The sequence below is a fragment of the Methyloversatilis sp. XJ19-49 genome, from assembly GCF_024580145.1.
Taxonomy (GTDB): domain Bacteria; phylum Pseudomonadota; class Gammaproteobacteria; order Burkholderiales; family Rhodocyclaceae; genus Methyloversatilis.
Window position 1 is genome coordinate 278,840 of record NZ_JANINI010000002.1, and the last position, 112,741, is coordinate 391,580.

Below are 112,741 nucleotides of genomic sequence, written 5' to 3' on the forward strand. Positions count from 1 at the left end.
GTCCGGCCGCGGCGCATCGACGCCCAGCGCTGCGTCGACCGCGGCGCCCGCGCACAACCGGTGCGCGTGGCTGCACAGGCTGAACACGGCACCGAGCAGATCGGGCAGCGATTGCGCCGGGCGACCGACAGCCAGGCGCGCCGCCCAGTCCGGACGCTGACCGCTCAGTGCGGCCGGGCGCCGAGCACCCGGTTGCACGCGCAGCACGCCGGCCAGTGCGTCGAGCGACATCATGGCGCGCGGCTCCGGCCGAACAGGAAGCCGCGGCGGGCCGGTCGTTCGGGTTGTTCCGCCGCGTCGTTCGCCACCTCGGGCAGCGGTTCGCGCAGTCGCGCCAGCACCGCCTGCGCGGTGGCGACGGCGGTGTCCTGCGACGCGAAATCGAACATCGGCGAAAACAGCGAACAGGCGTCGAAGGTGCCGATGGCGGCCTCGTGCGCGCCGATGAAGTCGAAGCGCTCGCGCCCGACCGCCAGCCGGCGCGTGACGCCGACGCGCCCGAGCTCGTCCTCGCGGGCCAGCGGCAGGCGCACCAGATTCATGAACCACGGCGTCACCAGCACGCCGCTGGCCGCCGCCGGCAGGTCCGGCTCGGACGTACAGGGCTCGAAACCCACCGCCTCGATGCGCAGCGCCCCGTTCACGATCGGCAGCCCGGCCATGCGGGTGTTGGCGATCTGGCGGAACAGCGCTTCGAGGGCGCTTATGCGGTAGGCGAGCATCGGGTCGGTGGTCATGTCGGTCGCTCAGGTGCGGTGAGGTGAGGCGATCAACCTCAGTCGATCACCATGAACTGGTCGGCATCGCCGTCGCACTGCGGGCAGCGCCAGTGCGGCGGCAGGTCGGTGAATGCGGTACCCGGCGCGATCTGCCACACCGGGTCGCCCTGCTGCGGGTCATACACCCACCAGCAGATCTTGCATTCGAGCTTCGCATTGTCCGGCAACTTGCCGGCGTCGCCGAGATAGCTGCCTTCGAAGCGCACATTGGCCGACATGATCAGTCGCCTTCCACCCAGGCCAGCACTTCGGTCAGGCGCTCGAACGAGTCCTCCAGATCCTCCTTCGCCGCCAGAGCGACTTCCGGCAGCGCGGACACTTCGACCGTGTTCAGGATGACCACGTCCTGCGAGTTGTAATACACGACGCGCCAGGTGTTGGGCACGCGCGTATTGGTGATGCGGCAGTTGCCATAGCCGCGCGACAGGATGAGCACGCGGCCGGTCCCGAGGTGGTGATCCATGAAGCCGATGTCTTCGACCGACATCGGCAGCAGCGTCAGGTTCACCACGTGCGCCGGCTTGCCCGGCTGCCAGCCGCGCCACTGGTCGCCGATCTCGGCCAGCAGCGCCGGTGCGTTCTGCACATTGGGCGGCAGCGCGCCCTGCCAGCGCGGCGCGGTGATCCACAGGTCTTCGGTGGCCGAAGTACGCAGCACCTGCGGAATGGCGCCCACCTCCATCGTGTCGGACACGACACGGCCACCGTCGCTAACAATGACGCGCCAGACGCCGGCGAACACCGATTCCTGCACCGCCACGTGGTGGCAGGCATCGCCGTCGGTGCGTACCTGCGCGCTGACCTCGCCCTCGCCCATGACCTGGTTGATCAGCTTCAGGTCCTCGGGCGGCAGGCGGGTCAGGTCGATGCTGCGGTTGCGGCCGTCGGTGCGCGTCTCGCCCAGGCAGGCGAGCACATCGCGCAGCGCCAGATGCGCCTGTTCGTGGCCGACCAGCTCTTCCGGCTCGGGCAGGACGGGCGGGCGGAAGGTTTCCATGCCCTGCGGCATGTTGAGGTAGTGCAGCGTTTCGTCTTCAACCTGGGTGCCGGGGCCGATGACGGCGACCGGAATCGGGAAAGCGGGAAATTCTTTCACGTGTCGTACTCCGTTCAGTGACAGGACGAATCGGATGCGCTGCCATTGCGCACCGGAATGCCGATGGTGGGTGCGCGCGACGCGGGCATCGCCAGCGCTTCGCCGACGCGCTCGACATAGACCTGCCAGTCGAGCATGCCGGACAGCACGGTGACGTACTGGCCGTCGCGCACGAACACCAGCGCCGGCCAGCGAATCGAGCCGTAGCGCTTGGCGATCGCGTCCTCGTGTTCGCGCGTGGCGACGCCGATGGCGAAGCGCTGCGCGAAGTGCCGATGCAGTTCCGGCAGCACGACGGCGAGATCCAGCGCCTCGGGGAAGCGCACCGGGTCGCCGGCCAGCAGGATGACGCGGTCGCCGCCGCCGCCGGCCCAGTCGGCGACGTTGTCGGCGGTCAGCCAGGTCGCGCCGTGCGTGCTGACCAGCCGCTCGATCAGCGGCGACACGAGAGCCGGCGCGGCGACCGGCAGTGTGACGACCGTTTCGGATGATGCGGTTTCGATGCTCATGCGCTTTCTCCCTGCGTGGTGTGCTGCGAGTTTTCCGGTGTGGTGTCCTGCACTTCGGCGCGGGCGCCGGACAGCGCCCGCAGTTGTTCGCTGCTCATCGCCGACGGCAGCGCGAAGGCGGCAGCGCCGTCACCACCCTCGCCCTGCATGACGGCTTCGATCAGGTCCAGCGTGGCGTCGACTTCGCGTGCGCGCTCGACCGTGATGCGTTCCTGCGCACTGTCGAGGAACACCAGCAGCCAGTCACCGACGGCCAAATCGCCGACCAGCGCGCTGCGCACGCGGCGTTCGCCCAGCCGGCCCGCGCAGCGCGCGTGACCCGGCTCCACGGCGATCACCTGCATCGGTATGCCCAGACACATGATCAGGCTGTGCCCACAGTCGAGTCCTCCGCACCTGCGGCAGGAAAGAAGCGGGCGTCGCCGCTGCGGCAGGCGAGCGCTTCCGGCGGACGCTCATCCTCGTAGCGCGCCAGTTCGAGCTCGGCGAAGGTGATGCACTCGCGCACGGTCAGCGGCGTGGTGCGCGGCACCGGTCGGGCGCCCCAGCGGCGCAGCGCCTCCAGGCCAAGCGCCAGCGCGTCGTCCATCGCACGGCGCACCGTCGGTCGCAGGCTGCCGCCGTAGTCCTCCAGCTCTTCCGGCTGACAGCCGATCAGCAGCACTTCGCGCGGGTACCGCCCGGTCAGCTGCGCCAGCATCAGCACCTCCTGGAAGCCGGTCTGGTGCAGGCTCATCTTCTTGGCGCCCATGAAACGCGGCACGTCGTCGTTGGCGATGCACTTGAGCGTGCCCGGTTCGAGGCCGTAGTCGATGGCGTCGAAGATGAGCAGGCAGTCGGCTGCCTGCACATGCTGCACGAGGTACAGGCCTTGCGTGCCGCCGTCGATCAGCTGAACGTCGGGGCCCCCTTGCGGTGCGAAATCGAATTCGAAGCGATGCTGCAGCGCTTCGACGCAGCGCACGCCGAAGCCTTCGTCGGCCCACAGCACGTTGCCGATGCCGAGCACGACGATGCTGTCACGGGGTGGGTGACAGCTGCTTGCGGACGGATTCGGGGTCACGGTCAAAATCCCTTCGGAAAGAATCAGTGAGCGCCGCGCGGAAGCGTGGCGTGGGGCGTGGCGCGCAGCGACTTCCAGGCGTGGAAGCTGTCCCAGGCGGACTGCAGCGCGAGCCAGAAGGCGGCGTCGGTGCCGAACAGCAGGGCGCAGCGGATGGCGGTGTCGGGCGTGAAGGCGCGCTGGCCGTGCACGATCTCGTGCAGGCGGCGGCGCGACATGCCGAGCGCGCGCGCGGCTTCGCTCTGCGACAGCCCGAGCGGCTCGAGATAGTTGCGCGAAAGAAATCGTCCCGGATGCCACGGCGCACGCACCGGAATGCCGGCGGGTACGCGTTGCGGCGGTGGCAGTCCGGGGCGCAGGCGATGCACCGCGAGCCGGCTCTCGGACGAGGCGGCCGACATGTCGTCAGTCCTTGAACGTGCGGTGGCCGGAAATCATCGTGCTCACCACGCTGGAGCGACCCATGATGTCTTCGCGGATCGCCGCGTAGATATGGACGATGATGAACACGACCAGCGCCCACATGCCGAGGTGGTGCCAGGTATGCACGTCCTGCGACTGGCCGAACAGCGGGATCACCCAGCCGAACATGCGTTCCTGCCACGACCCCATCTGCGCGCCTTCACCGTACAGCGCAAAGCCGGTCACGATCATGAACACGGTGAGCACCAGATAGCCGAAGAACATCGCGAAGCGCGCCAGCGGGTTGTGCCCGACGTAGCGCCCGGGACGCGGGCTGATGAAGGCGTACCACTTCAGCATGCCCAGCACCTCGACCCAGTAGGCCCTGGTGAAGAGCGGCACCCAGTACAGTTCGCGCGCATGGTGATTGCCGACAATGGCCCAGTAGGTGCGGCCGAGCAGACCGACCGCCAGGATGTAGCCGGCGGCGAAGTGGGCGAAGCGGATGTAGCCCATCAGGTAGTTGGCGCTGGCTTCGCCCGGCTGCGTCGGCAGCGGCGAGCCGATGAAGTAGCCGGTCAGCGCGAGCACCGTGATCGCCAGCGCGTTGATCCAGTGCCACACGCGCACCGGCGCTTCATACACGTAGACCGACTTGATCGAGCGGCCGTGGGCGACCGCCCCCTCGTCGATGCCGGTGGCGTGGGACAGCTTTTCAGTAGTGGCGGACATCTGTCGTCTCCCGCGGTTGGATGCTTCAGATGCGCGACGCGAACATGAACAGGCCGGCAACGCCGAGTCCGGCCGCCTGCACGCGCCACACCCAGCCGGGCACGCGCGCCAGCGCAGCGCCGGTGCCCAGACCGATGGCGTGCAGCAGCGCCGAGCCGAGCATGAAGCCGGCGGCGTAGGTCGCGAACGACGTACCCGCCGCCCACTCGGCGCCGTGCGCCACGCCGTGCACCACACCGGCTGCGGCGACCAGCGCGAAGCCGGCGGCCGCCGGCAACTGGCGGCGTGCCTGCAGCAGCACGCCGAACAGTGCGACGCTGAGCGCGACACCGGCTTCGATGTACGCACCCGCGACACCCGCGCCGGTTTGCACGCCGACGTAGGCTCCAGCCAGCAGCGCAAGCAGGAAGAACGCCGGGCCGGACAGGCGTTGCGCAGCCGGCAGCACGGCGGCCGACCAGATGCCGACGGCGATCATCGCCAGCAGGTGATCGACGCCGGCGAAGGGATGCGCCAGACCGGCGGCCAGACCCTGTGCGTCGTGACCTTCATGCGCATGGGCGAGGCCGGCCGCCAGCGTCAGGGCAGCCGCGACGCAGACGCGGCGGACCGTGGAACAGGCCGGAAAAAAGGATGGGGACGTATTCATTGATTCCTCCTGATGTCTAGTTGTCGTGGGCGCCGTTCAGCGCACCTTCACCGTGGTCAGTTCGCGGCCGTCCTCGCTCATCACGTGCGTCGAACAGGCGAGGCAGGGATCGAAGGAATGCAATGTGCGCAGGATTTCGACCGGCTGTTCCGGATTGGCCATCGGCGTGTTCATCAGGCTGGCTTCGAAGGCGCCGATCTGCCCCTTGGTGTCGCGCGGGCTGCCGTTCCAGGTGGTCGGCACGACGCACTGGTAGTTCTCGATGCGACCATCCTTGATGCGGATCCAGTGGCCCAGCATGCCGCGCGGCGCGGCGACGGTGCCGACGCCCTTGGCTTCCTTCGGCCAGGTCTTCGGGTCCCACTTCTCGACGTTGGCGGTGCTGGTGTCGCCGGCCTTGATGTTGCCGATCAGCTGCTTGTAGTCGTCCATCATCATTTCGGCTGCGTACTGGCTTTCCAGCGCGCGCGCCAGCGTTCGGCCGATGGTGGTGGGCAGCAGCTGCTTGGCGCTGTACTGCGTTTCAGGCAGGCCGAGCGCCTTCGGGATGCCGCTGTTGATCGCCGCGGCCGAGCTTTCGACCTGTTCCTTCACGCGCTGGCACCACGTGTTGCCCTTGAGCGCGTGCGCATAGCCAAGGATGTAGCGCGACAGCGGGCCGACCTCGACCGCGTGGCCGCGCCAGCGCGGCGACTTGATCCACGAGTACTTGGCGCTTTCGTCGATTTCCTCGATGTTCGTGCGCGTGCCCTTCGTGTTGGCACCGAGCTCGTAATTCGGCTCGGTGACGCCGTCCCACGGGTGCAGGCCCTTGGATTCGTCGGCGTACTTGTACCAGCTATGATTGACGAATTCCTGCACCTGCTCGGGGTCGCGCGGATCGATTTCGTGAATGTCGTCCCAGTTGCCGTCGAGGATGACGCCGCCCGGCAACTGGTGCGTGCTGTGGTCGTACGGCACCTTCTCGTAGGTGCCGTAATCGGCCACGTTGGTCGCCGACAGGCCGCCGCCGTACAGCCAGCCGGCGTTCTTGTAGATCGTGCCGATGGCCAGAACGTCCGGGATGTAGACGTTGTTGTTGAACTCGATCATTTCCTTGATGCGCGCCTCGACGAAGTTCAGCCGCTCCATGTTGATCGGCGCGCCGGCCGCGCCATCGCCGTCGATGTTGATCGCGCACGGCACGCCGCCGACCAGATAGTTCGGGTGCGGGTTCTTGCCGCCGAAGATGGTGTGCACCTTGACCCATTCCTTCTGCAGGTCGAGCGCTTCGAGGTAGTGGGTGACCGCCATCAGGTTGGCTTCCGGCGGCAGCACATAGGCCTTGCTGCCCCAGTAGCCATTCATGAAGGGGCCGAGCTGGCCGCTTTCGACGAACTTCTTCAACCGGTTCTGGATGTCGCGGAAATAGCCGGGCGAGGACATCGGATGCGACGGCGACACCAGATGCTGCAGTTCGCTGGTCTGCTTCGGGTCGGCCTTCAGCGCCGACACCACGTCCACCCAGTCGAGCGCGTGCAGGTGATAGAAGTGCACCGCGTGGTCATGCACCTGCAGCGTCTTCGCCATCATTTCGCGGATCAGGTGCGCGTTCAGCGGAATCCGGATGCCCAGCGCATCCTCCACCGCACGCACCGAGGTGAGCGCGTGACAGCCGGTACAGACGCCGCAGATGCGTTCGACGAAGGCCCAGGCGTCGCGCGGATCGCGCCCCTTGAGAATCACCTCCAGACCGCGCCACATGGTGCCGGTCGACACCGCATTGCGGATGATGTTGTTCTCGTCCACATTCACTTCGCAGCGCATGTGGCCTTCGATGCGCGTGACCGGGTCGACGACGATGCGCCGGCCCGAGTTGTCCATGTTGAAACCCTGCGTTTCGTAAGCACCCATCTTCGTATCCTTTGCTGGAACCAGTCCTGCCCGCGCGGGCAGGTCCGTGATCAGTGGTCAGCCGTGCTGGCGGGGGTATCGTTCTTGTGCGAGGCGCGCTTGATCGCCGATACCGCGGCGTGCGCCACCGCAGCCGCACCGACCACGCCGGCGGCGGTCGCGCCGACCTGGTCGGCGTTCGCCTCGATGCCGAACTGGTGGATGTCGGTCAGCCGGTCGTAGAACGAACCCTTGTCCCAGAAGCCGTCTTCCGAACAGCCGATGCAGCCGTGGCCGGCCTTGATCGGGAAGCTGGTGCCCTCGTTCCACTGCACGGTGGAACAGGCGTTGTAGGTGGTCGGGCCCTTGCAGCCGACCTTGTAGAGGCAGTAGCCCTTGCGCGCGGATTCGTCGTCCCACGCCTCGACGAACTGGCCGGCGTCGAAGTGCGGGCGGCGGTAGCACTTGTCGTGGATGCGCTGGCTGTAGAACATCTTCGGCCGGCCCTGGCGGTCCAGTTCGGGAATGCGGTCGAAGGTGAGCATGTAGGTGATCACGCCGGTCATCACCTCGGCGATCGGCGGGCAGCCCGGCACCTTGATGATGGGCTTGTCGAAGATGACCTTGTGCACCGGCGTGGCCTGGGTCGGGTTCGGCTTGGCCGCCTGCACGCAGCCCCAGCTGGCGCAGCTGCCCCAGCTGATGATGGCCTTGGCGTCCTTGGCCACGTGCTTCAACTGGTCGATGAAGGGCTTGCCGCCGATGATGCAGCTCATGCCATCCTGGTTCAGCGGCGGGTTGCCCTCGACCGCCAGGATGTAGTTGCCCTTGTACTTGGTCATGATCTCTTCGAGGATCGCCTCGGCCTGGTGCCCTGCGGCGGCCATCAGCGTGTCGTCGTAGTCGAGCGAAATCATCGACAGCACCACGTCCTTCGCCAGCGGATGCGCCGAGCGGATGAAGGATTCGGAACAGCAGGTGCATTCCAGCCCGTGCAGCCACAGCACCGGCGTGCGCGGCTTGGTTTCCATCGCTTGCGCGATCTGCGGCACGAAAGCCGGGCCGAGCCCGAGCGACGTGGCCGTCAATGAGCAGTACTTGAGAAAGCTGCGGCGCGAAATGCCCTGCCGGCGCATCACCTCGTAGAAGGTTTCCATCCTGGTGTCTCCCCTGTGCGTCTTGTTGTCATGCCACGCCCCGATCGAACCTCTGGTTCGCGCCGGTGGTGGGGATGACTAACAAGATGCGGGCCAGCCGGAAATTTTGCGCTGCAGCAAAATAGGTATTCAGATCAAGACCTTGTTCCGTATCGGAAAAGGTATTCGAGCGGACAGGCGAGGCGGCTGGCGTCGTCAGGCGGGGGTGGAAGATGGATTTGCGCTTTCCACCCGGGGGCGGAAAGTACGCTTGCAGTGCGCACGGGCACGCCGGCGCGCGCCCGGCCGGGTCAGGCCGGCGCGCGCAGCAGCTGGTCCTGCACGTGCTTCTGGCCGTGTTCGATCAGGAACTGTTCGAAGGCGGCGGCCACCGGGGCGAGCGTGCGTGCGGCCAGATGAATGACGAACCACTCGCGCTCGATCGGATTGCGTTCGACCGGCAGCAGCGCCAGTTCGCCCGATGCCAGCTCGTGCCGGCAGATGTGCTGCGACATGAAGGCGAGGCCGAATCCGGCGGCGCACATCTGCTTGATCGCCTCGTTGCTCGACAGCTCGGAGCCGACGCGCAGATTCAGCTCGGCGTCGCGGAACAGCTTTTCCAGCGTCGTACGCGTACCCGAACCGCGTTCGCGCACCAGCAGGTCTTCCTGCGCCAGGTCCCGCAACAGCAGCGGGCCGCGCGACATCAGGGGATGTGACGGCGCGGCGATGAAGGCCATCGTGTGGCGCGCAAACGGCGTGGCCTGGGTTTTCAGCTCCTTGGGCGCACGGCCCATAATGACCAGATCGACCTCGTGGCTCGACAGCAGGCGCACGATTTCGTCGCGGTTGCCCACCTTGAGCTTCACTTCGACATTCGGATTGTCGCGCGCGAACACGACCAGCATGCGCGGCACCAGATATTCGGCGGTGGTCACCACGCCGATGCGCAGCCGGCGCGACACGACGCCGCGGTGCGCGGCCATTTCGTCGCCCACCTCGCGCCACAGTTCGAGGATGCGTCCGGCGTAGTCGGCCATCACCTCACCGGCCGTCGTCAGCCGGATGCCGCGTCCTTCGCGTTCGATCAGCGGCGTGCCGGCCGACTCCTCAAGCAGCTTGAGCTGGATCGACACCGCCGGCTGCGTCAGATTGATTTCACTGGCCGCACGCGACACGCTGCCCAGTCGGGCGACTGCGTGCAGTGCGGAAAGCTGGCGAAGCGTGGCGTTCTTGAGCATGTACACACTCCCGGACAGGGGATCACAGACACCCGACCTTCACAGGCAGCGCGACACCGACCGGCGGATACGTCGCGCTGCAGCACTTTGCCAGAAATCCATCAAATCAAGACCTCTTGCACAGCACGCCGGCCACCGCGCCGATGAACTGCTGCAATGCGACATTCTGCTGCACCTTCGGTTCATAAGCGTAACTTAATATCAAAAGGAAAAAAACAAACTTTTCTTATCCATAAGTTCTCCTTATCGTCGGCGCCTCGGATCGAGCTTGCAGCACACAAACGACCGGCAGGGCGCCGGAACGAATCATCAGGGAGGAAGACATGGGCGACATGAACACCCCGACGCAGATCACCGACGCGAAGAAGCGCTACTCGGCCGGCGTCCTGAAATATGCGCAGATGGGCTACTGGGACAGCGACTACGAACCGAAGGCGACCGACATCCTCGCGCTGTTCCGCATCACGCCGCAGGACGGCGTCGATCCGATCGAAGCCGCCGCCGCGGTGGCGGGCGAATCGAGCACCGCGACCTGGACCGTCGTGTGGACCGACCGCCTGACCGCCTGCGACATGTACCGCGCCAAGGCCTATCGCGTCGATCCGGTACCCAACACGCCGGGTCAGTTCTTCGCCTACGTCGCCTACGACCTGAGCCTGTTCGAGGAAGGTTCGATCACCAACGTCGCCGCATCGATCATCGGCAACGTGTTCAGCTTCAAGCCGCTGAAGGCGGCGCGGCTGGAAGACATGAAGTTTCCGGTCGCCTACGTGAAAACCTTTGCCGGCCCGCCGACCGGCATCATCGTGGAGCGCGAGCGGCTGGACAAGTTCGGCCGCCCGCTGCTCGGCGCGACCACCAAGCCCAAGCTCGGCCTGAGTGGCCGCAACTACGGCCGCGTGGTGTACGAAGGCCTGAAGGGCGGGCTGGATTTCATGAAGGACGACGAGAACATCAACTCGCAGCCCTTCATGCACTGGCGCGACCGCTTCCTGTTCGTCATGGACGCGGTCAACAAGGCCAGCGCCGCGACCGGCGAGGTCAAGGGCAGCTACCTGAACGTCACCGCCGGCACGATGGAGGAAATGTACCGGCGCGCCGACTTCGCGAAGGATCTGGGCTCGGTCATCGTCATGGTCGACCTGGTGGTCGGCTACACGGCGATCCAGTCGCTGTCGCACTGGTGCCGGCAGAACGACATGATCCTGCACCTGCACCGCGCCGGCCACGGCACCTACACGCGGCAGAAGAACCACGGCGTGAGCTTCCGCGTCATCGCCAAGTGGATGCGCATGGCCGGGGTCGACCACATCCACGCCGGCACCGCGGTGGGCAAGCTGGAAGGCGACCCGATGACGGTGCAGGGCTATTACAACGTGTGCCGCGACACGCACACCGAGGTCGACCTGCAGCGCGGCATCTACTTCGACCAGGACTGGGGCGCACTGAAGAAGGTGATGCCGGTCGCGTCCGGCGGCATCCATGCCGGCCAGATGCACCAGCTGATCGACCTGTTCGGCGACGACGTGGTGCTGCAGTTCGGCGGCGGCACCATCGGCCACCCGCAGGGCATCCAGGCCGGTGCCACCGCCAATCGCGTGGCGCTGGAAGCCATGGTGCTGGCGCGCAACGAAGGCCGGAACATCGCCGAAGAAGGGCCGCAGATCCTGCGCGACGCCGCGAAGTGGTGCTCCCCCCTGGCCGCCGCCCTCGATACCTGGGGCGACATCACCTTCAACTATGCGTCGACCGACACCTCGGACTACGCGCCGACGCCGTCGGTGGCGTGAATACGGCGTGAGCACGGCGTGAGTCGGGGACTGGCGACCGTCGGAGCGAACGCAATGGCTGTACGAGCGGCGATGGTCTGTGGGAGCGGCGGCCTCGCCGCGATAGGCACTTTGCACAGCGACCATCGCCGCACGATCGCGGCGAGGCCGCCGCTCCCACAGGCCGCCGCTGTACCCACAGTTCGCCGCCGCTCTCGCAGGCCGCCGCCGCGGCCAGAGAACATCAACTGAACAAGGAGAACACCATGCGCATCACCCAGGGCACCTTTTCCTACCTGCCGGACCTGACCGATTCCCAGATCGCGGCGCAGATCGACTACTGCCTGGACCAGGGCTGGGCGGTCGGCATCGAGTACACCGATGACCCGCACCCGCGCAACACCTTCTGGGAAATGTACGGCAACCCGATGTTCGACATCCGCGACGCGGCCGCCATCCTGCTCGAGGTGAACGCCTGCCGCGCCACCTTCCCGCAGTACTACATCCGGGTCACCGCGTTCGACTCGACGCACGGCACCGAATCGGTCGTGCTGTCGTTCATCGTGAACCGGCCCGATGCGGAACCCGGCTTCCGCCTGATCCGCACCGAAGAACCGGGTCGCACCGTGCGCTACAGCATCGAAAGCTATGCCGTGCAGGCGCGTCCGGAAGGCGCGCGTTACTGAAGGAGTTTTGCCTCATGGACGCCGCCACCGCCCCCCCGACCGGAATCGCATCGCCGCGCTCGATGTTCGCATCGTCCGGCGTGCAGGCCCTGCTCGACCAGCTCGATGACGAGCTGATCGGGCTTGCGCCGGTCAAGAGCCGCATCCGCGACATCGCCGCACTGCTGCTGATCGACCGGCTGCGCGCCGAGCAGGGCCTGCAGTCGAAGCCGCCGTCGCTGCACATGTGCTTCACCGGCAACCCCGGCACCGGCAAGACCACGGTCGCGCTGCGCATGGCCGAGGTGCTGAAGCAGCTCGGCTATGTGCGCAAGGGCCACATGGTGGCGGTGACGCGCGACGATCTGGTCGGCCAGTTCATCGGCCACACCGCGCCCAAGACGAAGGAAATCATCAAGAAGGCGATGGGCGGCGTGCTGTTCATCGACGAGGCCTACTACCTGTACCGGCCGGAGAACGAACGCGACTACGGACAGGAAGCGATCGAAATCCTGCTGCAGGTGATGGAGAACCACCGCGACGACCTGGTGGTGATCCTGGCCGGCTACCGCGACCGCATGGACACCTTCTTTTCCAGCAACCCCGGCATGGCGTCGCGCATCGCGCACCACATCGACTTCCCGGACTACGACCAGGACGAGTTGATGCGCATCGCCCAGCTGATGCTGCGCAACCTGAACTACCGCTTCGACGACACCGCCGAATCGGCGTTCGAACGCTACCTTGGCCTGCGCCGCCAGCAGCCGCACTTCGCCAATGCGCGTTCGGTGCGCAACGCGCTCGACCGCATCCGGCTGCGCCACGCCACCCGGCTGTTCGCCACCGACACGGCGCCGACGCGCGATGCGCTCTGCACGCTGTACGCCGAAGACGTGCTGGCCAGTCGCGTGTTTTCGATGAACCGACAAGACAGCTGACATGAACCCCGACACCCTGAACCACATCCGCGCGATCGCCTTCGACCTCGACGGCACGCTGGTCGACAGCGCACCCGACATCTGCGCCGCGCTCAATGCCGGCCTGGCCCAGGCCGGCCTGGCGAGCGCCGATCTCGACACCGCACGCGGCTGGATCGGCGGCGGCCCGGATCTGCTGATCCGCCGTGCGCTGGCGCATTTCGGCATCGCCGACCCCGACGGCGTACTGCAGACGCAGCTGCGCCAGTCCTTCGACGACGCCACGCTGGCCGCACCGCTCAAGTACGGCCATGTGTATGACGGCATCGCCGACATGGTCGAAGGGCTGTACGGCGTGTTTCCGCTCGCCGTGGTCACCAACAAGCCGACCCTGCTGGCGCGTGCCGTGCTCGGGGCGGCCGGCCTGCTGCCTTTCATGGCGTCGGTGCATGGCGGTGACCGGGCGGACGAACTCAAGCCGTCACCGGCGGCGCTGTTCGCCGCCGCGCAGCGGCTGCACGTTGCACCGCGCGAGCTGCTGATGGTGGGCGACAGTTCGGCCGACCTGCTGGCGGCGCGCGCCGCAGGCTGCCCGGTGGTGCTGGTCGGCTGGGGCTATGGCGCACATTCGCTTCCGGAAGGCATCGAGCCCTGGCATGTCGCATCGCCCGCGCAACTGCTGCAGGAAATGGTGTCGCGCTGCGCCGAACCGCGTTAGCGCGACCGGGATGGAGAGGGAAGAGCAGGCAGCACCCCGGCCGGACCGCGCCCGCAGAGGCGCGGCCGGACAACCGGGCAAAACAATGACCTGAGCAGTGACCTGTGCAGTGACCTGAGGGGGAGACCGAAATGCCGACAGGCGGACGCAGCACGTTGATTCAGTTCCTGATCGAGGAGCGGCGCCGGCACCCGGGTGCCACCGGCGACCTGAACGGCCTGATTGCCGACGTCGCGCTCGCCTGCAAGGCGATTTCGCGCAAGGTGGCGTTCGGCGGTCTGGCCGACGTGCTGGGTGACCACGACAAGAGCGGCTCGGGTCGCGCGATCAACATCCAGGGCGAAACGCAGAAGACGCTCGATGTGCTGAGCAACAACATCTTCCTGCGCGCCAACGAATGGGGCGGTCACGTCGCCGCCATGGCGTCCGAGGAGCTGGACGACATCCACCTGCTGCCGGGCCACTATCCGCGCGGCAAGTATCTGCTGGCATTCGACCCGCTCGATGGCTCGTCCAACATCGACGTCAATGTGTCGGTCGGCAGCATCTTTTCGATCACGCGCGCCGTGCGACCGGGCGAAGACGCGACCGGCGCCGACTTCCTGCAGCCGGGCACGCAGCAGGTCTGCGCCGGTTACGCCATCTACGGCCCGTCCACCATGCTCGTGCTGACGCTGGGCAACGGCACGCACGCCTTCACGCTCGACCCGGTGCTCGGCGAATGGGTGCTCAGCCACGCCAATCTGAAGGTGCCGCGCAGCACGCGCGAATTCGCCATCAATGCGTCGAACAGCCGCTTCTGGGAACCCGCGGTGCGCCGCTATGTCGATGAGTGCCTGGCCGGCAAGACCGGTCCGCGCGGCGAGGACTTCAACATGCGCTGGATCGCCTCGCTGGTGGCCGAAACGCATCGCATCCTGATGCGCGGCGGCGTGTTCATGTATCCGCGCGACACGAAGGACCCGTCGAAGCCGGGCCGGCTGCGCCTTCTGTACGAGGCGAATCCGGTGTCCTTCCTGATCGAGCAGGCGGGTGGCATGGCGAGCACCGGGCACAGCAGGCTGATGGAGGTGCAGCCGACGTCGCTGCACCAGCGCATTGCGTTCGTCTTCGGCTCGGCCGAAGAAGTGACCCGCATCGAGGCCTATCACCGCGAACCGCAACCGGACACCTATGAGTCGCCGCTGTTCGGGCGGCGCGGACTGTTCGCCGGTCAGAACGGCTGAGCGGGACTGAAGGTAAAGAATCCAGTCATCACGAGGTTGCCATGTCAGTCAGACACCCCATCGTTGCGATCACCGGCTCGTCCGGCGCCGGCACCACATCGGTCACCCGAACTTTCGAAAGCATCTTCCGCCGCGAAGGCGTGGCCGCGGCCGTGATCGAGGGCGACAGCTTCCATCGCTACGACCGCGCCGAAATGAAGCGCGCCGCCGCCGAGATCGATCCGAAGGAAAAACCGCACTTCAGCCATTTCGGCGAAGAGGCCAATCTGTTCGACGAACTCGAAACGCTGTTCCGCACCTACTCGGAAACCGGGACCGGGCGCAGCCGCAAATACCTGCACAACGACGAGGAGGCCGCCCCGTACGACCAGCCGGCCGGCACCTTCACGCCCTGGTCCGACCTGCCGCCGAGCGAGCTGCTGTTCTACGAAGGCCTGCACGGAGGCGTGAAGACCGACAGCATCGACGTGTCGCGCTACCCCGACCTGCTGATCGGCGTGGTGCCGGTGATCAATCTGGAATGGATACAGAAGATACATCGCGACCGCAGCACGCGCGGCTACTCGACCGCCGCGGTGACCGACGTCATCCTCGGCCGCATGCACGACTACGTGCATTACATCTGCCCGCAATTCACGCGCACCCACATCAACTTCCAGCGTGTGCCGGTGGTCGACACCAGCGACCCCTTCATCGCGCGCACCATTCCGACCGCCGACGAAAGCCTGGTGGTGATCCGCTTCTCGAATCCGCGCGGCTTCGACTTTCCCTACCTGCTGAGCATGCTGCACGACTCCTTCATGTCGCGCGCCAACACGCTGGTGGTGCCGGGCGGCAAGATGGAACTGGCGATGCAGCTCATCTTCACGCCGATGATCCTGCGCCTGCTGGAACGGCGTCGACAACAGCGGGCGGCATGAACGACATGGTGACCCGACGGAACAGGCGGCGACGAATGCCGCCGCAGCGAACATGGTGAGGCGGATCGCCATCGACGGCTGCGGACGCACCGCGCGCAACGCGCGCGCGGCGATCGGCGCGCACGCGGCTTTCTGCGCCAACGGCGGGCTGGAACTGGTCAGCGTGGCGGCGCGCGACGACGCCCCCGGCGATGCCACGCCGGCCTGGGGCCAGCACGGTGTCGACATCGTGCTCGATTGTTCAGGCGGCGATCCGCGGCGGCACCTCGCGGCGGGCGCGACCAAGGTGCTGTGCGGCGCACCGGCCGGCGGCTTCGCCTTCGACGGCATGGTGGTGTTCGGCGTGAACCACATGCGGATCGACGGCTCGCACCGCCTGCTGCATGGCGCATGCAGCGCCACCCACGGCATCGCACCGGTGGCGCGCCTGCTGCATTACGCGCTGGGCATCGAGCACGCGGTGATCACGCCGATGCTCGACGTGCAGCACTGCGCCGGCGTCGCCTGCGAGCGCGAAGGCAGTGTGGCCGCGCAGCTGCAGCAGGTGCTGCCCCGCCTGCCGGGCGCACTCGACGAAACACCGCCGGTGCATGTGCCGGACTGCGATCTGGTGCTGCTCGGCATGATGTTCGTCGCCTCGCGGGACACCAGCGTGGAAGAGGTGAATGCGCTGATCCAGTGCGCCAGCTTCGGCGCCTGGGGCGAACTGCTGCGTTACTGCGACGGCCCGGACGCCGGCACAGCCGCCGCGAACGACATGCACTCCTGCCTGTTCCAGGCAGCGCTCACCCAGGTGTCGGGCCGCATCGTCAAGGTGTGCGCCGGCTACCGCAGCGAACTGGGCTACGCATGCCGGCTGGTCGACACACTGGAAGTGATGGCGCGCGTCTGATGCGGCCCGGCCCGCGGCCGGATGTGCTCAGCAACCGGTGCGTGCGCTGGCCGCCCGTCGCCAGTGACCGGGCGGCAGGCCGAAGCGCTGCGTGAAGCGGCGGGTGAAGGTGCTCTGGTCGGAGAAACCGGTGTCGAGCGCGATGTCGCCGAGCGCACGCGAGCCGTCGTCGAGCAGGGCGAGGGCGGCGTCCAGGCGCAGGCGGGTCAGGTAACGGTGCGGGGCTTCGCCGAAGGCGTCGACGAACAGGTCATGGAAGCGGCGCGGGCCGTAGCCGAAGCAGGCCGCCAGATCCTTCAGCGGCGGTGCGTCGCCGGCGTGGCGGCGCAGCCAGGCGTCGATGCGGGCGACCGGAAAACGGCGCGCGTCGTCGTTCGCCGGGGCGGTGTGCAGGCGGTGCGCCAGGTCATCGGCAAAGCGGGTGGCCAGCAGCCAGTGACGCGGACGCGACACGCGCTCGCCGGCCAGGCCGAGCAGCGGCTGCACGCGCCGGCGCAGAGGTGCGTCGATGACGAAGGCGCGCGGACGCCGGAACAGCGAGGCCGGCAAGGCGACCGAATCGGCCGGGAGGTCGACCACGAGCTGGCGGTTGGCGGCATCCAGCCCGCGGTAGTCGTGCCGGGTGCCGGCCGGTATCAGCAGGCCGGCGCCGGCATCGACCCGGTGCAGATGGCTCTCGAGTTCCAGTTCGGTACCGCCGTCGCCGCCCAGCACGACCTGGTGGAAATCGTGCGCGTGTCCGGCCGGTTCGGCCGCGTAGCAGCGGGTATCGACGTTGGGATCGGTGGCGTGCATGACAGGGCTTTCAGCGACGCCGGCACAGTAGCACGCCGCCCAGCGCCAGCGCGAAACCGGCCATCTGCAGCGGCGCCAGCCGCTCGCCGAACAGCAGGGCGGCCTGCACCGCGGCCAGCGGCGGGGCCAGCAGCACCAGCACGCTGACCTTTGCCGCCGAGCCACGGCGCACCATCCACACCAGCAGCGTGCTGCCGATGGCCGACAGGCCGAACACCGCCCAGGCCAGTGACGCCCACAGTGCCGGGCCGGGCACCCATAACGACTCGCCGAGCGCCAGCGCGACGACCAGACAGACCAGCGCGCCACCGGCATTCTGGATCGCGCTCGAACTGAACAGGTCGGCGGCGGCGATCGAGCTTTTCTGCACCAGCGTGCCTGCGGTGATGCCGGCCACGGCGACCAGCGCCACACCGACAACCAGCGGCGACAACGCCTCAGGGCCCACGCTTGCCAGCCGCGGCGCCAGCACCAGCACGACCCCCAGCGCACCGGCCAGCAAACCCGCCCAGAAATGACGGCCCGGCGGTTCGTTGAACAGGCGCTGCGCGATCAGGGCGGTGAACATCGGCTGCAGCGTGGCCAGCAGCGCCATCACCGCCGGCGACAGCCCGTGCGCCACCGCCCAGTAGCCGCCGCCCATGTAGACGCCCTGCAGCAGCGCACCAGCCAGCAGATGCTTGGGCCACTGGCTGCGCGCCGGCCAGGCGACACGCAGCGCGCCGGCGATGGCGGCGTACATCAGTGTGGTCAACGTGAAGCGGGCGAGCAGGAATAGCGCCGGATCGGCCACGCCGTCGATCGCCCGCGCAACGATGAAACCGGTGGACCAGACGACGACGAACAGGGCAGGGGCGATGACGGCGAGCACGACACGGGACCCGGAATGAGAGGGCTGCCAGTCTGCACGGGCACCGCGGTGATGTCTTGTCGAAAACTGCAATGACTGCCTGCGCCGGACACGGCGGCGGCGGCGGGCCTGTGGGAGGGACCTGTGGGAGCGGCGGCCCCGCCGCGATTGATGCTTCGATTATCGCTGATCAACGCGAGTATCGCGGCGAGGCCGCCGCTCCCACAGGGACGGCATGCTGCACAGAGACCATCGCGGCGCGATCGCGGCGGGGCCGCCGCTCCCACAGGGACAGCACGCTGCACAGAGACCATCGCGGGGCTGATCGCGGCGAGGCCGCCGCTCCCACAGGGATGGCACGCTGCACAGAGACCATCGCGGGACTGATCGCGGCGAGGCCGCCGCTCCTACAGGGACGGCACGCCGCACAAAGACCATCGCGGGGCTGATCGCGGCGGGGCCGCCGCTCCCACAAGTCCAGCTCCTACAGGCTGCCGCCGGAGAACAGTGCCTTCCTGATCACCGCGTGCACGCCCCAGTTGCCATCCACCACCTGGGTCACGGCGAAGTCGACGCCGACCGACAGCAGCGAAATCGCTTCGTCCTCGGTGAGCTTCTGCGTGTCCATCAGGAAGGCGCGGCTCTTGCGGAAGGCGTCCTTCAGTGCGAGGTCGACCGACGATTTGGCGTAGATGTCGCTCTGCGCCTTGTCGCCCAGTTCGGCCAGGTAGTTGGCGAAGCTGAAGCCGTGGATCACCCATTCCTCAGGTGTTTCAAGCAGCGGGTAGGCGAGCTTTTCGAGTGCGGTGCCGGCGAGGTCGGCCTTCTTGTGCAGGATGAACTGGAAGGTGCCGGTCAGTGAACATTCGATGGCCGTGCCGCACAGTTCGGAGTCGCCCTGACCCGCGTGCGGATCACCGACCGAAAACAGCGCGCCCTTGACGGCGACCGGGTAGTACATCGTTGCGCCCTTGCCGATGCGCCAGTTGTCGATGTTGCCGCCGGTATAGCTGGGCGGGATGGAATCGACCATGTCGGCTTCCTTCGGCGCCACGCCGGTCACGCCGAAGTGCGGCCGCGTCGGCACGCGCACGTTCTTCAGCACGCCGTGATTTTCCTTGATCGTCGAGTGATCGACGACCACGCCCGGGTAGTCGATCGTCTTGTGCACCACGCCGAACGGATCGGTCTGCGGTGTCCACTGGAAGTTGTACACCGCCTGCGCCCAGTTCTTCTCGCTGCTGGCGTCGATCTCGTAGATCGTGATGACTTCGCGTTCCTTCGGCTCGGTGATCAGCTCCTTGAAGTGGAAGCCCCACCAGGCCGCGGCATTGACGCCGAAGCTCTTGCCCTTGTACTTCGGGTTGGCGCTCGGCCGCGGCGTGACGTCGACGATGCGCACCTCGAGCACGTCGCCCTCTTCCGCGCCCTTCACGTACACCGGCCCGGTGCATATGTGTACACCGAGACCTTCGCCGGCGCCGCGCCCGAACAGGCTGGCGTCCATCGGCCCGGCACCGCGGCGGATGACGCCCTTCTTCTTCTTGTCCCAGTAGAAAACGCTTTCCGCGCCCGGGTCACCCTTGATCATGCGATCGAAATCGTCGCCCGCGTGGTGGGTCAGCGTTTCGATGGTGACGAAATCACCCGGCTCGACGGTCACCTGCGGCTTCAGCGACTTGCTGAAGTAACCCCAGTGCACCGTGTCGGCGCTGGCCGCGATGTAATAGTGATTGACTGCCTTCATCGTGCCGGTGGCCGCATCCTTGGCCATCGCCGAGCCGACCCAGCCGGCGCTCAGCGTGCCGAAGCCGGCCGCCAGCGAACCCTTCAGCAAGCCGCGCCGTGACGGATCCGGCGGCGCCGGCGTATCGAGCGCCGCCTCGCCATTGCCATCGACCTGTACCGTCAGGCGGCCTTTTGCATCACAGAAACTGCAGTGCTGATGTGCGGGATGAGTACAGCTCGACATGCGGACGCTCCTTCTGGACAGTGGGGATGTGCAGCACCGCGTGTTGCAGTGCATCAACCGTGCCAGACGGAAAGTCGTTAAGAATCAATGGGCGGGTGTGTGAAATTTGCCCGCTTGCGGTGCGTTGCGCACTGCAACAGGGCTCGCCGTGATGAGCATCTCTGACCTTGCTCTGCGAGCGTGCGGGTGCAGGGCGCTGGAGCTACCTAGAGTGACGGGCTTCAGATCATTGCAACGCTGGCCGCCGCAATGCGTGGAAAGCTGTAAAGCACACTGTCCATGAAACTCGAACTTCAGTTCGACTTCCGGGTAAGCGCAAGAACCTCGGCTACCAAAAGCGTCGGGGTTCACACACAGCTTTTCCATTCATCAGCCAGTCTGCGCCTCAACCGCCGCTGCCAGCAGAGGCGCAACCCGGCGAAGGCCGTCCAGACTCAAATCGCCGCTTCGATACATGTCGTACCACGACTTGCGCCAGCGGATGATGCGTTCGCCATCGCGCAGCTTGAGGCGCTTCAGTGTGTACTCAGCCTTGGCGCGATGCGCTGCCGGCACCGCGTCGGTAACACGCATCTGCAGAGACGGAAGGATGATCTCGAACCACCCCTGACCGACCTCATAAGGATCAAGCACGTCGGCATCGGCATTCTTCTTCGAGGAATTCAACGTCGCAGATGCAAAGCGGTAGTTGCTCCACTCGTATGCGAGCTTTGGGTGGTTTTTGTAGCTGAGGTAATGGTCCACCGTGCCGCCGGTCGGGTCGTGCATGGCAGCGTAGCCGCACATATCAAAAAAGCCTTCCGAAAGTTTGGCTATGTAGGGCTCCCAAAGTGCCTTCGGGCGTTTGGCGCCGGGATTCGCCGCAAGCCAGTCATTTCCCGGTGCCTTCACCTTGCTGTCGAAATCCTTCGGCTTCCGCACCTTGGCAACCGGAATCATCCCTTGTCCCCACGCAAGACTTTGATGGCATTTGTTTTCACGAGCCAACGCGGCCAGAACTCATCGCCTGCGGGCAATAGCTTCTTGAGCTGCGCATGAATAGCCTTCTGACTGTCCAGCCCCGCTGGCAGGGGCTTGTCGCCACGCATGAAGGCCTCGGCTGCTTCGATGGCGCGCTCTGCTTCGACCGAACGCGCCTGTTCCAGGCCGAAGGTTTCGGATACCAGCCAATTGGTTGCGTCACCCTGTGTCGCCCAACCACCCTGGTCGATCTCAACGCGACCGTCACGCAGGGAAAGGTGGATCAGATCGTCCTTTACCGGATCGAAGTAGGGCTCGAGCGAGGCGGCCACCAGTGGCGCATGCGTGGCTACCAGCATTTGCGGCGGCTTGCCGTTCTTGCCGCGCAGAATGTCGATCGCCTGCAGCACGCTGGGCAGCACCGAGCGTTGCCAGCGCGGGTGAAGATGGGTTTCCGGCTCATCGAACAGGATGACGAAACGGTCTTCAGGCTTCTTTCCCAGCAACTGCGCAGCCACCCGGTGTTCATGCCAAGCCCACACCAGAAAGTAGGCGAGCGCGAGCATGCGGCGCACACCGGCCGATGCCAGCGTCACCGGTACCGTCTGATTGCCGACCAGCAAGGTTGGCCGGTCTCGCCCTTCGCCGACGAACAGCCTTTGCGGCTGGCCAACCCTCAGTGGTTCGGACGGTGGCGATATGACCCGCAGCACCTCTTCCAACGCCTGGAACTGCGGCTTGCGCCCCTCTTGCCAGTTCACCCAGTCGCGCTCCAGGCCCTCGCATACGCGCTGGCCCTTCACGTCGAGGCCATTCCATACATCGGCGGCCTGGAAATGATAGGCCGACGGTCGACCGGGATCGTTGCGCCAGTAATTGCGTGCCGGGTCCCACACCGAAAAGCCGCCATCGATGCGGATATAGACGACGATGCCCGGAATCGGCGGCCGCTTGGCATCCAGCGGCCAGGTTTCATCGGTGCGCCGGAAAGTGGATACCACCGGCTCGGCTGCTTTGGCGACGCCACGGACCACGTATTCGATCGATGCCTTTTTGCTGGATGGAGCCGGCAACGCCACCTGTCCCGCCCATGTACGAGTCAGCGCCCACCAAGCCAAATCGAGCAGAAAGCTCTTGCCCAGGCCGTTGTCACCGGCGATCAGATTGATTCGCTCCGCCCAGTCGACCCGAACATCCGGCGACAGACCGACGTCTTTTAGATGTAGATATTGGAGCATGTCGTGGAAGTGTCCTCTTCGTGTGCCCGCGAGATTAGATCAAACCCCGACACGAAAAGCGAAGCGAACAGGCATTTCCCTCGTTTCTTTTATGAAGGGGGGGCATCGCCCCATCGTCGCTCTCGAACAGCAGGCATTCGCCGCTGGGTTGATCAGTCATGTCGCAGAGGTGGAAAGGGGTGCAAGACGCGGCGGAAAGGCAGCCGCAGCCGACACGGTCACGCCAATCACGCCGACCAGGCCTCGCCCAGTGCCTGCGCCTGCTGCAGCACCAGTTCCACCGCCTTCTCCTGTTCATCCGGCGGGTAGCGGTACTTGCGCAGGATGCGCTTCACCATCAGGCGCAGCTTTGCCCGCACGCTTTCGCGTTCCGACCAGTCGACCGTCAGGTTCCGGCGCAGGCTGTCGGTCAGTTCCTGGGCGATCTTCTTCAGGATGTCGTCGCTGAGTTCGCGCACCGCCGATTCGTTGTCGGCCAGCGCGTCGTAGAAGCGCACTTCGTCTTCGCTCAGGCCCATTTCCTCGCCACGGCTGGCCGCCGCACGGAATTTCTTCGCCATCGCGATCAGCTCTTCGATCACTTGGGCGGTTTCGATGGCGCGGTTCTGGTAGCGCGTGATGACGTTGGCGAGCAGTTCGGAAAACTTCTTTTCCTGCACGACGTTGCTGCCGAAGCGTGACTTGATTTCGCCCTGCAGCAACCGGTCGAGCAGTTCGATCGCCAGATTGCGTTCCGGCAGGTTGCGCACGTCGGCGAGAAAGTCGTCGTCAAGAATGCCGATGTTCGGCTTGTCCAGCCCGACGGCATTGAATACATCGACCACGTCTTCGGACACGACCGCCGAGCTGATGATCTGGCGGATGGCCAGTTCGCGCTCATCGTCGGTGCGCTTCTGCTGTGTGATGTCGCGCTTGGTCAGGATGACCTTGACCGCCTGCAGGAATGCCACCTCCTCGCGCACGGCCTTCGCCTCGTCCAGCGTGCAGCACAGCGAAAAAGCCTGGCTCATGGCCAGCGCATTGTCGGCGAAACGCTTCTTGCCATCCGGCTGGCCGAGCACGTGGTTGGCCGCACCGGCCAGGCGCTTGTGGCTGGCGGTCAGGAAATCGCTCCAGTCGTAGCCGTGCAGGAGCGCGCGCAGCAGGTCGAGCTTTTCCGCCAGCAGCGCATAGGCTTCCGCGGCATCGACCGTCGGCCGGCCGCGGCCATTGCTGGCGGTGTACTCCCTCAGCGCGCTTTTCAGTTCGTTGGCGATGCCGATGTAATCGACCACCAGCCCACCCTGCTTGTCCTTGAATACCCGATTGACGCGGGCGATCGCCTGCATCAGGTTGTGGCCCTTCATCGGCTTGTCGATGTACAGCGTGTGCATGCACGGCGCGTCGAAACCGGTGAGCCACATGTCGCGCACGATGACCAGGCGCAGCGGATCACCCGGCGCCTTGAAGCGCTTCTCGAGCCGCTTCTTCACCTTGGCACTATATATATGCGGCTGCAGCAGGGCGCGGTCCGAGGCCGAGCCGGTCATGACGATCTTGATCGCACCCTTCTCCGCGTCGTCGTCGTGCCAGTCGGGGCGCAGCGCCACGATGGCGTCGTACAGATGCACGCAGATTTCGCGGCTCATCGCCACGACCATGGCCTTGCCGGACTGTGCCTTGCTGCGTTCCTCGAAGTGCGCGACCAGATCGGCCGCCACGCGGGCGATGCGCGGTTCGGCGCCGACCACCTTTTCGAGCGCGGCCCAGCGGCTTTTGAGTTTCGCCTGCTGGCTTTCTTCCTCGTCTTCGGCCAGTTCGTCGACCTCGTCGTCGATCTGCGGCAGGTCCTCCTGCTTCAGCGACAGCCGAGCCAGTCGCGATTCGAAGTAGATCGCGACCGTGGCGCCGTCCTCGCGCGCCTGCTGCATGTCGTAGATGTGGATGTAATCGCCGAACACGGCGCGCGTATCGCGGTCTTCGCTCGATACCGGCGTGCCCGTGAAGGCGACGAAGGTGGCGTTGGGCAGCGCATCGCGCAGATGCTGCGCATAGCCGACCTGATAGCGGGTGACGTACTCAGCCTCCGGCTGGGCCACCTTCAGCGCCGGCCCATCGTCATTGGCGGCATCGGCTGAACCGGCGCGCGCGGGGCGCACCGTTTTCAGTTTCGCCTCGAAGCCGTACTGCGTGCGGTGCGCCTCGTCGGCGATCACCACGATGTTGTGGCGATCCGACAGCACCGGAAAGCTGTCTTCGTCTTCGCCCGGCATGAATTTCTGGATGGTGGCGAACACGATGCCGCCCGACGGGCGGTTGCCGAGCCGGGCGCGCAGATCCTGCCGGGTGGCCGCCTGCACCGGCTGTTCGCGCAGCAGGTCCTGCGCCAGCGAGAACACGCCGAACAGCTGGCCGTCGAGGTCGTTGCGGTCGGTGATGACGACGATGGTCGGGTTTTCCATCGCCACGTCCTGCATCACGCGGGCGGCGAAGCAGGTCATCGTGATGCTCTTGCCGCTGCCCTGGGTGTGCCACACCACGCCGCCCTTGCCGCGGATGAGCGGCGCGCCGTCGGGTCGCGACGCGGCCACCACCTGACGGATCGCCGCGCGCACCGCGTGGAACTGGTGGTAGCCGGCGATCTTCTTCACCAGCCCACCATCGTCTTCGAACAGCACGAAGAAGCGCAGATAGTCGAGCAGCATCGGCGGCGCGAGCACGCCGCGCACCAGCGTTTCGAGTTCGTTGAACTGGCCCAGCGGGTCGAGCACGTCCCCATCGATGGTGCGCCACTGCATGAAGCGCTCGGAATTGGCCGACAGCGAACCCAGCCGCGCCTCGCTGCCGTCGGCAATCACCAGCAGTTCGTTGTACTGGAACACATCCGGGATCTGCGCCTTGTAGGTCTGGATCTGGTCGTAGGCCTTCCAGATGCTGGCGGTCTGGTCGGCCGGGTTCTTCAGTTCCAGCAGCACCAGCGGCAGCCCATTGACGAACAGGATCACGTCGGGCCGGCGCGTGTGCTTCGGCCCCTTGATCGTGAACTGCCGGATCGCCAGCCACTCGTTGCACGCGGGGTCGGCCCAGTCGATCAGCCGCACGAAGTCACCGCGGGTGTCGCCCTCCTGCTGGTACTCGACCGGCACGCCGCCGATGAGCAGCCGGTGAAACAGCCGGTTCGCCGCGAGTAGCGCCGGCGTGCCCAGATCGAGCACCTGGCGCAGCGCATCTTCGCGCGCCGGCGCGGGAATCGCCGGGTTCAGCCGCGCGATCGCGCTGCGCAGCCGCCCTTCCAGCACCACCTCGCGGTAGTGGCCGCGCTCCGGGCGGCTGCCGTCAGGCGCCAGATCCGGGCCGTCGAGCGGCGTGTAGCCGACGTCGGCCAGCCAGCCCAGCACTTCCTGTTCGAGGTGGTCTTCGGTCACGGTTGCGCCTTGCTCGCCAGCAACTCCGGGCGATTCCTGCGCAACCACGTCTGCGTATGTTCAAGAAGCAAAGCCGCCTGCCTGCAGCATTCAGTCACGGCACTATCGCTGACCGGATCGCCCTCGTAGTCGTTCAGGTTGCGTTGCTTGCGCAGGGCGTCCAGCACGATCACGGCGTCCCGCTCCAGCCCCAGCGTCTTTGGCAATACCTGCAAGGCGGTCTGGTGATGGCCGGGCTGGCTGGTCGATGTACGGTAGCCATTGGCCCACAAGCCAATCATCGCGCACTGCATGATGGCCTTGTAGGCCGCATCAAACCGGTTTTCCGAACTGAGCGCCTCGATCCCGGCATCCGCCAGGTTACGGCTGGCAGCCGCCAGCAGGCGTTGCACGCCAGCCGCGCTCGCTTCAAAGCTTTGCAGCTTGTGAATCGCCAGCAAGTTTTCCAAGTTCATGCTCGGTTCCGATCACGAATAATTTGGGTTTGGCGAGAAGCTCGCGGATGAAAGGCTCGCCCGCCGCAATGTGCCTGGCAACTTCCTGAGCGCTGTAGACCGCCGGATTGATTTCACGCTGCAGGGTTTCCTGCGCCGGGTACAAGGCCTTCACGACATCGGCGAAGGCCGGCGAGCCGATCAGCATCAGATCCACGTCGCTGCCGGGCTGCTCGTCGCCACGCGCCATCGAGCCGAAGACGAAAGCCAGCGCAATATCGCCAGCCAGGGGTTGCAAGGCGTCGGCCAGCACATCCACAAGGCCGCTGGTCTTGCGAAACAGGCCGGCCAGTTCAGGGAAGACCGGACACGCCCGGTTGGCCTGGTAACGCACCTGGTTACCCTGCTCCTGACGCAGCAGCAAACCGGCCTGAGCCAGGCGGGTCAATTCCTTGTGCAGGGTGCCGGCGCTGGTGCCGGTCAGGCGCGCCAGTTCCCGCACGTAATAACTTGAATCGGGATGCAACAACAACAGGCTCAACACCCGCTGGCGATAACTCCCGAACAACAGCTCCATCAACATAGTCGTAGCTCCATTGGCTTCGACTGTAGCCTTATCGGCTACTTAATGCAAGATGGGTGACTGAAAGCGGGCCGCTGAATGTATGGAAAACGGCATTTTCCATACCTATCAGCGACTACATGTACGCGAAGTTCGCAATCGCCAGCCCGAGATGAGCCCCGACCGACCCAATGGGTACGAAGTGAAGGTTTGCAGCTACGCCACTTCAGCCGCCATCGCTTCGGCTTCCGGCAGGCGCAACTGGCCGGAAATCAGGCGGGGCAGCAGGGTGTCGCGGAGGGTGGCGAGGGTTTGGGCTTGCTGCTCGTTTTCCGTAAGGCGCGAGAACAAGACGGTGGCTGCATCCGTGAATCTCTCGACGACTGGGCGCGGCGGCAGTGCAACCGGAATCGGCCGGAAGGCTTTCTTGCTGATCTCCATGAAGGTCGAGCCGTTGGCACGCCCCTTGATCACATCCATGTTCAAGCGGCACCAGAACAGCATGTACAGCGGCGGCAATTCACTATTCGGAAGAATTGCGATGTAGCCCTGATTGATGGCAAGCGGCACGTTCGCAATCGCGAGATAGCCGATGGGGGCGCGGGACGACATCAACAACGTCCCTGCGGGCAGCAAGCCAGAACTGACTTTTGACAAACCTTTGGCGGAAAGCCTGCGTTCCGTGTCGAGCAGAACTGGCGCGGGCGCGCCTGACAGGTCCTTGGGCGTCGTCCAGCGGAACTCGGGCGGGTGCCAGAAACTTTCGTCCTTCGTATCGGGCGTGCCACCGCCGGTCGTTTCGGTGATCTCGCCGACAGGCCGAACTTTCCAGCCTGTCGGGAGCAGCCCCAGTTCCGATTCCTCGAAGCTGTCGGGGAAGAGGGCGGCGGTGGCGTCGTCCATGCCTTCCGGGGGGCGGCCTTCCATGCGGGCGCGGACGGGGTCGAAATCGACGAACCACGACTTGAACAGCGCTTGCGCGATGGCTTCGAGCGTAGCGTTGGTTTCGCGCAAGAGGGCGACTCGCTCCGAGAGTGTGAAGTAAAAATCTCCGATTACGTGCTGAGCGTGTCTCGGAGGGACAGGTATGTTGAGCTTGCCGAAATCGCCCTTCTTAAAGTGCGGGATCATCGTTCCAACATGCATATTGTCGATCTGCGACTGAACGATCGACGAGCGCAGTGCAGCGAAAAGGTACTTCGGATAGATCCTGTTCGAGTCGGCTCTTACCGCAACCATGTCCTGGGCGATGCAGAAGTCCACCGGATCTGGCACCCAATTTGTTCGTCCCGGGCTTCCCTTACATACAAAAAGAATATCGCCCGGCTCTGGATGTGCTCGAAACCAAGTGAGGTATGTCTCAGGCGCCACAAAGCGCGTCGAGTCGTACGACGGATAAAGACTGCTCGGATCGATGCAATTGGTGGCAATCAAGGGTATTCCGACATCACCTACTGGGCATGTTCGGCCTCTGTTGTCGACAATCGCCTTCAGCAAAGAAGTAAACGAGGCCCACTCAAAACTCATACCCCAGCCCCCCAAGCTTCTGCCGGATCAACTGGTCCAGTTCCGCGCCCTTCGCCATCTGTTCGCCGAGCTTTTCGGTCAGCGCCTGCATGCGGTCGGCAAAGGCCTCGTCGTCGTTCTCGACCGCTTCGGCGCCGACATAGCGGCCGGGGGTGAGCACGTGGCCGTGCTCGGCGATCTCGGCCAGCGTCACGCTGCGGCAGTAGCCGGGCTCGTCCGTGTAGTCGCCGGCGCCGGCTTCACCGCGCCAGGCGGCGACGGTGGCGGCAATGCGGGCGATGGTGTCGTCGCTCAGTTCGGCCTGCACGCGGCTGATCATGCGGCCCTGTTTGCGGGCGTCGATGAACAGCACTTCGCCGGGGCGGCGCGGTTTGTGGCGGGTGAGGAACCACAGGCAGGCGGGAATCTGGGTGTTGAAGAAGAGCTGGCCGGGCAGCGCGATCATGGTTTCGACCACGTCGGCGTCGACCATCGCGGCGCGGATCTGGCCTTCGCTGTTCTGGCTGGAGCTCATGCTGCCGTTGGCCAGCACGATGCCGGCGCGGCCGGTGGGCTTCAGGTGATACAGCATGTGCTGCAGCCAGGCGTAGTTGGCGTTGCCGGCCGGCGGGTTGCCATATTCCCAGCGCGGGTCGCCTTCGAGGCTACCGTGCCACCAGTCGCTGATGTTGAACGGCGGGTTGGCGAGGATGAAGTCGGCGCGCAGGTCGGGGTGCTGGTTGCGGGTGAAGGTGTCGGTCGGTTCCTTGCCCAGATTGAAGTCGATGCCGCGGATGGCGAGGTTCATCGCCGCCAGCCGCCACGTGGTGGGGTTCGATTCCTGGCCGTAGATCGACACGTCGCCCAGCCGGCCACCGTGCGCCTCGATGAATTTCTCCGACTGCACGAACATGCCGCCCGAGCCGCAGCAGGGGTCGTACACCTTGCCGTGATGGGGTGCCAGCACGGCGACCAGCGTCTTGACGATGCTGGCCGGCGTGTAGAACTGCCCGCCCTTCTTGCCTTCGGCGCTGGCGAACTGGCCTAGGAAATACTCGTACACCTGGCCGAGCACGTCGCGCGCGGCACCCGGTTCGCCTTTGCTGTCGGTGCCGAAACCGATGGTGGACACCAGATCGATCAGTTCGCCCAGCTTGCCGTCGGGCAACTGGGCGCGCGCATAGCGCTTGTCGAGGATGCCCTTGAGCTTGGGGTTTTCCGCTTCGATCAGCGACAGCGCGTCGTCGATGCGCTTGCCGATGTCGGGCTGTTTGGCGGCGGCGCGGATGGTTTCCCAGCGCGCCGCTTCGGGCACCCAGAACACATTGACCTCGCGGTAGTAGTCGCGGTCTTCGAGTTCTTCGGCGAGCTGGGCGGGCGTACTGTCGGGCAGAAAGTAGTCGTCGGTTTCGTCGGCGAAGCGGCGCTTCAGTTCGGCGCGGCGCGCGGCGAAGGTGTCGGAAATGTACTTGACGAAAATGAGGCCGAGCACGAGGTGCTTGTATTCGGCCGCGTCCATGTTGGCGCGCAGCTTGTCGGCGGTGGCCCAGAGAGTTTTCTTGATGTCGTCTTGCATGGGTTTCCAGGTCGTGGTCGGCGTGCGCCGACTGACCTGCTAACGCGCGGGCATCGGGCACCGCGCGACTGTAACCACAAACGCGAAAGTCACAAACGGGAACGGTGCGGCACCGGGCGCGGCAGACAGACGTGGGATAGACGTCAAATAGACATCGGGGCGGGCCTGAGGACGCACCTGAGGACGGCCTCGGGTCAGACGTGATATATATTCACATATCTATTCATTAATCCATTCAAAGTATGTCGCCGCACGCTGAAAGCATTCGCATGCGCCTGTCCGGGGGGCCGCTGTCTGCGCGCCAACTGTCTGAAAGCATGGGCATCAGTCAGCCGACGATGTCGCGTGCGCTGACCGACCTGGGCGACGACATCGTGCGCATCGGCGCGGCGCGATCCATTCGTTACGCGCTGAGGGATGCCGCCCGTGGCTTGCCGGACATCGCGATATACCGGGTCGATGCGGAAGGCCGGATCAAGCTGCTGGGCACGCTTGTACCGGTGCGTTCCGAAGGATTCGTGATGCGCCAGACCGACGGCGTCACGCTGTACAGCGAAGGTCTGCCCTGGTGGCTCTTCGATATGCGCCCGCAGGGCTATCTGGGTCGGGCCCACGCGGCGCGCCATGGTGCTGAACTCGGGCTGCCGGCCCGACTGGCCGACTGGAGCGATACGCATGCCTTGCGGGCGCTGCTGGCGCATGGTCACGACCTGGTCGGCAATCTGCTCCCCGGCGATGTGGCGCGCGACCGGTTTCTGGCCATGCCGGTTCCGGCGCCCATCCCCGATGCGGAAAGGGCTGAAACCTATGCCCGACTGGCGTGCGAGGCGGCCCGGGGGGACACCCCGGGATCATCAGCGGGGGGGGAACAACCGAAATTCACCGCCTATGCCATGACACCCGGCGGAGCCCGGCATGTGATCGTGAAATTCAGCGAACCCGAGAACAGCCCGGTCAGCGAGCGCTGGCGTGACCTGCTGCTGGCCGAGCATGTCGCGCTTGAAACGCTGCGTGACGCGGACGTGCCGGCTTCTTCCACCCAGTGGATCGACCACGGTGGTCAGCGCTTCCTGCAGATCGAACGCTTCGATCGCATCGGCCGTCTGGGACGGCGGGCGCTGTTCTCACTGACTGCGCTGGATGCAGAGTTCGTTGGCGCGGCATCGGTCGGCTGGCCCGACATTGCGGCCAGGCTCGCCGCTGCCGGCCATATCCGTCCGGAAGCGGCGGCCGGCGCCGGTCTGCTGTGGGCTTTCGGCACGCTGATCGGCAACTCGGACATGCATGCCGGCAATCTGTCCTTCGTTGCCGAGTATGGACGTCCATACGACCTCGCACCCGCCTACGACATGACGCCGATGACCTTCGCACCGCGCAGTGGTGGTGGCCTGCCCGACACGGTTCCCGAAGCCGTCATTCACGCAGGCGTAGCAAACGAAACGTGGCGTCAGGCCGAGGCGCTGGCACGCGCCTACCTCGCCGGGATCATGGCGCAAAACGGATTCAGCGAGCGATTCCGACCCTGCGTCGCTGCGCTGGAACGTCACGTCAACAGCGCAAGTGCGCGGATCGAACGACTGGCTTGAGCGTGCCGACGAAGACCTCGGCACCGGCAAGGAAAGCAAGGCCTGAACACGGCGTAGATAACGGCGGGTTGGCGAGGATCAGGTCGGCGCACCGGCCGGAAAACGTCCGATCAGGCCTTCTTGACGAATTCCGACTTCAGCTGCATCGAGCCGAAGCCGTCGATCTTGCAGTCGATGTCGTGATCGCCTTCGATCAGGCGGATGTTCTTCACCTTGGTGCCGACCTTCACGACCGACGAGGTGCCCTTGACCTTGAGGTCCTTGATGACGGTGACCGAATCGCCGTCCTGCAGCACGTTGCCGTGGGCATCCTTCCACACGCGCTTGTCCTCGACGGCCGCCGCGTCGCCGCTGGCCCACTCATGGGCGCATTCGGGGCAGACGAGCATGGCGCCATCCTCGTAGGTGTACTCGGAACTGCATTGCGGGCAGGGGGGCAGGCCGCTCATCGGGATTCCTTCAGTCATTGCGCGCGCTTCGGACGGCGATGAACCGTCCGGCGCCGCGCCAGCCGAAGTGCAGGCGGGCCGAAATGGCGTGCCGCGCTTCGCTCGAAAGGCGCGCAGTGTACTGCGATGAACGCCATCCGCGCGGGCGGCAGCGCTCAGTCGTCGGCCACCTGTATGACCAGCTTGCCGAAATTCCTGCCTTCGAGCTGGCCGATGAACGCAGCGGGTGCGTTCTCCAGACCGACGACGATGTCTTCGCGCGCCTTGATCCGGCCCTCGTTCACCCACGCGCCCGTCGCGTCCGCGAACTCGTTCCAGCGCGGCCCGTAGTCGTCGAAGATGATGAATCCCTGCATGCGGATGCGCTTGCGCAGCACGGTGCCCATCAGCAGTCCGAGCCGGTCGGGGCCGGGCGGCAGGCCGGTGGCGTTGTAGGCCGAAATGAGCCCGCACACCGGGATGCGTGCCCTGGTGTTGAGCAGCGGCAGCACGGCATCGAACACCGGCCCGCCCACGCTTTCGAAGTACACGTCGATGCCTTTCGGGCAGGCGGCGACGAGGCGACCGGGCAGGTCGTCGGCGTGGTGATCGAGGCAGACGTCGAAGCCGAGTTCATCGACCACGTAGCGGCATTTGTCCTCGCCGCCGGCGATGCCCACCACGGTGCACCCCTTGATCTTCGCGATCTGTCCGACGACCGAGCCGACGGCCCCGCTGGCCGCGGCGACGACGACCGTTTCGCCCGGTACCGGGCGACCGATGTCGAGCAGCCCCATGTAGGCGGTGAAGCCCGGCATGCCGAGCACGCCCAGGGCGCGCGACGGATGCGTCTCGTCGGCGGGCAGCGGTGTCAGGCCCTGGCCATCCGAGATCGCATAGTCCTGCCAGCCGCTGGCGCCCAGCACCCACGCGCCGGGCTTGAAGTCGTCGTGACGCGAGGCCTCGACGCGCGAAACGGTGGCGCCGACCATGACGTCGCCGATCTCCACCGGCGCGGCGTACGACGGTCCGTCGCTCATCCGGCCACGCATATAAGGGTCGAGCGACAGGAACACGGTGCGCAACAGAAGCTGGCCCGCTTCGGGCGTCGGCGGCGGACCGCTTTCGAGCCGGAAGTCTTCCGCGGTCGGTGCGCCGCGCGGCCGGGCATTCAGAACGATGCGTCGATTGACGGTCTTGCCTTGCGACATGGCGCGTGTCCTTTCGGGGTTGATCGGCTTACTTCAGTGCCTTGACCAGTGCGTTGAACTGCACGTGAAGCGATTTGTCATGCGGCGTCACCGGCGGAATCGGCTTCACGATATCGAGCAACTGGTACACCACCATCTGCGCCACCCGCACCGAAAACTCCACCGTGAACACGGTATCCAGCGGGATGTCGACGAACTGGCTGATGAAGGCGAAATTCTTCGTGTCGGGCGGCACCGGCAGCGGGCGGTCGCCGGGCGCGCGCGGCATGAACATGCTGGTGATGTAGGGCATGCGGCAGGGGATGCAGTTGGCGGTGTCCATCGTTTCCAGGTCGAAGCGCAGATGGCCGCACAGCTCCAGCAACAGCTCGGCGCCGGTGCAGTCGGCCATCGCCTTGGCGACGAAGTTGCCGATGCGGTCGGGGAACAGCCCGTAGCCCCAGAACACCTGCACATCGGCCGGCTGGTTGGCGAAGTGCGGCTGGTGCGCCAGCACGATGGACATCAGCCAGTTCGAATCCTTGAACGTCACCAGACCGCCGGTGCCGGCCTCGTTGCCGCTGAAGCGCTGCATCAGGTCGAAGAAGGCCGGGTCTTTCAGCGTGACGGTGAACGACGCCCAGTCCGATTGCGCGACGCAACTGTTGAACGCCGCCGGGTTGCCGAACGACGGCCGCCCTTGGGCGAGCGTTTCCCACAAGGTCCAGCTGCCGTTGCGGGCCTTCTTCAGTTTGGGCGGTGCCGCGCTCATCGAGCCCAGGCTGGAGGCATCGGTCATCGAGCCGTTCTGCACGAAGGTCAGGTCGCCGTCGTCCAGCGACATAGTCTGCGCGTCTCCCTTCATGGTGCACTGAATTGCGCTGACTTCGAACGGGCCGTCGGCCGTCCGCTGTTCGAGCCCGGTGACGGTGCAGTCATTGATCAGGCGCACGCCCTGCGCTTCGAGCCAGCGCTGCAGCGGCACCACCAGCGAGTCGTACTGGTTCAGCACGGTGCGCTTGACGCCGGCCAGCGTTTCGATGCGCGAGAACTCCAGCATGAAGCGGTGCAGGTAGCGCCTGAACTCGATCGCGCTGTGCCAGGGCTGGAAGGCGAAGGTGGTGACCCACATGAACCAGAACTCGGTCTCGAAGAAGGCGGGTGACAGGTGGTCGGTGATGCGGCTGTCGCCGAGCGACGCTTCGTCGGCATTGGCGAGCTTGAGCAGTTCCACCCGGTCGTGCATCGAAAAGCCCATGGAGGCCACCGGCACCCGGGCGCGGCGGCTGTCGACCAGGCGCGCCATCGCGTTGGATACATGCTTTTCGTTGAATTCCTGCGTTTCCTCGAACACGCTGAGCCCGGGTCGTTCGAGCGACGGGATGGACTTGAACAGCGCCCAGGTGCACTCGTAGTTGTCGGTGGTCAGCATGCGACCGCCGCGCATCGAATAGCCGCGATCGGCATCGCCCGCGCCGTCGAGGCTGCCGCCCATCACCGGGCCGGCTTCGAGGATGGAAATCCGGCTGCCCGGCATGCCGCCGTCACGGATCAGGAAAGCGGCGGCGGCCAGCGAGCCGATGCCGCCACCGACGAAAAAGGCCTTGCGTGTCGACGTCGTGCTCATGGTGTCCTCATGGTCCGGTCGGTTGGCCGGATGGCCGGGCATCGAAGCTATGCGACGCACCTATCGGGGTCTGTACGGTGGGCAACATGCCGGCGCGCCGAAGCACTGCGTACGCCATCGAACAGACCCGGAAAGCGGGGCCATTCAGCCTGCGTGGTTCATCCCGCTCTCCGGCTTACGAGGCGTGGCGCGCGCGCCACGCCGATCCCGCTCCGGCGTCCCGATCCACGCACCCCGAAGGACACCCTCCCATGGCCTACCAAAGCATCAACCCCAATGACGGCAAGCTGCTCAAGAGCTTCGAGCACATGAGCAGCGGGCAACTCGACACCGCACTGGCGACGGCAGAGTCCTGCTTCCAGGTGTGGAAGCACACCGGCTTTGCCGAGCGTGCAGCCATCGTGAACAAGGCAGCGACGCTGCTGCGCGCCCATGTCGATGACTTCGCGCGGCTGGCGACGCTGGAGATGGGCAAGCGCATCGATGAAGCACGCGGCGAGGTCAGATTCAGCGGTGACATCCTGGCCTACTACGCCGAGCACGCGGAATCCTTCCTGGCGCCGGTCACGCTGCACCCGAAGGTCGGTGAAGCGCATATGGAAAGCTCGCCGATCGGTGTGCTGTTCTGCGTGGAGCCGTGGAATTTCCCGTTCTACCAGCTCGCCCGCGTGGCCGGTGCGCAGTTGATGGCGGGCAATGTGCTGGTCGTGAAACATGCCGGCAGCGTGCCGCAATGCGCCATCGCCTTCGAGAAGCTGCTGCTCGACGCCGGCGCACCGGTCGGCGCCTACACGAATCTGCTCATTTCGTATGAGCAGTCCGACCGCGTGATCGACGACCCGCGCATCAAGGGCGTGGCACTGACCGGCAGTGTGCCGGCAGGGCGCGCCGTGGCTACCCGCGCCGGGCAGAACCTGAAGAAATCGACGATGGAGCTGGGCGGCAGCGACGCCTTCATCGTGCTCGACGACGCCGACCTGGCCCAGACCATTCCGTGGGCCGTGTGGGGCCGCATGTACAACGCCGGCCAGACCTGCTGCGCGGCCAAGCGCTTCATCGTGCAGGACGCCGTCGCCGACCGCTTCCTGGCCGGCTTCCGCACTGCGCTGGAAGCCCTCAGGCCGGGCGACCCGATGAACGAGAGCACGACGCTCGGTCCGCTGTCCTCGGAGGCGGCGCTGGTGCAACTGCTGGCGCAGGTCGATGCCGCCGTCAAGGACGGCGCCACGCTGCTGCTGGGCGGCGCGCGTCTGGACCGCCCGGGCGCGTTCATGCAACCCACGATCCTGACCGACATCGCGCCCGGCAACCGGGCGTTCCGGGACGAGTTCTTCGGCCCGGTGGTGTCGTTCTATCGCGTGAAGGACGAAGACGAAGCCATCGCGCTGGCCAACGATTCCGACTTCGGCCTCGGCGGTTCGGTGTGGACGCGGGACGAAGCGCGCGGCAGGCGCGTGGCCAGCCGCGTCGACACCGGAATGATGTTCATCAACAACCTCGACTGGAGCGATGCCGAACTGCCGTTCGGCGGCATCAAGCACTCGGGCTATGGCCGCGAACTCGGCGACCTGGGCATCCAGGAATTCGTCAACAAGAAGCTGGTCCGCAGCGGGCACACCGCCGCACCCGTCTGATCACGCACACCGGAAAGTGACCACCATGAACACACCCTCCTCCCCCCGCCTGCTTTCCGACGAAGCGCCCGTCTGGTTCATCACGGGCTGTTCCACCGGCTTCGGTCAGGAACTGGCCCGGCAGGCCATCGCACTCGGCTACCGCACGGTGGTGACCGCGCGCGACCCCGCCAAGCTGGACGATTTCGAAGAGAGCGACAAGGTCCTCGTGCTGAAGCTCGACGTCACCCGGCCGGATCAGGTCGCGGCCGCCATCGAGGCGGCCGAGGCGTGCTTCGGCGGCATCGACGTGCTGGTGAACAATGCCGGCATCGGCTATTTCGCCGCGATCGAGGAGGGCGAGGCCGCGGAAGTGCTCAGGATGTTCGAGGTGAACGTGTTCGGTCTGACCGCCATGATCCAGGCGGCGCTGCCGGGCATGCGCAAGCGCCGCGGCGGCTGCATCGTCAATCTGTCGTCGCTGGCGGGCCTGCGCGGCATGCCGGCCCTGGGGCAATACAACGCCACCAAGTTCGCCGTCGAAGGCTTGTCGGAAGCACTGCGCCGCGAGGTCGAGCCGCTGGGCATCCAGGTGATGGTGGTCGAACCCAGCGGGTTCCGCACCGACTGGGCAGGACGCTCGGCGAATGAAAGCGCACTGCAGATCGATGATTACCAGGCCACCGCAGGCGCGGTGCGCAGTGCCGTGCGCGAGTCGTCCGGCAAGCAGCCGGGCGACCCGGTGCGTGCGGTCAAGGCCATCATCGAAGCGGTCAGTTCAGGTCAGCCGCCGCATCACCTGCTGCTCGGCAACGACGCCTTCGAAGGCGCCATGGCCAAGGTGGACGAACTGCGCGAGGGCTTCACCGCGGGCGAAAAAGTGGCGCGCGCGGCCGATTTCCCGGCGACAACGGCATGACACACACGATGCGGGTGGCACAGGTCGAGCAGTTCGGCAGACCGCTGGTGCTCAAGGACATCGACATCCCGACACCCGGAGCGGGCCAGATCCTCGTGAGGACCGAGGCCTGCGGCGTCTGCCACACCGATCTGCACGCCGCGGCCGGCGACTGGCCACTGAAGCCCGCGCTGCCCTTCACGCCCGGGCACGAGGGCATCGGCATCGTTACGGCGCTGGGGGCCGGCGTCACCGCCGTAAAGGAAGGCGACCGGGTAGGTGTGCCCTGGCTCTACTCGGCCTGCGGCCACTGCGAGTTCTGTCTGGCAGCGCAGGAACCGGTGTGCGCCGGTGCGCAGTTCGGCGGGTACACGAAGAACGGCGGCTTCGCCGAATACATCATCGCCGATCCGAATTACGTCGCCCACATCCCGGCGGGTCTTGCCGCACGCGATGCGGCGCCCTTGATCTGCGCCGGCATCACCTCATACAAGGGCCTGAAGGAAACACAGGCCCGACCGGGACAATGGGTGGTCGTGTCGGGCATCGGCGGCCTGGGGCACCTGGCGGTGCAGTACGCCAAGGCCATGGGCCTGCACGTGTGCGCGGTGGATATCGATGATGGAAAACTCGACCACGCAAAACGCCTGGGCGCCGATGCCGTGGTGAACGCCCGGACCGGTGACCCGGCGGCAGCGGTCAGGCACATCACGGATGGCGGTGCGCATGGCGTGTTGATCACGGCGCCGTCGCTGCCGGCGTTCAAACAGGGCATCGCCATGACGCGCAAGCATGGCACCTGTGTGCTTGTGGGCATACCACCCGGGGAGTTTCCGACGCCGCTGTTCGAGGTGGTGGCCAACTGCATCACCATTCGCGGTTCCTTTGTCGGCAACCGGCAGGACATGGCCGAAGCACTGGCATTCGCTGCCGATGGCAAGGTGAAGGCTGATATCGAAGTGCAGCCCCTGTCGGCGATCAACGCGGTTTTCGAACGTCTGGCCAAAGGCGAGGTGCCCTCGCGCGTGGTGCTGGATTTCACGACTTGAGCGGGCTTCGTCCGGGGCCGGCGTGGTGCGCAGTGATTCCGGCACGCTCTGGCTTTCCGGTCTGAACGATCGCATCGGAAATGCTTGCCTGAAAGCGGTGGCATTCCGAGCGCAGCGGCCGCCATCCGGCCGCTTAAAGCTCACACGTCGAGGTTCCTAACCCCCAGCGCATTGCTCTCAATGAACGCCCTGCGCGGCTCAACGTTGTCGCCCATCAGCGTGGTGAAGATTTCGTCGGCGGCGATGGCGTCGTCGATCTGCACCTTCAGCAGGCGGCGCACGGTCGGGTCCATCGTGGTTTCCCACAGCTGTTCCGGGTTCATTTCGCCCAGGCCCTTGTAGCGCTGCTTGCCGAGGTTGCGTTCGACTTCGTTCAGCAGCCAGCGCGTGGCTTCGCTGAAGCTTGTGACCTCCTGCTGCTTGTCGCCGCGCTTGACGATGGCGCCGGGGCCGACCAGGCCGGCGATCAGTTCGGCGGCGTGGCGGATACGCTGGTAGTCGCCGGACAGCAGGAATTCGCTGTCGACGCGGCCGATCTTGCGGTTGCCGTGGTGCATGCGCTCGATGCGCAGCTGCCAGGTTTCGGTCTTGTCGTTGTATTCGGCCAGCAGAGTGACATTGGACGGGAGCTTGGCGGCGAGCCGGGCGGCGCTGTCGCGGGCGGCGGCTTCGTCGTCGAGGCTCAGCGCGATGTTGTGTTCGAGCAGCGTGCGCAGCAGTTCGCCGTCGGCGTACTCGGCCAGACGTTCGACAATGGCTTCGGCCAGCAGGTATTCGCGCGCCATCTCTTCGAAGGCGCTGCCGGACAGCGGCTCGGCGCCCTCACGCGGCACCAGGCTGGATTCGTCGAACGCCAGCTTGAGCAGGTACTGGTTCAGCTCGTGGTCGTCCTTCACGTAAAGCTCCGTGCGGCCGTGCTTGATCTTGTACAGCGGCGGCTGCGCGATGTAGATGTGGCCACCTTCGACCAGCTCGGGCATCTGGCGGTAGAAGAAGGTCAGCAGCAGGGTGCGGATGTGGGCGCCGTCGACGTCGGCGTCAGTCATGATGATGATGCGGTGGTAGCGCAGCTTTTCCGGCTTGTATTCGTCCTTGCCGATGCCGGTGCCCAAGGTCTGGATCAGGGTGACGATTTCCTGGCTGGAAATGAGCTTGTCGAAACGCGCCTTTTCGACGTTCAGGATCTTTCCCTTCAGCGGCAGGATGGCCTGGAACTTCCGGTCGCGGCCCTGCTTGGCGGAGCCGCCGGCGGAGTCACCCTCGACCAGGTAGAGCTCGGCGTTGGCCGGGTCCTTCTCCTGGCAGTCGGCCAGCTTGCCCGACAGGCCGAAGGAATCGAGGATGCCCTTGCGGCGCGTCATGTCGCGTGCCTTGCGGGCGGCGTCGCGCGCACGTGCGGCTTCTACGATCTTGCCGCAGATGGTCTTGGCGTCGTTCGGACGTTCCTGCAGGAAATCGGTGAGCTTCTGCGCCACCACTTCCTCGACTGCCGGACGCGCCTCCGATGACACCAGCTTCATCTTGGTCTGCGAAGCGAACTTCGGGTCGGGCATCTTCACCGACAGCACGCAGGCGAGACCTTCGCGCATGTCGTCGCCGGTGATTTCGACCTTGGCCTTCTTGGCGATTTCGTGTTCTTCGATGTACTTGTTGATGATGCGCGTCATCGCCGCGCGCAGCCCGGTCAGGTGGGTGCCGCCGTCGGTCTGCGGAATGTTGTTGGTGAAGCACAGCACCTGTTCGGCGTAGCTGTCGTTCCACTGCATCGCGACTTCGACGTCGATCTGCACATTGCCCTGCATCGAAGCACCGGCGCTGCAGAACACATTGGGATGCAGCGCGGTCTTGTTGCGGTTGATGTATTCGACGAAACCGCGCGCGCCACCGAGGAAGGCGAAATCCTCTTCCTTGTTGTTGCGCTGGTCGACCAGCTTGATCTTGACGCCGTTGTTCAGGAAGGACAGTTCGCGCAGCCGCTTGGCCAGAATGTCGTAGTGGAATTCGATGTTGTCGAAGATGGTTTCGTCGGCCAGGAAGTGCACTTCGGTACCGCGCTTTTCGGACGCACCGAGCACCTTCAGCGGCGACACTTCGACGCCGTTCTGCATTTCGAGCAGGCGTTCCACCGGTACGCCGCGTTCGAATTCCATGAAGTGCTTCTTGCCGTCACGGCGCACCGTCAGGCGCAGCCACTTCGACAGCGCATTGACGCAGCTCACGCCCACGCCGTGCAGGCCGCCGGACACCTTGTACGAGTTCTGGTTGAACTTGCCGCCGGCGTGCAGTTCGGTCAGCGCGATTTCGGCGGCGGAGCGCTTCGGTTCGTGCTTGTCGTCGAACTTGATGCCGGTCGGAATGCCGCGGCCGTTGTCGGTGACCGAAATCGAATTGTCGGTGTGGATGGTGATCACGATGTCGTCGCAGTGGCCGGCCAGCGCCTCGTCGATCGAGTTGTCGACCACTTCGAACACCAGGTGGTGCAGGCCGGTGCCGTCCGACGTGTCGCCGATGTACATGCCCGGCCGCTTGCGCACGGCTTCCAGCCCTTCGAGGATCTGGATGCTGCCTTCACCGTAGGCGTCGGCGTTGGGCGCCTCCGGGACCTTGGGCGCTTCGGGGACATTCGGTGTGAGCTCGTCAGACATGGCGTATTCCGGTGCTGCGCACGAGGTGCGCGGGGTCCATCAAAAAACACGAAGCCCGGCGCGCAGGCCGGGCGGTGGTGCAGGCGGCGCGGCTTACACGCGCATCGGCATCACGACGTACTTGAAGCCGTCGGTGCCGGGCAGCGTGATCAGCGCGCTGCTGTTGCCGTCATTCAGGCGCAGGCTCAGGGTGTCGCCGGCCACGTTGCCGAGCACGTCGAGCAGGTAGCTCACGTTGAATCCGATGTCGAGGGCGTCGCCGGTGTACTCGACCTCCAGCTCTTCCTGCGCCTCTTCCTGCTCGGCATTGCTTGAAATGAGCTTGAGCAGGCCGGACGACAGCACGACGCGCACACCCTTGAACTTTTCGTTGGTCAGGATGGCGGCACGCTGCAGTGCCGGCAGGAAGGACGCGCGCTGCAGCATGATTTCCTTCGGGTGGTCCTTCGGAATCACGCGTTCGTAGTCAGGAAACTTGCCGTCGATCAGCTTCGAAATGAGCTCGACCGAGCCGAAGCGCAGGCGCGCCTGGTTGCCGCCAAGTTCGATGTCGACCGGGTCGTCGGTGTCGGCCAGCTGGCGCGACAGCTCGAGCACGGTCTTGCGCGGCAGGATCACGTCGAGCTTGTCGGTCACGCCGGGCAGCGCTTCGGACACGTAGGCAAGACGGTGGCCGTCGGTCGCGACCAGCCGCAGTTCCTCGCTGCCGACGGCCAGCAGCAGGCCGTTCAGGTAGTAGCGGATGTCCTGCTGGGCCATCGAATACTGCACCAGCGACAGCAGCCGCTTGAGCTTGCGCTGGGTCAGGCTGAGCTTGACGGTTTCACCCTCGGCGACCTGCATGCGCGGGTAGTCCTGCGCCGGCAGCGTCTGCAGCGTGAAGCGGCTCTTGCCGCAGCGCACCGTGAGCTTGCGGTCGTCGGCGTCGAGGCTCACTTCCTGCCCTTCCGGCAGGGCACGCAGGATGTCCTGCAGCTTGCGGGCAGCGACCGTCAGCGCAGCCGGCTGGGCGGCGCTGATGTTGCCGGTGGACCGGGTACGGATCTGGATTTCGATGTCGGTGGCCAGCAGCGTGAGCGCATCGCCCTCGGTTTCGATCAGGACGTTGGACAGGATCGGCAGGGTGTGGCGCTTCTCGACGATGCCGCTGACCGACTGCAGCGGACGCAGCAGCTGTTCGCGTTCTATCTTCATTAAGAGCATTTTATAAACCTCTGTAAACCGTTAACGTCGACCATTTTCTGTGGAGAACACCTTAATTCTTATTATTTTCAGTTGCTTGAAGTATGTATTGTTGTATGTACAACTGCCATTTCTGCGCTTGAACAAATGTGGATGAAAACGTGACCCGCTGAAAACACCCCGCTTATCCACAGCGGCCATACAGGGAATCACACCTGTTTATCCGTACAGCTTCAATACCGCTTCATCCACACTCTTCCTGCGGTGTTTTCCGGCTATTTGCGCAAGGTCTGCACGAGCACGTGCAGGTCATGATTGAGCACTTCGTCCTTCAGCCTCAGGTCGGCAATGGTGCGGCAGGCGTGCAGCACCGTCGTGTGGTCGCGCCCGCCGAACGCTTCGCCGATCGCCGGATAGCTTTCAGGCGTCAGTTCCTTGGCCAGCCACATGGCGACCTGACGCGGCCGCGCGATGGCACGCGTGCGCTTCTTCGAATACATCTCCGACACCTTGATCTTGAAATAGTCGGCGACGGTCTTCTGTATGAATTCGAGCGTGATCTGCCGGTTGTGTGCGCCCAGCAGGTCCTTCAGCGCCTCGCGCGCCACTTCCAGCGTGATCGGAACGGTGTGGAAGTGGGCGAAGGCGATGATCTTCTTCAGCGCGCCTTCTAGTTCGCGCACATTGCTGCGGATGTTCTTGGCTACCAGGAAGGCGACGTCGTCACCCACCTTCACCCGCTCCATTTCGGCCTTCTTCTTCAGGATGGCGACGCGCATTTCGAGTTCGGGCGGCTCGATCTGCACCGTGAGCCCCCAGCCGAAGCGCGTCGTCAGGCGTTCTTCGACACCCTGGATGTTCTTCGGATAGGTGTCACAGGTGATGACGATCTGCTTCTTGCCGTCGGTCAGCGCGTTGAACGCGTAGAAGAACTCTTCCTGCGTGCGCGTCTTGTTGTTGAAGAACTGGATGTCGTCGATCAGCAGCACGTCGAGCGACCGGTAGTAGCGCTTGAAGGCGTCGAAGCTTTTCTGCTGGTAGGCGCGCACCACGTCGGCGTAGTAGTCGTCGGCATGCACGTAGCGGACGACCGCGTCCGGGTTGTGCCGCATCACTTCGTTGCCCAGCGCATGCACCATGTGCGTCTTGCCCAGCCCAACACCACCGTAGATGAAGATGGGGTTGTAGGACATGCCCGGGTTCTGCGCGACCTGTATGGCGGCTGCGCGCGCCAGTTCGTTGGCACGGCCGGTGACCAGGTTGTCGAAGGTGAACCCCGGGTTCAGGCGCGAGCGGTCGCGTTCGTCGGGTCGACCGCGGTTGCGTTCGTTGCGATCGGTCTGCGCGTCGCCATTCGACTTGATGATGGCCGGCGGCGTGACGCGGGTGGTTTCCTCACCATCGGCTCGCAGATGCGTCTGGCGGACGCGCGGCGCGTCGGACGACGACGACGGCACCAGTATGGGCGCTTCGGCAGCGTCGTTCGCCTGGCTGCCCAACTGGGGCAGACTCAGGCGCACTGACACCGGTTGCGAAAAATACTCGAGACCGAGCGCTTCGATGCGCGACACATAGCGCTCGCGCACCCATTGCAGGACGAAGCGGTTCGGGGCGACCAGCGCCAGTGATTCGGTTTCGGCATCGGCGCATGGATCGATGCGCAAGCCTTTGATCCAGGTGTGAAATTGTTGCGCGGGAAGTTCCTGCTCGAAGCGGCTGAGGCAGACTGCCCAAAACTGTTGCATCATGGTCTGCGAGGTCGCCGGGTCGATTTCTAGGGGGTATGGCACAGCCTTGTGACCTGACCCGGAACAGACGATCCGTGTTGAAGGATCGCCTCTTTTCGGTGTTCCGGGCACTGCGGTGACCGGTGGCCCGGGTCCGCTTTTGCCAGCTGTTTTGAGTGACGGATTCTAGCGCTTTCGGCCCTGCTTATCCACACCGGCCAAACCCGCGCCGGCGTGGGGCGATTGACAAGGCGCTGATCTTGCGATGTAATCGCGGGCTTTTCCGTATACATAGTGAGCAGGCCATGAAACGCACATACCAGCCGTCATCTGTCCGCCGTGCCCGCACCCACGGTTTCCTTGAACGCATGCGCACCCGCGGCGGCCGCGCTGTCATCCGCGCACGTCGCGCCAAGGGCCGCGTCCGGCTCGCGGTCTAACGCAGCCAGACCCTTTCAGCCGCCGCCTGCGCCGCCATGTCCGTGATCGTCCGGTCGTCTGCCATCAGGCAGCAAGCCGGAGGTTGAGCGCGCAGTGAGCGAAGCAGGCACGGCAGATTCATCGGAAACGCCCGCGCGAGGAACGTACAGTTTCCGCCCGGTCTTCCGGCTCAGAAAAACGGATGAGTTTTCATCCGTTTTTGCTTTACGGCGCACGCAGCGCAGTCGTCATTTCGTGATCCATCACGGTCCGGTCAAAGCGTCAGGACCGGATGCCGAGACCGGAGCGCGTCTGGGTGTCGTGGTCGCGAAGCGGCACTTGAAGCGCGCGCACGATCGAAATCTGGTCAAGCGACTGGCGCGTGAAGCATTCCGCCATGCGCGGACGGGGTTGAGGCCGCTCGACATGGTGCTGCGCCTGAATTCGCGGCCCGAAAATCTGGACCGCAAGGCCCTGCGGGCGGAACTTGACCATCTTTTTGGCCGGATGCGCCCGCCGGTCACAGCGCCCGATGCCGGGCCGTCCAGCGGGAAGCCGCCTGTTTCGGAGCCAGCCAGTTGAAAAGTCTTCTGCTGTCCGTACTTGCCGTGTATCGCTACGCCGTCAGCCCGATGCTGGGTGCGAACTGCCGTTTTCTGCCCAGCTGTTCCGAATACGCCACCGAAGCGATCCGCCGCCATGGCAGCTTGCGCGGCAGCTGGCTGTCGCTCAGGCGCATTGCGCGCTGCCATCCGTGGAATCCCGGAGGACATGATCCGGTGCCGTGAGCACTGAATCTCGCGCGCCGCATCCACGATCGCTTTCCACTCAACGACGCATTTTTCAGACGATTCCCCAGATGGATACCCAACGCTCCGCCCTGTTGATCGTTTTCCTGTTTTCGCTGTTCATGCTGTGGGATGGCTGGCAGCGCCAGTCGCAACCGCCGGTGGCCGCAGCACCCGCTGCCGGTGAGGTTGCGCAGTCGCCGGGTGCACAGGCACCAGTGCCGACCGTGAGCGCGCCGGCCGGTGCAACCGACGTACCGGCCGTGCCGGTGGTGGCGCAGAAGACCGCGACCCGCGTGCTGACCGATCTGTTCGTCGCGGACGTGTCGGCTGAGGGTGGGTCCATCATCCGGCTCGAATTGTTGAAGCACAAGGCAGGCCCCGAGACGACCGGCAATTTTGTGCTGCTCGATAATGGTGGTGCCCACCTCTATCACGCGCAGAGCGGCCTGATCGGTGAGGGGCTGCCGACACACAAGACGGTTTTCCAGCTGCCGGAAGGCGAGCTGACGCTGGCTGATGGCCAGGACAAGGTCGAATTGCGCATGACGGCGCCCGGTGGTGAGGGCATCACCGTGACCAAGGTGCTCACCTTCACGCGTGGCAGCTACCAGATCGGTACGCGCTACGAAGTGGCGAACGCGTCGCAGGCGCCGGTCAATGCGCATGCCTACTTCCAGCTGCTTCGCGACGGTAAGCCGACCGCGGGCGGCAATGCGATGCTGAGCACCTTTACCGGCCCGGCCTTCTACACCGATCAGGGCAAGTACCAGAAGATCGATTTTTCGGACATCGCCGACAATTCGGCGAAATTCGTCAGCAAGGCGCCGGATGGCTGGGTGGCGTTGGTGCAGCACTATTTCGTCAGTGCCTTCGTGCCGCCGAAGGGCGCTGATCGCGAGTTCTTCGCGCGCAAGGTCGGCAATGACCTGTACACCGCCGGCGTCGTCGTGCCGCTTGCTGCGGCTGCGCCGGGCGCCACCTCGTCGATCGAGGTTCCGCTCTATGCCGGCCCGCAGATCCAGGAGGATCTGGTGGCGCTGGCACCGGGCCTCGATCTGGTGGTCGATTACGGTTTCCTGACCATCATCGCATCGCCGATGCACTGGGTGCTGGAGAAGCTGCATGACATGGTCGGTAACTGGGGCTGGGCCATCATCCTGCTCACCGTCCTGATCAAGGCCATCTTCTTCCCGCTGTCGGCCGCAAGCTACCGCTCGATGGCCAAGCTGCGTCTGGTCACGCCGCGCATGCAGCAGATCAAGGAACGCCATGGCGGCGACCGCATGCGCATGCAGCAGGAAATGATGGAGCTGTACAAGACCGAGAAGATCAACCCGCTCGGCGGCTGTCTGCCGATCGTGGTGCAGATCCCGGTGTTCATCGCGCTTTACTGGGTGCTGCTGGGCAGCGTCGAAATGCGCAACGCGCCGTGGATCGGCTGGATCACTGACCTGTCGATCAAGGATCCCTACTTCGTTCTGCCCATCATCATGGGTATCACGATGTTCGTGCAGACCAAGTTGAACCCGACGCCGCCGGACCCGATCCAGGCCAAGGTGATGCTGTTCCTGCCGATCGTGTTCACCGGCATGTTCCTGTTCTTCCCGTCCGGACTGGTGCTGTACTGGGTGGTGAACAACGTGCTGTCGATCGCCCAGCAGTGGCAGATCACCCGCATGATAGAAAGTGGCAAGACCGCCAAGACCTGAACCCACGGCCCCCGGTTCCGGCGTTGAAGGCGCCGCGACTGCAATCACCCGCGACGGGTTGTATTGTAGGCGCGGCGCCTTCTTCGTTTCCGGACTCCCGACCATGAATCCAGCCAGGCATCCCACCGACACGATCGCAGCCGTCGCCACAGCGACCGGCCGCGGTGGCATCGGCGTCGTCCGTGTGTCCGGCAGCCGGGCGGCCGATGTCGCCCTCGGTGTGCTCGGCCGGTTGCCGCCGGCGCGTACGGCCTCTTTCCTGAAGTTTCTGGCGGCCGACGGTGCCGTTCTGGATCACGGCATTGCGCTGTGGTTTGCGGCCCCGGCGTCGTACACCGGAGAAGATGTGCTTGAACTGCACGGCCACGGTGGCAGTGCGGTGCTGCAGGCGGTACTCGCACGGTGCTTCGAACTTGGCGCCCGCCCTGCCCGCCCGGGCGAATTCACCGAACGTGCATTCCTGAACGACCGCATCGATCTGGCCCAGGCCGAAGCGGTGGCCGACCTCATTGACGCGAGTACGTCATCGGCGGCCCGCGCGGCGATGCGTTCGCTGGACGGTGAGTTCTCGCGCCATGTCCATCAACTGGAGGACGCGCTGGTCAATCTCCGGCTGTTCGTCGAAGCGACGCTGGACTTCCCCGAGGAAGACGTCGAGTTCATCGAACAGGCGGGCGCGCGGCACAAGCTCGACGAGGTGATGCGGGCGGTCGGCGCCCTGCGCGAAAGAGCGCGCTGCGGTTCAGTGCTGCGCGATGGGCTGACGGTCGTGCTGGCGGGCGCGCCGAACGTCGGCAAGTCCAGCCTGCTCAATGCGCTGTCCGGTGAGGATCGCGCCATCGTGACCGATATCGCCGGCACCACGCGCGACACCCTGCGCGAGCTGATTTCCATCGATGGAGTACCGCTACACATCATCGACACGGCGGGGCTGCGCGAGACGACGGATCCGGTCGAACAGGCCGGCATTGCCCGCACGAAGCGCGAGCTCGATCGCGCGCATGCCGTTGTTCACCTGATCGACGCGACGACCGGGTTCGATGCGGCGGCGCGGCTCATTGACGAAGGCTTGCCGGACGGACTGAAGCGCATACGCGTATTCAACAAGATCGATCTCACCGATGACTCGCCCCACTCCGAGCGCGCGGGCGATGTCGTCTCGCTATGGCTGTCTGCCCGCGAAGGGTCGGGGCTGGACCTGCTTCGCGCAACCCTGCTCGATTGCATTGGTTGGCACGGTGGCGCGGAAGACGCGCTGTCTGCCCGTGCCCGGCACCTGCATGCGCTTGATGCGTCGATAGGCCGGCTCGACGCGGCGCGTGCCTGCATCGCGGGTACGGTGTTGCAGCTTGATCTGTTCGCTGAAGAGTTGAGGCTCGCCCATCGCGCCCTGGGTGACATCACGGGTGAATTCACACCGGACGATCTTCTGGGCGAAATCTTTTCCCGCTTCTGCATCGGAAAGTGATGTTCCACGTGAAACATCCGGGCGCCTGTCGTGTTCGCTGATTTCACCCTGCTGTTCGTTGGCGCATTCTTCGCGGGTCTTGTGGACGCCATGGTCGGTGGTGGCGGACTGGTGCAGATACCGCTGCTGTTCAACGTGTTTCCGGGCGTCGCGCCCGCGACGCTTTTCGGTACCAACAAGGCCGTAAGCATCGTCGGGACAGCATTCGCGGCGCGCCGCTACCTAGGCAAGGTAGACATGGACTGGCGGGTGCTCTGGCGTGCTGCGCTGGCGGCATTCATTGCGTCATTCGCCGGTGCGGCGGCGGTGGGTCTGTTCCCGCCGCAGATGCTGCGACCTTTGGTCATCGTGCTGCTGGTCGCTGTGCTTGCCTACACGCTGAAGAAAAAGGACTTTGGCGCGTCGTCGCGCGGAATGGACAGAAAGCCGCGTCCCGTGCTCGCACTGTTGCTTGGCGCTGCGATCGGTTTTTACGACGGCTTCTTCGGGCCGGGCACTGGCAGCTTCCTGATCTTTCTGTTCATCCGCTGTTATGCGTGGGATTTCCTGCGCGCGTCGGCGGCCGCCAAGGTGGTCAACGTCAGCACCAATCTCGCCGCCCTGTGCTGGTTCGTGCCGGTGGGCGCCATCATGGTGAAGGTGGCAGCGCTGATGGCGCTGGCCAATCTGGCGGGCGCCTGGGTCGGTGCACACCTTGCAATGAAAAACGGCGCACTGTTCGTGCGCCGCGTGTTCATCGTTGTGGTGGGTGTGCTGATCGCGCGTCTGACCTGGGATGTGCTGTCAGTCTGAACGTTGTTCCACGTGAAACAACGTGATCAGAGATCAGCGCTAAAGATCAGTACCCGAAGCGGATCGGCGGCAGCACGATGGTCACGCCGCCACCCCCACGATGGCCGTGGTGGCCGTAGTCGCCATAACCGTAATAGCGCGGCGGCGCGACATAGTAGGCGGGTCCGCCATAGTAGTGGTGGCTGATGCGCGGACCGTGGTGTCGGTGGCCGTAGCCGCGCTGATGGCGCCCGAAATCATGGTGCCCCCGGTAGTCTTTCTGGTAGCCATGATGGCGGTCTCCGCGGTGCCCACGCCAGTCGTCGCGGTCAGCCATGGCAACTCCGCTGAAGGTCAATGTAAGCGCAGCAAGTACCGAACTGAGGGTTTTCATGGTTCTTACTCTTGGTGAACACGACACAAGCGTAGTCAGAGCGGACGCTTTGCGCCGTAAGCAACTGTAAGAACTTGCAAGGCTGCAAGGCCGTGCGACCTTGGTAATCGATGCCTTCGGTCGTATCATTCAGCCCCTTCGCCTTATTTTGCATTGCAGCGAAAATGGATTTCCCGACTCGTTACGACGTGATCGTCATCGGCGGCGGCCACGCCGGTACCGAAGCCGCGCTGGCGGCTGCGCGCACCGGCGCCCGTACGCTGCTGCTGACGCACAACATCGAAACGCTGGGCCAGATGTCGTGCAATCCGTCGATCGGCGGCATCGGCAAGGGTCATCTGGTGAAGGAAGTCGATGCGCTCGGCGGTGCGATGGCACTGGCCACCGACGAGTCCGGCATACAGTTCCGCACACTCAACGCAAGCAAGGGCCCGGCGGTCCGTGCCACCCGCGCACAGGCTGACCGCGTTCTGTACAAGGCGGCCATCCGCAGCCGGCTGGAGAACCAGCCGAACCTCGATCTGTTCCAGCAGGCCGCCGCCGATCTGATCATGGACGGCGACCGCGTCGCCGGCGTCGTGACGGAAGTCGGTATCCGCTTCCGTGCGCGGTCGGTCGTGCTGACGGCCGGCACCTTCCTGAATGGCCGGGTACACGTCGGTCTGGAGAACCATTCCGCCGGTCGCGCGGGCGATCCACCCGCGATCCGGCTGGCCGAAAAGCTGAAGGAACTTGCGCTCCCGCAGGGTCGCCTGAAGACCGGCACGCCGCCGCGCATCGACGGTCGCAGCATCGATTACTCAGTCATGGAAGCGCAGCCGGGCGACGATCCGGTGCCGGTGTTCAGCTTCATCGGCCGCCGCGCCATGCACCCGCGCCAGGTGCCGTGCTGGATCACGCACACCACGACGCGCACGCACGACATCATCCGCGGCGGTCTTGATCGATCGCCGATGTACACCGGCGTGATCGAAGGCGTCGGTCCGCGCTACTGCCCGAGCATCGAGGACAAGATCCACCGTTTCGCCGACCGCGACAGCCACAACATCTTCCTGGAACCTGAAGGCCTGACGACGCACGAGGTGTATCCGAACGGCATTTCGACCTCGCTGCCGTTCGATGTGCAGGTCGATCTGGTGCGCAGCATTCCGGGACTGGAAAACGCACACATCCTCCGTCCCGGCTATGCGATCGAATACGACTACTACGATCCGCGCGGTCTGAAGTCGTCGCTGGAAACCCGCGCCATCGAAGGCCTGTTCTTCGCCGGTCAGATCAATGGCACGACCGGCTATGAAGAAGCCGCGGCGCAGGGTCTGCTGGCCGGCCTCAATGCGGCGCGTCAGGTGCGTGGCCTCGACGCCTGGTGCCCGGCACGCAGCGAAGCCTATCTCGGCGTGCTGGTCGACGACCTGATCACGCGCGGCGTATCCGAGCCCTACCGCATGTTCACTTCGCGCGCCGAGTACCGGCTCAGTCTGCGCGAGGACAACGCCGATCTGCGGCTGACCGACATCGCGCGCGACATGGGATTGATCGACGATGCGCGCTGGGATGTCTACAACCGCAAGCGCGACGCGATAGCCGGCGAAACGCAGCGCTTGCGCGCGACTTGGGTACGCCCGGACACCGTTCCGGCGAGCGACGCCATCCGCGTGCTCGGCAAGCCGATTGAGCACGAGTATTCGCTGTTCGAACTGCTGCGCCGACCGGACGTGAGCTATGCCTCGTTGATGACGCTGCCGGGCACGCCCGAGCCGATCACCGATGCCGACGCGATCGAACAGCTGGACATCCTCGCCAAGTATCAGGGCTACATCGATCGCCAGCAGGACGAAGTCGAGCGGCTGCGCGCCACCGAAGACATGCGCCTGCCGGACGATATGGATTACGCCGCCGTGACCGGCCTGTCGCGCGAGGTGCGCCAGAAGCTGGTCCAGCACCGCCCGGAAACGCTGGGCCAGGCCTCGCGCATCCAGGGCATCACGCCGGCGGCGATATCGCTGCTGCTGGTGCATCTGAAAAAGCGGCAGGCCGTGCGCAGCGCAGCCTGAGCCTTGAGCCGCCCCCGAATTGAAGTTGCCCCAAGCGATCTGCCCATGACTCTGCAAACCGAACTGGCCGCCGGCCTCAACGTCCTCGACCTGTCGATTCCCTCCGCCGCGCAGACGCGGCTGCTGCGTTTCATCGCGCTGATGGCCAAGTGGAACGCGGTGTACAACCTCACCGCGATCCGCGAAGAGTCGCGCATGCTGACGCATCACCTGCTTGACGCGCTGTCGATTGCCCGCTTCATTCCGGACGGCTCGACGCTGATCGACATCGGTTCCGGCGGTGGCGTGCCGGGTATTCCGCTGGCCATCGCGCGACCCGACCTCGACGTGCTGTCGATCGAGCCGAATTCCAAGAAGGCCTCGTTCCAGCAGCAGGTACGCATCGACCTCGGTCTGGAGAATTTCGACGTGCAGGTTGCCCGCGCCGAAGCCGTCGAACTGCCGCAGAGCCGTGATTTCATCGTGTCGCGCGCCTTCGGAGATCTGGCCGACTTCATCAAGGTGGCCGGGCATCTGCTGAAGCCCGACGGCCAGATGCTGGCGATGAAGGGCGTTTATCCGGACGAAGAAGTGCGGGCCATTCCTGCCGGCTGGGCCTTGCGCCGGGCCGAGGAACTGCAGGTGCCGGGCGTCGAGGGCGCGCGCCATCTGCTGTGGCTTGCCCGCGTGCCTGCTGCAGGCTGACCGGCAGATGCCGCGCATTTTCGCGATCGCCAACCAGAAGGGCGGAGTCGGCAAGACGACGACCAGCGTCAACCTCGCCGCCGCGCTGGGTCAGGCTGGCCAGCGTACGCTGCTGGTCGACCTCGATCCCCAGGGCAACGCCACGATGGGCGCCGGCGTCGACAAGCGCACGCTCAAGTCCAGCGTCTACCCGGTGCTGCTCGGCCTGGCTTCGCTTGCCGACGCGCGTGTCACCAGCCCGCATGCCGGTCTGGACGTGCTGCCGGCCAACCGGGATCTGGCAGGCGCCGAAGTCGAATTGGTCGAAATTGAAAATCGGGAAAACCGATTGAAAAAGGCCATTTCAGAGTGCGCAGACGATTACGACTTCGTGCTGATCGACTGCCCGCCCAGCCTCAGCCTGCTGACGCTGAACGGCCTGTGCGCGGCGCACGGCGTCATCATTCCGATGCAGTGCGAGTACTACGCGCTCGAAGGCCTGTCCGATCTGGTCAACACCATCAAGAAGGTGCATGCGAACCTGAACCGCGACCTGAAGGTGATCGGCCTGCTGCGCGTCATGTTCGACCCGCGCAGCACGCTTTCGCAGCAGGTGTCGGCGCAGCTCGAATCGCACTTCGGTGACAAGGTGTTCAGAACGGTCGTTCCACGCAACGTCCGTCTGGCCGAAGCCCCCAGCTACGGCGTACCGGGCGTGCTGTTCGACAAGAGCGCCAAGGGTGCGCAGGCCTACACGGCCTTTGCGCAGGAAATGATCGAGCGGGTGAAAACCCTCTAGCTGCGCACATCCGCAATAAAAAAAGAAGGCAAACAATGACCCCACCCAAACAGAAAGGTCTCGGCCGCGGGCTGGACGCGCTGCTGGCCGGTAACTCCGGCGAGTCCGGCAACGCCGGCGAGCTGCGCACGCTGGCGGTCGGCGCCCTGCAGCCTGGCAAGTACCAGCCGCGCACGCGCATGGACCCGGGCTCGCTCGAAGAGCTGGCCGAGTCGATCCGCGCGCAGGGCATCATGCAGCCCATCCTGGTGCGCGAGGTGGCGCGCGAGCGCTTCGAAATCATCGCCGGCGAACGCCGTTGGCGTGCCGCGCAACTGGCCGGGCTGACCGAAGTGCCGGCGCTGGTGCGTGAAATCGCCGACGAAGCGGCGCTGGCGATGAGCCTGATCGAGAATATCCAGCGCGAGAACCTGAATCCGCTCGAAGAGGCTGCAGGGGTACAACGGCTGATCGACGAATTCGGCATGACGCACGAACAGGCGGCGAATGCGATCGGCCGCTCGCGCTCGGCCACCACCAATCTGCTGCGACTGCTGCAGCTGGCCGAGCCGGTGCAGGAACAGCTGATCACCGGTGATCTGGACATGGGTCACGCGCGCGCGCTTCTGACGTTGCCGCGCGCCGACCAGATCGCGCTGGCCAATCGCGTCGTGGCGCAGGGCCTGACCGTGCGCGACACCGAAAAGCTGGTGGCGCAAGGCGGCGTGGCCGAACAGGGCGGCAAGCGCGCCGCCAGCGTGCCGCGCGATCTGGCGCAGCTGGAAGAGGAGCTGTCCGATCTGCTGGGCGCCGCGGTCAGTGTGCAGGCCAACGCGCGTGGCGCCGGCAAGGTCGCCATCCGTTTCAATGACCTCGACCAGCTCGACGGCCTGATCGCTCGCCTGCGCGGCTGATCGCCCAGCCCGGCGTTCTGCCGTCGTCCCGACGCCGCATGCGTTCAGCCATCGAATTCCTGCTGCTGGGTCTGGTGTGGGGGGCATCGTTCGCGTTGTACCGCGTGGCGATTCCTGAATTCGGCCTTGCGGCGACCGTAAGCCTGCGTCTGCTGCTGGCGGCGACGGCGCTTTGCCTCGTGTTCGGATCACCGTTGCGCGGCGTTGCGGCGACCGACCGGCGGCGCACGCTCGGCTGGCTCGCGCTGATCGGCGCCGGTACCACGGCGCTGCCCTTCACGCTGTTCGCCGAAACGGTCATGCGATCCAGCGCCGGCTTTGCGGCGGTGCTCAATGCCAGTTCGCCCCTCTTCTCCGCCCTGCTCGCGGTGTGCGTGTGGCGGGAGGCGCTGTCCGGCAGCAAGGCGGTCGGGCTGATGCTGGGTTTTGCCGGCGTCGCATTGCTGGCCAGCCTGCGCGAGCTCGGCCCGCTGCGCATCGGAATTGACGCCGTGCTGCTCGGTCTCGTGGGTGCTGCCTGCTACGGGCTGGGCGTTCAACTGGCGCGGCGCAAGCTCGGCGATCTGAAGGCATCGTCGGTGGCCACCGGTTTTTCGGTCACCGGCGCAGTGCTGCTGCTGCCCTGGGCGCTGGCGTCGCTGCCCGGCGCGCCGCCGTCATGGCCGGCGATCACTGCAGTGCTGGTACTCGGCTTCGTGTCGACGGCGCTTGGCAACTTCATGTATTTCCGGCTACTTGGCCGTATCGGTGCGACACCGGCGCTGAGCGTCACTTTCGTGATTCCGCCGTTCGCCATGCTGTGGGGCCACCTGCTGTTCGAGGAGGTGCCGACACCCGCCATGCTGGCCAGCACGGCCGTCATTCTGGTCGGTACGGCATTGACGCTCGGCTGGCGGCGAACCCCCGGGTGATATTCCCGGTCAACGGGCTGCACCGGACTGCCGTTATCCACAAGGGTCGGTGCGCTTCGCATGGCTTGTTCACCGTCTGCGGCTGGACTAGACTTGCGACCCGCGCCGCCGAGTTGATGCCGGAGAGCCCGGCCCCGCGATAATCATTGGTTAAACAACTGTCGAGGAACGTCATGAGAACGATCATTTCTGCCGCCGTCTGTGCCATCGCGCTCGTGAGCGCACCGGCTTTCGCCAGCAAGGACCTGGCGACCGCCAAGGGCTGTCTGGGCTGTCACGCCATTGAAAAGGCCGGCGTCCTCGGCCCGGGCTATCAGGCTGTGGCGAAGAAGTACGAAGGCCAGAAGGACGCCGAAGGCAAGCTGGCGGCCTTCATCCGTGCCGGCACTCCGGCCGGTTCCAAGCTGATGTGGGGCGGTGCGGTGCCGATGCCGGCCAATCCGGGCGTCAGCGAAGCCGACGCCAAGAAGCTGGCGGCCTGGATCCTCGCAGGCGCCAAGTAAGGCAGCAGCGCACGTATCGCAGCAGAAGGCCGGCTGGCAACAGCCGGCTTTTTCTTTTGTTGCGCCGGAATAGCGGCCCTTACACCCCCCATCATCGGGCCAACGGGCGACGTTGACCTTGCTACGCTCGCGACCGACATGTGTCTGTCAGGAGAAGTCGAGCATGAGTGCAACGGCCCCGCCGCGCGTCCGTTACGGCAAGCAGGTCACCGAATCGATCAATCAGACCCGGGTGCGCTATGTCATCCTGTTCGGCTGCGCGGTGGCGACCCCCTTCCTCTTTCCGCCGACCTGGCCGCTCGTGCTGCTCGCCGTCGCCAGCTACGCGCTGCGCATGTTCGGCGTCGAAGCCATCTACCACCGCTACTTTTCGCACCGCGCCTTCAAGTGCTCGCGCCCGGTGCAGTTCGTGCTCGCAGTGATTGCTTCGCAGTGCGGCCAGCACGGGCCGCTGTGGTGGGCATCGGTGCATCGCGTCCATCACCAGAACGTCGAACAGCCGAACGATCCGATATCGCCGCGCCAGCACGGGCTGATGCAGTCGCACGTCGGCTGGGTCTGGTGCGAGCGCTACAAGGACACCGATCTCGACGTGGTGCCCGACTTCGCCCGCTTTCCGGAAATCCTGTGGGTGAACAAGCACTACACGCTGCTCATGCTGTCCGGTGCGTTCTTCATCTGGCTGTTGGCGACGGCAGGCGCCTTCGGACCGACCGTGACCGGCGCTGCGGCGCTGATGTGGGGCTTCTTCCTGCCGACCGCACTGGGCGTGCAGACGGTGTCGCTGGTCAATTCGATCGGTCATTTCGGCCACCTGCCCGGTGGCTACCGCCGCTTCGACACCGACGACGATTCGGTCAACCGCCCGCTGCTGGCGCTGCTGACGATGGGTGGCGGCTGGCACAACAATCACCACCGCTACGGCGCCAGCGCACGCGCCGGCTTCGCCTGGTACGAAATCGACCTGACCTACTACTTCCTCAAGCTGCTGGCCATGCTGGGCATCATCCGCGACCTGCGCGACCAGCTTCCGGATGATGTGCGGGAAGAAGGCGGGCTGGCGCCGGCCGCCGCAAAGGTCGGCGACTCGCGCTGATCGGGTGTCGCACTTCTTTACAGAGTGGATGGCAGTGCTGCAACGCATCACCGGAGTGCCTTGTTCCGTTAATGCATTTTTATGACATTACTGTGATGGAACGATAGTTGCTGCGCTCCCGCATTTCGTTCCAGGAGCTCCACCATGGTCTTTCGTCGTCTTGCTCTGCCCCTGCTGCTCGCCTCGCTCGCGGGTTCTGCGCAGGCCATTCCGCTGCTCGATTTCGGCGTCGGGGATGAAGGCTTCGGCACCGAGTTCCTGCCGGCGAATGACGACGGCTCGACCAATCTGCTGGACCTGCCGTTCGACATCAACTTCTTCGGCAGCACCTACAGCACCTTCTTCGTCAACAACAACGGCAACATCACGTTCGAGTCGGCACTCGGCACCTTCACGCCGGATCCCTTCCCGTTCGCCAGCCAGCCGATGATTGCGCCGTACTGGGCCGATGTGGACACGCGTGTCGCCGGTAATCTGTGGATTCACTCGCCGAATGCCGACACCCTCGCGGTGACCTGGTCGTCCGTCGGCTACTTCGGTGACCAGATTCCCGGTGGCGGTGAAGAGGGAGGCGAAGGCGGCGGTGATACGCTGCTCGCCGCGGCCGTCGGTCCGAAGACGAACAGCTTCCAGCTGGTGCTCCGCAATCGCGCCGATACCGGGGTGGGCAACTTCGATGTGGATTTCCGCTACGAGCGCCTCGAATGGACGACCGGCGACGCCAGTGAAGGCTCGGATGGCCTGGGTGGCATTCCCGCACAGGCCGGCTACGATGCCGGTGATGGCGTCAATTTCCTGACGTTGCCCGGGTCGCGCTCCGACGCCGTGCTCGACCTGCAGCACAGCAGCAATGTGTCGGCCGAGACACCGGGACTGTGGACATTTGCGATCCGCAACGGCGCACCGCCCGGATCGTCGCCGTCGAACCCGCTGTTGCCGGTGGCCACCGATGAGGGCTGGTCGTTCACCTTCAACGTACGCCCGGGCGAAACCTTCTTCATCGACCCCGACATCGCCATCGGCTACGACTACTTCCTCGAAAGCGGTCCGCTGTTCGCCAGCGTGCTGCTGCCGGAACTGGGTGACAACGCCTACGAAGTCTGGCTGTGGAACGGTGCCGAATGGGTGTTCGCCGACAACGTGCTGGCCGGCGAGGAATACACGCTGAGCGATGGCGTCGACCGCTTCCGCGTGCTCGGCATCGAAGAAAGTCTGGCACTCGATCCGCTGAACCCGACCGCCTTCGTGACCGGACTGACCTTCGCCGGAGCCGGTGCGGTCCAGCTGTCTCAGAACCCCATCGTGCTGTCGTTGCCGGTGCCCGAGCCGGAAACGTATGCGATGTTCCTCGCCGGTCTGGGCCTGATCGTGGCGGCACGCCGCCGCGCGCGCAGCTGACGCAGGCGCGCCTCAGGAGTGCTGAAAAGCCGGCGTGCGAGCTGACGCAAGCGCACGCCGGCTTTTTTGTCGACCGTCCGTCCGGCGCCGCAGCGCACAAACAAAATTGACGCTGCTCCCGGCCGCCCGCAAAATCCGGCGCTGACCTTCTTTCAGCCTTGCGGAGACTTTCCATGACCCTGCCCTTCCCGTCGCGTCCCCTGCCTGCGCTACTCGTTCTGTCGGCCTGCCTGCTCGCGGCGTGCGGCGAGCAGTCCGATACGGCGCCGTCAGCGGCACCCGGGGGCGGCTTGCCGGCGATGGACGCGCCGCTGATCGTGCGGCTGGGTCATGTGGCCCCGCTGACCGGGCCGCAGGCGCATCTGGGCAAGGACAACGAGAACGGCGCCCGGCTGGCCATCGATGACCTGAACGCCGAGGGCTTCCAGATCGGCGACAAGCCGGCACGTTTCGAACTGCTCGGCGAAGACGACCAGGCCGATCCGCGCCAGGGCACGACCGTGGCGCAGAAGCTCGCCGATTCGCGCGTCAACGCGGTCATCGGTCACCTGAACAGCGGCACCACCATTCCGGCGTCGCGCATCTATCACGACGCAGGCATCGTTCAGGTGTCACCGTCGGCGACCAATCCGCAGTACACCCGGCAGGGTTATGCCGGCGCCTTCCGTGTATTCGCCGACGACGTGCAGCAGGGCGGCGCGCTCGGCGCCTTCGCGATGAAGAACCTGAATGCGCGGCGCATCGCCATCATCGATGACCGCACCGCCTACGGCCAGGGTCTGGCCGACGAATTCGAGAAGGCCGCCAAGGCGGCCGGCGCCGAAATCGTCACCCGCGAGTACACGACCGACAAGGCGACCGACTTCGCCTCCATCCTGACCAAGGTGAAATCGACTTCGGCCGACCTGCTGTTCTACGGCGGCATGGACACCCAGGCCGGCCCGATGGCGCGCCAGCTGAAGACGCTCAACCTGGGCATCCCCATGCTGTTCGGCGACGGCGGCTGCACGGTGGAATTCCACAAGCTGGCCGGCGAAGGCGCGGAAGGTCACTACTGTTCGCTGCCCGGCGTGCCGCTGGAAAAGATGGCCGGCGGCACCGCTTTCCGCGACCGCTACAAGGCGAAGTTCAACACCGACATCCAGCTCTACGCACCCTATGCGTATGACGCGGTGCGCGTGGTGGCCGAGGCGATGAAGAAGGCCGGCTCGACCGACCGCATGAAATTCCTGCCCGAGCTCGAACAGATCAACTACCCGGGCCTGACCGCGCAGATCGCCTTCGACGAGAAGGGCGACATCAAGAACGGCGCGGTGACGCTGTACCAGGCGAAGGCCGGTGCCTGGTCTCCGCTGGAGACGATGGGCGGCGACGCGACGCCGTAAGCGCCGCGTGGACATTTTCATCCAGCAGATCATCAATGGTCTGGTGCTCGGCAGCATCTACGCGCTGGTGGCACTGGGCTACACGATGGTCTACGGCATCCTAGGGCTGATCAATTTCGCGCACGGCGAGGTGGTGATGATCGGCGCGCTGACTGCGCTGACCGCCATCGGCCTGCTCGTGCCGTCGGGGTTGCCCGGCCCGGTGGTGGTGCTCGGCGGCCTGCTGATCGCCATTCCGGTCTGCATGGCGGTCGGCTTTTCGATCGAGCGCATCGCCTACCGGCCGCTGCGCAACGCGCCCCGGCTGGCGCCGCTGATCACCGCCATCGGCGTGTCAATCGTGCTGCAGCAGCTGGCCATGATGGGCTGGGGCCGCAACTACCACACCTTCCCGGCCATCCTGCCGACCACGCCGCACCAGGTGTTCGGCGCCGCGATCACCGACCTGCAGATCCTGATCGTCGTCACCGCCGCCGTGTTGATGGCCGCGCTGCTGTGGCTGATCACGCGCACCCGGCTCGGCCGCGCGATGCGCGCGACGTCCGAGAACCCGGCGGTGGCGCGGCTGATGGGGGTCGACGTCGACCGCGTCATCGCCTTCACCTTCGTGCTCGGCTCGGCGCTTGCGGCGGTGGCTGGCGTCATGGTCGCGGCCAATTATTCGATCGCGCACTACGCCATGGGCTTCATGCTCGGCCTGAAGGCGTTCACCGCCGCCGTGCTGGGCGGCATCGGCAATGTCGGCGGCGCCATGCTGGGCGGCCTGCTGCTGGGCATCATCGAAAGTCTGGGTGCCGGCTACATCGGCGACCTGACCGGCGGCTTCCTCGGCAGCCACTATCAGGACGTGTTCGCCTTCTTCGTACTCATCCTGGTGCTGGTGTTCCGCCCGTCCGGCCTGATGGGCGAAAAGGTAGCGGAGCGGGCATGACCCTGCCCGGCGACCCCAAACTGCGTGCCCGGCTGGGCATCGTGCTGATCGGCATCGCGCTGGCGGTGCTGCCCTTTGTCGTCGGCGCGAACTTCGGCAATTCGTGGGTGCGCATCATCGACTTCGCGCTGCTCTACGTCATGCTGGCGCTCGGTCTGAACATCGTGGTCGGCTTCGCCGGCCTGCTCGACCTGGGTTACATCGCCTTCTACGCGGTCGGCGCCTATCTGTATGCGCTGCTGTCGAGCCCGCATCTGGCCACCGCATTTCCCGCCGTGTTCGCCAGTGCGCCGGCCTGGTCCGTGTGGCTGGTGCTGCCGCTGGGTGCACTGGTCGCCGGTCTGTTCGGCGTGCTGCTCGGCACGCCGACGCTCAAGCTGCGCGGCGACTACCTCGCCATCGTCACGCTCGGCTTCGGCGAAATCATCCGCATCTTCCTGAATAACCTGAACGCGCCGCTGAACCTGACCAACGGACCGCAGGGCATCAACAACATCCAGTCGGCGGAGATCGCCGGCCAGTCGCTCGGCCGCAGCTTCGAACTGTTCGGTCTGCAGATCCCGTCGGTCACCGCGCACTACTACTTCTTCCTGGCGCTGACGCTGCTGGTCATCTTCATCTGCGTGCGCCTGCAGGATTCGCGGCTCGGCCGCGCCTGGGTCGCCATCCGCGAAGACGAACTGGCGGCGCGCGCCTGCGGCATCAATACGCGCAACGTGAAGCTGCTGGCGTTCGGGCTGGGCGCGACGTTCGGCGGCGTGGCCGGCGGCCTGTTCGCCGGCTTCCAGGGCTTCGTCAGTCCGGAGTCGTTCGGCCTGCTCGAATCCATCATGGTGCTGTGCATGGTGGTGCTGGGCGGCATGGGCCACATCGCCGGCGTCATCCTCGGCGCGCTGCTGCTGGCGTTGCTGCCCGAAGTGCTGCGCTGGGGTGCCGCACCGGTGCAGCAGTGGCTGTTCGGCAAGGTGCTGGTCGATCCGGAATCGCTGCGCCTGCTGCTGTTCGGCGTCGCGCTGGTGCTCGTGATGCGATGGCGACCGGCCGGCCTGTGGCCGTCGGCGCTGCGCAAGCGCGAACTGGCCGCACACGCGGAGGTGGCATGAGCGACCCCGCAGGCACGATCGCGCAGGAAGCCGTGCTGCTGTCGGCCAGCGGCGTGTCGAAGCGCTTCGGCGGCGTGCAGGCGCTGCGCGACGTGTCGCTGACGATACGGCGCGGCGAGGTGTATGGCCTGATCGGACCGAATGGCGCCGGCAAGACCAGCTTCTTCAACGTGCTGACCGGCCTGTACAGCCCGGACGAGGGCCGCGTCACCTTCGACGGGCGCGACCTGCCGCCGGGCGTGCCGCATCGCATCGCCGGCGCCGGCATTGCGCGCACCTTCCAGAACATCCGGCTGTTCGGCGCCATGAGCGCGCTCGAGAACGTCATGGTCGGCCGGCACATCCGGCTGCGCACCGGCGTCATCGGCGCCATCCTGCGCACGCCGGCGGCGCGCGCCGAAGAAGCGGCCACCGAAGCGCGCGCGCATGAACTGCTGCGCTATGTCGGCATCGATCAACTGGCCAACCAGCAGGCGACCCACCTGAGTTACGGCGACCAGCGCCGGCTCGAAATCGCCCGCGCGCTGGCGTCCGAACCGAAGCTGCTGGCGCTCGACGAACCGGCGGCCGGCATGAACGCCACCGAAACCGGCGGTCTGCGCACGCTGATCGAAAAGCTGCGCGGCGACGGGCTCACGGTGCTGCTGATCGAGCACGACGTGAAGCTGGTGATGGGTCTGTGCGACCGCGTGGCCGTGCTCGACTACGGCGAGAAGATCGCCGAAGACGTACCCGACGTGGTGCGCCGCCACCCGCGCGTGATCACCGCCTATCTGGGCCAGCAGGCCGACCCGGAGGCCGCCTGATGCTGGAAGTACGCGGTCTGACCGTGCACTACGGTGGCATCCGGGCGGTCAAGGGCATCGATCTCGACATCGCGGCCGGCGAGAAGGTGGCGCTGATCGGCGCCAACGGCGCCGGCAAGACCAGCACGCTGAAGGCGCTGGCGCGCATGCTGCCGGCCGGCGGCGAAGTGCGTTTCGACGGCGGTGACATTTCGCATGCCCCGCCGCACACGCTGGTCGGTCGCGGTCTGGCGCTGGTGCCGGAAGGCCGCGGCGTGTTCGCCCGTCTGTCGGTGCGCGAAAACCTCGACATGGGTGCCTATGCGCGCGACGACCGCGCCGCCATCGCGGCCGACCTCGATCGTGTCTACACGCTGCTGCCCCGGCTGAAGGAACGCGCCGGCCAGACCGCGGGCACCTTGTCTGGCGGCGAACAGCAGATGGTCGCCATCGGTCGCGCATTGATGAGCCGGCCGCGCCTGCTGCTGCTCGACGAGCCGTCGATGGGCCTGTCGCCGGTCATGGTCGATACCGTGTTCGGCGTCATCCGCGACATCGCGCGCGACGGTGTCACCCTGCTGCTGGTCGAACAGAACGCGCGCCTTGCGTTGTCACTGTGCGACCGCGGCTATGTCATGGACAGCGGGCGCATCACGCTGGCCGCCAACTCAGCCGAACTGCTCGACAACCCCGCCGTGCGCGCCGCCTACCTGGGCGAGTGAGAAGACAGCCGCCGCCGACCGGCGCAGCGATGTGTGCAATCGGCTGATCGAACAGAACATGGCTGTCATCGACAGCCTGCGCGACGGTCGCTGACCGACTCGCAGGCTGCCTTGCTGCAACGACGTTCAGGCCCTGGTGCGGCGGCGACGCGCCACCATCAGCAGCAGGCCCAGACCGGCGCCCATCATCACTACCGACGACGGCTCCGGTACCGCGCTGATCTGCAGGAAGGGGCGCAGCGAGGCATCGGCCGACGCCGACGAGGCGTACAGCGCGCCGACATAGCGGCTGTTGCCGTCAACGTCGAATTCCACCACGTCGCGCTGCGCCAGCAGCACACCGTAGTTCGACGACGGATTGTCGAGCCAGTTGCGCACCAGCGCCGTGGCATCGAAGCTGACCCAGGTATTCACGCTGTTCTGCACCGTGCTCGAGCTGGCCGCCATGGCGGTCATCGGCGCCGTTTCCCAGGTCACGCTGCTTTCGTTCCACGCTTCGAGGACCTGGAACATTTCGGTGGTCGCGGGATGTTCGGCACTCGGGCTTTCGAACGGCGACAGCGACGGCACGCCATACAGGTTGATCGTCGCGCTGCCGACGCCGGCCGACGTCAGGTTTAGCAGCCCGAGGTCGAAGCGGATCAGGGTTTTGGTGTCGTGCGCCCGCTCGACGCCGCCTTCGCCGAAACGCGGGTCGGTGTCCGCGGTGCCGAGGAAGTTGCCGAATGGCACGGCGGCCGGCGGGTTCAGCGCCGACAGCGTGGTCGTGTCGAGATTGGTGCGGCGCGGGGCCGGAATGCCGAATACACCGTCGATGCCGAATTCGTAGATGAACACGTCTTCGCTGGACGCTTCGTCCGGCTGCAGCGTGACATTGACGGCGGCATTCGCGGCGTGACCGAACGACAGGGCGGCTGCGAGGACAGCCGGTGCAAACAGGGTTGAAGCTTTCATCTGAACCTCCGGAGTGTTGTGGGGTGACTGCGTCATGCGGGAACCGGACCCGTGTCGACGACACGGTCAGGCTCGCGACGTCTACGCAGCCACTGCGCCGTCAGATGCAATGTCACCCTCGATCATCGACGGTGGGGCAGCGATTGATGCCATCGACATGAACGGGTTAAGCTTGGCGTCCCGCTTCCCGAGGAACCGTCAGCATGGTCCGCCTGCCCGCATGGCTGCGCCTCGTGCTGTGCACACTGCTGTCAATGCCGGCTGCGCTGGCGGCGCCGCCCGCACTGATGCACGCGCAGCGCCATCACGACGGCATCGATCCGGCCGCCTACTGGGTCAGCGAAAAACTGGACGGGGTGCGCGCCGTGTGGGACGGGCGGGTACTGCGCTTTCGCAGCGGGCGCCCGATTGCGGCGCCGGTCTGGTTCACCGGGTCCTTGCCCGCGCTGCCGCTCGATGGCGAACTGTGGATCGCCCGTGGCCGCTTCGATGTGCTGTCCGGCATTGTTCGACGCGATGCGCCGGACGATGACGACTGGCAGCCGGTGCGCTACCTGCTGTTCGACCTGCCGGGCGCACCGGGCGACTTCAGCCAGCGTCTCGAGCGCCTGACCCGCATCGTCGCCGACGCGGGCCTGCCCTGGCTGCAGATCGTGCCGCAGTGGCGCGTGGCCGACCGGGCCGAACTGGCGTTGCGCTTCGACGAGGTGGTCGCCGGTGGCGGCGAAGGGCTGATGCTGCACCGGGCCGACGCGCTGTGGACCGCGGGGCGCAGCGATACGCTGCTCAAGCTCACGCCCTTTCTTGACGCCGAAGCGACCGTGATCGGTCACGTGCCGGGCAAGGGCCGGCACCGCGGCCGGCTCGGCGCGCTCGAGGTGGTGGATGCCGAAGGCCGGCGCTTTCGCATCGGCAGCGGCTTGAGCGACGCGGCACGCGCCGCGCCGCCGGCCATCGGTGCGCAGGTGACCTACCGCTACCGCGAACTGACCGCCCGCGGCCTGCCGCGCTTCCCGGTTTTTGTCCGGGTGCGCGACCTGCCGTAGCGTCTTCCGTGGGAGCTGCGATCCACGGTTGGCCCTGCATGGCCAACCGGCTCCGCGGGCGGCGCGCAGTGCTCGCCGAAACCCCTGCTCCGCCCTTGTGGGAGCGGCGGCCTCGCCGCGATGCGCACTCTGCCCCGCGATGGTCGCTGATCTGATCGCGACGGGGCCGTCGCTCCCACAGTCGCTGCGCTTGAGGGCTTGCTGTGGTCTCCGGGCGCGCTGCCCATGTGGGCGCGGCGATCCACGGTTGGCCCTGCATGGCCAACCGGCTCCGCGGGCGGCGAGCAGTGCTCGCCGAAACCCCCGCTCCGCCCTTGTGGGAGCGGCGGCCTCGCCGCGATGCGCACTTCGCACTGCGATGGTCACGGCTCTGATCGCGACGGGGCCGTCGCTCCCACAGTCCCTGCGCTTGAGGGCTCGCCGTGGTCTCCGCGCTCAGTTCTTCGCGAACGGCGTCGGGCGGGGCGTGCTGTCGGCTGACGGCGGCAGGATGGGCAGAGTGAAGCTGGGCTGGTCACCGGTCAGTGTCTTCAGAAAAGCCACGATGCGCGCGTTCTCGTCCGGCGAGAACTTCCGGCCCAGTTGCAGCCGATCCATGATGGTGACCGATTCGGCCAGCGTATTGGCCGCACCGTCGTGGAAGTAGGGGTAGGTCAATTCCACGTTGCGCAGCGTCGGCACCTTGAAGTTGAAACGGTCGATGTCCTTGCCGGTCACCGCCGAGCGGCCTTCGCCCGAACTCGTGGACTTGTACGGCTCGACCAGCCCCAGCTTCTGGAATGTCGCGCCACGGACCGCCTCGCCGTTGTGGCAGGCGATGCAGCCACTGTCCTTGAACAGCTCCTAGCCGGCCAGCCACTGGTCGAAACGCGAGTTCGGCGTCACCGGCGTCTTCTCGAATTCTGCGATCGCCAGCGTCACCTGGTCGATGTCGATCTCCTCCTTGACGAACACCTGGTGGAACTCGCGCAATTTGACCGACCACCGCGTGGCCAATCTGGAGTCAAACCAGACTGATCAACGTCAGCGATGCTTTCGGTCAGCGCAATCATGCCGACGCGGCCAGAAAGGCCATCAGCGCGGCGCGTGCCGGTGGCAGCGCGGCACTCAGGTCATGCTCGGCATCGAGGGAAATCAGCGGTGTGCCAGGCCGCGCGGCCACCAGCCGGTGTGCTTCGCTGATCGGAACGGTGCTGTCGCGCAAACCGTGCGCCAGCAGCACCGGGCAGCGGACTTTTGGCAGCGTGGCCAGCGGCGCAATGTCGTCGAAGCGCGCGCCGATCACGCGCTGCACGTGGCGCGTGATCAGCGCGCCGAAGGGGCGCCACGGTATGCCCATCGCCGAGAGGTGGCGCCGCATCATGTCCTGCGGGTGCGCGAAAGCCGACAGGCTGATCACCGCCTGCGCACGCGGCCGGCGGCTGGCTTCCAGCAGCACCGCGGCGGCGCCGACCGAATGGCCGATCAGCGACAGCCGCGCCGGATCGACGTCATCACGCGCGCACAGCCAGTCCAGCCCGCTGGCCACGTCGTCGGCGAAGCGCGGCAGCGACATGAAGTCGATGTCATCGCTGTCTCCATGGCCGCGCGCATCGATCAGCAACACCGCATGTCCGGCCTCGTGCAGCGGGCGGGCGAGTGGCAGCATCATCGAGGCGTTCGCGCCCCAGCCGTGCATGACCAGCGCGGCCGGTGCGCGTCCGGCGGTGTCTGCCGGCACGAACCAGCCGTGCAGGCGTCGGCCATCGCAGGCCGTCAACCAGACGGTGACCGCCGGCAGTCCGAAGTCTGCCGGCGTGGTCGCATGCGGCTCGCGGGTGGCCGCAAAGCGTCGCAGCAGCCAGCGGCGCCAGGGCGAGGCGCTCACTCGGGTACGCAGATGCGCCCGTGCAGCGCCGCCTGCACGGTTTTCGTCACCAGTGCGACCAGCACCAGCGTGAGCACCGCAAGCAGCGCAAGTGCCAGCACACCGTAGAAGCCCTGACCGGTGCGTACGCCCATTTCGAAGGTGGCGATGGTCATTGCCGCCAGCGGAAACGAATACGCCCAGGCAGAAATGAAGAACGGCAGGCGGAAGAAGCGCAGCGCATTGCTGGCCAGCAGCAGCGTCAGGAACAGCGCACAGAAGTACAGGATGCGCGCGAACGCATCGACCTCGCCGCTCAGCGCGACATACGACAGGAAGCCGACCGACGGGGGTGCGATCAGGATGAACAGCGTCGGCGCAAGACGTGCCGGCAAGGGTTCGTGAAAGAACAGGCGGTACAGCACCAGCGTCATCAGCACGATCCAGAACACGAGACCGATGCTGAAGAAGAACCAGCTCACATCGGCCGGTGCAAAGCGCACGCCCACGATGGGCACCAGGATGTTGCCGACCACCGGGATGAACCAGGCCGGGTTGGCGTGCTGTATCGCGTAGTGTGTGTGGTGCAGCCAGCTGCTCATGACGTACAGCGTGAAGCCGAGTTGCAGCGCGGCACCGATGCGCCACATCCGGCTGGCCGCTGCAGGCGCGTCGGGCGCCCACGCAATCGCCAGCAGGATGAGTCCGATCGAGATGGCCGGAAAGAAATTCAGCCGCACCGGGTGCCGTCGCTCCGCCGCCACCTCGGCCGGATGACGCACCAGTTTGGCGGCGTACATCGCGAGCAGGAAGAGGTAGAGCGCCGACGCCATCCAGCGCAGCAGCTGCGTGATCTCGACGGGTGCGCCGAGCGCGTGGTACGCCTTCATCCACGCGATTGCAAGTCCGGCAGTCCCCATCACGATGGCGAACAGCGACACCGGAAAGTGGGCCAGGCGACCGGCATGCGCTGCGGTTTCGTTGAAGGTGGCGTCACTCATGGCTTTTTTTCCTCGCGTTGATCGTCGGTTCCGGCGGCCACGCCGGTGGCCGGTCGGATACCGGCTTGTTGCCTACAGCGACCTGGTCGAGAAGTACCAGTCCACCGTGTCGTAGCCTTCCGACGCACGCTTTTCAGCGGCTTCGGCGGTTTTCGGCGGTGGCACGATGACCGGCTGGCCCGGGCACCAGTTTTCCGGCGTGGCGACGCCATTGGCATCAGAGGTCTGGAGTGCGGTCAGCAGGCGCACGAATTCGTCGATGCTGCGGCCATTGCTCATCGGGTAATACACCATCGCGCGCAGCACGCCATTCGGGTCGATGAAGAAGGTGGCGCGCACGGCCTGCGTGTCGGCGGCACCCGGATGCACCATGCCGTAGGCGCGGGCGACGTCCATCTTCAGGTCTTCGATGATCGGAAACGGAATGTCGACGCCGAACTTCTCCTTGATGTTGCGCACCCAGGCGAGGTGGGAGAACAGGCTGTCGATCGACAGGCCCAGCAGTTCGCAGCCCATCCCGGCGAATTTCGGAGCCGCCTTGGCGAAGGCGATGAATTCGGTCGTGCACACCGGCGTGAAGTCGGCCGGGTGCGAGAACAGGATGAGCCACTTGCCGCGGTAGTCCTCCAGCTTGCGGTCACCGTGCGTGGTACGGGCGCTGAAGGCCGGAGCTGGTTCGTTCAGGCGCGGGAAGGTCGATTGCTGGGTGTTGTCCATTTCAGTTCTCCATGTCTCGAATGCATGTGCCGGTGCGGTGTCGTCTGCCCGGCGGATCAGGTCGACCACGCAGTGCGCGGCCGGCATGTCGTGTTATCAAGTTGTGTGCCACCTGTTCGGGTTCGATGAATATCTGGAGAAACAAAATAATTTCAATAGCTTGAAGCCATTCCCCTGCGCGTGACAAAGTCATTTCGGGCTGCCAGGGCAGCGTGCGGCAGTGCACCTGACTGCCAAACATGGCGCTCCTGCCCGTCATGTCGGGCACATCTGCCGTGTCACCGCGACTGGCGCATCGAAGCACGATCAGAACACGGCGACGGCGCGTGCTGCCATCGCACTGACGGCGTTGGCAGCCTCGCTGCCAAAGGCAGCCGGATCCGCTGGGTGCTACCGCATGAGCGGCCCTGCATCCCACTGATTCAATGGGCGTTCTGCTCTGGTGAGCGCGGCTGGCACGACCTTTGATAGGACAGTGCACGACATCCTTCGCGCACTGCCGAGCCCACCGTGTATTTCCACCCGATCGAAGACCCTGACGCTGGCCATATCGGTTATCTGCTGGCCGATGCCGGCTCGCTGGACGCCGTCATCATCGATCCGCCGCCGCGCAGTACCGAACTGCTGCTTGCGTTGCTGGCCGAGCGCCGATTCCGGCTGAGCCACGTGCTGCGCACCCATGTCCATGCCAGCCAGCCGCTGAACTGCAGCGCGCTGAGCGAGCTGACCGGTGCCACGCTGGTCATCGCCGATGGCGTCGGCATCAATGCCGCCTGCCCGGCGAAGGTCGAGCGCGCGGTGCACGGCAGCACGCTGGTGTTCGGCCAGGAGGTGCTGCGCGTGCTGGCCACGCCCGGCCACACCGCGCACTGCGTGAGCTATCTGTGGCGTGATCGCCTGTTCTGCGGCGATGCCTTCGATCTGGGCAGCTGCGCCGATGGAGACGATGACGCCGATGCCGGCCTGCTGTACGACAGCCTGACCTGCCGCCTCTTCATGCTGCCGGAACAGACCCTGGTGTTTCCGGCCCATCCGCTGCGCGGCCGCCGCGTGGCCACGCTGGGCGAACTGCGCCTGCGCAGCGCACCGCTGCTCGCCGGCAGTCGCGACGCCTTCATCACCGACATGACATCCAGACGCGCCGCACTGCTGCGGCACGCGCGTCCTTCGCCCCCGGCGAAGCGGCGCTGAAACGCCACGCCTTCCACTCACCACCCGGAGACTTACCCATGAAGAAAGTACTCGTCACCCTCGCACTCGCCACCCTGTCGTCGGTCGCACTCGCCGACAAGCAGGCCGTCACCGTCATCCTCAGCGCCGAAAGCGGCATGACCCAGGGCATGGCCATGGTGCTGGCCAACCAGATGCAGGAACAGGGCGGTCAGGTCGATATCCTGCTGTGCGACAAGGCCGGCGACCTCGCGCTGAAGGGCGCCGGCGGCACGCCGCTCAAGCCCAAGGACGTCACGCCCGCGCAACTGCTGGATGCCGCCATGAAGAAGGGTGCCACCGCCTCCGTGTGCGCCATCTACCTGCCGAACACCGGCCACAAGCCGGACATGCTGAAGGACGGCATCGCGCCGGCCAAGCCGGATGCCATGGGTCGTGCGCTGATGGAACCGAACCGCAAGATCGTTGCATTCTGATCGTCGCGGCGGGCGGTCTGCGGAAAGTGGGCCGTCTGCGTCCGCTCACCGACCGGCCGCCCGGCGCATGCTTGCCCAGACCCTCCTTTTCAGCCTGATCGGCAGCCTCGGCGCGATCGCCGGTTCGGCACTCCTGCTGCTGTTCGCCCCGCGCCGGCGCGAATGGCTGCTGCCGGCACTGATCAGCTATGCCACCGGCACGCTGCTCGGCGCCGCATTTCTCGGCATGATCCCGTCCAGCCTGCAGCAGGCGCCGGCGCACGCCGTGTCGGCCACCGTGCTGGCCGGCATCGTGCTGTTCTTCGCGCTGGAAAAGGCCGTGCTGTGGCGGCACTGCCACGACGCCGAATGCCCGGCCCATGGCGCCACCGGTCCGCTCATACTGATCGGCGATGCCTTCCACAACTTCGTCGACGGCGTGGTGATCGCCGCCGGCTTCCACGTGTCGCCGGCGGTCGGCGTGGCCACCGCGGTGGCCGTGATCGCCCACGAACTGCCGCAGGAAATCGGCGACTTCGCGCTCCTGCTGGGCCACGGCTATGGTGCGCGCAAGGCGTTGCTGCTCAACGCGCTGTCGGCCTCCGCCACGCTCCCGGGCGCGCTGCTCGGCCACTTCTGGCTGGCCGAGGCGCGCGCCGCCGTGCCCTGGGTGCTTGCCCTGTCGGCCGCCAGCTTCATCTACATCGCCGTGTCCGACCTGATGCCGCGCCTGCACCGCACGCTCGCACTCAGGGATTCGCTGCGCGATGGTGGGCTGCTGCTGCTGGGGATTGCCACCATTGCGCTGTTGCGGATGGGGCATTGAAGCTTCAGGCGTTGTGGTGTCGGCTGCGGAGTACAGCGCCTGCGAGCAATCAGCCAGGCACTTTGTTGTAGCGTTGATGGCCGCGGTCGCTAAACTCATCGCTGCGTCATTGGCCCCCAAGGAGCCGGCAGCGGCAGCTTCGGTTGCACTGCCTGAAATCGTCATGCGTGAAGGCCGTTGGACAAGAGATCAACTGAAGCTTGCCTTTCATTTGTATTGCCAGCTTCCATTCGGAAAGCTGCATTCGCGCAATAACGAGGTCATGCAGTTGGCCAGCCAGATCGGCAGAACGCCGTCAGCCGTGGCCATGAAGCTTGTGAACTTCGCCAGCCTCGATCCGGCGATCACGAGTACGGGCCGCAAGGGCCTTGATGGCGCGTCTGCGCTCGATCGTGAGATCTGGGCGGATTTCCATGCTGACTGGGAAAGTCTGGCACTTGAGTGCGAGCGACTGCGCAAGCAATTCGTGGCGGATGCTGCGGTCGACCCGATGGAAGAGGAGACGCTACAGGGCTTCGAGATTCCGGACGATTTCACCGGCGAATCCCGCCGCGTCCTGACCGAACAGCGCATCAAGCAGAACTTCTTCCGCCGCGCTGTGCTGGCCAGTTATCGCGGTCGATGTTGCATGTCCGGTGTTTCCGAACCGCGGCTGCTCATTGCAAGCCATATCGTGCCGTGGACGGCGGACAAGGCAAACCGGCTCAATCCGGGCAACGGGCTGTGTCTTTCCGCCATCCATGACCGTGCTTTTGACCAAGGGCTCATTTCGCTGAGCGACGACTGGAAAGTTCTGCTGTCGGACAAGTTGCGCCGATCCGACGAGCCCTTCGTCGAGTCCGTCTTCAAACCGCTCGAAGGCCGTGCGATTGAGCTACCGCATCGCTTTGTGCCTGAGGCCGCTTTTCTTCGAAGGCACCGCAGCGAGGTATTTCTCGACAACCGCTGGGCAGGTTTCGCATGAATGATTGCAGCATTTTCGACTACCTCTACCGCAATGCAGGCAACTACAGATCGTGGCGCAGCCTGTTGCTCGAAGGATGCGCGACTTCAGCCGACATTGAGGGAGTCAAGGCAAGCCTTGACCGTGGTGAGTTCTTCATCGCCGAACAGCTCGGAATTCCGGCCGCGTATGCGAAGCCGGGGGAAGACAGGAACACGCCGACCGACGATGACCACGTCTGGCATGAGTTTTCCGAGCTGAGACCCGCACTGGCAGACTAGATGGCTGGCGAGCCGTGGGGAACGGTCGCCGAACTCGTGATGCGGTTCAGGTCGGTGACGCGATGGGATGAGCGGCTGTCGCCTCATTGGGATTTGTAAGGTGATCCGCACAAGGGGCTGACCCCTCCCACGGCCTTGATCGACTTAGGTTCCCGGCTTCAGGCCGCGGTCGCGCCGTCGTCCCCGATCAGCAGCCGCGTATCCGACAGCCACTGGTAGGGCGGCACTTCGAGATTGGTCGGCGCCGGCTGGTTGCGGAACACGCGTCCTGCGAGGTCGAAGGTCGAGCCGTGGCAGGGGCACAGGAAGCCGCCCGGCCAGTCGTCGCCCAGCCCGGAACTGCTGCCGGTGTCGATCTTTTCGGTCGGCGAGCAGCCGAGGTGGGTGCAGATGCCGATCACCACCAGATAGTCGGCGCGGCGCGCGCGCTCGCGGTTGGCGGCGTAGCCGGGCTGCTGGGCCTCGGCCGATGTGGCGTCTGCCAGCCGTGCTTCGTGTCGCTCGAGCGCGGCCAGCATGTCGGGCGTGCGGTGCAGCACCCACACCGGTTTGCCGCGCCATTCGACGGTCATCATGCTGCCGGGCGCCAGCTTGCTCACGTCGGCTTCGACCGGCGCGCCGGCGGCGCGCGCCCGATCGGACGGCGCGAAGCTGGACAGGAAGGGAACGGCGGTCGCTGCGACGGCAATTGCGCCGACGCCGGTGGTGGCGATCAGCAGGCGGCGGCGGTCGGCGCACATCGCGTGCGGGAGGAGGGCGGGCAGTTCGGTCGTGTGGGTCATGGCATGGGCTCCGGTGATGCGGAAAAGGAGGAAGCCGGCGACCCGGGTCACGGTGGGCATCGGGGCCGCACGCACGGGCTGCGCGCGTGTTGAAGGGCGCGGCCCGCACGGTCGAGCGGGGCGCTGCCTGCCCCCGGTTGCCGGTTTCTGTCACTGGACATTCGCAATCCGCGTGCCACCCGGTACGCGCACCGCTGCGCGCCGTTTGCGGGCGAAACACCGGTGGGCATTCACTGCCGCACTGCCAGCGCAGGCAGGGCTGCCTGCCAGCGATGGCGCAGTCGCGCCGCCCGCAGCGCCGGTTTCAGTCCTGCGCGATGCCCAGCGCGCGCAGCCGGCGGTACAGCGTGCGTTCGCTGATGCCGAGCTTGCGGGCGAGCTCATGGCGGCTGCCGGTGTGGTTGTGCACCACGCGCGCAAGCATCTGACGCTGCGCCTCTTCCAGATCGACCGCGCCCCCGCCGTCTGCCGGCAGCCCGTCGGCGGCGTCACTGCGGGCAGGGCCCGCGCAGCCGATGCAGATTTCCTCATCGAGATGCTGCGTGCCGATCTCTTCGCCGTCGCACAGCAGGCTGGCGCGCTCCAGCACATTGCGCAGCTCGCGCACATTGCCCGGGAAGGCATAGGCCTGCAGCGCGCGCATGGCCGCTGGCGCCACAGTCAGCCGACGGCCGGGTGCGACGCGTGCCAGTAGCGACTCGACCAGCAGCGGCAGGTCTTCGCGCCGTTCGCGCAGCGGCGGCACGACGATGGGGAAGGCGTTCAACCGGTAGTACAGGTCCTGCCGGAAGCGGCCTTCGGCAATCATCTGCTTCAGCGGCCGGTGCGTGGCCGACACCAGGCGGACGTCGGCGCGCATCAGTTCGGTGGAGCCGACGCGGCGATAGGTGCCGGTTTCCAGCAGGCGCAGCAGCTTCACCTGCATGGTCAGCGGAATGTCGCCCAGCTCGTCGAGGAACAGCGTGCCGCCGCTGGCCGCCTCGACCAGACCCGCCTTGCGTGCGATGGCGCCGGTGAAAGCGCCCTTCTCGTGGCCGAACAGCTCGCTTTCGAACAGGGTGTCCTGCAGGCCGGAACAGTCCACCGCGACGAAGGGGCGGTCGGCGCGCCGGCTGGCGTCATGCACCGCCTGCGCCACCAGTTCCTTGCCGCTGCCGGATTCGCCCTGCAGCAGCACGCTGGCGTCCGAAGGCGCCACCCGCGCCACCAGTTCGAGCATGCGCTGGAAGGCGGGCGCGCGGCCGATCAGACCGCTGCGTTCGGACACGCCGCGCGCCACCTTCAGCGGCTCCATCTTCTCGATGAACCACGCGATGTCGCCGCTGCCGTTGCGCACCGGTGTGAGTTCGATGTTCACGTACTCCTCGCCGCGCGGCGTCTGGTGCAGATGCAGCACGCGCTCGCGCTGCTCCGACTCCAGGCTGCGCGCCAGCGGGCAGGCCTCGCCGGCGCGGTCGCACGGCACGCTGTAGTGGTGCGACACGTCGTAACAGGTGCGCCCGACCACGCTGCGCCCACCGCCGTACTGCGCGCGGTAGGCCTTGTTGGCGGCGATCACGCGGTAGTCGCGGTCGAACAGGATGTGCGGTTCGGGTGCCAGTTCGATGAAGGACACCAGTTCGGGCAGCGGACGCAGTTCGTCTGACATGGCACTGACAGTTCTGACGTGATCGGGCTGTCAGTCTGTGTCGCTGTCAGCCACAAGGTCAAGCACTGCATGCTCACAAAGATCACAAGCCACTGAAACGCAATGAATTTTTAAACGCCGCTCCAGCTGGCACGACACTTGATAAGTCATGGCTGTTCAAGCGGAGTGCGCCATGAATCTGGCAGACCGGAAGTTGTTGCGTGAAATCGTCGTCGTCGTCGTCCTCAAGCTGGTGGTGCTCACCGGCCTGTGGTGGGCCTTCGTCCGCGACGCCCACGTGAAGGTCGACGCAGCCGCGGTCGCGGCCCAGGTGTCGGCGCCGTCCCGCATTGAATTTCCTTCGACCACCGGAGACCGTCATGGTCAGTGAACAACTCGTCGATCTGTCCCGGCTGCAATTCGCGGCCACCGCGATGTACCACTTCCTGTTCGTGCCGCTGACGCTGGGCATGGTGTGGCTGCTGGTCATCATGGAAAGCGCGTATGTCATGACCGGCAATGTGATCTACAAGGACATGACGCGCTTCTGGGGCAAGCTGTTCGGCATCAACTTCGCGCTCGGCGTCACCACCGGCATCACGCTGGAATTCCAGTTCGGCACCAACTGGGCCTACTACTCGCACTACGTCGGCGACATCTTCGGCGCACCGCTGGCGATCGAGGGGCTGATGGCCTTCTTCCTCGAATCGACCATGATCGGTCTGTTCTTCTTCGGCTGGGACCGCCTCTCGCGCCGCCAGCATCTGCTGGTGACGCTGCTGATGGCCATCGGCACCAATCTGTCGGCGCTGTGGATCCTGATCGCCAATGGCTGGATGCAGAACCCGGTCGGCGCAGAATTCAGTTTCGTCACGATGCGCATGGAACTGACCGACTTCTGGGCCGTGGTGTTCAACCCGGATGCCCAGGCCAAGTTCGTGCATACCGTGTCGGCCGGTTACGTAACCGGCGCCATGTTCGTGCTGTCGATCTCGTCCTGGTATCTGCTGCGCGGTCGCGACATGGAATTCGCCAAGCGCAGCTTCCGCATCGCCGCAGCGTTCGGCTTCGCGTCGGTGTGTTCGGTCATCGTGCTCGGCGACGAATCGGGCTACACGGTGGGTGAGGCGCAGCAGACCAAGCTCGCGGCGATGGAAGCGATGTGGGAGACCGAACCCGCGCCGGCCGGCTTCAACGTGATCGCGATCCCGAACGAAACGGAAATGCGCAATGACTACGCGCTGCACATTCCCTACGTGATGGGCCTCATCGGTACGCGCTCGCTGGACAAGGAGCTGCCGGGCCTGAAGGACATCCTGGTCCGCAACCGCGAACGCGTGGTGACCGGCATCGAGGCGGTGAAGCTGCTCGACACCCTGCGCGCCGATCCGGAGAACGCCGATGCACGTGTGGCCTTCGACAAGGTGAAGGCCGATCTCGGCTTCGGCCTGCTGCTGAAGAAGTACGTCGCGTCGATGGACGAGGTGACGCCGGCGCTGATCGACCGTGCCGCGCGCGACACGCTGCCGCGCGTGACCCCGCTGTTCTGGACCTTCCGCATCATGGTCGCGCTCGGTTTCGCCATGCTCGCGCTGTTCGGCCTCGCGCTGTGGTACTCGATCAAGGGCGATTTCGCACAGCGGCCCTGGCTGCTGAAGTGGTCGCTGTGGTTTCTGCCGATGCCGTGGATCGCGTCGGAAATGGGCTGGTTCGTCGCCGAATACGGGCGTCAGCCCTGGACCATCTACGGCGTGCTGCCGACCCACCTGTCGGTATCGACGCTCAGTGTCGAAAGCCTGTACGGCTCGCTGGCCGGCTTCGTCACCTTCTACACCGTGCTGCTCATCGTCGAGATGTACCTGATGGTGAAGTTCGCCCGTCAGGGCCCGGGCAGCCTCGGCACCGGTCGCTACGACCACGAGGCGTCCCACGCCACCCCCGCCTCGCCCGCACACGCCTGAACGGAGAACGATCATGTTCGACTACGAAACCCTGAAGGTCATCTGGTGGCTGCTGGTCGGCGTGCTGCTGATCGGCTTCGCCATCATGGACGGCCATGACATGGGCGTGGGCACGCTGCTGCCCTTCGCCGGGCGCAACGACGAAGAGCGGCGCGTCATCATCAATACCGTCGGCCCGCACTGGGACGGCAATCAGGTGTGGTTCATCACCGGCGGCGGCGCCATCTTCGCCGCCTGGCCGCTGGTGTACGCGACCGCGTTCAGCGGCTTCTACTGGGCCATGCTGGCCGTGCTGTGGGCACTGTTCTTCCGCCCGGTCGGCTTCGACTATCGCAGCAAGATCCACAACGCGACCTGGCGCAGCACCTGGGACTGGGGCCTGTTCATCGGCGGTGCAGTGCCGCCGCTCATCTTCGGCGTGGCCTTCGGCAACCTTCTGCAGGGCGTGCCCTTCTACTTCGAAAACACGCTGGTGTCGCACTACACCGGCAGCTTCTGGCAGTTGCTCAATCCGTTCGCACTGCTGTGCGGCGTGGTGAGCACGGCGATGATCACGATGCACGGCGCCATCTATCTGGCGCATCGCACCGAAGGCGACATCCAGCGCCGGGCGCGCACCGCCGCGCTGCTGTTCGGCCTCGTCATGCTGCTGGGTTTCACCGCTGCAGGCATCTGGATTGCAGCAGCCGATTTCGGCTACGCCATCACGTCGGTCGTCGACACGGCGGCACAGCCCGATCCGCTGGCCAAGACCGTGGTGCGCCAGCCGGGCGCCTGGCTGGCCAACTACGCCGCCGCACCCGCGACGCTCGTCGTGCCAGCGCTCGCCTATGCCGGCGCGCTGCTCGCCCTGCTCGCCGTGCTGCGCGGCCGCACGCTGATCGCCTTCGTCGCGTCGTCGGTCGCCATCAGCGGCGTCATCGGCACCGCAGGCGTGTCGATGTTTCCCTTCGTCATGCCGTCCTCGACCGTGCCCGGCGCCAGCCTGACCGTGTGGGACGCGGTATCGAGCCAGCGCACGCTGGGCATCATGTTCTGGGCCACGCTCATCTTCATGCCCGTCATCGTCCTCTACACGAGTTGGGCCTACAAGGTGATGGCCGGCAAGGTGACCAGGGCGTGGCTGCGCGAGAACGAACATTCGGCCTACTGAATCACGGCAATCTGAGGAGATGACCATGTGGTATTTCGCCTGGGTACTGGGCATCGGCTTTGCGGTGCTGCTCGCCATCCTGAACACGCTGTGGGGCGAGAACGAGGCGGCGCGCGAACAGTCGCGTCTCGATGCCATCCGCGCACGCGGGGAGAATGATCATGGCCGCGACGCCCACGCCGGCTGAGCCGGCAGCCGCCGGGTCGATACGGCCGCTGCCGCTGCTGGCGGCCATCGCCATCATGCTGGGCATCACCGCGTGGCCGCATGCGCTGGCAGCGCCAGCCGGCGGCGCCGACCACTGGGCGGCGACGGCGCTGTTCTGGGCGATGAGCGCCGGCTTCGTGTCCGGCGTCGGCTTCCGCCCGCGTTTCATCCTGTGGCGGGCAGGCTTTTCGGGTCTGGCCTGCTTCACCGGCATCGCGCTTGCCGTGCTGCGCCTGCAGACCCTTTAGATACTTTCCCAGAAAGCCATACACGGCGGAAAGCCGGGAGGAGACATCATGACAACGCGGATACAGGACGCCACGGTCACGGCGGCGCCCACTGACATCGGCCGGCGGCGCTTCATGCTGCGCGCGTCGGCACTGCCGCTGGGTGCCGCGGCACTAAGCGCGGCGACTTCGCGCCCGGCGAGGGCGGCGGTGAAAACCTCGGCGCACATCGTCATCGCCGGCAGCGGGCTGGGCGGCGTGGCCATCGCCAATCGCCTTTCGCGCGAACTCGACGGCGCGAAGATCACGATTGTCGACCGCAAGGAAATCCACAACTACCAGCCGGGCTACACGCTGGTGGCGACCGGCATCTGGCCGGTGGCGAAGGTGAGCGACCGCAACGCCGATCTGCTGCCCGGCCGCGTCGAATGGGTGAAGGACATGGCGGCCGGCTTCGACCCCGACGCCAACACCCTCGTCACCGAAGGCGGCCAGCGCATCCGCTACGACTATCTGGTGGTGGCCACAGGTCTGCACCTCGACTTCGCGCAGATCGATGGCATGGACGTGTCGGCCATCGGCGCCAACGGCCTGACCAGCGTCTACCCGGGGCCGCAGGCGGCACAGGCGACCTGGCTGGCGATGGATGCGTTCCGCCGGCAGGGCGGCGAGGCGCTGATGACGCTTCCGGCGACGCCGCTCAAGTGCGCCGGGGCGCCGCTGAAGATGACCTTCATGCTGGTCGACCGACTGCGCGAAGCGGGCATGCGCGCTTCGTCGAAGGTGGGTTTCCACTCCGCGCTCGACAACATCTTCAGCGTGAAGCCGGTGAATGACGATGTGCTGCGCCGCTGGGCCGACCTGGACGTGCCGGTCACCTTCAACAGCAAGCTGGTCGGGATCGATATCGGCGCGCGGCGCGCCACCTTCCTGACACCCGAGGGCGAGCGCAACGAACTGGGCTACGACTTCATCCACGTGGTGCCTCCGATGCGTGCGCCGGACGCGGTGAAGAACAGCCCGCTCGCCTGGCAGGACGGACCCTTCGCCGCAGGCGGCTGGCTGGAGGTAGACAAGGACACGCTGCGCCACCGGCGCTACCCGAACGTGTTCGGTCTGGGCGACATCAACGGCACGCCGCGGGGCAAGACGGCGGCAACGATCAAGAAGAGCGCGCCGCTCGTCGCGCGCAACCTGATCGACGTGATCGCCGGCGGCGAGCCGTCGCAGCGCTTCGACGGCTATACCTCCTGCCCGCTGCTGTTGCGCGAAGGCTCGGCGCTGCTGGTCGAATTCGACTACGAAGGCCGGCTGGTGCCGTCACTGCCGATGATCGAGCCGCTGCAGGACAGCTACTTCGCCTGGTTGATGAAATACCGCCTGCTCAAGCCTGCCTACATGGCGGTGGCCAAGGGCAGGGTGTGAGGAGAACGACATGTACGAAATATGGCTGGGCCTGAACATCGTTTTCGAACTGGCGCTGACCGCATTGCCGTGGCTGGGGGGGGCCGCGGCGGTATGGATCGCGCTCATGTCGGCGGCGCTGTTGCGCCGGCACGCCCACTGGCGGGAAGCGCTTCCGGCATCGCTGGTGATCGGCGCAACCTTTGCCGCACTGGCCGTCTGGCTGGTGCCGTTCGTGACCCGGTCCTCGATCAGCGAAATGGGCTACTGGGTCGACTGGGCCAATCTGATCGGGCTGTCGGTGGCTGTCGGCGGTCTGGCGTTCGCTTTCGTCTGGCCCCTGCTGACGGCGGTGTCCGGCCCGCGTCAGGACACGCCCACGTCGGGACAACCCACATGAAAACCGCTCACGACCTGGTCTGCCAGGCGCGCGCGCGCATCCGTGAAGTCGAGCTGGAGGCTGCCCCCGCGATGCTGATCGATGCGGACATCCTGATCGACGTGCGCGAAGCCGACGAATACGCCACCGGCCACATTCCCGGCGCCATCAACATACCGCGCGGCCTGCTCGAGTTCCGGCTGAGCAGCACGCCGGGACTGGAGTCGCGTGCCCTGAGCGTTGTCGTGTACTGCAAGACCAGCGGTCGTGCGGCGCTGGCGGCAGCGGCGATGGCGGACATGGGCTACCTGAACGTTCACTCCATCGCAGGCGGCTTCGATGCCTGGGCCGCAGCCGGAAGGCCGGTGGTCAAGCCCGCGCTGCCGGATTTCGAATGAGACCTGACCCCGACCGTGCGCTGCCGAAGCCGGACGATGGCGCTGCACGTCGGTGATCGCAGTCACTGGCAGGCACGCGCGAAAGGCGCACGATGAAACCATGCATCCGCACTGACCCTGGAGAAAACACATCATGAGAAGACTGTTCCTCGCCGCCGCGCTGTCGCTGGCAACGCTCACCGCATCCGCTGTCGACATGGCGATTTCGGCGGCCGACGCCCACGCCGCCGTGCAGAAGGCCGACAGCAAGGTGCTGCTGGTCGATGTGCGCGATCCGGTCGAAATCATGTTCGTCGGCTTCACCGACGCGGCGCACGTGAACATTCCCTACCTGATCGTCGATCGCACGAAGTGGAATGCCGAAAAGAACGTGTTCAAGACCTTCCAGAACCCCGACTTCGCGGCTCAGATCAAGGCCGAACTGGACAAGCGCGGGCTGGGCGCCGATGCCGAAGTCATCACCATGTGCCGTTCCGGCAGCGAACGCGGCGAGCCGAGCGCATCCTTTCTGCGCGCAAATGGTTTTCCGAACGCGCGCTACGTCGAACACGGCTTTCAGGGCGCGCAGATCAAGGACGGCCCGCAGAAGGGCTTCCGCCTGCAGAACGGCTGGCAGAACTCCGGCCTGCCGTGGAGCATGAAGATGAATCCGGACAAGATGTATCGCAGCGACCGGCCGTAACAAGGGCGCGATAATCGGGCGCTGCTCAAGGCTGCCGTTGCCCGATGACCATCGCCCGCACCCGAATTGTCCTGCTGCATCTGTTGTGGTGCGTGCTGCTGGCCGTGTCCGCGACGGCCGTCCGGGCCGGCGACACGGATGACACGCTGCATGTCTATGTGCAGCGCGGTTGTCCGCACTGCGCCGAGGCGAAGCGCTTTCTCGACGAAGTGCAGACCTCGGCGCGGCCGGGGCTGCGCATCGTCTATCACGACGTGATCGCCGATCAGGCGGCACGCGACGAGCTGATCGCGCTGTCGCAGCAGGCCGGCATCTGGCCGCCCGGCGTGCCCACCTTCGTGCTGGGCGGGCGGGTGATCAGCGGTTTCGAGGGCGGGCCGGCGCTGCTCGCCTTCATCGCCGACACCGGCCGGGCCCCGCCGTCCGCCACGCTCCACCTGCCGCTGATCGGCGAACTCGATGTGGCGCGGCTGGGCCTGCCTGCATTCACGCTCGCACTCGGCCTTCTCGATGGCTTCAATCCGTGCGCGATGTGGGTGCTGCTGTTCCTGCTGTCGCTGCTGGTGCGCCTGCAGGATCGTCGACGCATGGCGCTGATCGCCGGCACTTTCGTGCTGGTCAGCGGTGCGGTCTACTTCGCCTTCATGGCGGCCTGGCTCAACCTGTTTCTGGCGGTCGGTCTGACGCCGCTGGTGCGCGGCGCACTGGCTTCGCTGGCGCTGCTCATCGGTGCGATCAATGTGAAGGATTTCTTCGCCTTCGGCCGCGGGCTGTCGCTGTCCATCCCCGAGTCGGCCAAGCCCGGCCTGTATGCACGCATGCGACGCGTGATGCAGGCACCGTCATTGCCGTTGTCGCTGCTGTCGGTGGCTGCGCTCGCCGTGCTGGTAAACCTGATCGAGCTGCTGTGCACGGCCGGTCTGCCGGCGCTCTACACCTCGGTGCTGGCGCAGCATGCGCTGAGCCCGGCGGCGCACTACGGTTATCTGGCGCTGTACATCGCCGGCTACATCGCCGACGACGCACTCATGGTAGGTACCGCGGTTGCCGCATTGGGCAGCGGCAAACTTACCGAGCGCGGCGGGCGCGTGCTCAAACTGGTCAGCGGGCTGGTGATGCTGGCGCTCGGCGCGGTGATGCTGCTGCGCCCCGACTGGCTCGTCTGATCAGCAACTGCTGTGGGCGCGGCGATGCCTTGTGGGAGTGGCGATCCACTGTTGGCCCTGCATGGCCAGCCGGCTCCGCGGGCGGCGAGAAGTGCTCGCCGAAACCCCCGCTCCGCCCTTGTGGGAGCGGCGGCCTCGCCGCGATACGCACTTCGCACTGCGATGGTCACGGCACTGATCGCGACGGGGCCGTCGCTCCCACAGTCGCTGCGCTTGAGTGCTCGGCGTGATCTACGGGCGTGCTGCCCTTGTGGGAGCGGCGGTCTCGCCGCGATGCGCACTTCGCACTGTGATGGTCACGGCACTGATCGCGACGGGGCCGTCGCTCCCACAGTCGCTGTGCTTGAGGGCTCGCTGTGGTCTCCGGGCGCGCAGCCCTTGTGGGAGCGGCGGCCTCGCCGCGATGCGCACTGCGCACTGCGATGGTCGCGGCACTGATCGCGACGGGGGCGTCGCGCCCACAGTCGCTGTGCTTGAGGCCTTGCCGTGGTCTCCGGTCGCGCGGCCCTTGTGGGAGCGGCAGCCTCGCCGCGATACGCACTGCGCACTGCGATGGTCGCGGCACTGATCGCGACGGGGCCGTCGCTCCTACAGTCGCTGCGCTTGCGGCCTTGCCGTGGTCTTCGGGCGCGCCGCCCTTGTGGGAGCGGCGGCCTCGCCGCGATGCGCACTGCGCACTGCGATGGTCACCGCGTTGATCGCGACGGGGCCGTCGCTCCTACAGTCGCTGCGGTTGAGGCCTTGCCGTGGTCTTCGGGCGCGCCGCCCTTGTGGGAGCGGCAGCCTCGCCGCGATACGCACTGCGCACTGCGATGGTCGCCGCACTGATCGCGACGGGGCCGTCGCTCCTACAGTCGCTGCGGTTGAGGCCTTGCCGTGGTCTTCGGGCGCGCCGCCCTTGTGGGAGCGGCGGCCTCGCCGCGATGCGCACTTCGCACTGCGATGGTCACCGCGTTGATCGCGACGGGGCCGTCGCTCCTACAGTCGCTGTGCTTGAGGCCTTGCCGTGGTCTTCGGGCGCGCCGCCCTTGTGGGAGCGGCGGCCTCGCCGCGATGCGCACTGCGCACTGCGATGGTCGCCGCACTGATCGCGACGGGGCCGTCGCTCCCACAGTCGCTGTGCTTGAGGCCTTGCCGTGGTCTCCGGTCGTGCGGCCCTTGTGGGAGCGGCGGCCTCGCCGCGATGCGCACTGCGCACTGCGATGGTCGCCGCACTGATCGCGACGGGGCCGTCGCTCCCACAGTCGCTGTGCTTGAGGCCTTGCCGTGGTCTCCGGTCGTGCGGCCCTTGTGGGAGCGGCGGCCTCGCCGCGATGCGCACTGCGCACTGCGATGGTCGCCGCACTGATCGCGACGGGGCCGTCGCTCCCACAGTCGCTGTGCTTGAGGCCTTGCCGTGGTCTCCGGTCGTGCGGCCCTTGTGGGAGCGGCGGCCTCGCCGCGATGCGCACTGCGCACTGCGATGGTCGCCGCACTGATCGCGACGGGGCCGTCGCTCCCACAGTCGCTGTGCTTGAGGCCTTGCCGTGGTCTCCGGTCGTGCGGCCCTTGTGGGAGCGGCGGCCTCGCCGCGATGCGCACTGCGCACTGCGATGGTCGCCGCACTGATCGCGACGGGGCCGTCGCTCCCACAGTCGCTGTGCTTGAGGCCTTGCCGTGGTCTCCGGTCGTGCGGCCCTTGTGGGAGCGGCAGCCTCGCCGCGATACGCACTGCGCACTGCGATGGTCGCCGCACTGATCGCGACGGGGCCGTCGCTCCCACAGTCGCTGTGCTTGAGGGCTCGCTGTGGTCTCCGGGCGCGCGGCCCTTGTGGGAGCGGCGGCCATCGGTTAAAGGAGCGGTCAGCGGTCGATGTCGACACCGGCGGCGTGCGCCTGCTGGTCGGCGTGGTAGCTGGAGCGCACCATCGGGCCGCAGGCGGCGTGGGTGAAGCCCATGGCGTTCGCTTCGCGTTCGAACATCGCGAAGCCGTCCGGATGCACATAGCGGAGGACCGGCAGGTGGCCGCCGGACGGCTGCAGGTACTGGCCCAAGGTCAGCATCTGCACGTCGTGCGCGCGCAGGTCGCGCATCACCTGCAGGATTTCGTCGTCGGTTTCGCCCAGCCCGAGCATCAGGCCGCTCTTGGTCGGCACCTCCGGATGCAGCGCACGGAATTCCTTGAGCAGGCGCAGCGAATGCGCATAGTCAGAGCCCGGTCGCACCTGTGCGTACAGCCGCGGCACCGATTCGAGGTTGTGGTTCATCACGTCCGGCGGCGCGGCGTTCAGGATGCCCAGTGCAACGTCGAGCCGGCCGCGGAAGTCGGGCACCAGCACTTCGATGGTGGTGCGCGGCGAATGGGTGCGCACTGCGCGGATGCAATCGACGAAGTGCTGCGCGCCGCCGTCGCGCAGATCGTCGCGGTCCACGCTGGTGATCACCACGTAGTTCAGTTTCAGCGCGGCGATGGTTTTCGCCAGCTTCTCCGGCTCGTCGACATCCAGCGGGTCTGGCCGGCCGTGGCCGACGTCGCAGAACGGGCAGCGGCGCGTGCACTTGTCGCCCATGATCATGAAGGTGGCCGTGCCCTTGCCGAAACACTCGCCGATGTTCGGACAGCTCGCCTCTTCGCACACCGTGTGCAGGTCGTGTTCGCGCAGGATCTGCTTGATCTCTCCGAAGCGGCTGTCCGGGCGCGCGGCGCGCACGCGGATCCAGTCCGGTTTGCGCAGCGTTTCCGCCGGCACCACCTTGATCGGGATGCGGGCGGTCTTCAGCGAACCCTTCTGCTTGTGGGTCGGGTCGTAGGTGGTGTCGGTCATGGCGGTGTCGTGCCTGTCGGGTAGAGGGCGCGCTGTAGCGCGTCGGTCAGTTGCCGGCAGATCGCCTCCGGTGGGAGATCGATGCCGAGGTCGCGCGTCTGTGTCACGCGCAATCCACTGTAGCCGCACGGGTTGATCGCGGCAAACGGTGAAAGATCCATATCGACGTTGAGCGACACGCCGTGATACGTGTGGCCGTGCTTCACGCGCAGGCCGAGCGCGGCGATCTTGGCGTCGTCACCGGCCGGGCCGACATAGACGCCAGGTGCGCCCACGCGCCGCCGGGCGTCGATGCCGTGACCGGCCAGCAGGTCGATGACCGCCTGCTCGATGCGGTTGACCAGTTCGCGCACGCCGAGGCCGGCACGTTTCAGGTCGAGCAGCGTGTAGATCACGACCTGGCCGGGGCCGTGGTAGGTGATCTGGCCGCCGCGGTCGGATTCGACCACCGGCACGCCGATATCGTGCAGCAGGTGTTCGCGCTTGCCGGCCAGCCCGAGCGTGAATACAGGCGGGTGTTCGACCTGCCAGAACTGGTCCGGCAGGTGTTCGGCTGCGGCGCGTGCGTTGTACGCCTTCATCGCGTCGAACACCTCGCGGTAGCCGGCCCGTCCGAGCGGCACGACCTGTGCCGTCACAGCACCACTTTCACCATCGGGTGGCTGCTCAGTTCGCGGTACAGCGCGTCGAGCTGTTCGCGCGAGGTGGCGTTGATGGTCGCGGTGAGGCTGATGTAGCGCCCGCCCGACGACGGCCGCATTTCCAGGCTGGCCGGCACGAAGTCCGGTGCGTGGCGGAGCACCACATCGACCATTTCCTGCGCGAAGTCGTCATGGCGCTCGCCCATGATCTTCAGCGGAAAGTCGGTCGGAAATTCGAGCAGGCTGTCGGTCATGTCAGCATGTCACCAGCTGAACCACAGTCGTATCGTGTCCCAGATGCGGCGGAAGAATCCACCTTCCTCGACCGCCATCTGCGCCACCAGCGCCACTTCGCCGACCGGCTGGCCGTCGACGAGCAGCTTCAGCGTGCCCAGTTGCTGGCCGACGGCGACCGGCGCGATCACCGGTGTGGTCAGCACGATGTCGCGCGTGGCCTTGGCCGCCTGGCCGCGCGGCAGCGTCAGCACCACGTCGCTGGCCGGACCGACCGTCACCTGCGCCGCGGCACCCTTGTATACAGCGGGCTGGCCGAGAGCCTCGCCGGCGGCGGCGAGCTTCGCATTTTCATAGGCGTTGAAGCCGTAGTTCAGCAGTGCGCGCGACGATTCGATGCGGCCGTTCTCGTTCGGTGCACCGAGCAGCACCGACACCACGCGGCGGCCGTCGCGCCTGGCCGACGACACCAGGCACCATCCGGCGGCATCGGTGAAGCCGGTCTTCAGGCCATCCACACTGGGGTCGATTGTCAACAGGCGGTTCCGGTTGCCCTGCTTGATGTTGTTGTAGGTGTAGTCGAGCGTCGAATACAGCCCGTAGTAATCCGGAAAGTCGCGGATCAGCGCACGCGCCAGCAGCGACAGGTCGCGTGCGGTCGTGAAATGTCCGGCTTCCGTCAGGCCGTTGGCGTTGCGATACTGCGTACCGGTCATGCCGAGGCGCTGCGCCTCGCGCGTCATCATCTGCGCGAAGGCTTCTTCCGAACCGGCAATGACTTCGGCCAGTGCAACACAGGCGTCATTGCCAGACTGGATGATCATGCCCTTGAGCAGTTCGTCCACGGTGACCGGGCGATCCGGTGCGATGAACATTTTCGAGCCGCCGGTCTTCCAGGCCTTCACGCTGACCGGCACGGTCTGGTCGGGTTTGAGCTGACCGGTCTTGAGGGCCTTGAAAGTCAGATAGGCCGTCATCAGCTTGGTCAGCGAAGCCGGCTCGACCTGGTCGTCCGGCCGCGATTCGGCCATGACCGTGCCCGATTCATGGTCGACCAGCAGCCACGCCTTCGCGTCCGGCTGCGGCGGCGGAATCAGGTCTGCAAGGACAGGAGACGGGATCAGCACGCTCAGGACGGGAAGGACAAATGCAGTGCAGCGCAACAACTTCAGCATGTAGGTTTACCGGTGTGGGAGAACAGCTGGCATAGTTTAGCAAAGCTGGCCGGGTGGCCGGCATGGATGCTGCTTGATGCTGTATCGTGGTGCACTGCAAAATCCGCGGCGCGCCCAAGGGAAGGAACTTTTGACCGACGCCATGACTCGGAGGCCTCTATGGTTCTCGCACGTACGCTGCTGTTCATCGGCTTGATGTTGATCGCGCTGTCGTCCCTCGGGACGAGCGCGGATAGCGCCGTTGACGACAGTTTCGATGCACCGTTCGGGTGCGAAACATGCACCGGCGTCGAAGCGTCCCTCGATGTGCCGCTCGATCCGCACGGTGCGCTGATCCATTTTCTCAGTATCGCGGGTGACCCGACCGATCCGGTCGCCGCCCACGTCATCCCCGGCCGGTCCTTCTCTGCGCGCCCTGCGCTGGATAGCGAAGTGTTCGCTCTGCAGCAGCTCGAACCCGCGCAGGTTCTGTTGCGGCCGCCCCGGCTCGCCTGATCGGGCGTCCTCCGGGGATGCCACGCGCCGGGTTCCGCCTGGTGCTCCTGATCGTTTCATGGCTGCGTGGCCGGACGTGCACGCAGTCAGTCCTGTCCATCGAAATCACTACGCAGATCCATGAAAACAAAAGCAATTGCCTTGCTGGCCGTCATTGGCCTTTGCGTGCAGGTGGCTCACGCCGCCGAGCCTTACACGCTGGAACAACTGAAGGCACTGGCGCTGGAATCGAATCCTTCGCTGGGCGCCGCGCGGGCCGATGTCGATGTCAGTCGCGCCGACACCATCACCGCCCGCGCCTACCCCAACCCCGAGCTGGAGGTGATGGGCGGCGACCGGAACTCGCGCGGCCCCAACCTCGCGCCCGGTTCGCTTGGCACGATAGCCCTGTCGCAGCGCTTCGATTACCCGTCGCAGCGCGACGCCCGGCTGCGTGTGGCCGAGGCGGGCGTGGTGTCGGCGCAGTCCGGCGTGCAGTCGTTCGAAATCGACCTGCTGGCGCAGCTGAAGCAGAACTACTACCTGGTCATCCGTTATCAGGATGAGCTGCGCGCCGCGCAGGAAGATCTGGAGCTGGCGCGCTCGATCCGCAACCGGGTCGAAGTGCGCGTCAATACCGGCGAGGCGCCGCGCTATGAACTGATCCGCGCCGACACCGAACTGCTGACCGCGCAGAAGAATGCCGACGCCGCCGTGCTGCGCATCGTGCAGGCGAAGGCGCGGCTGCGTGCGCTGGTCGCCGGCCAGCTGCCGGAAGATTTCGACCTGCAGGGCGAGCTGGAACGCGACGCCGAGCTGCCGCCGCTGGGTCAGCTGCGCGACGACATGCTGGCGCGCAACCCGGAAATTTTCCGCCTGAAAGCCGAGATCGATCGTTTCACCGAGCAGCGCGAACTGGAAAAGCTGCGCCGCATGCCGGACGTTTCGCTCAAGCTGGCGCGCGACCGTGATCCGGAATACGACGCCAATCGCATCGGCGTCGCGGTGACCATTCCGATCTTCGATCGCCGTCAGGGCCAGATCGCCCAGGCCGGCGCGCAGGTCGAGCGCACACGCCTGCAGCTGGACAACCGGCTGTTCCAGCTGCAGCAGCAGCTCGATGCCGCCTACCGCCAGTTCGAACTGTCGCGCAATCAGGTCAGCGCACTCGAGACCGGCATCGTGCGCGAAGCCGAAGCCGCATTGAAGGTGGCCGAAGCCGCCTACCGGTTCGGCGAGCGCGGCATCCTCGACTTCCTCGACGCACAGCGCGTGTTCCGCGCGGTGCGCAACGAACTGATCAGCGCGCGCTACGAACTGAGCGCCGCCGTGGTCGAGATCGAGCGGCTCAGCGCCGTCCGCTGACGCGCCGCCTGCCCGCTCCGCTACCCATTCCAATCATCAAGATCCTGGACCGAACATGACTTCAATCACCCGTCCGCTGCTCTACGCCAGCCTGCTTGGCGCCTCCCTGATATTCGCCGGCTGCGGCGAAGCCGACAAGGCCGAACCGACCAGGGCGGCTGCACCGGCCGACCCCAATCTGGTGTCGGCCGGCGAAAACCTGACCCGCATCATCCAGCTGGGCGAAGTGACCAGCGTCGAACTGTCCGACATGCTGCGCGTGGCCGGTCAGGTCGATTTCGACGAACAGCGCATCACCCGCATCGGTGCCACCGTCACCGGGCGCATCAGCGAACTGCAGGCCATGCTGGGCCAGCAGGTGAAGGTCGGTCAGACGCTGGCAGTGCTCAACAGCACCGAACTGGGCGCCGCCCAGCTTTCCTACATGAAGGCGCGCGCACAGGCGCAGCTGAACCAGCGCAGCGTCGAGCGCGCCCGTCAGCTGCTCGATGCCGATGTGATCGGCAGCGCCGAACTGCAGCGGCGCGAGAGCGAACTGGCCATTTCGCAGTCCGAACAGCGCGCCGCGGCCGACCAGCTGCGCGTGCTCGGCCTGTCGCACAAGGCAATCGAAAAGCTGTCGGAAACCGGCGCCATCAACTCGGTATCGCCGGTCGTCGCGACCATGGCGGGCACCGTGGTCGAGCGCAAGGTCACCCAGGGTCAGGTGGTGCAGCCCAGCGAAGTGCTGTTTTCAATCGCCGACCTGTCGCGCGTGTGGGTCGAAGCCGAAGTGCCGGAGCAGCAGGCCGGCCAGGTGCAGGCGGGCCAGAACATTCAGGTCGAAATTCCGTCGCTCGGCCAGCAGCTGACTGCCAAGCTGATCTACATCGCCGACACCGTCGATCCGGTCACCCGCACCGTCACCGTGCGCAGCGAACTCGACAACAGCGACCGCTCGCTCAAGCCGGCCATGCTGGCCACCGTGCTGATCGAAACCCGCCCGACCCGACGGCTCGCCGTGCCGGGCAAGGCGGTCGTGCGTGAAAGCGACAGCGACCAGGTGTTCGTCGAAGTGGCGCCCGGCCAGTACCGCATGACGCCGGTCAAGCTCGGCCAGGCGATCGGCGAGGTGCGGCCGGTGATGTCCGGACTGACCGAAGGGCAGCGCATCGTGGTCGACGGTGCCTTCCATCTGAACAACGAGCGCAAGCGCAAGGAAACGGATTGATGCCGTCTTCGCCGCCTTGTCCCCACTCGCTACCGGATTGGATGAAACATGATTGAAGGACTTGTACGCGGGGCGCTCAAGCAGCGCCTCGTGATTGTCGTGGTTGCGCTGTGTCTGCTGGCCTTCGGCCTGGACGCCGCGCGCAAGCTGTCGGTGGATGCCTTCCCCGACGTGACCAACGTGCAGGTGCAGATCGCCACCGACGCGCCCGGGCGCTCGCCGGAAGAGGTCGAGCGCTTCATCACGGTGCCGGTCGAAATCGGCATGACCGGCCTGCCCGGCCTGGTCGAAATGCGTTCGCTGAACAAGCCGGGCCTGTCGCTGATCACGCTGGTGTTCACCGACAAGACCGATCTGTACTTCGCACGCCAGCTGGTGATGGAACGCCTGCTCGAAGTGCGCGACCGCATGCCCGAGGGCGTCGTGCCGGTACTCGGCCCGGTGTCCACCGGTCTGGGCGAGGTGTATCAGTACACGCTGGTCAGGCCGGACGACGGTGACCGCGAACTGACGCAGGCCGAACTGACCGAGCGGCGCACCGTTCAGGACTGGGTGGTGCGGCCGCTGCTGCGCTCGACCACCGGTGTCGCGGAAATCAACTCTCAGGGCGGCTACCAGAAGCAGTACAAGGTGCTGGTCAATCCGGACCGGCTGCGCCATTACGGCCTGACGGTGAAGGATGTGTACGAGGCGCTCGGCCGCAACAACGCCAACGCCGGCGGCGGCATCCTGCCGCAGAACGCCGAGCAGTACCTGATCCGCGGTGTCGGTCTGGTGCAGAACCTCGAGGACATCCGCCTCATCGTGGTGAAGGAGGTCGGCGGCACGCCTGTGTACATCCGCGACGTGGCCGAGGTCGCCTTCGGCCACGCGGTGCGTGTGGGCGCGGTCGTCAAGAACGGCACGACCGAGGCGGTCGGCGGCATCGTCATGATGATGGCCGGCGGCAACGCCAAGGCCGTGGTGTCGGACATCAAGAAGAAGGTGGCCGAGATCAACGACAAGAACATGCTGCCCGGCGGCCTGAAGATCGAAGCCTATTACGATCGATCCGAGCTGGTCGATGCCGCGCTCGCCACCGTCATCAAGGTGCTGATAGAAGGCGTCATCTTCGTCGTCATCGTGCTCTACCTGTTCCTGGGCGATCTGCGCTCTTCCATCATCGTGATTGCCACGCTGGTGATCACGCCGCTGGTCACCTTCATGGTGATGAATCAGGTCGGCCTGTCGGCCAACCTGATGTCGCTCGGGGGTCTTGCGATCGCGATCGGACTGATGGTGGACGGCTCGGTCGTGGTGGTCGAAAACGCCTTCGAGCGGCTCGGCCATGCCAAGGAAGAGGGCGAAAGCCGCATCCGCGTCATCCTGTCCGCGGTGATGGAGGTTGCCACGCCGGTCATCTTCGGCATCGGCATCATCATTCTGGTGTTCCTGCCGCTGATGACGCTGCAGGGCATGGAAGGCAAGATGTTCGCGCCGCTCGCCTACACCATCGCCATCGCGCTGTTCGTCTCGCTGGTGCTGTCGCTGACGCTGACGCCGGTGCTGTCGAGCTATCTGCTCAAGGGCGGTGCGGATCACGACACCTGGCTGATCAGGACGCTCAAGAAGCCCTACCTCCCGATGCTGACCTGGGCGGTGGCCAACAGCAAGAAGACGGTGTCGCTGGCGGTGCTGGCCTTCGTCGGCGCGATTGCGATGCTGCCTTTCCTCGGCACCGCCTTCATTCCGGAAATGAAGGAAGGTTCGGTCGTGCCGGCGATGGACCGGGTGCCCAACATTTCGCTCGAGGAGTCGCTGAAGATGGAGCGCGAGGCGATGCGGCTGGTGATGGAGGTGCCGGGCGTGAAGTCGGCGGTGTCCGGCGTGGGTCGCGGCGAGTCGCCGGCCGACCCGCAGTCGCAGAACGAGTCGACACCCATCGTGTCACTGAAGCCGCGCGACGAATGGCCGGACGGCTGGACGCAGGAAACCATCCAGGACGCCATGCGCGAAAAGCTGACGGCGCTGCCCGGCGTCAACATCATCATGGCGCAGCCGATTTCCGACCGCGTGGATGAAATGGTGACCGGTGTGCGCGCCGACGTGGCGGTGAAGATTTTCGGCTACGACCTCGACACGCTGCGCGACAAGGGCGCCGAAATCGCGCGCGTGGCGCGCACCGTGCCGGGCGCATCCGAAATCAAGATCGAGCGGGTGACCGGCCAGCAGTACCTGACGATCGAAATCGATCGCCGCACGATTGCCCGCCACGGCCTCAATGTGGCGGACATCAACGACCTGATCGAAGCGGCCATCGGCGGTCGCCACGTCACCGACGTGTTCGAGGGTGAGCGGCGCTTTGCCGCGGTGGTGCGTCTGCCCGAGCGCTTCCGCGACAACATCGAAGCCATCAGCAACATGCTGATCACGACGCCGGATGGCGCGCAGCTGCCGCTGTCCAGCCTGGCGAGCATCGACGTGCGCGATGGCCCGGCGCAGATTTCGCGCGAAACCGGCAAGCGGCGCATCGTCATCGGCATCAATGTGGCCAACCGCGACCTCGGCGGTTTCGTGGCCGAGCTGCAACAGAAGGTCGGTGCCGAGGTCCAATTGCCCGAAGGCTATTACTTCGAGTGGGGCGGCCAGTTCCAGAACATGGAGCGCGCGCTGGGTCACCTGTCGATCATCGTGCCGATCACAGTGGCAGCGATCTTCTTCCTGCTGTTCCTGTTGTTCGGGTCGGTCAGGTTCGCCACACTGATCATCACGGTGCTGCCGTTCGCGTCGATCGGCGGTGTGATCGGGCTGTTCATCAGCGGTGAATACCTGTCGGTGCCCGCGTCGGTTGGCTTCATCGCGCTGTGGGGTATCGCGGTGCTCAACGGCGTGGTACTGGTGTCCTACATCCGCAACCTGCGCAACGAAGGCATGGAACTGATGCAGGCGGTCGTGCATGGCGCAAAGATGCGCTTCCGGCCGGTGATGATGACCGCCACCGTGGCGACACTGGGTCTGGTGCCTTTCCTGTTCGCCACAGGACCGGGTTCGGAAGTGCAGCGGCCGCTCGCCATCGTGGTGATCGGCGGCCTGATCACCTGCACGCTGCTGACCCTCGTCGTGGTGCCCGCGCTCTACACCTGGTTTGACGACAAGCCCTACGAGGCTTGATCCGAGGAGAGTTGAAATGAAGGAAATCAGAGCTGTCATCCGCCCGAACAAGCTGGCCCGGCTGCGAACGGTGCTGCGCGAAATGCCGGGCTTCCAGGGCATGACGATCAGCAAGGTAGAGGGCTGTGGTTCGCCCAGCGACCACATTCCGCACAGCATCAAGGACGAACTGACCGACTACTCGGCCAAGGTGCGAATCGAAATCATCGCGCAGGCAGAGCTGGTGGATGAAATCGTGCGCCGCATCGTCAGCGTCGCCTGCACCGGCCAGACCGGTGACGGGCTGGTGTGGGTGGTGTCGGTCGATCGCGCGATCTTCATCAACAAGACGACGGTGGGTTCGCCGCACGGCTGAGTGGGCGCAGGCTTCCGTCGGGCGGTCGGCCGGCGCGCGGCCGACCGCTCGCGGGTACGCAACACGGTCCGCACGCGGATGGTGTTGCAATGTCATCAGGGCCGCACGGGTGCGGGAACGAAACGGAACGGAGCGCGCGATCTGCATCCCTGAAACAGCGCGATCCATCCACATCGAAAGTTCGCCGGCCTGTGCTGGACACCCGATACATGTCCGGTCCGGGCGGCTTGCGCGGGTAGCCTGATCCATGGACATCGCACTGCTTTTCGCCCTGATCCTGTTGAACGGCGTTTTCGCCATGTCGGAAATCGCCATCGTTTCTTCGCGCAAGGCGCGCCTGATCGGCCTCGCCGACGACGGCAACCGTGGCGCCCAGGCTGCGGTCCGCCTGCATGAAGATCCGTCCAATTTCTTTTCCACCATCCAGGTCGGCATCACCTCGATCGGCATCCTGAGTGGCGCCATGGGTGAAACCGCACTGGCCGATCCGCTCGCGGTCTGGCTCTCCGGCTTTCCGCTGATCGAGCCCTATGCGCGCACCATCGCGCTGTCCATCGTCGTGGTTGGCATCACCTATTGCTCGGTGGTGGTCGGCGAACTGGTGCCGAAGCGGCTGGCGCTGCTGGCGCCGGAAAGCATCGCCTCGCTCATTTCCCGTCCGATGGTGCTGCTGGCGCTGATCGCCCGGCCGCTGGTGGTCGTGCTGTCGGTGTCGAGCAATACCCTGCTGCGCCTGGTCGGTGCGCGACGCACCGAAGAGCCGCCGATCACCGACGAGGAAATCAATGTACTGATGGGTCAGGGCGCCGAAGCCGGCGTGTTCCACCAGAGCGAGCAGCAGATCGTGTCGAACGTGCTGCGGCTGGACGAACAGCGCGTCGGCGCCATCATGACGCCGCGCAAGGACATTTTTGCGGTCGATCTCGATGACCCGGAAGAGGACATTCGTGCCCGCATCGCCGACAGTCCTTACAGCCGTGTGCTGGTCTGCCGCGACGGCGTCGAGCACGTGCTCGGCGTGCTGCAGACCGGCAGCCTGCTCAAGCGCTCGCTCGCCGGCATCACGATAGACCGCGCCAGCATCGAGGCGCTGCTGACGCCGCCGCTGTACGTGCCCGACACGGTCAGCACCGCGCAGTTGCTGGAAAACTTCCGGCGCACCCGCAAGCATCTTGCGCTGCTGGTCGACGAGTACGGCGACCTGCAGGGGCTGGTGACGGTCAACGACGTACTGGCCGCCATCGTCGGCGACATTTCGGTCGAGGACATCAACGAGGCGCAGGAAATCGTGCAGCGCGAAGACGGTTCGTGGCTGGTCGATGGCAGCACGTCGATCAGCAAGCTCAAGTCGGTCGTCGGCCTCGACGAGGAACTGCCGGGCGAGGAAAGCGGCGGCTTCAATACCGTGGGCGGGTTCGTGCTGCATGTGCTGGGCCGCATTCCCGTGCCGGCCGACTATTTCGAGATGCCGGGTCTGCGGATCGAGGTGATGGACATGGATCGCAACCGCATCGACAAGGTGCTGGTGCAGCAGATTCGTGCCGAACCGTCGGACGCGCCGCCCGACGCCGGCTGACGACGCCCGGCAGCCGGCGTCAGCGCACCGTGTAGTTGCGCGCCTCCAGACAGGCGGTCATCGCGCGCACGTAAGCCGCGCGCGCCGGGGCGGCGTCTTCGGGCGGCACGCCGCCGGACACCCGGGTCGGGTCGTAGCCGGTCTGGGACGACGCCCAGTCGTGGCATTCGAAGCGGTCGGTCGCCTGCTGTTCCGCGCTCTGGCCGGCGGCCGGATAGACGAACAGCTCGTCCGATCCGGCGGGCTCGCTGTCGGCGTACCGGCCTTCCGGCGGCTCGACCACAACATAACCGTCGTCGCGCCGCGCGTAGTACACGTCGTCGTAGCGGTAGTACGGGCGTCCACCGTAGTCGATCACCGAGTAACCCCAGGGCAGTACCGTGATGAAGGCACCGATCGGTGGGCCGACCACCGAAAACCAGGCGCCACTCGGCCGGTACCACGCGCCGCTCGAACGGTAGTACGGCCGGCCGTGGTAATGATGGACATGCACGTCGCGCGGCAGTCTGTGCACCACGGCGCCGCGGCCCGGGTAGTGCGCCGGATGCCGGCTGTGCCCAGCCGGGTGGTAAGCCTGCGGGACGTGCCGCTCGATGCGGTTCTGGTAGGCGGCGCGCGGCACGGCGCGATCGCCGCGCCGGTCGTCGCGCGGCCCGGCGTCGCGTCGTTCGGTGCGCTCCGGGCTGCGCTGCGCGTTGCGTTGTCCGTCGCGCTGAGCTTCGCGGGGCGCCCGGGCACCGCGGTCCTCGCGCGGCCCCTGTCGCTCGCCGCGCGGTTCCTGTCCTTGCCGTGCGCCACCGCGATCGCCCCGGTCACCGCCGCCGCGGCCTTCCTGCGAAAACGCGGCACCGCTGCCCAGAAGCAGCAGCGCAACGAGCGCCGCGCCGGTGCGGCCGAGCCGGGTGTGACGGGTGTGCTGCGTGTCACCGTATTCCATGATGCGTCGTCCCTGTGGTGAATGCGGCGTGATCAGCGCACGGCGTAGCCGCGGCCTTCGAGGCAGGCGATGAGCGCGCGCCGGTAGCGGTTCGCCTGTTCGCTGCCGGCGGCGTCGCGCTGTGCGGCACGCTGCGCATAGGCGTCCTCGACCCGGGCGGCACGCGCTTCGCGCGAGGCGTCCGATGCCGCACCGGCGGCCGCGCCGACCACGGCACCGATCGCCGCGCCCTGCCCCGTGTGGTACGGACTGCCGACCGCGGCGCCGATGACGGCACCGGTCACCGTGCCGGCCGCCAGCCCGTAGCCGGACGGCGGGTCGGCTTCGACGCGCGGGACCGGTGTCGGTACAGTGCTGCGGGTCGCTGGATCGAAGCCGGATTCACCGACTGCCCAGGCATTGCATTCGTAGCGGTCGCGCCGCTGCGTGGTGGCGTTCTGGCCGCGCGACGGATAGACCGACAGATCGGTCACCGCCTTCACCGGCGGTGGCCGCGGCGACCCGGTGTAGGGCGCCGGCCGGGGCGGCGAAGCGCACGCGGCGAGCAGGCCGGCGCACAGCGCGGCCGTCAGGCCGGATCGCCAGACAGGCTGAAGGCAATTGCGGGGGGAGGACATGGCGGACGCTGCCTGCGAAATGCGGTCACCGGAGCGGGACCGCGACGCATGCAGTGTTGCAGGCGGATGTAGCAAACTCTGTAATGGCTCGTATGCAGGTGTTACGGCGCGCCCGCGAGCCTTGCTCCCTGTGCGATCAGTGCACGATCGGCGGGACGATCAGCGTGTGATCAGCAGCGCGTCCAGGCCGAGCTGCTCGCGCAGCGCGCGGGCGGCGCCCTGCGCCGCGTCGCGGCTCTCGAACGGGCCGGCGCGCACGCGGTGGCGGTCGCCGTCGCTCGATACGCTGATCCGGTCGGCCAGATCACCGAGCGCTGCGGCGATCCGGCGCGACAGCGCCTGTGCGTTGTCGAGCGTGCTGAAGGCGCCCAGCTGCAGCCAGTGGCTGGCGGTCGACGTATCCTGCGCGCCGTCGGCGGCCAGCGCGGCGATCACATCGTCGGCTGGCGCTGCTGGCCCCGGTGCGGGGCGCGCGATCTCCGGCTGCCCGGCGGCGCGCCGGGCCAGCAGGTCGCCGGCGCTGCCCGGTGCGAACACCGCCTCGACCTCGACCTCGGCGCTGCCGTCGTTCACATAGCCGAGCTTGGCGGCAGCCGTCCACGACAGATCGATCACGCGGCCGGGCTTGAACGGGCCCCGGTCATTCACCCGCACCACGACCGAGCGGCCGCTGGCCAGATGGGTCACCCGCGCATAGCTTGGAATGGGCAGGGTGGCGTGGGCGGCGGTCATGCCGTACATGTCGTACGGCTCGCCGCTCGACGTTTTCTGACCGTGGAATTTGCGGCCGTACCAGCTGCCGCGCCCGCGCTGGCGGAAGGGCCGGTGTTCGGTCAGCGGCACGAAACTCAGGCCGAGCGCGCTGTACGGCCGGTTGGCGAAGCGGTGCAGCGGTTCGTCGCGCGGCACGGCGTCGGGAATCGCGGCCAGCGTCTGTGCATCGGGGGCGTTGTCGCCCGGGCCGTCGTCGAGGTAGAAACCGCCCGGGCGCGGCTTGCCGGAGGGCGCGGGGGCGGCGACCGGCGCGGCGCTTGTCGCGGGGGCGGGGCTGGCCGGTGCAGAGGGGGCCGGCGGTTCGCTGACCGGTACGCCTGCGCAGCCGGCCAGCAGGGCGCACAGCGCCACCGGCCACAGGCTGCGGGCGGCGATCATCGGCTCAGCGGTCGCGCCGGCGGGACCGCCGGTGCGCCTCGATCGACATCAGCAGGCCGAGCCCGATGCACAGCGTGACCAGCGCGGTGCCGCCGTAACTCACGAAGGGCAACGGCACGCCGACCACCGGCAGCACGCCGGTCACCATGCCCATGTTCACAAAGGCATAGGTGAAGCATGACAGTGAAATCGCACCCGCCAGCAGGCGCGAGAACAGCAGCGGTGCGCTGGCCGCGATCATCAGGCCGCGACCGATCAGCAATATATATATGCCGAGCAGCACGAGGCAGCCGAGCAGACCGAATTCTTCCGCCATCACCGCGAAGATGAAGTCGGTGTGGCGCTCGGGCACGAATTCGAGGTGGGTCTGCGTGCCCTCCTTCCAGCCCTTGCCGAACACGCCGCCGGAGCCGATCGCGATGCTGGACTGGATGATGTGGAAGCCGCTGCCGCGCGGGTCGGCGGTCGGGTCGAGCAGCGTGCACACGCGCTGGCGCTGATAGTCCTTGAAGCCCGGCCACTTGACGCCTTCGGCGCACAGCGCGTCGCCTTCGACAGCCACCGTGGTGACCGCCACCACGCCGATGACCAGCACCGGAATGATGAGCTTCCAGGACAGCCCGGCGAAGAAGATGACGAACACGCCGGCCGCCAGCACCAGGATGGCGGTGCCCAGATCCGGCTGATGGAAGATGAGGCCGACCGGAATGATCAGGATGACCAGCGCGACCAGGAAGTCGCGTACCCGAAGCTGCGCCTCGTGGCGGTGGAAATACCATGCGAGCATCAGCGGCACCGAAATCTTCAGCATTTCCGAGGGCTGGATGCGCGTGAAGCCGATGTCGAGCCAGCGCTGCGCGCCCTTCGAGGTTTCGCCGAACAGTTCGACGCCGATCAGCAGCACGACGCCCAGCAGGTAGAAGGGCAGCGCCAGCTGCATCAGGCGCAGCGGCGGAATCTGTGCCACCAGCAACATCACCGTCAGGCCGGCCGCAAGATTGACCAGATGGGCGTCGAAGCGGAAACCGAAGTCGGCCGTGGCGCTCGCCATGACCAGCGTGGCCAGCGCCAGAAGCGTGCCCGCGATGATCACCAGCGGCAGATCGAGCTTGCCCAGCACACTGCCCAGCGTGCCGCGCAGCCACAGCCACCTATTCGCTGTCAGTTGCATCCGTGTCCTCTGGCGCCGGGCCGGCCGGCAGGTTGCCCAGCAGATAGTAGTCAAACACCTGGCGCGCGATCGGCGCCGCCGATTGCGAACCGAAACCTGCGTTCTCGACCAGCACGGCCAGCGCGATCTTCGGGTCGTCGGCCGGTGCGTAGGCGATGAACAATGCGTGGTCGCGCAGCTTTTCGGCCAGCTTGCTGGTTTTCAGGTCGCCACCGCGCAGCGAGAAGGCCTGCGCCGTGCCGGTCTTGCCGGCCGCGACGTACGGCGCGCCGGCAAAGGCGCGCGCGCCGGTGCCGACGCGGTTCACCTCTTCCATGGCGCGCTTGATCACGTCGATGTCGGCCTGCCTGAGATCGACCCTGCGCACCGGTTCCGGTTCGATCAGCTGGATGGCGCCGGTACGCGAATTTTCGATATGGCGCACCACGTGCGGCCGGTACACCACGCCGTCGGCGGCCAGAATCGCCGTGGCGTGCGCCAGCTGGATCATCGTGTAGGCGTTGTAACCCTGGCCGATGCCGACCGAAATGGTCTCGCCGGCATACCACTTCTGCTGGTCGGGCCGCTTGAAGCGCTTTTTCTTCCACGCCTGCGACGGCAGTACGCCGGTCGATTCGCCGTCGATGTCGATGCCGGTGCGGCTGCCCAGCCCGAGCTGTGCCATGAAGTTCGAAATGCCGTCGATGCCCCAGTCGGCCGCGAGCCGGTAGTAATAGGTGTTGCACGACACCACGATGGACTTGTGCATGTCGACCGAGCCGTGGCCGCCCACCTTGTCGTCGCGGAAGCGGTGGCCGCCGAAGTCGAAGTGGCCCGGATCGGCGATGGCGAATTGCGGTGTGCGCTTGCCGGCGGTCAGCGCACCGAGTGCCATGAAGGGCTTGAAGGTGGACCCCGGCGGGTAGGCGGAATAGATGGCGCGGTTGAGCAGCGGATGGTCAGGCGAGTTGTTCAGCGCGTCCCAGCTGGTGGTGTCGATGCCATCGACGAACAGATTGGGGTCGAAAGTCGGCTTGCTGACCAGCGCCAGCACGCCGCCGGTCGACGGCTCGATCGCCACCAGCGCACCGCGTCGGTCGCCGAACGCGGTTTCGACGACGCGCTGCAGCCCCGCGTCGAGCGTCAGCCGCAGGTTGTTGCCCTGCTGCGGCGGCGTGCGCGACAGCACGCGCACTGCGCGCCCGGCGGCGGTCACCTCGACCTGCTCGACGCCGGTCAGACCGTGCAGCTCGCGTTCGTAGTGCTGTTCCAGCCCGCTCTTGCCGATGTGGTCGGTGCCGCGGTAGTTCGCCGCGTCGTCCGATTCCTGGATGCGCTCGGCGTCGCGCCGGTTGATGCGGCCCATGTAGCCGAGCACGTGCGACGCCAGTTCAGCGTTCGGGTACTGGCGGAACAGCCGGGCGCGCACCTCGACGCCCGGGAAGCGATAGCGCTGCGCGATGAAGCGCGCGACCTCGTCGTCGCTGAGCCGGGTGCGGATGGGCAGCGAATCGAAGTTGCGTGATTCGTCCATCAGCTTGCGGAAGCGCTTGCGGTCGCGCGCCTCGATATTGACGATGGCCGCCAGTTCATCGATCGTGCGGTCGAGGTTGTCGACGCGCGACGGCTGTATCTCAAGCGTGTAGGCCGAGTAATTGCGCGCCAGCACCTCGCCCTTGCGGTCGACGATGAGGCCGCGGTTCGGCGTCACCGGCAGCAGCGCGATGCGGTTGTCTTCGGCGCGCGTGCGGTAGTAGTCGTGCATCACCACCTGCAGCCAGACGAAGCGCGCCAGCAGCAGCGAAAAGCACACCAGCACCAGCGCGCCGGCGAACAGCACGCGGCGGCGGAAGCGCACCAGCTGGATTTCCGGGCTGTGCAGATCGTTCATCGTCGCCCAGCGAACGCGGTGAGCGTGGGGGCCGAGCGCCGCCCGCCGGGCCGCCCCCAAGGGCGAGCGCAGCCCCCTTGGTGGGGGTGAGACAGGGGTTTCGCAGCGCATGGCGCTGCGCCTGTCGAACGGGCCGGCTGTGCAAAGCCGGCCTCCGTCCCAAGGGGTTTCGCAGCGCATGGCGCTGCGCCTGTCGAACGGGCCGGCTGTGCAAAGCCGGCCTCCGTCCCAAGGGGTTTCGCAGCGGGCTCAGATAGGACGGTTTTCATCCTTGTCCTCCGGCCGGTACTGCGGCAGCAACAGCACGAAGCTGATCGGATGCCACAGCAGCGTGGCGATGACGCTGCCGACGAAATAGCCCAGACCGGGAAATTCCGCGTCGGTGGACAGGCGCACGCACAGCATGACCAGCTGCGTGCCGACCAGCATGGGCAGCACGTGCAGCGACTGCTGCAACGGTCCGAACCACAGGATGCGGCGCGAAAACGTGCCGGCGGTGTAGGCGAGCAGCACATAGGCCAGCGCGTGCTGGCCCATCAGGCTGCCGTGGCCAATGTCCATCAGCAGCCCGAACACGAAGCCCGCGCCCATGCCCGCGCGCAGCGGCTCGCGTACGCACCAGAAGCAGAGCACCAGCGCCACCCAGTCGGGCAGCATCGGCGTGCGGCCGAGCGGCATCAGGTTGAGCAGCAGCGCGAACATCATCGACAGCCAGATGAACCACGGCCGGACCGGGCGCAGGATGCGGCGCGAACTGAAGCTGGGCTGGTTCATGGCTTGACTGCCTTTTCCGCGCGGGCGCTGCCGGCGGTGGCCGCCGCGTCGTCTGCCGGCAGCACCGGCTTGCCGGGCGCCATGATGAGCACCGTGGAATGCGATTCGACGCCGGCCAGCGGCACGCACAGGATGCGCACGAAGCCGCCCGAGCCGTCGCGGTCGACCGATTTCACGCGCGCCACCGGCAGGCCGGGTGCGAACACGCCGTCCAGCCCCGAGGTGACGATGCGATCGCCCTCGCGCAGATCGACGTCGGTCGCCAGGTAGCGCAGCTCAAGCGTGCCGCTGCCGGCGCCGAACATCACCGCGCGCACGCCGGTGCGGGCGATCTGCACCGGCAGCGCCTGGTCCTTGTCGGAAATCAGCGTGACTTCGGCGTTCAGCGGATAGACCCGCGTGACCTGGCCGATCACGCCGATGTCGTCGACCACCGGGCTGCCCGGCTCGATGCCCTGGGTCAGACCCTTGTCGACCACCACGCGGCGCGAGAACGGGTCGCGCACGGCATAGATCACCTCGGCCACCTGGGCATTCACCTGTACCCGTTCGCGCATGTCGAGCAGCGCGCGCAGGCGGGTGTTTTCGAGATCGAGCTGTTCCTGGCGCAGCCGTATCGTGCCCAGCGCCACCTGTTCGCGGCGCAGGTCCTCGTTTTCGGCCTGCAGCCGGGCGAGGTCGGCGAAGTATTCACCGGCCGAGCGCACGCCGGTGACCGGCATGCCGGCGGCGACCTGCAGCGGCGTGGTGACCACCGACAGGCCCTGGCGCAGCAATTCGAGATAGTTCAGACGGTGATCGACGACGATCAGCGTGAGCGCAGCGCTCACCAGCACCACCAGGCGGGCCAGCGGTGCCGGGCCGCGCCGGAAGAACGGGGGCGGGGAATGTCCGGCGACCGGAGAAGCCATGAATCAGGAAACCGAGGGGGTCGAAGCAAGCCCGCGACGCGGGCGGTGCCGGTCCCGCGGCACCGTCGAGGCGGCGGGCAGGGACCGGTGAGCCATCATGCGGCGTGTCACTCGTTGGCGAAGATGCTGCCCAGCTGGTCCATCTTTTCCAGCGCGGTGCCCGAACCGCGCACCACGCAGGTCAGCGGGTCGTCGGCCACCACCACCGGCAGACCGGTTTCTTCCATCAGCAGGCGGTTCAGGTCGCGCAGCAGCGCGCCGCCACCGGTCAGCACCATGCCGCGCTCGGCGATGTCGGCGCCCAGTTCGGGCGGCGTCTGTTCGAGTGCGCTCTTCACCGCCGACACGATCTGGTTCAGCGGCTCGGTCAGCGCTTCGAGGATTTCGTTGGACGAAATGGTGAAGCTGCGCGGAATGCCTTCGGCCAGGTTGCGGCCCTTCACTTCCATTTCCTTCACTTCGGAGCCGGGGAAGGCGGAGCCGATTTCCTTCTTGATCGCCTCGGCCGTGGTTTCACCGATCAGCATGCCGTAGTTGCGGCGGATGTAATTGATGATGGCTTCGTCGAACTTGTCGCCGCCGACCCGCACCGATCCGGCGTACACCATGCCGCCGAGCGAAATCACGCCGACTTCGGTCGTGCCGCCGCCGATGTCGACCACCATCGAGCCGGTGGCGTCCGACACCGGCAGGCCGGCGCCGATCGCCGCGGCCATCGGCTCCTCGATCAGGTACACCTGACTCGCACCGGCGCCGAGCGCCGATTCGCGGATGGCGCGCCGCTCGACCTGGGTCGAGCCGCACGGCACGCAGATGATGATGCGCGGGCTGGGCGAAAAAAGACGTGAATCGTGCACCCGCTTGATGAACTGCTTGAGCATCTGCTCGGTCACTGTGAAGTCGGCGATCACGCCGTCCTTCATGGGCCGGATGGCGGTGATGTTGCCGGGCGTCTTGCCGAGCATGAGCTTGGCCTGCAGGCCCACTGCCTGGATGGTCTTCTTGGCGTTGGGGCCGCCTTCGGTGCGGATGGCGACGACCGACGGTTCGTCCAGCACGATGCCCTGACCGCGCACGTAGATCAGCGTGTTGGCGGTGCCGAGGTCGATGGCCAGATCGTTGGAAAAATAGGAACGCAGGAAACCGAACATGAAGTGTCTTATGTGGAAGCGACCGCGGGCGGTCTGTACGGGTTTGGGCCGGATCAGTCTTCACCCGGGGGTGACATCGAGCTGCCTCGATGCGCCGGGCGCGGCCGGAGGTGTTTGCAGCGGCCGGGCGGGCAGCCTGAATAGTTCATAATGATAACCCAACACACCCCGACCCCTTGAACTGAAACATCTTTGTCCGCGGGTGCCCCGGCATCCGGCAACCCACACAGCCCCGCCATGTCCCTGACCGACCAACAAGTCCGCCACATCGCGAAGCTGGCGCGCATCGAGCTTGCCGACGGCCAGCTCGAACGCACCCGCGACGCACTCGGCTCCATGCTCGGCCTGATCGAGCAACTGCAGGCGATCGACACCACCGGCGTCGAGCCGATGGCGCACGCCACCGACCTCGTGCTGCGCCTGCGCGACGACGCCATCAGCGAAACCGATCACCGCAGCGCCTACCAGGCGGTCGCGCCGGCGGTCGAAAACGGCCTGTATCTGGTGCCGAAGGTGATTGAATGAGTGATCGAACGATGGACACCGTGAAGCAGCTGTCGGCCCGGCTCGCGGCCGGCGAAGTGTCGGCGGTCGAACTGGCGCAGGACTATCTGGCGAAGATCGAGGCCGCCAATCCGGCGCTGAACGCCTTTGTCGAACTGAACGAGGCGCAGACGCTGATCGAGGCGCGTGCCGCCGACGCGCTGCGCGCCGAAGGCCGCGCGGGTCCGCTGACCGGCGTGCCGATCGCGCACAAGGACATCTTCTGCCAGACCGGCTGGCATGCCCGCTGTGGCTCGAAAATGCTGGAGAACTTCGCCGCGCCCTACGATGCCGGCCTGATCGAGCGCGCGCGCGCGGCCGGTCTGGTGACGCTGGGCCGCACCAATATGGACGAGTTCGCGATGGGCTCGACCAACGAGTCCAGCCACTACGGCGTGGTGCACAACCCCTGGCAGCTCGACGCCGTGCCCGGCGGCTCGTCCGGCGGTTCGGCGGCGGCGGTCGCGGCCGGCATTGCGCCGGCGGCCAGCGGCACCGACACCGGCGGCTCGATCCGCCAGCCGGCCGCGTTCTGCGGCATCACCGGCATCAAGCCGACCTACGGCATCGTGTCGCGCTGGGGCATGATCGCCTACGCCTCGAGCCTGGACCAGGGCGGTCCGATGGCGCACACCGCGGAAGACTGCGCGCTGCTGCTCAACGCCTTTGCCGGCTTCGACACGCGCGACGCCACCAGCCTCGAACGCGCGCCGGAAGACTACACGCGCGCCCTCGACGCCCCGCTGGCCGGCCTGCGCATCGGCGTGCCGAAGGAATTCTTCGGCGAAGGCATGTCGGACGACGTGCGTGCCGCGGTCGACGCCGCGCTGGCCACCTTCCGCACGCTGGGCGCCACCACGGTCGAGGTCAGCCTGCCGCGCTCCGGTTATGCCGTGCCGGCCTATTACGTGATCGCACCGGCCGAAGCCAGTTCGAACCTGAACCGCTTCGACGGCGTGCGCTACGGCTATCGCGCGCCCGAGTACCGCGACCTGAACGACATGTACGCCAAGACACGCGCCCAGGGCTTCGGCGAGGAAGTGAAGCGGCGCATATTGATCGGCACCTATGTGCTGTCGCACGGCTACTACGACGCCTACTACCTGCAGGCGCAGCGCGTGCGCCGGCTGATCGCCGACGACTATCGCGCGGCCTTCCGCGACTGCGACCTCATCCTCGGCCCGACCACGCCGACCGTCGCCTACGGCATCGGCGACAAGGCGGACGATCCGCTGTCGATGTATCTGGGCGACATCTACACCACCTCGGTCAATCTGGCCGGCCTGCCCGGCATGAGCATTCCGTGCGGCTTCGGCGCCAGCGGCCTGCCGGTCGGGTTGCAGATCGTCGGCAACTATTTCGACGAGGCGCGCATGCTGGGCGCTGCACACCGCTTCCAGCAGGCGACCGACTGGCACCTGCGCACGCCACCCCGGTAAGCCGACATGAGCACGTCACAGCGCTACCGCTACAACAGCGAACAGCTCAAGCACATCCTCGATCAGGCGGGCATCTACATGTGTGCCTGCCCGGCCCAGGTCGCCACCCAGATGCTCGAGCTGCGCAAGCTGCATGCGTACCAGCTGAACTGCATGAATGAAATGCCGCAGCTGGCTGCCACGCACCGGCGCATCGCCGAGGCGGCCGAGCGCGCCCACGCGGTGCTCGAAGCCGCGCTCGACGACGTGCTGCGCATCGAAGGCTGGGACGAGCAGTCGCTCACCATGCCGGACGGCCTGCGCGCACTGCGGGACAGTCTGCTGTGAGTCGCCGGTGGCTGCGCGGACTGCCGCTCGCGGCCGCGCTGACGGCGGCGCTGGTCGCCGGCTGCGCGCAGTTCGCGCCGCAACCACCGATCGCCACGCGACCGCAGCCGGCGCCGGCGAGCGCACCGGAAGCCAGACGGCCGGCGCCGCCGATCAAGAGCACCAAGCCGCTGCCGATCCCGGAACGACCGCTGGCGGTGAAGACCGAATGCAGCTACCGCGACGACGTGGGCACCGAAGGCCGACTGGTGCTCGATGTGCAGGGCTCGCGCGTGCAGCGCTTCTGGTCGCAGGTCGACATGGGCAGCAAGGGTCGCTGCAGTTTCGACCTCGCGGCGTTCCGGCAGACCGCCTTCATGCCGACGCCGACGCTGGTCGCCGGCGCCTGCACGGTGCGCATGTGGGAACAGGGTGACCAGGTCACGGTGTCGTACCAGAACTGCGCCAGCCAGTGCTCGCCCGGCGCGCACGAATACCTGTGGCCCACCCTGGTGAGCCGCAAGACCGGCACCTGCCGGTAACCGCAAGACGGAAAGACACGGAAAGAGAACGCGATGAGCAGAGCCAACTGGGAAGTCGTGATCGGGCTGGAGACACACAGCCAGCTCAACACGACCTCGAAAATCTTCTCCGGCAGCCCGACCGCGTTCGGCGCCGCGCCGAACGTGCAGGCCAGCGCGGTCGATCTGGCGCTACCCGGCGTGCTGCCGGTGATGAACCGCGCCGCGGTCGAACGCGCCATCCGTTTCGGTCTCGCGGTGGGCGGCGAGGTCGCGCAGCGTTCGGTGTTCGCGCGCAAGAACTACTTCTACCCCGATCTTCCGAAGGGTTACCAGATCAGCCAGTACGAACTGCCGGTGGTGCAGGGCGGCGCGCTGACGATACGCGTCGGCGACGGTGACAAGGCCTACGAGAAGGTGGTGCGCCTGACCCGTGCGCACCTGGAAGAAGACGCCGGCAAGAGCCTGCACGAAGATTTCCATGGCATGTCGGGCATCGACCTGAACCGCGCCGGCACGCCGCTGCTGGAAATCGTCAGCGAGCCGGACATGACGTCGAGCGCCGAAGCCGTGGCCTACGCGCGCGCGCTGCATGCGCTGGTGCGCTGGGTCGACATCTGCGACGGCAACATGCAGGAAGGCAGCTTCCGCTGCGACGCCAACGTGAGCGTGCGCCGCCCGGGCGAGCCGCTCGGCACGCGGCGCGAAATCAAGAACCTGAACAGCTTCCGCTTCATGCAGCAGGCGATCGACTTCGAAATACAGTGGCAGATCGAACAGATCGAAGACGGTCACAAGATCCAGCAGGCCACCGTGCTGTTCGACCCGGACACCGGTGAAACGCGCGCCATGCGCAGCAAGGAAGACGCGCACGACTACCGCTACTTCCCCGACCCCGACCTGCCGCCGCTGGTCATCGCCGCCGACTGGATTGCACGCGTGCGCGGCGAAATGCCCGAGCTGCCGGTCGCGCTGTCGGCCCGTCTGCAGGCCGACTACGGCCTGTCGCCCTACGACGCCGCAGGTCTGACCGCCAGCCGCGAAATGGCGCAGTACTACCTCGACGCGCTGGCCGTCGTCGGCGCGGCGCAGGCGAAGCCTCTGGCAAACTGGGTCATGGGCGAACTGGCCGCGCGGCTCAACCGCGAAGAGCGCGACATCGCGCAAAGCCCGGTCACGCCGGCGCAGCTCGCCGGCCTGGTCGCGCGCATCGCCGACGGCACCATTTCGAACAACATCGCGAAGAAGGTGTTCGAAGCGCTGTGGAGCGGCGAAGGTCAGACGGCCGACGCCGTCATCGAAGCCCAGGGACTGAAACAGGTCACCGACGTGTCGGCCATCGAACCCATCATCGACGAGGTGCTGGCCGCCAACCCCAGATCGGTCGAGGAATACCGCGCCGGCAAGGACAAGGCCTTCAACGCGCTGGTCGGCCAGGTCATGAAAGCCAGCAAAGGCAAAGCCAGCCCGGCGCAGGTGAATGAACTGCTGAAGAAAAAGCTCGCCGGCTGAACGCGCAGCACCCTATATCCGGGCGCGGCGGCCTCGCCGCGATCTTCACTTCGATCAGCGACCATCGCTACACGATCGCGGCGAGGCCGCCGCTCCCACAGGGGCCGCTCCCACAGACACTACGCAGATCGCCCCCAAACGTCCGGCATCCGCGCTGCTCCAGTAAGCCCCGCCTTGAACAGACGACCCGAACCTCACTTCGAAAACATACCGACAGCGCACATCGACACCGCACNCGCTGCTCCAGTAAGCCCCGCCTTGAACAGACGACCCGAACCTCACTTCGAAAACATACCGACAGCGCACATCGACACCGCACCCCGACAGCACCCCTGGCTGCGCCCCGCCCTTCTTTACCGGATACCCCACACCATGCGCGTCCTCTTCTTCTTCGCCGCCCTCGCCTTCGCCATCGTCGGCATGTCCGGCATCACGCTCAGCCTGGTCAATGTCATCGACGACAGTCACAACGGCGGCTGGCCGCTGTGGCAGTCCCTGCCACTGGCCATACTTGGCGTGGCCGGTTTCCTGTTCTGCCTGGTGAAGGTGATCCGCGGCGTGCATGAAGAGGTACCGCGTACGCCGGAGTGATCGCGCGCCTGCCGCCTGCGCGCTTCAGGGCGACAGCCCCGGCGCAGGCAGCGCATCCATCGGGCTGCGCACCCCGCCGCCGCCCACCTTCAGCACATGCGTGTAGATCATCGTCGTCGCCACGTCGGCGTGGCCGAGCAGTTCCTGCACCGTCCGGATGTCATAGCCCGACTGCAGCAGCGCAGTGGCGAACGAATGGCGCAGCGTGTGCGGCGTTGCCAGCTTCGTCAGCCCGGTGCAAGTCACCGCCCGCTTGAAGGCGCGCTGAAAGGTCTGGTCATACAGATGGTGACGCCGCACCACACCTGACCGCGGGTCGACCGACACATCGGCTTGCGGAAACACCCAGAACCACGCCCACGATGTGCCCGCGCGCGGGTATTTGCGAGCCAGCGCATCCGGCATCTCGACCCCCGCGCGTCCGCAGCGACAGTCGTCGGCCCACAGCACCCGGGCGCGCGCCAGCTGCTCGCGCAGCGGCCGAATCAGGCTCTCGGGCAGCATCACCGCACGGTCCTTGCCGCCCTTGCCCTCGCGCACGATGACCGTGCGACGTTCGAAATCGATGTCCTTCACGCGCAGTTGCAGACCTTCGTTGATGCGCATGCCCGTGCCGTACAGAAGCTGAGCGAGCAGGCGATGTTCGCCCGCCATCAGACAGAGCAGGCGGGCCACTTCGTCGGGTGTCAGCACCACCGGCAGGCGACGCTTCGTGCGCGGCCGCCCGATGTCATTCATCCACGGCAGGTCGACGCCCAGCACCTTGCCGTAGAGGAACAGCAAAGCCGACAGTTCCTGCTTGTGCGTCGAAACGGCCACACGGCGCTCATTCGCCAGCCACGACAGAAACGCCTCGATCTCCGCCCGCCCCATTTCGGCCGGATGGCGCAGCCCGTGAAACCGGATGAAACCCTTCACCCAATAGACATAGGTCTGCTCGGTGCTTATGGTGTAATGCAGGTAACGTATCCGTTCGCGCAGCTGATCCAGCAGGCGAACCGATTTCAGGGGCGGAAGCGGACGGGTGAGGTTTTTCATCGCCGTTTAATGCTGTATAAATACACAGCATAGGTCGACGAAACCTGTATGGCAAAGTCATTTCGTGGGGATCATTGCAGCCCGTTTACCCAGCAGCTTCCGGAGTTATGGCGCAAAACTGCGCCAGAAAACAAAGTTAGACCTCATGGAACACAACTGGCCTGCGTTAGGTGTCATTGCGGCAATCGCATGCTGCGTGTATGCGCTCGATCGACGAATGCACAGACGTGCGGAAAGCGTCAGAAACTCCTGGAACTGCATCCGTTGTGGCGTGGTGTTGAATCCTATGGAGTCTTCTTATATCTCGGTTGCTGGCGGTGAAATCACAACCAAGGCAAGGGCGTGTCCTAGGTGCGCCCGCCGAGACTCAAGAGTTCGGGCCTTTGGTTGGGTCGTCTTGCTTGCTGCCTTTGCTGTCACGGGGGCTCTGCTTTGGCTGCAGTGAGGTCTAACCTGTCGCTCGAGCCGACGTCCGTCGGCAAGCCTCCGTCCGCTGCTCAGCTTCAACGTTAGGCATCTCGTGGAACCGTCAGAGTACTTTTCTCTACTTGCCGCTGGCCTACCGGTCGGTCTGGTTCTTCTGGCCGTCCTGAGCGGGAGAGATCGCGAGGCCATTCGCCGCAGGGTTGCTCGTTGGTGCCTTTGGTTCGGCGCACTATCTGCGGGAATTCTCGGCCTAGCCGCGCTTTTCGGAATTGATCTTGTGCCAACGAGAGGGGTTCTTGGTATGGCGTTTGTTGGCTTGCCGGCGCTCACGTCGGGTATGCTAATGTCTTTCTTCGGTCGCCCATGGCGCCGTACGACAGAGCCTCGTTAGACGTGCATCACTTACCGCGCAATTCAACAGCGTTTGCGAGGACAGCGCGTTTTCGATGCCTAACACTACATTCGAGCGGACCTGCGCGAAAAGCCGCGCAGGCCGCTCAATTTCGAAGTTGTACATCACCGGTGCTGTCGTTGCAGGCAGCAGGTCAAGATTGAAGCGAATCACGAAGGCCGCCACCAGGCCGAGTCGCGATTCGAAGCGCATCCGTCTGGCAGGCAGGACAGCGCCCCTTGTTGCGCCATGCCTCCGTGCTAGTGTTTCGAGGCATTGAGGGCGACAGCCGGTAGCGAGCGCTGATTGCCGTTTGGGTTTGGATCTAGGTCGAAAGGTAGCGGCTTCGCTATGCACAACGCACGTTCGTTCCAGTTTTCGGCGATGTCCAACACTGCGGTCGAGCGGAACGCCCAAAGCTGCGCTTTGGGTACCCTGCGCGGCTACGCCGCTCCGGCGTCCTCTCACCTACGGCGTTGAACATCACCGGTGCTGTCGTTGCAGGGTGCAGGTCAAGATTGAAACGAATCACGAAGGCAGACACCAGGCCGAGTCGCGGATCGAAGTGCATCCGTCTGGCGTGTAATGTGGCGCCCCTTGTTGTGCCATGCCTTTGTGCTAGTGTTTCGAGGCATTGAGGGCGGCAGCTGGTAGCGAGCGCTGATTGCCGTTTGGGTTCGGATCTAGGTCGAAAGGTAGCGGCTTCGCTATGCACAACGCACGTTCGTTCCAGTTTTCGGCGATGTCCAACACTTCGGTCGAGCGGACCGCCCAAAGCTGCGCTTTGGGTGCCCTACGCGGCTGCGCCGCTCCGGCGTCCTCTCACCTACGGCGTTAGGGCACGCTGCCAATGCTCAGCCTCATGCGTTTCTACGTCCTTCACAAGAATTGGCGTGCTCGCCTCGCGCTGAATTCTGCTGCCTCGAACATTTGGCTTTGCTGGGTCATCTCTCTTCTCTTCGTGGCTGGTCTAGCTTGGGGTGCTGCGTTCCGGAGCTTGGACATGGGTTCTGCTCTTTTTCTCGGCGCCACGGCAGTCGCTTCGTTTGCTGCGTCATTTGCGTTCTTGGCTGAAGCGAAACGCCTACACGCAGTCCGCCTTGCCGCAGGAAACGCCGTCTTTGCCGAGAAATGAACCCGCGTGCCCTAACACTACATTCGAGCGGACCTGCGCAAAAAAGCCGCGCAAGCCGCTCAATTTCGACGTTAGGCGTCATGAGCTCCCGTTACCGCAACGTTCAAGAAGTCTTAGACGACGCGGCCTCCGCGGTCGATTTCCTAGGATGCGAACAGCCGCTTTTGCTTACGAGCATTGGCATTTTCGGAAACCAGCCCCTCAATATCGTAGTTACTTGGGGTGATGCGGACGCCGTGGCGCTCCTACTCGACGCGGGCGCGCCGATCGATGCGCAGCACGAGGACGGCGACACAGCGCTTCATCATGCGTTACAAATGGGCCACTTCGAACTAGCGCGACTACTGATTAGCCGCGGCGCCGATCAGACCATCCGCAACAACGAAGGTAAGCTGGCTCGTGACTGTTGCTGGGAAGGCGAGTGGCAGAGGTTGGGGCTAAAGCATGACGCCTAACAAATCGCTCGAGCTGACGCGTGATAGATGAAGTGCCAAGCTCAGACACCGGCGCGCGCGCCGCTCAGCTCAAACGTTGGGCATCACCGGTGCTGTCGTCGCAGGCAGCGGGTCAAGATTGAAGCGAATCACGAAGGCCGCCACCAGGTCGAGCCGCGGATCGAAGTGCATCCGTCTGGCAGGCAATGTGGCGCCCCTTGTAGCGCCATGCCCGTGTGCTAGTGTTTCGAGGCATTGAGGGCGGCTGCCGGTAGCGAACGCTGATTGCCGTTGGGGTTCAGTTCAAGGTCGAAGGGCAGAGGCTTCGCTATGCACAACGCACGTTCGTTTCAGTTCTCGGCGATGTCCAACACTTCGGTCGAGCGGACCGCCCAAAGCTGCGCTTTGGGTGCCCTGCGCGGCTGTGCCGCTCCGGCGTCCTCTCACCTACGGCGTTGGGCCGCACACCATGTCTGATCGTCCCACCACGATTCCAGAGGATCGCCAGCTCACCGAAGAAGAGCGCTCGTTCCTCTTCTGGTTGCTGTCTGAAGGTGGCGACCGTTCTCGCGCTTTTCTGCCGCAGTTGCAGAAGGCTCATGTGGTTGGCCGCTGTGCTTGCGGCTGCCCAAGCATCAACCTCAGCGTTGGCGGCGTCACTCACTACGGTTCCACTGGAATGGACACCTTATGCTCCTATCGGTGGTCCTCACCGAAAGGGCATCTATTTGAGGTATTCGTGTTCGCCTGCGGTGGCCTGCTTGCCGGTGTTGATCTGTGGTCGATTGATGGCCAATCCACACCTACAGCAATCCCACCTACATCTGCGCTTCAACGGTCGGAGGATTGGTAGGGCATGTTTCCCCAAGACCACGTTCCGTGCGGCCCAACCCATCCTTGCACCGGACCTGCGCGAAAAGCCGCGCAGTCCGGTGAAGTCAAACGTTGTGCCTCTTGTTCATCCTACGCACATGGCTAGCTTCTATCT

Annotated in this window: 111 protein-coding genes (1 of these 111 only partly in view); 60 read left to right on the forward strand and 51 right to left on the reverse strand. The window is 65.9% G+C overall.

Annotated features, from left to right (window positions below):
- The 13 genes from NMQ16_RS03930 to NMQ16_RS03990 form a co-directional block, all read right to left on the reverse strand.
- Positions 1-234 carry the start of a hydrogenase formation protein gene (locus tag NMQ16_RS03930; protein WP_257079187.1) on the reverse strand. 858 nt of this gene lie to the left of the window's left edge, so 234 of the gene's 1,092 nt are visible here — the first part of the coding sequence; the start codon lies at positions 232-234; its stop codon lies off the left edge, out of view.
- Entirely contained in the window at positions 231-737 is a 507-nt protein-coding gene (hybE, locus tag NMQ16_RS03935) for a [NiFe]-hydrogenase assembly chaperone HybE (protein ID WP_257079188.1), read from the reverse strand. Before hybE ends, NMQ16_RS03930 begins: the two co-directional genes overlap by 4 nt.
- Positions 738-775: 38 nt before the next feature.
- A complete protein-coding gene (locus tag NMQ16_RS03940) occupies positions 776-997 on the reverse strand; it encodes a rubredoxin (RefSeq protein WP_020162830.1) in 222 nt (73 codons plus the stop codon).
- A 2-nt stretch (positions 998-999) separates the two neighbouring features.
- Entirely contained in the window at positions 1,000-1,875 is an 876-nt protein-coding gene (locus NMQ16_RS03945) for a hydrogenase expression/formation protein (RefSeq protein WP_257079189.1), read from the reverse strand.
- Between the two features lie 14 nt (positions 1,876-1,889).
- Positions 1,890-2,384 carry a hydrogenase gene (locus NMQ16_RS03950; protein WP_257079190.1) on the reverse strand — a complete coding sequence of 165 codons (495 nt, stop codon included), beginning with the start codon at positions 2,382-2,384 and terminating at the stop codon, positions 1,890-1,892.
- On the reverse strand, positions 2,381-2,746 hold the full coding sequence (locus NMQ16_RS03955) for a HypC/HybG/HupF family hydrogenase formation chaperone (protein WP_257079191.1): 366 nt from the start codon (positions 2,744-2,746) through the stop codon (positions 2,381-2,383). Before NMQ16_RS03955 ends, NMQ16_RS03950 begins: the two co-directional genes overlap by 4 nt.
- A gap of 2 nt (positions 2,747-2,748) precedes the next feature.
- Positions 2,749-3,447, reverse strand: coding sequence for a HyaD/HybD family hydrogenase maturation endopeptidase (locus NMQ16_RS03960; RefSeq protein WP_257079192.1), 699 nt, complete (start codon positions 3,445-3,447; stop codon positions 2,749-2,751).
- 23 nt (positions 3,448-3,470) lie between these two features.
- Complete coding sequence (locus tag NMQ16_RS03965; protein ID WP_257079193.1) at positions 3,471-3,848, reverse strand: HigA family addiction module antitoxin; 378 nt, start codon at positions 3,846-3,848, stop codon at positions 3,471-3,473.
- Between the two features lie 4 nt (positions 3,849-3,852).
- A complete protein-coding gene (gene cybH / locus NMQ16_RS03970) occupies positions 3,853-4,581 on the reverse strand; it encodes a Ni/Fe-hydrogenase, b-type cytochrome subunit (RefSeq protein WP_257079194.1) in 729 nt (242 codons plus the stop codon).
- A 25-nt stretch (positions 4,582-4,606) separates the two neighbouring features.
- Positions 4,607-5,230, reverse strand: a complete 624-nt coding sequence (locus NMQ16_RS03975; protein ID WP_257079195.1) for a HupE/UreJ family protein — start codon at positions 5,228-5,230, stop codon at positions 4,607-4,609.
- 36 nt (positions 5,231-5,266) lie between these two features.
- A complete protein-coding gene (locus NMQ16_RS03980) occupies positions 5,267-7,123 on the reverse strand; it encodes a nickel-dependent hydrogenase large subunit (RefSeq protein ID WP_257079196.1) in 1,857 nt (618 codons plus the stop codon).
- Between the two features lie 50 nt (positions 7,124-7,173).
- On the reverse strand, positions 7,174-8,259 hold the full coding sequence (locus NMQ16_RS03985) for a hydrogenase small subunit (protein ID WP_257079197.1): 1,086 nt from the start codon (positions 8,257-8,259) through the stop codon (positions 7,174-7,176).
- A gap of 290 nt (positions 8,260-8,549) precedes the next feature.
- Positions 8,550-9,479, reverse strand: coding sequence for a LysR family transcriptional regulator (locus NMQ16_RS03990; protein WP_257079198.1), 930 nt, complete (start codon positions 9,477-9,479; stop codon positions 8,550-8,552).
- Positions 9,480-9,802: 323 nt separating this feature from the next.
- Between NMQ16_RS03990 and NMQ16_RS03995 the strand changes: the two genes are divergently transcribed.
- The 7 genes from NMQ16_RS03995 to NMQ16_RS04025 all read left to right on the forward strand — a co-directional run bounded on the left by NMQ16_RS03995 (position 9,803) and on the right by NMQ16_RS04025 (position 16,586).
- The gene (locus NMQ16_RS03995) at positions 9,803-11,269 is read left to right on the forward strand and encodes a form I ribulose bisphosphate carboxylase large subunit (protein WP_069038877.1); all 1,467 of its coding nucleotides are present in this window, start codon (positions 9,803-9,805) and stop codon (positions 11,267-11,269) included.
- 245 nt (positions 11,270-11,514) lie between these two features.
- A complete protein-coding gene (locus NMQ16_RS04000) occupies positions 11,515-11,934 on the forward strand; it encodes a ribulose bisphosphate carboxylase small subunit (protein WP_257079199.1) in 420 nt (139 codons plus the stop codon).
- Between the two features lie 14 nt (positions 11,935-11,948).
- On the forward strand, positions 11,949-12,851 hold the full coding sequence (cbbX, locus tag NMQ16_RS04005; RefSeq protein WP_257079200.1) for a CbbX protein: 903 nt from the start codon (positions 11,949-11,951) through the stop codon (positions 12,849-12,851).
- A gap of 1 nt (position 12,852) precedes the next feature.
- The gene (locus NMQ16_RS04010) at positions 12,853-13,548 is read left to right on the forward strand and encodes an HAD-IA family hydrolase (protein WP_257079201.1); all 696 of its coding nucleotides are present in this window, start codon (positions 12,853-12,855) and stop codon (positions 13,546-13,548) included.
- Positions 13,549-13,679: 131 nt separating this feature from the next.
- Complete coding sequence (locus tag NMQ16_RS04015) at positions 13,680-14,774, forward strand: class 1 fructose-bisphosphatase (RefSeq protein WP_257079202.1); 1,095 nt, start codon at positions 13,680-13,682, stop codon at positions 14,772-14,774.
- 41 nt (positions 14,775-14,815) lie between these two features.
- Entirely contained in the window at positions 14,816-15,694 is an 879-nt protein-coding gene (locus NMQ16_RS04020) for a phosphoribulokinase (RefSeq protein ID WP_257079203.1), read from the forward strand.
- A gap of 52 nt (positions 15,695-15,746) precedes the next feature.
- Positions 15,747-16,586 (forward strand): aldehyde dehydrogenase, encoded by an 840-nt coding sequence (locus tag NMQ16_RS04025; protein WP_257079204.1) that lies wholly within the window; start codon positions 15,747-15,749, stop codon positions 16,584-16,586.
- Between the two features lie 27 nt (positions 16,587-16,613).
- Here the strand turns inward: NMQ16_RS04025 and NMQ16_RS04030 are convergent, their stop codons facing one another.
- From NMQ16_RS04030 to NMQ16_RS04075, 10 genes are all read right to left on the reverse strand, one after another.
- The gene (locus NMQ16_RS04030; RefSeq protein WP_257079205.1) at positions 16,614-17,381 is read right to left on the reverse strand and encodes an AraC family transcriptional regulator; all 768 of its coding nucleotides are present in this window, start codon (positions 17,379-17,381) and stop codon (positions 16,614-16,616) included.
- Positions 17,382-17,391: 10 nt separating this feature from the next.
- Entirely contained in the window at positions 17,392-18,252 is an 861-nt protein-coding gene (locus tag NMQ16_RS04035) for a DMT family transporter (protein WP_257079206.1), read from the reverse strand.
- A 463-nt stretch (positions 18,253-18,715) separates the two neighbouring features.
- On the reverse strand, positions 18,716-20,203 hold the full coding sequence (locus tag NMQ16_RS04040; protein ID WP_257079207.1) for an acetamidase/formamidase family protein: 1,488 nt from the start codon (positions 20,201-20,203) through the stop codon (positions 18,716-18,718).
- A 369-nt stretch (positions 20,204-20,572) separates the two neighbouring features.
- Positions 20,573-21,142 (reverse strand): hypothetical protein, encoded by a 570-nt coding sequence (locus NMQ16_RS04045; protein ID WP_257079208.1) that lies wholly within the window; start codon positions 21,140-21,142, stop codon positions 20,573-20,575.
- On the reverse strand, positions 21,139-22,401 hold the full coding sequence (locus NMQ16_RS04050) for an ATP-binding protein (RefSeq protein ID WP_257079209.1): 1,263 nt from the start codon (positions 22,399-22,401) through the stop codon (positions 21,139-21,141). The genes NMQ16_RS04045 and NMQ16_RS04050 overlap by 4 nt, the downstream gene beginning before the upstream one ends.
- 227 nt (positions 22,402-22,628) lie before the next feature.
- A complete protein-coding gene (locus NMQ16_RS04055) occupies positions 22,629-25,805 on the reverse strand; it encodes a type I restriction endonuclease subunit R (RefSeq protein WP_257079210.1) in 3,177 nt (1,058 codons plus the stop codon).
- The gene (locus NMQ16_RS04060; protein ID WP_257079211.1) at positions 25,802-26,260 is read right to left on the reverse strand and encodes a hypothetical protein; all 459 of its coding nucleotides are present in this window, start codon (positions 26,258-26,260) and stop codon (positions 25,802-25,804) included. Before NMQ16_RS04060 ends, NMQ16_RS04055 begins: the two co-directional genes overlap by 4 nt.
- A complete protein-coding gene (locus tag NMQ16_RS04065) occupies positions 26,214-26,816 on the reverse strand; it encodes a nucleotidyltransferase domain-containing protein (protein WP_257079212.1) in 603 nt (200 codons plus the stop codon). The genes NMQ16_RS04060 and NMQ16_RS04065 overlap by 47 nt, the downstream gene beginning before the upstream one ends.
- A 201-nt stretch (positions 26,817-27,017) precedes the next feature.
- Positions 27,018-28,235 carry a restriction endonuclease subunit S gene (locus NMQ16_RS04070; RefSeq protein WP_257079213.1) on the reverse strand — a complete coding sequence of 406 codons (1,218 nt, stop codon included), beginning with the start codon at positions 28,233-28,235 and terminating at the stop codon, positions 27,018-27,020.
- 82 nt (positions 28,236-28,317) lie between these two features.
- Entirely contained in the window at positions 28,318-29,883 is a 1,566-nt protein-coding gene (locus tag NMQ16_RS04075; RefSeq protein ID WP_257079214.1) for a class I SAM-dependent DNA methyltransferase, read from the reverse strand.
- A 242-nt stretch (positions 29,884-30,125) separates the two neighbouring features.
- On the opposite strand from NMQ16_RS04075, the gene yjjJ reads away from it, so the two are divergent.
- The gene (gene yjjJ / locus NMQ16_RS04080) at positions 30,126-31,469 is read left to right on the forward strand and encodes a type II toxin-antitoxin system HipA family toxin YjjJ (protein ID WP_257079215.1); all 1,344 of its coding nucleotides are present in this window, start codon (positions 30,126-30,128) and stop codon (positions 31,467-31,469) included.
- 110 nt (positions 31,470-31,579) lie between these two features.
- Here the strand turns inward: yjjJ and NMQ16_RS04085 are convergent, their stop codons facing one another.
- The 3 genes from NMQ16_RS04085 to NMQ16_RS04095 all read right to left on the reverse strand — a co-directional run bounded on the left by NMQ16_RS04085 (position 31,580) and on the right by NMQ16_RS04095 (position 34,714).
- Positions 31,580-31,918, reverse strand: a complete 339-nt coding sequence (locus NMQ16_RS04085; RefSeq protein ID WP_257079216.1) for a zinc ribbon domain-containing protein YjdM — start codon at positions 31,916-31,918, stop codon at positions 31,580-31,582.
- A 155-nt stretch (positions 31,919-32,073) separates the two neighbouring features.
- Positions 32,074-33,108 (reverse strand): NADP-dependent oxidoreductase, encoded by a 1,035-nt coding sequence (locus NMQ16_RS04090; RefSeq protein WP_257079217.1) that lies wholly within the window; start codon positions 33,106-33,108, stop codon positions 32,074-32,076.
- Positions 33,109-33,136: 28 nt separating this feature from the next.
- Positions 33,137-34,714, reverse strand: a complete 1,578-nt coding sequence (locus tag NMQ16_RS04095; RefSeq protein ID WP_257079218.1) for an oleate hydratase — start codon at positions 34,712-34,714, stop codon at positions 33,137-33,139.
- A gap of 251 nt (positions 34,715-34,965) precedes the next feature.
- Here NMQ16_RS04095 and NMQ16_RS04100 point away from each other — a divergent pair, with 251 nt between their 5' ends.
- From NMQ16_RS04100 to NMQ16_RS04110, 3 genes are read left to right on the forward strand one after another with little or no spacing between them, the layout of a single operon-like run.
- Positions 34,966-36,348 carry an NAD-dependent succinate-semialdehyde dehydrogenase gene (locus NMQ16_RS04100; RefSeq protein ID WP_257079219.1) on the forward strand — a complete coding sequence of 461 codons (1,383 nt, stop codon included), beginning with the start codon at positions 34,966-34,968 and terminating at the stop codon, positions 36,346-36,348.
- Between the two features lie 25 nt (positions 36,349-36,373).
- The gene (locus NMQ16_RS04105) at positions 36,374-37,246 is read left to right on the forward strand and encodes an oxidoreductase (RefSeq protein ID WP_257079220.1); all 873 of its coding nucleotides are present in this window, start codon (positions 36,374-36,376) and stop codon (positions 37,244-37,246) included.
- A complete protein-coding gene (locus NMQ16_RS04110; RefSeq protein WP_257079221.1) occupies positions 37,243-38,274 on the forward strand; it encodes a zinc-dependent alcohol dehydrogenase in 1,032 nt (343 codons plus the stop codon). The genes NMQ16_RS04105 and NMQ16_RS04110 overlap by 4 nt, the downstream gene beginning before the upstream one ends.
- Before the next feature lie 140 nt (positions 38,275-38,414).
- On the opposite strand, the gene gyrB is transcribed toward NMQ16_RS04110, so the two are convergent.
- From gyrB to dnaA, 3 genes are all read right to left on the reverse strand, one after another.
- Positions 38,415-40,919 (reverse strand): DNA topoisomerase (ATP-hydrolyzing) subunit B, encoded by a 2,505-nt coding sequence (gene gyrB, locus NMQ16_RS04115; protein ID WP_257079222.1) that lies wholly within the window; start codon positions 40,917-40,919, stop codon positions 38,415-38,417.
- Positions 40,920-41,012: 93 nt separating this feature from the next.
- On the reverse strand, positions 41,013-42,113 hold the full coding sequence (gene dnaN / locus NMQ16_RS04120; RefSeq protein ID WP_257079306.1) for a DNA polymerase III subunit beta: 1,101 nt from the start codon (positions 42,111-42,113) through the stop codon (positions 41,013-41,015).
- Between the two features lie 263 nt (positions 42,114-42,376).
- Positions 42,377-43,846 (reverse strand): chromosomal replication initiator protein DnaA, encoded by a 1,470-nt coding sequence (dnaA, locus tag NMQ16_RS04125; protein WP_373566748.1) that lies wholly within the window; start codon positions 43,844-43,846, stop codon positions 42,377-42,379.
- 287 nt (positions 43,847-44,133) lie between these two features.
- Between dnaA and rpmH the strand changes: the two genes are divergently transcribed.
- The 6 genes from rpmH (at position 44,134) to NMQ16_RS04155 (ending at position 49,008) form a co-directional block, all read left to right on the forward strand.
- Positions 44,134-44,268 carry a 50S ribosomal protein L34 gene (gene rpmH / locus NMQ16_RS04130; RefSeq protein WP_083223994.1) on the forward strand — a complete coding sequence of 45 codons (135 nt, stop codon included), beginning with the start codon at positions 44,134-44,136 and terminating at the stop codon, positions 44,266-44,268.
- 94 nt (positions 44,269-44,362) lie between these two features.
- Positions 44,363-44,830 (forward strand): ribonuclease P protein component, encoded by a 468-nt coding sequence (gene rnpA / locus NMQ16_RS04135; RefSeq protein WP_257079224.1) that lies wholly within the window; start codon positions 44,363-44,365, stop codon positions 44,828-44,830.
- Positions 44,827-45,036, forward strand: a complete 210-nt coding sequence (yidD, locus tag NMQ16_RS04140; RefSeq protein ID WP_257079225.1) for a membrane protein insertion efficiency factor YidD — start codon at positions 44,827-44,829, stop codon at positions 45,034-45,036. Before rnpA ends, yidD begins: the two co-directional genes overlap by 4 nt.
- Before the next feature lie 71 nt (positions 45,037-45,107).
- Positions 45,108-46,748 (forward strand): membrane protein insertase YidC, encoded by a 1,641-nt coding sequence (yidC, locus tag NMQ16_RS04145; protein ID WP_257079226.1) that lies wholly within the window; start codon positions 45,108-45,110, stop codon positions 46,746-46,748.
- 103 nt (positions 46,749-46,851) lie between these two features.
- Complete coding sequence (gene mnmE / locus NMQ16_RS04150; protein ID WP_257079227.1) at positions 46,852-48,216, forward strand: tRNA uridine-5-carboxymethylaminomethyl(34) synthesis GTPase MnmE; 1,365 nt, start codon at positions 46,852-46,854, stop codon at positions 48,214-48,216.
- 30 nt (positions 48,217-48,246) lie between these two features.
- A complete protein-coding gene (locus tag NMQ16_RS04155; RefSeq protein WP_257079228.1) occupies positions 48,247-49,008 on the forward strand; it encodes a TSUP family transporter in 762 nt (253 codons plus the stop codon).
- Positions 49,009-49,054: 46 nt separating this feature from the next.
- On the opposite strand, the gene NMQ16_RS04160 is transcribed toward NMQ16_RS04155, so the two are convergent.
- A complete protein-coding gene (locus tag NMQ16_RS04160; protein WP_257079229.1) occupies positions 49,055-49,324 on the reverse strand; it encodes a hypothetical protein in 270 nt (89 codons plus the stop codon).
- 221 nt (positions 49,325-49,545) lie between these two features.
- On the opposite strand from NMQ16_RS04160, the gene mnmG reads away from it, so the two are divergent.
- The 13 genes from mnmG (at position 49,546) to NMQ16_RS04225 (ending at position 62,624) form a co-directional block, all read left to right on the forward strand.
- Positions 49,546-51,435 (forward strand): tRNA uridine-5-carboxymethylaminomethyl(34) synthesis enzyme MnmG, encoded by a 1,890-nt coding sequence (mnmG, locus tag NMQ16_RS04165; RefSeq protein ID WP_257079230.1) that lies wholly within the window; start codon positions 49,546-49,548, stop codon positions 51,433-51,435.
- Positions 51,436-51,480: 45 nt separating this feature from the next.
- Positions 51,481-52,119, forward strand: coding sequence for a 16S rRNA (guanine(527)-N(7))-methyltransferase RsmG (gene rsmG, locus NMQ16_RS04170; RefSeq protein ID WP_257079231.1), 639 nt, complete (start codon positions 51,481-51,483; stop codon positions 52,117-52,119).
- Positions 52,120-52,126: 7 nt separating this feature from the next.
- The gene (locus NMQ16_RS04175) at positions 52,127-52,897 is read left to right on the forward strand and encodes a ParA family protein (protein WP_069038906.1); all 771 of its coding nucleotides are present in this window, start codon (positions 52,127-52,129) and stop codon (positions 52,895-52,897) included.
- A 35-nt stretch (positions 52,898-52,932) separates the two neighbouring features.
- Complete coding sequence (locus NMQ16_RS04180) at positions 52,933-53,790, forward strand: ParB/RepB/Spo0J family partition protein (RefSeq protein WP_257079232.1); 858 nt, start codon at positions 52,933-52,935, stop codon at positions 53,788-53,790.
- Between the two features lie 38 nt (positions 53,791-53,828).
- Positions 53,829-54,701, forward strand: coding sequence for a DMT family transporter (locus tag NMQ16_RS04185; protein ID WP_257079233.1), 873 nt, complete (start codon positions 53,829-53,831; stop codon positions 54,699-54,701).
- A 173-nt stretch (positions 54,702-54,874) separates the two neighbouring features.
- A complete protein-coding gene (locus NMQ16_RS04190; protein WP_257079234.1) occupies positions 54,875-55,204 on the forward strand; it encodes a c-type cytochrome in 330 nt (109 codons plus the stop codon).
- Between the two features lie 163 nt (positions 55,205-55,367).
- Positions 55,368-56,300, forward strand: coding sequence for an acyl-CoA desaturase (locus tag NMQ16_RS04195; protein ID WP_257079235.1), 933 nt, complete (start codon positions 55,368-55,370; stop codon positions 56,298-56,300).
- 144 nt (positions 56,301-56,444) lie between these two features.
- Complete coding sequence (locus tag NMQ16_RS04200) at positions 56,445-57,698, forward strand: nidogen-like domain-containing protein (RefSeq protein ID WP_257079236.1); 1,254 nt, start codon at positions 56,445-56,447, stop codon at positions 57,696-57,698.
- A 173-nt stretch (positions 57,699-57,871) separates the two neighbouring features.
- Positions 57,872-59,083: a branched-chain amino acid ABC transporter substrate-binding protein gene (locus tag NMQ16_RS04205; RefSeq protein ID WP_257079237.1), complete on the forward strand. Its 1,212-nt coding sequence runs from the start codon at positions 57,872-57,874 to the stop codon at positions 59,081-59,083.
- 7 nt (positions 59,084-59,090) lie between these two features.
- Positions 59,091-60,014 (forward strand): branched-chain amino acid ABC transporter permease, encoded by a 924-nt coding sequence (locus NMQ16_RS04210; protein ID WP_257079238.1) that lies wholly within the window; start codon positions 59,091-59,093, stop codon positions 60,012-60,014.
- 2 nt (positions 60,015-60,016) lie between these two features.
- Positions 60,017-61,117: an ABC transporter ATP-binding protein gene (locus tag NMQ16_RS04215; protein WP_257079307.1), complete on the forward strand. Its 1,101-nt coding sequence runs from the start codon at positions 60,017-60,019 to the stop codon at positions 61,115-61,117.
- Positions 61,114-61,923 (forward strand): ABC transporter ATP-binding protein, encoded by an 810-nt coding sequence (locus NMQ16_RS04220; protein ID WP_257079239.1) that lies wholly within the window; start codon positions 61,114-61,116, stop codon positions 61,921-61,923. The genes NMQ16_RS04215 and NMQ16_RS04220 overlap by 4 nt, the downstream gene beginning before the upstream one ends.
- The gene (locus NMQ16_RS04225; protein WP_257079240.1) at positions 61,923-62,624 is read left to right on the forward strand and encodes an ABC transporter ATP-binding protein; all 702 of its coding nucleotides are present in this window, start codon (positions 61,923-61,925) and stop codon (positions 62,622-62,624) included. Before NMQ16_RS04220 ends, NMQ16_RS04225 begins: the two co-directional genes overlap by 1 nt.
- 126 nt (positions 62,625-62,750) lie before the next feature.
- Here NMQ16_RS04225 and NMQ16_RS04230 read toward each other — a convergent pair whose 3' ends face one another.
- On the reverse strand, positions 62,751-63,578 hold the full coding sequence (locus NMQ16_RS04230; protein ID WP_257079241.1) for a DNRLRE domain-containing protein: 828 nt from the start codon (positions 63,576-63,578) through the stop codon (positions 62,751-62,753).
- A gap of 203 nt (positions 63,579-63,781) precedes the next feature.
- On the opposite strand from NMQ16_RS04230, the gene NMQ16_RS04235 reads away from it, so the two are divergent.
- Positions 63,782-64,624, forward strand: a complete 843-nt coding sequence (locus NMQ16_RS04235; RefSeq protein ID WP_257079242.1) for a DNA ligase — start codon at positions 63,782-63,784, stop codon at positions 64,622-64,624.
- Between the two features lie 435 nt (positions 64,625-65,059).
- Here NMQ16_RS04235 and NMQ16_RS04240 read toward each other — a convergent pair whose 3' ends face one another.
- The 5 genes from NMQ16_RS04240 to NMQ16_RS04255 form a co-directional block, all read right to left on the reverse strand.
- A complete protein-coding gene (locus NMQ16_RS04240; protein ID WP_306441682.1) occupies positions 65,060-65,464 on the reverse strand; it encodes a cytochrome-c peroxidase in 405 nt (134 codons plus the stop codon).
- Positions 65,465-65,467: 3 nt separating this feature from the next.
- Positions 65,468-65,620, reverse strand: coding sequence for a cytochrome c peroxidase (locus NMQ16_RS19205; RefSeq protein WP_306441652.1), 153 nt, complete (start codon positions 65,618-65,620; stop codon positions 65,468-65,470).
- A 52-nt stretch (positions 65,621-65,672) separates the two neighbouring features.
- The gene (locus NMQ16_RS04245) at positions 65,673-66,491 is read right to left on the reverse strand and encodes an alpha/beta fold hydrolase (RefSeq protein WP_257079243.1); all 819 of its coding nucleotides are present in this window, start codon (positions 66,489-66,491) and stop codon (positions 65,673-65,675) included.
- Entirely contained in the window at positions 66,488-67,471 is a 984-nt protein-coding gene (locus tag NMQ16_RS04250) for an SLAC1 anion channel family protein (RefSeq protein WP_257079244.1), read from the reverse strand. The genes NMQ16_RS04245 and NMQ16_RS04250 overlap by 4 nt, the downstream gene beginning before the upstream one ends.
- 72 nt (positions 67,472-67,543) lie before the next feature.
- Positions 67,544-68,188, reverse strand: coding sequence for a peroxiredoxin (locus NMQ16_RS04255; protein WP_257079245.1), 645 nt, complete (start codon positions 68,186-68,188; stop codon positions 67,544-67,546).
- A 510-nt stretch (positions 68,189-68,698) separates the two neighbouring features.
- Between NMQ16_RS04255 and NMQ16_RS04260 the strand changes: the two genes are divergently transcribed.
- The 5 genes from NMQ16_RS04260 to NMQ16_RS04280 all read left to right on the forward strand — a co-directional run bounded on the left by NMQ16_RS04260 (position 68,699) and on the right by NMQ16_RS04280 (position 71,863).
- Positions 68,699-69,379: an MBL fold metallo-hydrolase gene (locus tag NMQ16_RS04260; protein WP_257079246.1), complete on the forward strand. Its 681-nt coding sequence runs from the start codon at positions 68,699-68,701 to the stop codon at positions 69,377-69,379.
- Between the two features lie 38 nt (positions 69,380-69,417).
- Positions 69,418-69,834: a hypothetical protein gene (locus NMQ16_RS04265; protein ID WP_257079247.1), complete on the forward strand. Its 417-nt coding sequence runs from the start codon at positions 69,418-69,420 to the stop codon at positions 69,832-69,834.
- A gap of 67 nt (positions 69,835-69,901) precedes the next feature.
- Entirely contained in the window at positions 69,902-70,639 is a 738-nt protein-coding gene (locus tag NMQ16_RS04270; protein ID WP_257079248.1) for a ZIP family metal transporter, read from the forward strand.
- Between the two features lie 76 nt (positions 70,640-70,715).
- Positions 70,716-71,603, forward strand: a complete 888-nt coding sequence (locus NMQ16_RS04275; RefSeq protein WP_257079249.1) for an HNH endonuclease — start codon at positions 70,716-70,718, stop codon at positions 71,601-71,603.
- Positions 71,600-71,863, forward strand: coding sequence for a hypothetical protein (locus NMQ16_RS04280; protein ID WP_257079250.1), 264 nt, complete (start codon positions 71,600-71,602; stop codon positions 71,861-71,863). Before NMQ16_RS04275 ends, NMQ16_RS04280 begins: the two co-directional genes overlap by 4 nt.
- Before the next feature lie 158 nt (positions 71,864-72,021).
- Here NMQ16_RS04280 and petA read toward each other — a convergent pair whose 3' ends face one another.
- Both petA and NMQ16_RS04290 read right to left on the reverse strand, forming a co-directional pair.
- On the reverse strand, positions 72,022-72,645 hold the full coding sequence (gene petA / locus NMQ16_RS04285; RefSeq protein ID WP_257079251.1) for a ubiquinol-cytochrome c reductase iron-sulfur subunit: 624 nt from the start codon (positions 72,643-72,645) through the stop codon (positions 72,022-72,024).
- A gap of 304 nt (positions 72,646-72,949) precedes the next feature.
- A complete protein-coding gene (locus NMQ16_RS04290; protein WP_257079252.1) occupies positions 72,950-74,293 on the reverse strand; it encodes a sigma-54-dependent Fis family transcriptional regulator in 1,344 nt (447 codons plus the stop codon).
- Between the two features lie 172 nt (positions 74,294-74,465).
- Here NMQ16_RS04290 and cydP point away from each other — a divergent pair, with 172 nt between their 5' ends.
- The 10 genes from cydP to NMQ16_RS04340 all read left to right on the forward strand — a co-directional run bounded on the left by cydP (position 74,466) and on the right by NMQ16_RS04340 (position 81,849).
- Positions 74,466-74,663 carry a cytochrome oxidase putative small subunit CydP gene (gene cydP, locus NMQ16_RS04295; protein WP_257079253.1) on the forward strand — a complete coding sequence of 66 codons (198 nt, stop codon included), beginning with the start codon at positions 74,466-74,468 and terminating at the stop codon, positions 74,661-74,663.
- The gene (locus NMQ16_RS04300) at positions 74,653-76,233 is read left to right on the forward strand and encodes a cytochrome ubiquinol oxidase subunit I (RefSeq protein WP_257079254.1); all 1,581 of its coding nucleotides are present in this window, start codon (positions 74,653-74,655) and stop codon (positions 76,231-76,233) included. The genes cydP and NMQ16_RS04300 overlap by 11 nt, the downstream gene beginning before the upstream one ends.
- Before the next feature lie 13 nt (positions 76,234-76,246).
- Entirely contained in the window at positions 76,247-77,386 is a 1,140-nt protein-coding gene (cydB, locus tag NMQ16_RS04305; RefSeq protein WP_257079255.1) for a cytochrome d ubiquinol oxidase subunit II, read from the forward strand.
- A gap of 25 nt (positions 77,387-77,411) precedes the next feature.
- A complete protein-coding gene (gene cydX / locus NMQ16_RS19330) occupies positions 77,412-77,573 on the forward strand; it encodes a cytochrome bd-I oxidase subunit CydX (RefSeq protein WP_373566749.1) in 162 nt (53 codons plus the stop codon).
- Entirely contained in the window at positions 77,548-77,841 is a 294-nt protein-coding gene (locus tag NMQ16_RS04315) for a cyd operon YbgE family protein (RefSeq protein WP_257079256.1), read from the forward strand. Before cydX ends, NMQ16_RS04315 begins: the two co-directional genes overlap by 26 nt.
- 48 nt (positions 77,842-77,889) lie before the next feature.
- Complete coding sequence (locus NMQ16_RS04320; protein ID WP_257079257.1) at positions 77,890-79,245, forward strand: NAD(P)/FAD-dependent oxidoreductase; 1,356 nt, start codon at positions 77,890-77,892, stop codon at positions 79,243-79,245.
- Between the two features lie 10 nt (positions 79,246-79,255).
- Positions 79,256-79,624 (forward strand): hypothetical protein, encoded by a 369-nt coding sequence (locus NMQ16_RS04325; RefSeq protein WP_257079258.1) that lies wholly within the window; start codon positions 79,256-79,258, stop codon positions 79,622-79,624.
- Positions 79,621-80,001: a rhodanese-like domain-containing protein gene (locus NMQ16_RS04330; protein WP_257079259.1), complete on the forward strand. Its 381-nt coding sequence runs from the start codon at positions 79,621-79,623 to the stop codon at positions 79,999-80,001. Before NMQ16_RS04325 ends, NMQ16_RS04330 begins: the two co-directional genes overlap by 4 nt.
- A gap of 133 nt (positions 80,002-80,134) precedes the next feature.
- Positions 80,135-80,683: a rhodanese-like domain-containing protein gene (locus NMQ16_RS04335; RefSeq protein ID WP_257079260.1), complete on the forward strand. Its 549-nt coding sequence runs from the start codon at positions 80,135-80,137 to the stop codon at positions 80,681-80,683.
- A 44-nt stretch (positions 80,684-80,727) separates the two neighbouring features.
- Complete coding sequence (locus NMQ16_RS04340; RefSeq protein ID WP_257079261.1) at positions 80,728-81,849, forward strand: glutaredoxin family protein; 1,122 nt, start codon at positions 80,728-80,730, stop codon at positions 81,847-81,849.
- Positions 81,850-83,691: 1,842 nt separating this feature from the next.
- Here the strand turns inward: NMQ16_RS04340 and lipA are convergent.
- Genes lipA through NMQ16_RS04360 form a run of 4 tightly spaced genes read right to left on the reverse strand, consistent with a single transcriptional unit; the run spans position 83,692 to position 86,704 of the window.
- Positions 83,692-84,654: a lipoyl synthase gene (lipA, locus tag NMQ16_RS04345; RefSeq protein WP_257079262.1), complete on the reverse strand. Its 963-nt coding sequence runs from the start codon at positions 84,652-84,654 to the stop codon at positions 83,692-83,694.
- Positions 84,651-85,292 carry a lipoyl(octanoyl) transferase LipB gene (gene lipB, locus NMQ16_RS04350; protein WP_257079263.1) on the reverse strand — a complete coding sequence of 214 codons (642 nt, stop codon included), beginning with the start codon at positions 85,290-85,292 and terminating at the stop codon, positions 84,651-84,653. Before lipB ends, lipA begins: the two co-directional genes overlap by 4 nt.
- Positions 85,289-85,549 (reverse strand): YbeD family protein, encoded by a 261-nt coding sequence (locus tag NMQ16_RS04355; protein ID WP_257079264.1) that lies wholly within the window; start codon positions 85,547-85,549, stop codon positions 85,289-85,291. Before NMQ16_RS04355 ends, lipB begins: the two co-directional genes overlap by 4 nt.
- Positions 85,550-85,558: 9 nt before the next feature.
- Positions 85,559-86,704, reverse strand: a complete 1,146-nt coding sequence (locus NMQ16_RS04360) for a D-alanyl-D-alanine carboxypeptidase family protein (RefSeq protein WP_257079265.1) — start codon at positions 86,702-86,704, stop codon at positions 85,559-85,561.
- Between the two features lie 159 nt (positions 86,705-86,863).
- Here NMQ16_RS04360 and NMQ16_RS04365 point away from each other — a divergent pair, with 159 nt between their 5' ends.
- The 6 genes from NMQ16_RS04365 (at position 86,864) to NMQ16_RS04390 (ending at position 94,834) form a co-directional block, all read left to right on the forward strand.
- Positions 86,864-87,199 (forward strand): hypothetical protein, encoded by a 336-nt coding sequence (locus NMQ16_RS04365; RefSeq protein ID WP_257079266.1) that lies wholly within the window; start codon positions 86,864-86,866, stop codon positions 87,197-87,199.
- Positions 87,200-87,319: 120 nt separating this feature from the next.
- The gene (locus tag NMQ16_RS04370; RefSeq protein ID WP_257079267.1) at positions 87,320-88,543 is read left to right on the forward strand and encodes a TolC family protein; all 1,224 of its coding nucleotides are present in this window, start codon (positions 87,320-87,322) and stop codon (positions 88,541-88,543) included.
- A gap of 55 nt (positions 88,544-88,598) precedes the next feature.
- Positions 88,599-89,753, forward strand: a complete 1,155-nt coding sequence (locus NMQ16_RS04375) for an efflux RND transporter periplasmic adaptor subunit (RefSeq protein WP_257079268.1) — start codon at positions 88,599-88,601, stop codon at positions 89,751-89,753.
- Between the two features lie 48 nt (positions 89,754-89,801).
- On the forward strand, positions 89,802-92,903 hold the full coding sequence (locus NMQ16_RS04380) for an efflux RND transporter permease subunit (protein ID WP_257079269.1): 3,102 nt from the start codon (positions 89,802-89,804) through the stop codon (positions 92,901-92,903).
- Positions 92,904-92,919: 16 nt separating this feature from the next.
- Entirely contained in the window at positions 92,920-93,258 is a 339-nt protein-coding gene (locus NMQ16_RS04385; RefSeq protein ID WP_257079270.1) for a P-II family nitrogen regulator, read from the forward strand.
- A 247-nt stretch (positions 93,259-93,505) separates the two neighbouring features.
- On the forward strand, positions 93,506-94,834 hold the full coding sequence (locus NMQ16_RS04390) for a hemolysin family protein (protein ID WP_257079271.1): 1,329 nt from the start codon (positions 93,506-93,508) through the stop codon (positions 94,832-94,834).
- A 19-nt stretch (positions 94,835-94,853) separates the two neighbouring features.
- Here NMQ16_RS04390 and NMQ16_RS04395 read toward each other — a convergent pair whose 3' ends face one another.
- The 8 genes from NMQ16_RS04395 to NMQ16_RS04430 form a co-directional block, all read right to left on the reverse strand.
- On the reverse strand, positions 94,854-95,771 hold the full coding sequence (locus NMQ16_RS04395) for a DUF6515 family protein (protein WP_257079272.1): 918 nt from the start codon (positions 95,769-95,771) through the stop codon (positions 94,854-94,856).
- A 32-nt stretch (positions 95,772-95,803) separates the two neighbouring features.
- Positions 95,804-96,388, reverse strand: a complete 585-nt coding sequence (locus tag NMQ16_RS04400) for a YMGG-like glycine zipper-containing protein (protein WP_257079273.1) — start codon at positions 96,386-96,388, stop codon at positions 95,804-95,806.
- A 159-nt stretch (positions 96,389-96,547) separates the two neighbouring features.
- Positions 96,548-97,540 (reverse strand): septal ring lytic transglycosylase RlpA family protein, encoded by a 993-nt coding sequence (locus NMQ16_RS04405; protein ID WP_257079274.1) that lies wholly within the window; start codon positions 97,538-97,540, stop codon positions 96,548-96,550.
- Between the two features lie 4 nt (positions 97,541-97,544).
- Positions 97,545-98,711 carry a rod shape-determining protein RodA gene (gene rodA / locus NMQ16_RS04410; protein ID WP_257079275.1) on the reverse strand — a complete coding sequence of 389 codons (1,167 nt, stop codon included), beginning with the start codon at positions 98,709-98,711 and terminating at the stop codon, positions 97,545-97,547.
- Positions 98,692-100,581, reverse strand: a complete 1,890-nt coding sequence (gene mrdA / locus NMQ16_RS04415) for a penicillin-binding protein 2 (RefSeq protein ID WP_257079276.1) — start codon at positions 100,579-100,581, stop codon at positions 98,692-98,694. The genes rodA and mrdA overlap by 20 nt, the downstream gene beginning before the upstream one ends.
- 249 nt (positions 100,582-100,830) lie before the next feature.
- Positions 100,831-101,355: a rod shape-determining protein MreD gene (gene mreD, locus NMQ16_RS04420; protein ID WP_257079277.1), complete on the reverse strand. Its 525-nt coding sequence runs from the start codon at positions 101,353-101,355 to the stop codon at positions 100,831-100,833.
- Positions 101,352-102,266: a rod shape-determining protein MreC gene (mreC, locus tag NMQ16_RS04425; RefSeq protein WP_257079278.1), complete on the reverse strand. Its 915-nt coding sequence runs from the start codon at positions 102,264-102,266 to the stop codon at positions 101,352-101,354. The genes mreD and mreC overlap by 4 nt, the downstream gene beginning before the upstream one ends.
- A 107-nt stretch (positions 102,267-102,373) precedes the next feature.
- The gene (locus tag NMQ16_RS04430) at positions 102,374-103,417 is read right to left on the reverse strand and encodes a rod shape-determining protein (protein WP_069038948.1); all 1,044 of its coding nucleotides are present in this window, start codon (positions 103,415-103,417) and stop codon (positions 102,374-102,376) included.
- A 237-nt stretch (positions 103,418-103,654) separates the two neighbouring features.
- On the opposite strand from NMQ16_RS04430, the gene gatC reads away from it, so the two are divergent.
- The 6 genes from gatC to NMQ16_RS04460 all read left to right on the forward strand — a co-directional run bounded on the left by gatC (position 103,655) and on the right by NMQ16_RS04460 (position 108,329).
- Positions 103,655-103,942, forward strand: coding sequence for an Asp-tRNA(Asn)/Glu-tRNA(Gln) amidotransferase subunit GatC (gene gatC / locus NMQ16_RS04435; protein ID WP_257079279.1), 288 nt, complete (start codon positions 103,655-103,657; stop codon positions 103,940-103,942).
- On the forward strand, positions 103,939-105,399 hold the full coding sequence (gene gatA, locus NMQ16_RS04440; protein WP_257079280.1) for an Asp-tRNA(Asn)/Glu-tRNA(Gln) amidotransferase subunit GatA: 1,461 nt from the start codon (positions 103,939-103,941) through the stop codon (positions 105,397-105,399). The genes gatC and gatA overlap by 4 nt, the downstream gene beginning before the upstream one ends.
- Before the next feature lie 6 nt (positions 105,400-105,405).
- Entirely contained in the window at positions 105,406-105,726 is a 321-nt protein-coding gene (locus NMQ16_RS04445; protein WP_257079281.1) for a hypothetical protein, read from the forward strand.
- Positions 105,723-106,247: a hypothetical protein gene (locus NMQ16_RS04450; RefSeq protein ID WP_257079282.1), complete on the forward strand. Its 525-nt coding sequence runs from the start codon at positions 105,723-105,725 to the stop codon at positions 106,245-106,247. The genes NMQ16_RS04445 and NMQ16_RS04450 overlap by 4 nt, the downstream gene beginning before the upstream one ends.
- A 33-nt stretch (positions 106,248-106,280) precedes the next feature.
- The gene (gene gatB, locus NMQ16_RS04455) at positions 106,281-107,738 is read left to right on the forward strand and encodes an Asp-tRNA(Asn)/Glu-tRNA(Gln) amidotransferase subunit GatB (protein WP_257079283.1); all 1,458 of its coding nucleotides are present in this window, start codon (positions 106,281-106,283) and stop codon (positions 107,736-107,738) included.
- Between the two features lie 372 nt (positions 107,739-108,110).
- Positions 108,111-108,329, forward strand: a complete 219-nt coding sequence (locus NMQ16_RS04460; RefSeq protein WP_069038953.1) for a hypothetical protein — start codon at positions 108,111-108,113, stop codon at positions 108,327-108,329.
- Between the two features lie 24 nt (positions 108,330-108,353).
- Here NMQ16_RS04460 and NMQ16_RS04465 read toward each other — a convergent pair whose 3' ends face one another.
- Positions 108,354-109,367: an integron integrase gene (locus tag NMQ16_RS04465; protein WP_257079284.1), complete on the reverse strand. Its 1,014-nt coding sequence runs from the start codon at positions 109,365-109,367 to the stop codon at positions 108,354-108,356.
- Between the two features lie 2,032 nt (positions 109,368-111,399).
- Between NMQ16_RS04465 and NMQ16_RS04470 the strand changes: the two genes are divergently transcribed.
- Complete coding sequence (locus NMQ16_RS04470; protein ID WP_257079285.1) at positions 111,400-111,774, forward strand: ankyrin repeat domain-containing protein; 375 nt, start codon at positions 111,400-111,402, stop codon at positions 111,772-111,774.
- 448 nt (positions 111,775-112,222) lie between these two features.
- Positions 112,223-112,606 (forward strand): hypothetical protein, encoded by a 384-nt coding sequence (locus tag NMQ16_RS04475; RefSeq protein WP_257079286.1) that lies wholly within the window; start codon positions 112,223-112,225, stop codon positions 112,604-112,606.
- The last annotated feature ends 135 nt before the right edge of the window (positions 112,607-112,741 follow it).

Coding starts and splice junctions, on each gene's coding strand:
- NMQ16_RS04015 (WP_257079202.1), top strand. CDS start 13,680: ATGCCGACAGGCGGACGCAGCACGTTGATTCAGTTCCTGATCGAGGAG.
- dnaN (WP_257079306.1), bottom strand. CDS start 42,113: ATGAAGATAGAACGCGAACAGCTGCTGCGTCCGCTGCAGTCGGTCAGC.
- NMQ16_RS04075 (WP_257079214.1), bottom strand. CDS start 29,883: ATGCAAGACGACATCAAGAAAACTCTCTGGGCCACCGCCGACAAGCTG.
- NMQ16_RS04470 (WP_257079285.1), top strand. CDS start 111,400: ATGAGCTCCCGTTACCGCAACGTTCAAGAAGTCTTAGACGACGCGGCC.
- mreC (WP_257079278.1), bottom strand. CDS start 102,266: ATGGCTTCTCCGGTCGCCGGACATTCCCCGCCCCCGTTCTTCCGGCGC.
- NMQ16_RS03965 (WP_257079193.1), bottom strand. CDS start 3,848: ATGTCGGCCGCCTCGTCCGAGAGCCGGCTCGCGGTGCATCGCCTGCGC.
- NMQ16_RS03950 (WP_257079190.1), bottom strand. CDS start 2,384: ATGAGCATCGAAACCGCATCATCCGAAACGGTCGTCACACTGCCGGTC.
- NMQ16_RS04085 (WP_257079216.1), bottom strand. CDS start 31,918: ATGAGCGGCCTGCCCCCCTGCCCGCAATGCAGTTCCGAGTACACCTAC.
- rsmG (WP_257079231.1), top strand. CDS start 51,481: ATGACTCTGCAAACCGAACTGGCCGCCGGCCTCAACGTCCTCGACCTG.
- yjjJ (WP_257079215.1), top strand. CDS start 30,126: ATGTCGCCGCACGCTGAAAGCATTCGCATGCGCCTGTCCGGGGGGCCG.
- NMQ16_RS03975 (WP_257079195.1), bottom strand. CDS start 5,230: ATGAATACGTCCCCATCCTTTTTTCCGGCCTGTTCCACGGTCCGCCGC.
- NMQ16_RS04475 (WP_257079286.1), top strand. CDS start 112,223: ATGTCTGATCGTCCCACCACGATTCCAGAGGATCGCCAGCTCACCGAA.
- NMQ16_RS04280 (WP_257079250.1), top strand. CDS start 71,600: ATGAATGATTGCAGCATTTTCGACTACCTCTACCGCAATGCAGGCAAC.
- NMQ16_RS04275 (WP_257079249.1), top strand. CDS start 70,716: ATGGCCGCGGTCGCTAAACTCATCGCTGCGTCATTGGCCCCCAAGGAG.
- NMQ16_RS03985 (WP_257079197.1), bottom strand. CDS start 8,259: ATGGAAACCTTCTACGAGGTGATGCGCCGGCAGGGCATTTCGCGCCGC.
- NMQ16_RS04375 (WP_257079268.1), top strand. CDS start 88,599: ATGACTTCAATCACCCGTCCGCTGCTCTACGCCAGCCTGCTTGGCGCC.
- NMQ16_RS04405 (WP_257079274.1), bottom strand. CDS start 97,540: ATGATCGCCGCCCGCAGCCTGTGGCCGGTGGCGCTGTGCGCCCTGCTG.
- rpmH (WP_083223994.1), top strand. CDS start 44,134: ATGAAACGCACATACCAGCCGTCATCTGTCCGCCGTGCCCGCACCCAC.
- NMQ16_RS04110 (WP_257079221.1), top strand. CDS start 37,243: ATGACACACACGATGCGGGTGGCACAGGTCGAGCAGTTCGGCAGACCG.
- NMQ16_RS04320 (WP_257079257.1), top strand. CDS start 77,890: ATGACAACGCGGATACAGGACGCCACGGTCACGGCGGCGCCCACTGAC.
- NMQ16_RS03955 (WP_257079191.1), bottom strand. CDS start 2,746: ATGTGTCTGGGCATACCGATGCAGGTGATCGCCGTGGAGCCGGGTCAC.
- NMQ16_RS04315 (WP_257079256.1), top strand. CDS start 77,548: ATGGCCGCGACGCCCACGCCGGCTGAGCCGGCAGCCGCCGGGTCGATA.
- NMQ16_RS04060 (WP_257079211.1), bottom strand. CDS start 26,260: ATGAACTTGGAAAACTTGCTGGCGATTCACAAGCTGCAAAGCTTTGAA.
- gatB (WP_257079283.1), top strand. CDS start 106,281: ATGAGCAGAGCCAACTGGGAAGTCGTGATCGGGCTGGAGACACACAGC.
- NMQ16_RS04160 (WP_257079229.1), bottom strand. CDS start 49,324: ATGGCTGACCGCGACGACTGGCGTGGGCACCGCGGAGACCGCCATCAT.
- NMQ16_RS04220 (WP_257079239.1), top strand. CDS start 61,114: ATGAGCGACCCCGCAGGCACGATCGCGCAGGAAGCCGTGCTGCTGTCG.
- gatA (WP_257079280.1), top strand. CDS start 103,939: ATGAGTGATCGAACGATGGACACCGTGAAGCAGCTGTCGGCCCGGCTC.
- NMQ16_RS04195 (WP_257079235.1), top strand. CDS start 55,368: ATGAGTGCAACGGCCCCGCCGCGCGTCCGTTACGGCAAGCAGGTCACC.
- NMQ16_RS04355 (WP_257079264.1), bottom strand. CDS start 85,549: ATGACCGACAGCCTGCTCGAATTTCCGACCGACTTTCCGCTGAAGATC.
- NMQ16_RS04025 (WP_257079204.1), top strand. CDS start 15,747: ATGGTGAGGCGGATCGCCATCGACGGCTGCGGACGCACCGCGCGCAAC.
- NMQ16_RS04175 (WP_069038906.1), top strand. CDS start 52,127: ATGCCGCGCATTTTCGCGATCGCCAACCAGAAGGGCGGAGTCGGCAAG.
- NMQ16_RS04385 (WP_257079270.1), top strand. CDS start 92,920: ATGAAGGAAATCAGAGCTGTCATCCGCCCGAACAAGCTGGCCCGGCTG.
- NMQ16_RS04330 (WP_257079259.1), top strand. CDS start 79,621: ATGAAAACCGCTCACGACCTGGTCTGCCAGGCGCGCGCGCGCATCCGT.
- NMQ16_RS04200 (WP_257079236.1), top strand. CDS start 56,445: ATGGTCTTTCGTCGTCTTGCTCTGCCCCTGCTGCTCGCCTCGCTCGCG.
- NMQ16_RS04190 (WP_257079234.1), top strand. CDS start 54,875: ATGAGAACGATCATTTCTGCCGCCGTCTGTGCCATCGCGCTCGTGAGC.
- NMQ16_RS04180 (WP_257079232.1), top strand. CDS start 52,933: ATGACCCCACCCAAACAGAAAGGTCTCGGCCGCGGGCTGGACGCGCTG.
- NMQ16_RS04255 (WP_257079245.1), bottom strand. CDS start 68,188: ATGGACAACACCCAGCAATCGACCTTCCCGCGCCTGAACGAACCAGCT.
- NMQ16_RS04390 (WP_257079271.1), top strand. CDS start 93,506: ATGGACATCGCACTGCTTTTCGCCCTGATCCTGTTGAACGGCGTTTTC.
- NMQ16_RS03980 (WP_257079196.1), bottom strand. CDS start 7,123: ATGGGTGCTTACGAAACGCAGGGTTTCAACATGGACAACTCGGGCCGG.
- NMQ16_RS04395 (WP_257079272.1), bottom strand. CDS start 95,771: ATGGAATACGGTGACACGCAGCACACCCGTCACACCCGGCTCGGCCGC.
- cbbX (WP_257079200.1), top strand. CDS start 11,949: ATGGACGCCGCCACCGCCCCCCCGACCGGAATCGCATCGCCGCGCTCG.
- NMQ16_RS03990 (WP_257079198.1), bottom strand. CDS start 9,479: ATGCTCAAGAACGCCACGCTTCGCCAGCTTTCCGCACTGCACGCAGTC.
- NMQ16_RS04235 (WP_257079242.1), top strand. CDS start 63,782: ATGGTCCGCCTGCCCGCATGGCTGCGCCTCGTGCTGTGCACACTGCTG.
- NMQ16_RS04000 (WP_257079199.1), top strand. CDS start 11,515: ATGCGCATCACCCAGGGCACCTTTTCCTACCTGCCGGACCTGACCGAT.
- mrdA (WP_257079276.1), bottom strand. CDS start 100,581: ATGAACGATCTGCACAGCCCGGAAATCCAGCTGGTGCGCTTCCGCCGC.
- gyrB (WP_257079222.1), bottom strand. CDS start 40,919: ATGTCTGACGAGCTCACACCGAATGTCCCCGAAGCGCCCAAGGTCCCG.
- NMQ16_RS04030 (WP_257079205.1), bottom strand. CDS start 17,381: ATGCACGCCACCGATCCCAACGTCGATACCCGCTGCTACGCGGCCGAA.
- NMQ16_RS04050 (WP_257079209.1), bottom strand. CDS start 22,401: ATGCTCCAATATCTACATCTAAAAGACGTCGGTCTGTCGCCGGATGTT.
- NMQ16_RS03940 (WP_020162830.1), bottom strand. CDS start 997: ATGTCGGCCAATGTGCGCTTCGAAGGCAGCTATCTCGGCGACGCCGGC.
- cydB (WP_257079255.1), top strand. CDS start 76,247: ATGTTCGACTACGAAACCCTGAAGGTCATCTGGTGGCTGCTGGTCGGC.
- NMQ16_RS04045 (WP_257079208.1), bottom strand. CDS start 21,142: ATGATTCCGGTTGCCAAGGTGCGGAAGCCGAAGGATTTCGACAGCAAG.
- NMQ16_RS04250 (WP_257079244.1), bottom strand. CDS start 67,471: ATGAGTGACGCCACCTTCAACGAAACCGCAGCGCATGCCGGTCGCCTG.
- cydP (WP_257079253.1), top strand. CDS start 74,466: ATGAATCTGGCAGACCGGAAGTTGTTGCGTGAAATCGTCGTCGTCGTC.
- petA (WP_257079251.1), bottom strand. CDS start 72,645: ATGACCCACACGACCGAACTGCCCGCCCTCCTCCCGCACGCGATGTGC.
- NMQ16_RS04265 (WP_257079247.1), top strand. CDS start 69,418: ATGAAGAAAGTACTCGTCACCCTCGCACTCGCCACCCTGTCGTCGGTC.
- gatC (WP_257079279.1), top strand. CDS start 103,655: ATGTCCCTGACCGACCAACAAGTCCGCCACATCGCGAAGCTGGCGCGC.
- NMQ16_RS04040 (WP_257079207.1), bottom strand. CDS start 20,203: ATGTCGAGCTGTACTCATCCCGCACATCAGCACTGCAGTTTCTGTGAT.
- mnmE (WP_257079227.1), top strand. CDS start 46,852: ATGAATCCAGCCAGGCATCCCACCGACACGATCGCAGCCGTCGCCACA.
- NMQ16_RS04400 (WP_257079273.1), bottom strand. CDS start 96,388: ATGTCCTCCCCCCGCAATTGCCTTCAGCCTGTCTGGCGATCCGGCCTG.
- cybH (WP_257079194.1), bottom strand. CDS start 4,581: ATGTCCGCCACTACTGAAAAGCTGTCCCACGCCACCGGCATCGACGAG.
- NMQ16_RS04325 (WP_257079258.1), top strand. CDS start 79,256: ATGTACGAAATATGGCTGGGCCTGAACATCGTTTTCGAACTGGCGCTG.
- NMQ16_RS04065 (WP_257079212.1), bottom strand. CDS start 26,816: ATGGAGCTGTTGTTCGGGAGTTATCGCCAGCGGGTGTTGAGCCTGTTG.
- NMQ16_RS04010 (WP_257079201.1), top strand. CDS start 12,853: ATGAACCCCGACACCCTGAACCACATCCGCGCGATCGCCTTCGACCTC.
- NMQ16_RS04290 (WP_257079252.1), bottom strand. CDS start 74,293: ATGTCAGACGAACTGCGTCCGCTGCCCGAACTGGTGTCCTTCATCGAA.
- NMQ16_RS04380 (WP_257079269.1), top strand. CDS start 89,802: ATGATTGAAGGACTTGTACGCGGGGCGCTCAAGCAGCGCCTCGTGATT.
- mreD (WP_257079277.1), bottom strand. CDS start 101,355: ATGAACCAGCCCAGCTTCAGTTCGCGCCGCATCCTGCGCCCGGTCCGG.
- NMQ16_RS04365 (WP_257079266.1), top strand. CDS start 86,864: ATGGTTCTCGCACGTACGCTGCTGTTCATCGGCTTGATGTTGATCGCG.
- NMQ16_RS04095 (WP_257079218.1), bottom strand. CDS start 34,714: ATGAGCACGACGTCGACACGCAAGGCCTTTTTCGTCGGTGGCGGCATC.
- NMQ16_RS04300 (WP_257079254.1), top strand. CDS start 74,653: ATGGTCAGTGAACAACTCGTCGATCTGTCCCGGCTGCAATTCGCGGCC.
- lipA (WP_257079262.1), bottom strand. CDS start 84,654: ATGACCGACACCACCTACGACCCGACCCACAAGCAGAAGGGTTCGCTG.
- NMQ16_RS04445 (WP_257079281.1), top strand. CDS start 105,406: ATGAGCACGTCACAGCGCTACCGCTACAACAGCGAACAGCTCAAGCAC.
- NMQ16_RS04370 (WP_257079267.1), top strand. CDS start 87,320: ATGAAAACAAAAGCAATTGCCTTGCTGGCCGTCATTGGCCTTTGCGTG.
- NMQ16_RS04100 (WP_257079219.1), top strand. CDS start 34,966: ATGGCCTACCAAAGCATCAACCCCAATGACGGCAAGCTGCTCAAGAGC.
- NMQ16_RS04185 (WP_257079233.1), top strand. CDS start 53,829: ATGCGTTCAGCCATCGAATTCCTGCTGCTGGGTCTGGTGTGGGGGGCA.
- NMQ16_RS04020 (WP_257079203.1), top strand. CDS start 14,816: ATGTCAGTCAGACACCCCATCGTTGCGATCACCGGCTCGTCCGGCGCC.
- dnaA (WP_373566748.1), bottom strand. CDS start 43,846: ATGCAACAGTTTTGGGCAGTCTGCCTCAGCCGCTTCGAGCAGGAACTT.
- hybE (WP_257079188.1), bottom strand. CDS start 737: ATGACCACCGACCCGATGCTCGCCTACCGCATAAGCGCCCTCGAAGCG.
- mnmG (WP_257079230.1), top strand. CDS start 49,546: ATGGATTTCCCGACTCGTTACGACGTGATCGTCATCGGCGGCGGCCAC.
- NMQ16_RS04335 (WP_257079260.1), top strand. CDS start 80,135: ATGAGAAGACTGTTCCTCGCCGCCGCGCTGTCGCTGGCAACGCTCACC.
- NMQ16_RS04225 (WP_257079240.1), top strand. CDS start 61,923: ATGCTGGAAGTACGCGGTCTGACCGTGCACTACGGTGGCATCCGGGCG.
- NMQ16_RS04205 (WP_257079237.1), top strand. CDS start 57,872: ATGACCCTGCCCTTCCCGTCGCGTCCCCTGCCTGCGCTACTCGTTCTG.
- yidC (WP_257079226.1), top strand. CDS start 45,108: ATGGATACCCAACGCTCCGCCCTGTTGATCGTTTTCCTGTTTTCGCTG.
- NMQ16_RS04430 (WP_069038948.1), bottom strand. CDS start 103,417: ATGTTCGGTTTCCTGCGTTCCTATTTTTCCAACGATCTGGCCATCGAC.
- NMQ16_RS04090 (WP_257079217.1), bottom strand. CDS start 33,108: ATGTCGCAAGGCAAGACCGTCAATCGACGCATCGTTCTGAATGCCCGG.
- NMQ16_RS04230 (WP_257079241.1), bottom strand. CDS start 63,578: ATGAAAGCTTCAACCCTGTTTGCACCGGCTGTCCTCGCAGCCGCCCTG.
- NMQ16_RS04105 (WP_257079220.1), top strand. CDS start 36,374: ATGAACACACCCTCCTCCCCCCGCCTGCTTTCCGACGAAGCGCCCGTC.
- NMQ16_RS04340 (WP_257079261.1), top strand. CDS start 80,728: ATGACCATCGCCCGCACCCGAATTGTCCTGCTGCATCTGTTGTGGTGC.
- rodA (WP_257079275.1), bottom strand. CDS start 98,711: ATGCAACTGACAGCGAATAGGTGGCTGTGGCTGCGCGGCACGCTGGGC.
- cydX (WP_373566749.1), top strand. CDS start 77,412: ATGTGGTATTTCGCCTGGGTACTGGGCATCGGCTTTGCGGTGCTGCTC.
- NMQ16_RS04270 (WP_257079248.1), top strand. CDS start 69,902: ATGCTTGCCCAGACCCTCCTTTTCAGCCTGATCGGCAGCCTCGGCGCG.
- NMQ16_RS04465 (WP_257079284.1), bottom strand. CDS start 109,367: ATGAAAAACCTCACCCGTCCGCTTCCGCCCCTGAAATCGGTTCGCCTG.
- NMQ16_RS04360 (WP_257079265.1), bottom strand. CDS start 86,704: ATGCTGAAGTTGTTGCGCTGCACTGCATTTGTCCTTCCCGTCCTGAGC.
- NMQ16_RS04460 (WP_069038953.1), top strand. CDS start 108,111: ATGCGCGTCCTCTTCTTCTTCGCCGCCCTCGCCTTCGCCATCGTCGGC.
- NMQ16_RS03995 (WP_069038877.1), top strand. CDS start 9,803: ATGGGCGACATGAACACCCCGACGCAGATCACCGACGCGAAGAAGCGC.